Source organism: Ignatzschineria larvae DSM 13226, assembly GCF_038500265.1.
Classification (GTDB): Bacteria; Pseudomonadota; Gammaproteobacteria; order Cardiobacteriales; family Wohlfahrtiimonadaceae; genus Ignatzschineria; species Ignatzschineria larvae.
The window spans coordinates 235,687-351,029 of sequence record NZ_CP150637.1 but is presented as its reverse complement, the minus strand read 5'-3'; the positions used below and the strand labels follow the sequence as shown (position 1 = coordinate 351,029).

Here is a 115,343-nt window from a genome sequence, read left to right as displayed (position 1 = left end):
AGTTCTTAAAGTGAATGAAGAATAATCAAAAATCACCATTTAAACAGCCATTGAAAAGCCATTGAAAAGAGTAATAAACTATGTCGATATTTGCCAATTTTACCCATTATCTCTCAGTCTTAATTATCCTCGCGATTCCTGTGACGGGGTTAATTTGGCTGATAGATGCCCTTGTCTATAAGAAAAAGCGGAAACCCGGTAAGAAAGAGCCTTGGTTTGTGGATTGGGCAAAGTTCCTCTTCCCGGTTGTGCTCTTTGTCGGCGTACTGCGCTCTTTTATTATCGAGCCTTATGTGATTCCCTCCGGTTCAATGCAACCGACGCTCTATGCCGGCGATATGATTGTGGCCGATAAGTGGTCTTATGGTGTGAGAATGCCGATTACCAATCAACGCCTCTTCTCTAAACCTGGTGAAGGTATTGAACGGGGCGATGTAGCTATTTTCAAATACCCACAAGATGAAAAAATTAACTATATTAAGAGAGTTGTCGGTATTCCCGGTGATGTGATTGATTACCAAAATAAACAACTCACTATCAATGGTCAACCACTAGAATACAGTGTTGTCGGTGCAGCACGTGCGCCGGAAGAGGAAGATCTGATTGTAACCGAAATGATGCCGATTGGAACGGTTGATCAGCCTGAAACAGGTGAGTATAAAACCCATCAAATTCAGACTTCCCGAATGATTACCCAAGCAGATAGAGGTTTAGGCCTACATCAACGTTTCCCTTTCACCATTCCTGAAGGAAAATTCCTAATGATGGGTGATAACCGGGATAATAGCTTTGATGGCCGCTTCTGGGGCTTTGTGGATGATGAAAAAATTCTCGGCAAAGCCCGCTTTATCTGGATGAATTATAACTGTGTCACCTCTTTTGAAGACTGTGATCACATCTTTACCACAATTGAATAATATGCAACGACTTGAGCAGAAATTAAATTACACCTTTATGGACAAACGGCTTCTTAAACGCGCCTTTGTTCACCGATCTTACTCACAAGATAATAACGAACGCCTAGAATATTTAGGCGATGGTTGTTTGAACTTTATTATCGCGGAAGCACTCTACCATAAGTTGCCAAAAGCAAATGAAGGGGAACTTAGCCAATTGCGGGCGCATCTTGTCAAAGAAGATACCCTTGCCGAAATTGCGCTACAACTTGAACTCAATAAATTTCTGATCTTAAGTGTCGGTGAGAAGAACAATGAGGGGGAATATCGCCCGAGTATCCTCTCCGATTGCTTAGAAGCCCTCTTTGGTGCGCTCTTTTTAGATTCTGATTTTGAGACCACACGATTAGTGATTCTCTCGCTCTATGAACCTTACTTTCAAAATATTATTGAGAAAGCGAAGAAAGATCTGAGCGATATCTTTAAGAGCCCGAAAAGCCGACTTCAAGAGAAATTACAAGCCCTTAATCGTGAAATCCCCACCTATGATGTGATTGATATCACCGGTAGAGATCACGAGAAAGTCTTTAAAGTACTCTGTACTTTTGAAAATTTACATACGATTGCCGAAGGCACCACCAAAAAACGTGCCGAACAACGCGCAGCTGAATTAATGCTGGAGAAAATATAAGATGACCAAAGCCGGATTTGCATCCATTATCGGACGCCCAAATGTAGGGAAATCCACCCTAATGAACCAAATTTTAGGGCAAAAAATTAGTATCACATCCAATAAACCCCAAACAACGCGCCACGCAATTACCGGGATTTATACCGATCAAGAGACCCAAATTATCTTCCTTGATACGCCAGGGATTCATACTAATATGCAATCAGCGCTCAACCGTCAACTCAATAGAACGGCAATGAGCTCAATCAACACAGGTGATGTGATTATCTTCATCGTAGAAGCGCAGCGCTTTAATAAAGATGATGAGAAAGTACTCGCAAAACTTAAAGGGGTAGAAACGCCGGTTATTCTTGTGATTAATAAGATTGACCGCGTTGAGAATAAAGAAGCGCTCTTCCCCTTTATTGCCGAGATGAGTGAAAAATTCCCCTTTGCAGAAATCGTACCGCTCTCAGCCAAGCAAGAGAAATCTGGGCAACGATTAGTAGAAGTGATCGAAAAATACCTCACAGAGCAGCCTTTCCCTTATAGTGAAGATGAGATCACCACCGTTTCAAGTGCATTCTTAGCGGGCGAAGTTTTACGGGAAAAGCTCACAAGACGACTCAATCAAGAGCTCCCTTATACTATTGCCGTTGAGATCGAAGAGTTTAAAATTGAAGGCAATCTCTATCGTATTCTTGCAGCGATCTCGGTCGAAAAAGAGAGTCAAAAAGGGATCGTGATTGGTAAAGGCGGTCAAGTACTTAAAGAAGCCAGTACTCAAGCCCGTATTGATTTAGAACGCATTTTCGATGCCAAAGTTTTTCTACGTGCCTTTGTGAAAGTACGAGAAGGTTGGTCAGATGATGAACGTGCGCTCAACGCACTAGGTTACAAAGATCTCACCTAAGCGATCAATAGATAATCATCAAGGTCTTCTTTTCAGAAGGCCTTTTCATTTGAGAAGCTCATTACCCTAGCTTTAATTTTCTTGCCATTGATTACACGCCTACAGCGAGACCTATTTGACCATTATGAATCGCTTACAATATCTCTTAAAACGCTATACCGACAATCAACACTACTCGCTCTATGGCGCACTCTGGATGATTCTCTCCGGCATTGCCTTTGCCGGCATTAATGTTGTTACACCGCTGATCGCTGAACATTTCATAATCAGTTCAAGTTGGATCGCTTTCTATCAATATCTCTTTGCCCTCCTTTTTATGGCACCCTTTCTCTTCAGAAGAGGATTGAAGCAGATTTTAAAAACGCACCATTTTATGACCCACTTTTGGCGAATCTTAATGGCGGTCATTGGTATTCAATTTTGGGTTAAAGCGCTCTCTCTACAATTTCCCATAGGCGAAGGAGTTGCACTCTTAATGACATCGCCTCTGTTTGCCAGTCTTGGGGCTTTTTTACTTCTTAAAGAGCGTTTTACTTGGCCTCGCGTGATTGCCACGCTACTTGGATTTGTCGGAGCCATTATTATCTTAGCACCTAATCGACAACACTTTAATTGGGCGGCGATCTTCCCGATTTTGGCGGCATTCTTCTGGGCGATGCACGCGCTTTTAATGAAACATCTCTCCGATAAAGATCATCCATTAACAATGGTGAGTTATCTCTATATCTTGATGGTACCCATTAATCTTCTAATTGCCCTTACCGATAATTTTAGCCATAACCCTAATCCCATATTTATTCCTGATTTAGCGCTTTTAGGGGCGTTATTACTGCTAGGATTACTCACCGCAATCGCCCAATATGCCGTTGCCAAAGCGTATGCGCACGCCGATGTCATCTTTATTCAGCCCTTTGATTATCTCAAATTACCGCTCAATACCTTCTTAGGTTGGATTGTCTTTGGTTGGGCTGTGACGACACAATTTTGGATAGGCGCTGGATTGATGATTATCGCGTTATTAGCCATTAGCTTCTTTGAGATGCCGCGATCTTCAACAAAATAGGCATCGATAAAAAATTCCCATAAATGAAAAACTTCTCTGAATGCAAATGATTATTACTTGAACTCATAACCATACCTGTTCTACCCTAATAGCTCTTTCGGTTATTGCGATATTCAAAAGGATTTTATTGTGCCCATTACGCTCTACTCATCACAAGATGCGATTCAAAAAATTAATCAACTCAGTCAAGCAGGAACGCCTTTTCTCTTTATCATCAATTATAATTGCACTCAAAGTGCAGTGATTCCCTTAAGTGAGATCAATCCGCAAGAGATTGCTTATGATTTTCCTCATCACAGTAACCTACCTGAATTTGAAGCTAAACATCAATCTTTACTTGCAACGCTTCAAACCCCCATTTGGCACGTCACACCGGTCACTAAAGCGGATTATCTGAAAGCGTTTACCCCGCTGATGAGCGCGCTACAACAAGGCTCGATCCAATTAGCAAATCTCACTTTCCCCTCACAGATTCGTTGCAATTTGACCTTTCCTGAAATTTTTCATCGTACCAATGCCAAATATCGTCTCTATTTCAAAGATCATTGTCTCTCATTTTCTCCTGAAACATTTGTCACTATTGATGAAAATGGCATGATCAAAACCAATCCGATGAAAGGGACGATTAATGCGCAATTGCCGGATGCTGAAAAGCAGATTATGGAAAATCCAAAAGAGATCGATGAACATCAAATTGTAGCCAAAGAGGGATTAGCTGATATTGCGCTTGTAGCGGACAATGCAACGATTACCCGCTATCGTTATATCGATCGTATTAGTCGCGGTAACGGGGAAATCTTACAAACAAGTACCGAGATTCAAGGTCAATTGCCTAACCATTACCAAGATCATTTAGGCGATATTCTCTTTCGCTTACTGCCTGCGGGTTCTATCACCGGTGCACCAAGAGCTAAAGCAACCGCACTGTTAAGCGAGATTGAAGAATACGATCGCGGTTTTTATACCGGTATTGCCGGGATTTATGATGGTAAAACACTCGACAGCACCGTCTTAATTCGTTACCTTGAACCTCAATCGCAAGCGATGACTACGAAACCTGAAGCGCAACCATCGGATAGTGCGATTTTCCATTATACCTTTAAAAGTGGCGGTGGTATTACCGCTCTTAGTGATGCTACAAGTGAATATGATGAACTTATCGAAAAAATCTACCTGCCGATTTCTTGAATCCATTAAGTTAGAAGATGGCTTCTTCTCCGCACTCTCTTATCATCAAGCACGAATGGATGAAACAAGGCAACACTTCTATCCCGAAGCCCCCACCATATCGCTACCACTTGCCTTGATGAAGCAGAGTAAAATTCCGCCTAAAGGGCTCTATAAAGCGAGAGTACTCTATAGTGAGGTTATTGAAGAGATCGAATTTGTGCCGTATAAGCCAAGAGAGATTGCCACTTTAAAGCTGATCGAAGCAGAGTGTGATTATGCCTTTAAATATGAGAAGCGCCCGGTACTCAATACGCTCTTTCAACAAAAAGGAAAATGTGACGATATTCTTATCACGCAAAACGGTTATCTTACCGATACCACCATTGCGAATATCGCACTATTGAAAGATGGCATTTGGTACACGCCCGAAAAACCGCTCTTAAAAGGGACAAAACGCGCAGCGCTTCTTCATCATCAGTTGATTACAGAAGCACAACTTCATCAGGATCAATTAGCAGAATTTGAAGCGATTCGACTCTTCAATGCGATGATTGAATTTGGGGAAATTGAGCTTCCTATTCGGCATATTATTCGTTAACTTTTTATTAAATATTCGTTAAATAGGAAGCCCTATTGTAATAGCCTAAAATACGACGGTTTTATTACCCTGAACAATCACACGATCTTCAAGATGATAGCGTAAGCCTCGGGAGAGTACGATTTTCTCAATATCTTTCCCGCGGCGGACCATCTCTTTTACGCTATCGGCGTGCGATACCCGAATCACATCTTGCTCAATAATCGGGCCCGCATCGAGCTCTTCAGTCACATAGTGGCAAGTAGCTCCAATCAATTTCACACCGCGAAGCGAGGCTTGATGATAAGGCTTTGCCCCAATAAAAGAGGGTAAAAAGCTATGGTGAATATTGATAATGCGATGACGATATTGCTCACATAAATTCGGTGGAATAATCTGCATATAACGGGCTAAAACAATCGTATCCGCTTTTGAGGCTTCAATCAGTTCATTCACTTTAGCAAAACTCGGCGCTTTATCCTTAGAATTGACCGGCACATAGTGATATGGAATTCCGTACCATTCCACAAGATTCTGAAGATCGGCATGATTAGAGATCACACCAACAATGTCACAATCGAGCTCTTCTGCATGCCATCTCGATAGAATATCGACTAGACAGTGCGCCTCTTTACTCGCCATTAACATCACCTTATGCTTTTTAGCCGTATCCACTAAACGCCAATCAAGCTGGTATTGCTCGGCAATCGGTGCAAATAGCGTAGCAAACTCAGCAGCCTTAAAGGGTAAGCTCTCCGCTTTAATCACATGCCGCATGAAAAACCGTCCAGTTTCAAGATCCGAATGATGATTTGCCTCCATAATCCAACCGCCATGAGATGCAATAAATTGGCTCACAGCGGCAACAATACCCACACCATCGGGGCACGACATTACTAAACGGTAGGTACTCATTTTTCCTCTCTCCTCTTCTAGGACAATTACTGTCAATCATTATTGATTACAAGATATCAATGCTAAGATCACGCATCTCTAGCTGCACCGCTATGACTGATCTCTTATCTTCATCTTTTATTTCTTAGCTTTTACTTCTTAACTTTTACTTCCTCTTTATATATCTCAAAAAATGATTATCATTACAACTATTAGTGATACATAAATTTTCATAAATGAGGTCAATGTTCAGCTTAATAACGAGGAAAACAAGCAAAATACATTGATTTATCGACTATCTCAGAATCTTACGAGGCGTAAATAACAGGTAATATTTTGAAATGATTGAAGTATTATTTCCAATTTTATAGACAAATTTATTGCAAAAATCCCCAATTTCTCCCGTACTACTTCGCTATTACCTGCTATAATCGCCGAGGATTCTCTTTTAGTGCACATTTTATAGGCATAATTGATATTCTCTTATTTCATATCAATCTCACGATTATAGATCATCGACAGTATTGATCTACCTTTTAAAATGTCTACTAAAAGCCTAATCTCGATATTCAGCAGATCGTGATCAACTTGAGTGATGATCACTCAACCATCTTCTTTACTTCGCATATAGGAGCTCATCTATGCAGGTTCTTCATAACGCCGTCGCGGGGCTACAAATTCTCTTTGTTGCTTTCGGTGCCATGGTGCTTGTTCCCCTTTTAACAGGTCTTAATCCCTCAATGGCACTACTCGGTGCCGGTATTGGTACTATTCTTTTCCAAGCCGTCACAGGTTGGAAAGTGCCTATCTTTTTAGGTTCCTCTTTTGCCTTTATCGCCCCTATCATCTTCTCCATCAGTACTTGGGGAATGGGTGCAACGTTCTTTGGACTATTCGCCGCTGGTTTTATGTATTTTGTCTTTGCATTTGCCATCAAACTCAAAGGGCTCGATAGCGTTCATAAACTCATTCCACCTGTTGTCATTGGTCCTGTGATTATCGTCATCGGTCTCTCTGTTGCAGTCGTGGCTACGCAGATGGCGATGGGGAAATCCAATGGTGAGCAAGTGATTGATTATAAGCTCTCCATTTTAGTATCGGCGATTACCTTTGCCACCACAGTGATTGTGACGATGTTTGGCAAACGTTTTTTACGCTTAGTCCCTATTTTATTAGGAATTACCGTAGGCTATATCTTAGCGGCGTGTTTAGGTTTAGTGGATTTTGCACCCGTTGCAGCAGCGCCTTGGTTCCAAATTCCCCATTTTGTGAGCCCTGAAGTCAATTGGATGGCAGCACTCTTTATGTTACCCGTTGCTATTGCCCCTGCCATTGAGCATATCGGTGGTATTATGGCTATTGGTAAGGTTACCGGTAAGGATTACGCCACGAACCCTGGGCTCCATAGAACACTTGCGGGAGATGGACTCGGCGTCTGTGTGGCCGGCCTCATTGGCGGTCCTCCTGTCACCACTTATGGTGAAGTCACCGGCGCAGTGATGATTACCAAAAATGATAAGCCTCTGATTATGACCTATGCAGCGATCTTTGCGATTATTATGGCATTCTTTGGAAAATTTAATGCCTTCTTAAATTCAATTCCACTTCCTGTCATGGGCGGAATTATGATCCTCCTCTTTGGTACAATCGCTAGCCTTGGTTTAAAAGCCTTGATTGATGCTAAAGTAGATATCACGATTCCCCGGAATCTTGTGATCATTAGTGCAACCCTCATTACCGGCGTGGGCGGTTATACCATTGAAATTGGTTCATTCCCATTTGCCGGCGTAGGCCTTGCTTCTGTACTTGCGATTGTACTTAACCTAATTCTGCCTCACCCTAAAACAGAGAAAGCAGAAGATTTAGAAGCCGATCTTTAATCTATCATCAGTAATATGAATAATGCATCTATCCTCGATAGGTGCATTTTTTCTGGGAATCGTTTATTCTCTTCACTCAATCCTTTGCCCGATCCCACCATTTTAGATATAACGCTATTTAAGCAATTAATACCCTCTTATGAATCCTCAATTACCCTCTGATACCCTCTCGCTGGATCAATCTCTTCCTCAAGATGACACACTGCTTGCGCCCATTACTGCACAGCAGATTCGTTATTTTCAAGCACGACTATTAGAGTGGTTTGAGCGTGAGGGGCGACACGATCTTCCTTGGAAACCTCAAGATTGCTTCTCCCTCAAGATTAATCTCTATCGCATTTGGATCTCCGAGATTATGTTGCAGCAGACACAAGTGGCGACAGTGATTCCCTATTTTGAACGCTTTATGACTGCATTTCCCACGCCGGAAGCCTTAGCCGATGCCAGCGAAGAAACGGTACTCCATCATTGGCAAGGCTTAGGCTATTACTCTCGGGCTCGTAATTTACATCAAGCCGCTAAAATGTTAGTGGAACAACATCAAGGGCTGATTCCGCCTGATTTTAAAGCCATTCGTAACCTTAAAGGGATCGGTGATACCACCGCAAGCGCCATTTTAGCGCAAGGTTATAATCTCCCCTTTGCTATTTTAGATGGCAATGTTCGTAGAGTGCTCGCCCGGATAACTGGTTTACAAGCACCAAGAACAGAACAAGATAAACGATTAAAACCCATTAGCGATACCTTTCTCTGCCAGCAAAATCCCGCAGATTATACCCAAGCCATTATGGATTTTGGCGCAACGCTCTGTAAATTAAAGCCGGCATGCGATCGATGTTTTTTAACCGATATCTGCCAAGCTTACTTACATAATGCAACGAATACTATTCCGGCAAAAGCCATTAAGAAGACGCGCCCTGTCGAATCAGTAGCGCTCTTACTCTTTCACAATGAAAAAGGGGATATTCTTCTTGAAAAACGGCCGGCGAATGGGATTTGGGGTAATCTCTATTCTCTTCCTGAAATGATCCTTCAAGGGCGTAACTCCAAGAGTCAATCAAGCGCTATTTTTCAGCTTGATGACAAAACGTATCAATTAACCGACTTTCAAGACCGGAAACAAGCCGCCGCTTTCCAACATCAATTTACGCACTATACCTTAGAAGCCACGCTCTTTACCGCCACCTTGCCGAGAGAGCTTCAACATAGATTAGATGAAGCATCTCTACATAATAAGGAAGAACGCTATCAATGGGTTGCGATCAATCAACTAGCCAATAAGCCAAAGCCGCAACCAATTGCTCTACTTTTTGAAAAGATCTTTCCAAGTGATGATCTTTTTAATATTTGAATATTGAATTTTATAGTAAGATCGGTTCAAAATAAGCTCATTTAAATGCCGGCGCATCGGTTGTAATAAGTAAGGAAGCGGTTCTATCCGGCATCTTGCAAGTGTTGTTTAAAACCATTTTTCTTAAACCAAACTTACTATACCTGCAACATTGCGAGTATTGAGTTTTATATTTCCAAAAACATTTCAAAATAGGGGCATTCATATCGATATTTTGAAGAGATTGAATGATCCTACATCCCGTTTTTTCACTGATTTTCTTTACTGATTTTCTTGCCCTTATAATTTGTAGTACAATGGCAAAGTCTTTCGGCATTTCAATACCTTCCCCCTTTTCGATCAGAGACTTTAATGAATAGATATCTACTACTAAGATTACGCCATTCGCTATTCCTCGTTCGTGACTATCTTCTTTTTGCGTTATTGATGATTCTTGCATTAACCACAGCAGCTAGCGGTGCACGTACATCTGAATTGCACGTAGCACTTCCTATTATCTCGAAAACGTTCACTGCTTATCAGGCCAAACAACAAAAAGCAGCTGAAATACCCTCAAAATACTCTTCCCAAGAAGCCACTTTAGAGATTCCGCCATTAACGTTACAATCTCAATCTATCACTGAGAACGGCACAACGGATGGTTCTGATATTAGCAACATCTCTCCTAGTAATGCCTTATCTAACGATGATGGGGCTAAAAATGAGGGGTCTGAAAATAAATTACCACAAAATAGAGATCAGAATGACTATATATATGATTTCGCGCGTAGCCCGATCGTTCTCTATTCACCGCTTGTCTTCTCTTATTGGGAACAATTACAAGAAGAACAGGTCATGTCACCAAAACTCACAGCCCAAGAGATTGTGAATAATGAGTTCCTCCACGACACAATTACAGATCTAATTTCACAACATGAAACCCCGATCGATGAGACTATCGAATTACTCTCTGTGCCGATCCAGACAACGGCAAATGCAAACACAACAGAATCAACACCTGTTACCTCTGAAATAGCTATAACCGATACTCCTATCGAGATACTTTCAATCGCAACACCGGTTGTAGAGACATCTAACGATACTAAAAGCAATGATGCGCCCGATCTATCTACAGAGATAGTTGCAAATAAAGAGTCTCTATTAAGAGAACCGGTAGCGCGTAATATTGTCGAGAGTGCCGAGATCGATAAAACAGAAACTTTGACGATCAATGCTACAACTGCTTCAAATACCGCTGAATCTATCCAGATTTATAGTGCAAACTTAAACGAAGAGATCCCTAATAAAGGCGACCTCATTACAGAAAATCTTGCAGATGAGAATTCCTTAGTAAAATCAACAGAATCGATAAAACAAGATGCGCCTTTGCCGATCACAGATGCGGATTCAAATATAAATTCAACAATGGATTCGGAGAAGAATGCCACAGTTGAACAAACCGATGAATTTATCAACCATTATCTACTCTATGCACTCTTCCCGCATCATAAAAAAAGTGTGATTGAAGCCCCGCTCTCTAAATCTTATAAAGAAAATCATGACGTGAATGATAACCATGAAAGTGACTTATCGATCATAAAATTAGTAGATAAGATTGATCATTCATTAAGTTTTAATGATGAGATGAATGATGAGGCTATGGAAGGAACTATCGATGAAGATGCTGGTTTAGAAACAGAATTAACCGAAAGCTATTTTGATAGTTACCAAAATTATCAACAACACTACCAAACACTTGACGAGGACGACGTTCTCTCCTTAGAATCTCAAGCTTACCCATATGTGCAAGATCTCCAATTAGAAGAAGCTTTGAGCTCTGCCGAATTTGAAGACCTCTCCACCAATCAACAGATTGAACAACTACTAACGACTGGAGATTACTACATATTAGCGGATGATGTCGTCAAAGGCCGACAATACTATATTCAAGCAGTTCGCATTGGTGCAAAAGATAAAAACTCCCCAATTTATGCCAAAGCCTTAGTAAAACTTGCGGACCTGGAAGAGAACCCGTATTTAGCACGTTTCCAATATACCAACGCACTTGATATTTATGAAACCCACGTGGGTTTTGATATGGAGATTGCCGATATTCTCATCAAATTAGTATTAACCTTTGATGTCACAACTGAGCGAATCGTAATTTACGAGCTTCTTACCAGAGCCAAGCAGATCCTTGAAAAATATACATACTCACCACAGTACACTATGGTGCTACGTAATCTTGCGATCTATTATGAAGCTGTCGACGATTTCGAAAATGCTGATTCTAATTATCAAGCGGCACTTGCACTTGATCTTGAATATCTCACTACTAATGATATACGCACTATTTTAGCGCTTGAAAATTATGCAGCGTTTTATCTTAAATTTAGAGAATATCAGAAAGCCGAAGAGATTCTTCTATTTAAACTCAGAGCCCACGAAGAGGCGGAAACCATAGATTACTATAATCTTGGCCGTACACAATCGATGTTAGGTTGGACTTATCTACAACTGAAAAATTATGATGATGCATTACATTACTATAACGCAGCGCTTGGTAATATCAATTATAGTATTACCAAAAACCGCTTCATGCCACATTACTACTCATTACCTGCAATTTTTGATCTGATCTATTTCTTTAATATCACTGAAGATCCTGAGCGCGGCGTTCCCTACTTTGAAGTCGCACAAGCATTACTTAATGGAGAAAATGAAGCCTCCGTTTTAGATTATCTAAAAGAGACACCTAAAGAAGTAATCGATTTGGGTCGTATTGTCAATTATCCATGGGCGGCTACAGCAGAAGTCGAAGGACTGATTGCTATGATGCACTACATTGATAAGCAGTAATCTGCGACTCAATGCGACTCGATTTAAAACAGAAACTATAACAAAATAACTTAAAAGGGATTGGGAAACGATGGCAATCTATATTATGGGCGATATTCACGGCTGTTTCGAAGAGTTTGAAATGCTACTCGCGAAAGTCGCATTTAATCATCAAACAGATCAGCTCTATCTTGTCGGAGATCTTATTAACCGTGGCCCTAAATCTCTTGAAGTGATGCAATATCTCCTCGCCCATCAAGACTCCATCTTCCCTGTACTTGGCAATCATGATCTCTCTTACCTTGTCTATGCAGAAGGTGAGACAAAGCTACGCAAAGGAGATACCTATGACGTTATTGCAAAAAGTAGTGATGCGAAAGTCATCAAACAATATCTTCGCAATCAACCCCTAATGCGAACAATCCCAGCACTCAATATCGCCATTGCCCATGCCGGTATTCCGCCTTTTTGGTCTCTTGATGAAGCGATGAAGCTCAATCAAGAAGTGTCAGAACTGCTCGCAACGGAAAAGAAAAAAACCTACAAAAAATTGATTGCTGAGATGTTTGGCAATCATCCTACGGCTTGGTCACCAGCACTTGAAGGGGTAGATCGTATTCGAGCGATCATCAACTATTTCACAAGAATGCGTTATCTCAATCTCGATCAATCCCTCGATTTTGATAATAAGCGTGAAGAGTATGATGCAACCCAAATGCTTCCTTGGTTTAAATTTAATCGAGCACTCGATCGAGATACCCAAATCTTCTATGGCCATTGGGCTTCACTTGGTATTCATCATGAAAACAATACCCATTGCCTTGATTCGGGCTGTGTTTGGGAAGGAGAACTCACCATTGCACGAGTTGATCAAAAGGAGATAATACTTACTAGCGCATCAAGAGATAAAACTGAATAAATAAAACCCAGTAATTTATTAAAATCCGTTAAAATTCGTTAAAGTCATTTCCGTTTCAGTCTCAATGACAAAAGACCATTTAATCAGTGATAAATGATACAGAATGAAATCATTGTATAACTAAAGAAAAGAGGAATAGAGAATCCTTGATTCGGTCTTATCTTTTGCCTTTTAATGCAATTTAGCCCATTTAAGGGTAAAATATGCCGTTACAATTACAATCATGAGAGGATAAGCCACGTTATGCAACCGATTCGGAATTTACTGCGAAAGACTACTTTTGCCACGAGCGCAAATGGCTTAAATCAACTGCCTGAAGATAGTATCGGTGAAATTGCCTTTGCGGGACGCTCAAATGCTGGTAAATCGAGCGCGCTGAATCTCTTAACAGGTCAAAAAAACCTCGCAAGAACGAGTAAAACGCCGGGACGAACGCAGCTTATTAACTACTTTACCATTCAAGAGGGACTCTACTTAGTGGATCTCCCGGGTTATGGTTACGCTAAAGTCCCTCTTCCAATGCGGGAACATTGGCAGAAGATTCTTCAAGGCTATTTTGAAACACGTACCACATTAGATGGGCTGATTATGTTGATGGATTCACGCCATCCGCTTACAGATCTCGACCGGCAGATGCTTCACTGGTGTGAATTTCAAGAGCTACCCACCCATATTTTGCTCACTAAAGCCGATAAATTGAGCAAGAGTGAAGCGAATAATACCCTCTTTAAAGTACGTAAATCGTTAGAAGCAGACTTTACAACGCCTATTACCGTACAACTATTCTCATCCACCAAACCGGAGATTGGTCTTAATGAAGCATTAGACTATTTAGGAAGTTGGATTTCTCATCATGAAGCATAAACCATTAGAAGTGATTATCGCAGATATGGGCGCAACCTATTCTCGAGTAGCTCTACTTGATGAATATCAAGCCATTCGCCATGTGAAAACCTATGCCTCAAATCAGTTTGACTCACCGGCTATGGTTATTAATGCTTATCTTACTGAACAAGCACTTATGATGCCCAATCTTGTACTCATCGCCGTTGCCGCACCGATCAGTCAAGATCAGCTGAATCTTACCAATATTCATTGGGATTTTAGTCAACAAGCCATCGCTAATGAGCTCAACACTAAAGTTGTTTTTCTCAATGATTTTGAAGCACTCTCTATGGCGCTCGATCATATCTCAGATAGTGATCTCCTCCCACTTACCACAAATAGCAACCCCCTCTCTATTGCATTAATGCCTCAGGCCAAAATAGTCATCGGAACAGGTACAGGCTTTGGGACAGCGATGGCGATCACGCTCAATGGTGAGACGCAATCTTTTCCTTCAGAAGGTGGGCACTCTCTCTATGCACCGCAAGATCTCTTTGAAATTGCCATTATGCAGCAATTAATGGATCAACTCGGGCGCCCTATTATTACCGAAGATATTTTAGGTTGTAAGAAAGGCATTACACGCCTTACCAAGATTATGGCAGATCTTGAAGGGGTAACGCTTGATTTTGAACCTACAGCGGAAGCGCTTGTGTTAGCCGCTTGTGAAAATCAATCCCCTTTTGCCATTCAAGTACTCAATCGTTACTGTATGATGCTAGGCAATGTGGCTAGTAATCTGGTTCTAAATACCGGCGCTACAGGTGGTATCTATATCGGTGGTGGATTTGCCCCGAGATTTGGTGAGTTCTTGCAACAATCAGATTTCTATTCCGCTTTTCTCAATAAAGCAAAGGTAGAATCTCTACTTGAAAATATTCCGATTTACCTTATTACACACCCTTACGCCACGTTGGTAGGTTTACAACATATTCTACCAAGATATCTTTAGATTGGAGGTGTTTCATGCTATCCCATATTAAAAATCATTACCATCAACTTCGTAAATCCGAAGCAAAAGTCGCCGATTGGGTGATGGCACATCCGAATGAAACGGTAGACCTCTCTATTAGCGCGCTTGCAGAAAAAGCCGGCGTTTCAGAACCGACGATTATGCGCTTTTGCCATGCACTCAATTATGATGGTTTTCATATCTTTAAACAACTCTTGGCACAAAGTTTAAATGCAGGCGTACCCTTTGTTCATGGCAGTATCTCTCCCCATGACTCTACCTCAAGTATTATTAATAAGCTAATCGATCAATCGAGTGCCGCACTTTTGAATATGAAGCACTACCTCAAAGAGGAAGATCTCGATCAAGCGATTAGTCTACTTGAAAAAGCAAATCAAGTAATGTGTATTGGGCACGGCGTTTCTGGTGTTGTTGCAAATGACATTCAACAAAAATTGCTTAGAGTCGGAATCCCTGTCTCTTCTTACAATGATCACCATGTCCATAGCTTAGCCGCAAGCTTATTAACCCCGGAAGATGTGCTCATTGCTGTCTCTCATACAGGTAAAAGTCAAGATATTATCCATTCTGCCGATATAGCGCTTTCCAATGGCGCGAAAGTCATTGCATTTGCCCCCAAAGGTTCCCCCTTGAGTTCCCATGCAACTGTGATTCTAGAATCCGGGACACAAGAAGATACATCGGAATATATGCCAATGATTTCCCGTCTAGCGGATCTCGCCATCGTCGATATTCTCCTTGTAACCCTGGCCCTTAAAAAAGGTCCTGAATTCCGTATTGCCATGGAAAATGCGCTCAAGATTATTGACTCAAAACGCATGAAATAACGTAATCATGCAATGAAAAGCAATCATCAATGAGCATCAAGCACTCAATATTCCTCATCTGTTAAGCCCTTACGTCTAACATTATTGATACCCTACTTATAATCCGAATGACAACCTCTACAGATATGCAGCTGCCACAACAAGACATGACAATCGCCACACCTCGTTATAAATATGCACTCCTTATTGAGTATGATGGTCGAGATTTTAAAGGTTGGCAGAAGCAGCTCAATCCGCCTGTACGATCTGTGGAAGCGGTGCTTGAACGTGCAATTAGTTTTATTGCCAATGAAGAGGTCAAAATCATCTGCGCGGGGCGCACGGATGCTGGCGTCCATGGGCTTAATCAAGTGATTCATTTTGAAACAAGCGCAAAACGGACGGAACGCGCCTGGTTGCTCGGTGTTAATTCTAATCTTCCTGATGATTGTGCCGTAAAAGGAATCGCAACTGCCCATGCTGATTTCCATGCCCGTTTTAGTGCTATTAGTCGCACTTATCGCTATCGTATTTATCATCATCCTTTACGAAGCCCGCTCGCTCGTTTTTACAGCCATTGGTGCTATCATGCACTCGATCTTGAAGCAATGAATATCGGAAGCCATTATCTTATCGGGGAACACGATTTTTCGGCATTTCGTTCTACCGATTGTCAAGCCCATACCACGATTCGTACTATTGAATATATCCAATTTCGTAAAGAAGATCGCTATATTGAGATGGAAATCAAGGCCAATGCCTTTTTACATAATATGGTGCGTAATATTGTCGGGACGCTACTCGAAGTCGGACTCGGTAAAGAACCGCCGGAATATGTGAAACACGTTTTAGAGAGTTTAGATCGCACTCAAGGGGGAATTACTGCACCACCGCAAGGGCTCTATCTCTATGACGTTGAATATCCCGAAGCGATTAAACCTCAATTTAAAGATTATCAAAATTGTTTTCGAATATAACAGGATCACAGAAACTAAGTAATAAATTACCAACAACGCGACAATGATCAGCAAACAAGTATTGCATTAAAGAGATTCAAGCAAATACTTAATAAAATCGTGCAATTCCCTTACAATAGCCTATGGGTAAAATCATCCATTACCAGATATTCAGCTAGATGCTCAATAGGATGCATCAACGAATACTCAACGGATACAATGAATAAAACGCATGTAGCGATCAAACAGATTTATACCACTCACTGAGTGTGAGTTTGTAATTCAAATAATTCAAATTTATATATTTATTAATGATGCGCCGACGTTAGGCGACTCAATAGAGGATTAGACATGACACAGAAGAAGGTTTTAACAGGTATTAGTACAACAGGCACACCACATCTTGGAAATTACGCCGGCGCTATCCGCCCTGCCATTGAGCTAAGCAAAACCCATGATCAAGCCTTCTTCTTCCTAGCGGATCTTCATTCGTTAATTAAATGCCAAGATCCTGAATTAGTGAATCGTTCACGCCTAGAGATCGCCGCCACTTGGATGGCACTTGGTCTTGATACGGATAAAGCAGTCTTCTATCGTCAATCGGATATTGAAGAGATTCCACAAATCACGTGGCTTCTCAATTGTGTCACCGCAAAGGGAACAATGAATCGGGCTCATGCTTATAAAGCAGCAGTGGATGACAATATGGCCGCCGGGAATGATCCTGATAAAGGGATCACAATGGGGCTCTTCTCTTATCCTGTGTTAATGGCCGCCGATATCCTCACTTTTAACGCAGATTTAGTCCCCGTTGGTAGCGATCAGCGTCAGCATGTGGAGATCGCTCGGGAAATTGCGCAGCGCTTTAATCATATCTATGGTCAAGAATTCTTCGTGATGCCTCAAGAAGTGATTGATGATGAGACAGCGATTCTTCCAGGACTTGATGGCCGGAAGATGAGTAAATCTTATAACAATACAATCCCGCTCTTCTTACCTGAAAAACAGCTGCAAAAATCAATCAACCGCATCGTCACTAACTCTCTTGAACCAGGAGTTCCCAAAGATCCTGATGATGCGCATCTCTTTGAAATCTATAAAGCCTTTGCAACGGAAGCGCAAACAGCTGAGTATCGTCAAGCATTCTTAGATGGGATTGGTTGGGGCGAGGCGAAAAAAATGCTCTTTAATCTCATCAATGATGAACTCAAAGAAGCACGCGAAAAATATTACGCCCTTATGGAAAATCCCAAACAGATTGAAGAAACACTGCAACATGGCGCAGAAAAAGCCCGTATTCCAGCCAGAGAAATGCTACGTAAACTCAAAGATGCCGTAGGTTTGCGCAACTTTATCTAATTGAGTAATTGCGCAATTAATAAATCTAGCAGGCGAACATTAGAAAACAAATAATAAAAAGCAGGTAACGATCGCACAGAGATTGTTACTTGTAATTTATTCTTTGTTCTTAATTACTTGTTCTTAACTACTTGTTCTTCATTATTTGTTATTGATTGTTGATTAATTGAATAAACCATAAATATCGGGAGATTTGAATATATGAGTGAGACGGATAGCACCATTCTCTTTAAAGGTGAGCAACTACAGCTGCCTTTAGATCTCTTTATTCCACCCGATGCCTTTGAAATTTGGTTAGAAGAGTTTGAGGGACCACTTGATCTTCTCTTACATCTCATTCGTAAAAATAACTTCGATATTCTCGATATTCCCATTCGCGAAATTACAACACAATATATGGCGTATATTACCCATCTTGAGGAAGAGCGCTTTGAATTGGCCTCTGAATATCTTGTAATGGCGGCTTGGCTTGCCGAGATTAAATCCCGCATTCTTCTGCCGATGCCAGAGTCCGACAACCCTGATGAAGAGGAACTTGATCCTCGCCAAGAACTTATTCGCAGGTTACAGATCTATGCTCAATATAAAGAGGTGGCTATTGCCCTCTCTAAAAGCCCTCTCTTCTATCGAGATACTTTCCCGATTGCACCAGGAACACCTGACATTAAGATCACACCTGAACCGCCTACGGTTGAATTATCACAACTTGTTGCCGCATTACAAAAGCTCCTTGCGCGAGCGGCGCTACGAGAAAGACATCAAGTTGCCTCTGAAAAGATCTCTATTACAGATCGTATGGCGGAGATTATCACACACTTATCAGTCGAAAAACCGATAGCATTCTCTGAGCTCTTTCATCCTCACGAAGGACGCTACGGCATTACTATCTCTTTCTTATCGCTCTTAGAGTTAGCGAAACAACAATCTATTATTATTGAGCAAGATGAGGCATATGCTGAAATCATGATTTCATTAAAAGCCACCTAAAAATAATTTCTGCAATAATTGCTACCATTTTCCCCTAAATAAAAAATGGTTGCCTACAGTTATAACACCTAGCCGAAGGGATACACGAATTTTAACGTGTGACCTTCTTTTCTATATTCGATATTTTTAATCAATATGAGGTTTGTTATGACTATGTCTACTACAAAAACTATCACTACTACAGCAATTACTAACCGTGTAAAAACAATCAAAGCTGCCTTGGTAAAATTCACAATCGGCGCTCTAGCACTTGGTTCCTTAACCTTAAGCACATTAACATTCGCAGCACCGATTAATATCAATACCGCAGACCTCCCTACCATTATGGAAAATTTAGTGGATGTAGGTCCTGTCAAAGCCGGTGCAATTGTTGAGTATCGAGAGCAAAATGGTCCTTTTAAAGTCGCTGAAGATCTACTCTCTGTCAAAGGCATTGGTGCTAAAACGTTAGAGAAAAACCGCGATAACCTCCTCTTTCTTGAAGTCGAAGAGGTTACGGTTCCGGTAGAAAGCACAAAATAAAGTTATCTCGCAAGAGAGAATCAATAGAGAGGTAGTAAGAAACGGGAATATTCAGTAATAAAAATGTATCAAAGAACTATTATCTCTGCATATATCCCCCCTTCTCATACTCTCCTCTCTTAGATCGTGGCAAATAGGATCATTCAAGTGCATCAGTGCCGGAACAAAAATGTATCAAGTATCTCCCAAACCGCTTCCGAGCGAGGGATCTCACTCATTGAGAGTTTGATCACCTTACTGTTAATCGCTTTGATTGCCCTATTTGCCACGCCTCTGTATCACAATCTCAAAATCACGCTGCAAGCTGAAAAGCTACAATTCCTACTGACACAAGATCTGCAGTTAGCGAAAAGCCTTGCTTCTATAGAGCATCGTCCTATCTCCCTCTGTGGCACTGAAAATGGCTATCAATGTGTGAGTCCGCAAACAGAAACTTGGCTCGGCTGGATTCTCTTTTATGATGATACGGCCAACTTTATACCCACATCTGACACAATCATTCACTCCGTCAATCCTAATGAACTTGCCCCCTATTTTATCCTTAAAAGCACGGTGAATATTGCCGGCGGTATTAATATTGCCCCTAGGCGAGAATACGCTTATGGTATGGGTCGATCACTTCCGAATGGTCGAATCAAACTCTGCCCTCAACCGGCTAAGATCTCAAATAGTTCCAACACTTCAGATCACTCTAATAATCAAGAAATCCAAACAGATACAGAATGGATTATTAATGTTTATGGTTACTTTCGCGTAAGTAAAGAAAAAGGACGCTGCTAAGCGCCCTTTCTTCCGATCCGTATATCGTTATTAATATTACGGTATGACATATCCCTTTATTACGATACTTGCCGCTTTCCTTTATAGAAATCACTATTAAGATACCAATGATATAAACGACGAAGCGCAACCATCAAGACAGCGCAGACAGGAAGCGCTAACAGAATTCCTACAAAGCCAAATAGGCTTCCGCCGACCATTAAAGCAAAAACTACAGCAATCGGATGCATCCCTAGTTTATCGCCAATCAAAATCGGTGTTAAAACAAAGCTCTCCATCAATTGCCCAATACCGAAGACAACACCGACGAGGATCAAATGCGTTAATGTTCCATATTGGAACCAAGCCACTAATAAGCCCATAATCACGCCTGATGTGGCGCCAAAGTAAGGGATAAAACTAATTAAACCGGCAATTAAGCCTATGACTAAGCTATATTCCACGCCAATTAAGCTCAAACCAATACCATAAATACAGGCCAAACAGAACATGACGGTTAATTGTCCACGCAGGAAGCTACTGAGCATAAAGTTCGCTTCATGTAGGAAATCCATCGTTTGTGGAAAGATAGAACGCGGAATTAAGGTTTCCATCTTCTCCGTAATCGTCATCCAATCGCGCATTAAGTAGAAAGTAATCATCGGTATCAAGACTAAACTTGCGATAAATCCGATGAGACTCAAGATCAAGCCACTAATAGAGGGGGCTAATCGCGAAGTAATCTCTCCTAAAATATTCAGAGATTTACTTAAAGCACGCTGTACAGAGGCCTTATTCATCTCAAGGCTCTCAAGTGAGAGATAATGTTCTAGACGGGGGAAGACATTATCTTGAAGCCAAAGATAGTAAGTCGGAATTTTATCTAAGAAGACTAAAATCTGATTAATGACCTGTGGAATAACGACCAGTAAAATGAGCAATAGCAGTAAAAATAACCCAACGAAAACAATACTCACCGCCCAAACTCGAGAGATACGCTTCGATTCAATTTTTAAAACCAAAGGATTCCCTAAATAGGCTAAACCAAAAGCGACTAGAAAAGGGATTAAAACCGAAGAGAGCCGATGAATAAGATAGACGGTTAGAATAACCCCTAACCAGAAAAAGATTAATCGGTTAACACGATCAAATAACATGTAAACTCCTAATGGGGCTTATAAGATTGATAGGGTGAGATCCACATAGTTTGATTATCACTGACGATAAATCCTCACTACATTTCCTCTCTATAAAATATACGATTCAAATCTGCTACAAGATATCTCTAATTCCATATTTCTCATTTCATATTTCATATTAATGGATCATCAGATTCTCTTAATCATAGCAAGCATTGCGCTATTGTACGCAAAATCTACACTTTTATAATGTTTTTTCTGATTTTTCTGCTTTTTCTAAGATATTGATAAAAACCTTTTTGATTGTCTACAATTAAGAATCATAAAACCGACAAGATCGATAGAAGCAAGATCCCAAGCAATAAGGTATAATCTTGAGTTTAAATCAATTCACCATTATGTGAATTGTCCTTACGATCAAAGCTGAGAAATCATCTCCTTGCAACAATCGGATATCCATTACAATATTCAATAGAGATATATGGCCAATAGTACTGAAACAGAGATCGCGTTAGTAGATCAGCTTCTGCCACAAACACAGTGTGAGCAGTGTGACTATGAGGGTTGCTACGCTTATGCTAGCGCAATTATTACTGAGAATGCCCCTATTAATCGCTGCCCTCCCGGCGGTAAAGCAGTGATTCGTGCGCTGAGTCAATTACTCAATCAACCGGAAATTCCCCTCGATACAACACTCGGCGAATATACCCCTCCACAAGTCGTACGAATTGAGGAAGATTACTGCATTGGTTGTATGAAATGTATTTTAGCCTGCCCGGTGGACGCTATCGTGGGGGCGCGCCGATTAATGCATACAGTTATTCGTGATGAATGCACCGGGTGTGCACTCTGCATCCCCCCTTGCCCACTGAACTGTATTGTCATTGAACCGCTCAATGTCACTATTCCCGCAAATCAAATAGGGCTTACTGAATTTGAACAGCAACGTGCCGAGCAATCACGCCGGCGTTTTAATGCTAAAAAAGCACGAGAAGCCGCTCGCAATAGTATTACTGATACACAGCCACCGCAAGAGAAGAAGCTTGCTGAGCCAGTATCTAAAAACAAGATGCTCGATCTAATTCAAATGGCACGCAAAGAATTTAAAAGTAAAAGTTCTTAAGATCCATAACAATCAATTTTCGTGAATAATAAACTGTAAAATAGAAAGCACTCATAGATAAATCATACCATTCAACAATCGGATACTCTTTTATGACAGACGCTGAAAAAAAGTCATCGACTACTCAAAAAGTAACAACTCAAAATGAAGCTAGCCCAAAAACGAAAAGGTCTACTAAAAAAGCCTCTTCGACTAAAAGTGATTCTGCTAAAAAGTCTACCGCAAAGAAAACTATCGCTAAAAAACGGCCAGTAAAAAAATCCACAGCTCAAAAACTTTATCAAAGATTGATGACAAAAGATGAAATTGAGGCCTTTTTCACGATCTTACAACGGGAAAATCCCCATCCAACGACTGAGCTTAATTATAGTTCTACCTTTGAATTACTCGTTGCCGTACTTCTGTCAGCGCAATCCACTGATGTCGGTGTCAATAAAGCCACCGTTCATCTTTTTAAAGCTGCGAATAAGCCCGATACGATGTATGCCTTAGGGGAAGAGAAAATCCGAGACTATATTAAAACTTTAGGGCTCTATAATGGCAAGGCTGCAAATCTCTATCAGACCTGCCATATTTTAGCTACGCAATACAACAACGAAGTACCCGATACTCGAGAAGCCCTCGAAGCCCTTCCTGGCGTTGGGCGAAAAACAGCCAATGTTATTCTCAATACCGCTTTTAGGCAACCTACAATGGCAGTAGATACCCATATTTTTCGGCTCTCAAATCGTACCGGTTTAGCGCCAGGCAAAGATGTCCTAGAAGTAGAACAAGAATTGCTAAAACGAATCCCTAAACCTTTCCTATTAGATGCCCATCATTGGCTGATTCTTCATGGGCGCTATACTTGTGTCGCCCGCAAACCTCGCTGTGGCGCTTGCGTGGTATATGACCAATGCCAATTTTTAGAAAAGACAGAATAGTCTTTAAATGTATTTAAATATACTAATTTGCCGGCATACGATTATAAGAAGAACGAGCCGGCAATGTGAGAAGCTATCTTATTTATTTCAAATAAAAGATCTCTTACGGCGGGAGGGAATGCTTGCAATTCCAGCAAAATCACGCGCCCGCAGTTGAGAAGCTCAAAGCCTCCTATAACGAAATAAGATCATCAGCCAACTAGCAAGTAATAACCATCAAAATATCCGGCATTAAATGATGCTACAACTGCCGGTGTGCGATTATAAGAAGAACGGGATCATTCGACCCGGCAATGCGAGAAGCTATCTTATGTATTTCAAATAAAATATCTCTTACGGCGGGAGAGAATGCTTGCAATTCCAGCAAAACCCAGCACCCGCAGTTGAGATTAATAAAATAAAATATCGCCTAATTCACTAAGGATGCCATTAAAGCACCTACCGATAGACGTTGGCAAAATGGCGCATTGACGCTTGCCCAAATCGGTTGAAACTCTTCGCTTTCGCTACCAGACTCTAACTCATCAATGGTTGCGGCATGAATTAAAAAGAGTTGCTCAGGAAATGGTAATGTGGTTTTCTTCACTCGATTGAGCACTTGTGCTCCTTGATTACTAAAACAGCGCCCCATAATCCCGGTCCAATGGGCTGTTAAGATCGTATCATATTCATTACCTGATAAGATCTTATCCGCCTCTATCTCTGTTAAGCCACTCTCCGGCGTTAACATAAAAGCTGTACCAATCCCAACACCATCCGCTCCTTGGATAATCAACGAAGCGAAAGAAGATTTATTATATACACCACCAGACACAATAAAAGGCTGCTCAAGCACTTGATTCGCTTGTGTCACTAATGTTGAAGCACTGAAACTATGTTGCTGCGGATCACCAATAAAAGTACCGCGCATTCCCCCTGATTCACTCCCTTGCAATAAGTGAATATCCACACCACTCTCTTCCCAAAGTAACGCTTCAACCATATGCGTTGAATGCCCCATAATCTTAATGCCGGCATCTTTGAGAAGTGCAATATTCGTTTCATCAGGAATGCCAAAAGAGAAACTTACCACAGCCACTTCCATCTCAATCAAAATATCGATGAGATCCTCAATCGGAGATAGCTCCCAAGCCTCAGTATTGAGCGCATCCACTTCAAGTTGCGCCGCACCCGCAAAACCTTCAATCGCTTTAATCGCCGCTTGATAACGAGATTCGGCAAGTTCATGCTTATTCGCAATCAGCAGATTCACCCCAAAAGGCTTTTCCGTTAATGCCCTCACCGCTTCAATCTCATGTTGCAAGGCTTCCGGTGTTAGCAATCCACCTGCAATCATACCAAGCCCACCCTCATTAGAGATCGAGGCTACTAATTCTGTAGAATCCCCATGATAGAGCGGTACTTGCACAATAGGATACTCAATACCGAGTAATTGGGGTAATTTTGCAGGTTTTTTAATAGTCATGACAGCTCCAAATTAAATAGTTGAACTACATTCTCTGTGGTTATCTTAGCAAGATCTTCAAGCGTGAGCGATCTTTGTTGTGCAATTGATTGGGCAATTTGATAGAGATCTTCAGGATAATGAATCTCTCCTTTTGTGCGGTAAGCACCTACTTGATAAGGACCATCAGTTTCAAGTAGTAATCGAGAAAGTGGAATCTGCAATAAATTTTGCTGCATCCGTTTCGCTCGATGATAAGTAACCGCACCACCCATTCCAATATAATACCCTAAATCGATAATCTGCTCGAGCTGCTGTAAGCTCCCATTAAAGCTATGAAATACGCCACGCACTGCAGGATAACGCCGAAGAATCTTTAATACCTGATCCACCGCTTTATAAGAGTGAATGATTAACGGAAGATTCAATGATTCTGCTAACTCAACTTGCGCTTCAAAAACCATCAATTGCCTAGCCTTTTGACTAATAAGTGCATCCGTTGAAAAATCAAGCCCACACTCGCCAATCGCAATCGCTTGATGTTGAGCCAAAGCATTGGCCAATAATGATTGCCAACCATCAGAAACAGTTAATACTTCCCAAGGATGCACCCCGAAACCATTCGCTATCCCTTGATACCTTGCTTTAAGCAGTACCTGCATCTCAATATCCGCAAGCTCTGTTCCTGGCACAATCCAACCACTAACACCTAACGATTGTGCTTTTGAGAGCACTTCTGATAAATTCTTATACAGAGGGGAATTGAGATGAATATGGGAATCAATTAGTTGCACAAAATAGAATCCTTCTCACTAGTCCAGCCTATAAAATAACACAATGTCACAATATCAAATTAACAACCCTAATAAAATAATATTGAATTAACAAATTAGATCGAATAGGTCATTTTGTAGCCATTATTTAATGGACTTTAGGTTGATCTTTTAACGAAAAATAGAGCATTAATGCACCTACACGAACAAACTCAACGAGCTCTTCTAGCGCTATTCGATCTTCTTCTGTTGCGATATCATTCATGACATTTTCAATATCTAATGAAGAAAATTCAAGTACATAGCGAATAAAATCCCGACCATCTTCATCAAGCCCTTTGTAAAGCTCACTCGATAAACCAAAGCCATAACTAAAACCATAACACCAGCTAATAAAGCCCTCGATACGCTCTTTAAGATGATCCTCTTCGGCGATTAATAGGCGCAAGTTAAATTCTGTTGAGTCCATCTCAGCAATGGTCTTTTCATAGAGAATTTTGAGAATCTCTTCGTTAAGTGGTTGATCCCCCTCTTGAATACGATGAAGCTCTTGCATCCAATCTTGGAAATGATCGAATGAAGTTCCACATAATAGCGCCACTAAAATACCCTGAGCTTCAGCTAAGTTGAGCCCTTCAAATTGTGACTGTAAGAGATCATAAGTGATCGAAGGTGCTTCTTGCATTCTTGACTCCCAAATTCAATAGTGTAAATCAATAGTATTAAAGCGCTCTATTATAGCTGTATCCTAGAAAATAGACTATCAACAAACAGAAGAAATTCATGCTAAAAGTTACCCATAAATGACTCATGAAAAAAGGCTTTAGTACAGATGCACTAAAACCTTCTAAATTTTGGATAAGTATGAAACAAACTTACTTATTTACAGACTCACGTAATCCTTTACCTGCTTTAAATGCTGGAACACGTGACGCTTTGATTTGAATAGTTTTTTCAGGGTTACGTGGGTCACGACCAACACGAGCTGCACGATCGCGCACAGTGAAAGTACCGAAACCAATTAAAGTGACGCTATCGCCTTTTGCAAGCGCTTCAGTAATTGTTTCCATTACTGCTTCAACTGCTTTCGCAGAAGCTACTTTCGTCATTTCCGTTTTTTCTGCTACTGCAGCAATCAATTCAGTTTTGTTCATAAAATTTTTCCTACTTTTTAATAAAACATGTGATTTGCACCGATTTTTAGTGCTTATGTCTAATCAAATTAACAAACTTTGTTAATTCTGTATAGTTTTATACGTCCGTATAGCCCGCAAGTCAAGTATTTCAATGTGTTTTCGCACTATTTTTGATCTTATCTTGATCTTCATTCATCAAGGTAAAGCTACTAAAACGTTCCCAATCATCCGCTCTTGTAAGTGCTTGAGTCAAGGCATAATCGACCACTTCATCAAATGTTTTCACAGGAATTATCTCTAATTTTGTTAAAACATTATCAGGTACATCCTCTAAATCTTTGAGATTCTCTTCTGGAATTAATACTGTTTTAATGCCGGCACGTTCTGCCGCAATCAATTTCTCTTTTAGACCACCAATAATCAGAACATGACCTCGAAGTGTAATTTCTCCCGTCATGGCAATATCTGAACGGATCGGCACCCCTAAAAGCGCCGAGAGAATCGCTAATGTAATCGCAGCTCCCGCACTTGGGCCATCTTTCGGTACCGCGCCTTCCGGTGCATGAACATGGATATCCCATTTTTTATAGAAATCTTCCGGCAAACCATAGAGGTTACTACGCGCACGAATGACTGTTAGTGCAGTTCTCACAGACTCTTTCATCACATCGCCAAGACTGCCGGTTGCGATTAGTTCACCTTTACCCGGCACTAATTGCACTTCAATCCCTAAGAGATCACCGCCTACTTGTGTCCAAGCAAGGCCATTCACATAACCAATTTCATGAGCCTCTTCTTTAATTCCATGACGATATTTAGTGGCGCCAAGATAATGTTTAATCCGTTCAGGCGTGATCACTTCCCCTTGCCGATTTTTATCTTTTTCAAGTAAGCGCTCTTTGATAAACTTCCGGCAGATCGTATTTAACTCTCGATTTAAATTCCGAACGCCGGCTTCTTTCGTATAGTGATTAATTAAAAAGAGTAGCCCTTCATCTGTAAAGCGAATCTCTTCTTTTGAGAGCTTATTCTCTCTATAACACTCCGGTACAAGGTGCTCTTTAGCAATCGCTAGCTTTTCAAGCTCGGTATAACTTGAGAGCTCAATAATATCCATTCGATCCCGAAGTGGGCCTGGAATATTGTAGCTATTCGCAGTGGCAATAAACATCACTTCAGAGAGATCGATATCCACATCGAGATAATGATCATTGAAGTTACTATTTTGCTCAGGATCGAGCACTTCTAACAGTGCATCCGCAGGATCTCCTTTATGGGTACTCCCTGTTTTATCAAGCTCATCGAGCAGAATTAGAGGGTTTTTTGTCTTCGCCTTGGTTAAAAGCTGGACTAATTTCCCCGGCATTGCCCCGATATAGGTTCGGCGATGACCGCGAATTTCCGCTTCATCATTCACTCCACCTAAGCTCATACGCATAAATTCCCGCCCTGTCGCTTCGGCAATGGAACGCGCGAGCGATGTTTTACCTACTCCCGGCGGCCCAATAAAGCAGAGGATATCCCCTTTTTTACTTTTGGTATGACTGATCACCGCTAAATGATCGAGAATATGATCTTTGACTTTCGTTAAGCCGGAATGATCTTTATCTAAAGTCTTCTTCGCCGTTGCTAAACCATAACGCAAACGAGAACGCTCATTCCAAGGCATTTTGAGTAACCAATCGATATAAGTGCGGGAAACCGTTCCTTCTGCGGACATTGTCGGCATCGATTTCAAACGTTTTACTTCATTTAAGGCTTTCTCTTCGGCCTCAAGAGGCATCTTCGCGGCCCGAATTTTTTCCTCAAGCTCTTCTAATTCAGAAAGCCCCGAATCACTCAGTTCATCAAGCTCTTTATTAATCGCTTTGATCTGCTCATTGAGATAATATTCCCGCTGATTTTTGCTAATTTGCGTCTGCACTAAACCGTGAATACGGCGCTGAAGGTCGATAATATTCAGCTCCACCGTTAAACTATGAATCAGCGCATCCGCCGCGCCACCGAGCTCATCTTCTGCTAAAATCGCCTGTTTTTTCTCCACACTCATCGGAATTTCTGTGGCAAGCTTCATCACAAGCGGATAGAGCGTCCGATCTTCTAGTAGCAATTCTGGCGTTAATTGTTTAATTTGCGCATTTTCTAACAGTTTTTTGACCAATTTTTCAAAGGTTAAGGCGTACACCTCTTTCTCTGCTAATGAGAGATGATCTTCAAAAGGCGCAAGTTCATACTGTCCCATCACAAAATCATAAACATAACCTTCACTATTTTCATAAACGAGCGCTTTAGTAGATTTTAATTTAACACGCTCAATCGCTTCGACTGATACTTGATACGAGCCCCCTTTTGAGAGTTTACTCGATACAACACGCACCACAACGCCGGTATGATAGACCGAATCCATTGTGATCGATTCATCATCAGGATCTTTTAAACTCATTAAGAGCACCCGATGATCGACTTCAACCGCCATCTCTAAAGCGCCGATAGAGAGTGGTCGCCCCACTAATAATGGCGTTTTAGTTCCCGGAAATACCACTAAATCCCGCAGTGCAAGAATGGGTAGTTCCGCATATTGATTCTTTTTTTGAGACATCTCTGTTTTATCTCCGATCTTTTATAATTTTATAGGGCGTTTGTTATTGACTCTTAAGATCTTAACACCTAACAGCCTTTGATAGAAGTTATGCTATAGTAGCCTTTTAACATTCGCTTTTATATTTCCTATCTCATTTCTTACAATATTTCTTTCAATATCTTATAGATAATCGAGTTTAATATGGTGTCAGATCCAATCAATTTCAAGATTTCTACCCACTATTCTCCCGCCGGGGATCAACCTAAAGCGATTGAAGCTTTAACCGAGGGACTAGAGGACGGGCTTGCCTATCAAACACTGCTCGGCGTAACAGGTTCCGGGAAGACCTTTACTATGGCCAATGTGATTCAAAATACTCAAAGGCCGGCGATTATTCTTGCACCCAATAAAACGCTAGCGGCACAACTCTATGGTGAGATGAAAGAATTTTTCCCCAATAATGCCGTAGAGTATTTCGTCTCCTATTACGATTATTATCAGCCTGAAGCTTATGTGCCGGCCTCCGATACCTTTATTGAAAAGGATGCTTCTGTCAATGATCATATCGAACAGATGCGGCTCTCCGCCACTAAAGCAATCTTAGAGCGCCCTGATACCATTATTGTCGCCACCGTTTCTGCGATTTATGGACTCGGGGACAAGGATCACTATATGAGTATGATCCTTCACGTCACGAAAGGGGAAAGAATCGATCAGAGGGCGATTATTCAACGTTTAGTGGAACTGCAATATACGCGCAACGATACCGTTCTTGAGCGCGGAAACTTTCGGGTTCGCGGGGAAATTATCGATATCTTCCCAGCAGAGAGTGAGCGAGATGCGGTTAGAATCGAGCTATTCGATGATGAAATTGAGAATCTCTCCTACTTTGATCCGCTCACAGGTCACGTCTCACGCTCTGTAACTCGCTTAACTGTCTATCCTTCAAGCCACTATGTGACCCCGAAAGATCGGCTCTTAGCAGCAGTTGATGAGATTAAAGAGGAGCTTCGTCAACGCCTCGAAGTGCTTCGCGCCGACAATAAATTATTAGAAGCACAGCGAATCGAACAGCGCACTAAATTTGATATTGAGATGATGATTGAGTTAGGTTACTGCCAAGGAATTGAGAACTACTCGCGCTATCTCTCCGGTCGCAAACCCGGCGAACCGCCACCTACGCTCTTTGATTATCTACCCGAGAATGCCATTTTATTTGTGGATGAATCTCACGTCTCCATTCCGCAAGTCGGTGCAATGTATAAAGGGGATCGCTCCCGTAAAGAGACCCTTGTCAATTATGGATTTAGACTGCCCTCAGCCCTTGATAACCGCCCTCTTCGCTTTGAAGAATTTGAAGCGTTAATGCCACAAACGATTTTTGTGTCGGCCACACCAAGCACTTATGAAGCGGAACACGCTGATCAAGTGGTCGAACAAGTGGTGCGCCCAACGGGGTTACTCGATCCTATTGTCGAGGTTCGCCCGGCAGATACCCAAATTGATGATCTCTTCTCGGAAATTGCTCTAAGAACGGAAAAAGGGGAACGGGTATTAGTCACCACTTTAACCAAAAAAATGTCCGAAGATCTCACCGAGTTCCTCTCGGAACATCAGGTCAAAGTGCGCTATCTCCATTCTGATATTGATACTGTTGAACGAATGGAAATTATTCGAGATCTGCGTTTAGGCGTTTTTGATGTCTTAGTCGGCATTAACCTTTTGCGTGAGGGATTAGATATTCCGGAAGTCTCCTTAGTGGCGATTTTAGATGCAGATAAAGAGGGTTTTCTACGTTCAGAACGCTCATTAATCCAAACCATTGGCCGAGCCGCTCGAAATTCCGAGGGGAAAGCGATTCTCTACGGGAATAAGATCACCAAAGCGATGCGCTACGCCATTGATGAAACAGAGCGCCGGCGCAAACTTCAAGAAGAATTTAATACCGCGCACAACATCACACCACAAACCATTCGCAAAGCGGTTCAAGATGTGATGTACGATGCCCGAGATAACACACCTAAACAGGAATATCTCAAGGAATATCGAGGGAAATTAATTGTCGATGAAAAAGCGATCAAGCAAGAAGAAGCCTTCAGAGCGAATCCGAAACTATTGGCAAAACACTTACGGCAATTAGAGAAAGCGATGCTCAATCACGCGCAAAACCTTGAATTTGAGGAAGCTGCGCGAGTTCGAGATGAGATCGAGGATCTTAAACGTCATCTACTTGAGCTCTCATAATCGATGATGCTCCCTCAAGCCATCATCAGAGATGATTGTTGCAGTCATATAGAAAGATAGAGATATAAAAAATAAAATTTCAAAATAGAGTTTAAAAATAGATACAAAAAACAGATAAGGATTTTCTATGCGTTATAAAATTGGTTTTATCGGCGGCGGTAATATGTCCCAAGCAATTCTCTCAGGTCTCACAGCAAAGGGTTCCCCTTATGAGCTCTATGTATGTGATCGTAATGAGAATAAACGCCATTTCTTTACAGAAACACTCGGCGTTCAAGCGACTCACGATTATCGAGAATTTATCGAAACAGTAGATGTGATTGTCTTAGCAATCAAACCGCAAGGTTTTCCGGCGTTATTGGCGGAACTTAAACCGCTCATTAAGCCCCATCAGCTGATTCTCTCTATCGCTGCCGGTATTCCGATTGAAGCGATTGCTCGAGGTTTAGGGCAAGCAGACAATCAAATTGCGATCGTCCGCGCAATGCCCAATACGCCCTCTTCCATAGGCTTAGGCGCAACGGGCCTTTATGGGAATACGGCAACTAGTGATACACAAAAAGCCATTGTCTCAACGCTCTTTGAAAGTTGTGGCGTCATTACTTGGCTCCCATCTGAAGCGTTGATTTCGGCGGTTGTAGCGGTGTCAGGCTCAAGCCCTGCTTACTTCTTCTATATTATGGATATTATGACAAAAGTGGGCGAATCAATGGGATTAGATCCTGAAAGTAGTTTGATCTTAACTCAACAAGCAATGCTCGGTGCGGCTCGATATAGTCAAGAAGCCGGTATTCCGCTAGAAACCCTCAAGAAAAATGTGATGTCCCCTAAAGGTACCACAGAACAAGCTGTCTTTAGCTTAGAGAGAGATCATCTTGATGATGTTTTAAAACGTGCAATGCAAGCCGCTTACGATCGAGATCAAGTACTCTCAAAAGAGATTGGCGATACGATTGTCTAAGTTCTAAGCCATTCTAAAGCTGATTCACCGCCGGGGCGAATAATCCCATTATTGCTACAATCCCGCTCCGGCAGTTTCGGCACTCGTCAATGCCGAAAGGTTCACAATACGTTTAATTGCAGACGAAGAGATCCATCCGGTTGAGAGGCTTTGTGCTTCTCACTTGCGGGCGCGGGGTTTCTCTGGAATTGCAAGCATTCCCTCCCGCCACGAATCAGCCTTCACTAGAAACAACTCAAAAGATTAATCTCACCGCCGGGGCGAATGATCCCGTTCTTGCCACAATCCCGCGCCGGCAGTTTGGGCACTCGTCAATGCCGAAAGGTTCACAATACGTTTAATTGCAGACGAAGAGATCCATCCGGTTGAGAGGCTTTGTGCTTCTCACTTGCGGGCGCGGGGTTTCTCTGGAATTGCAAGCATTCCCTCCCGCCACGAATCAGCTTTCATTGGAAATAACTCAAAAGATTAATCTCACCGCCGAGGCGAACGATCCTGCTCTTGCCACAATCCCGCGCCGGTAGTTTCGGCACTCATCAATGCCGAAATAAAATCATCAGACAACACCTAAAAGCGGAAAAGTTTTCAGGCTTTTAATCAGAATACCTTATAATTGTGAATAATCAGCGTATCTCTCTAGCAGAGATGCTCCCTCTCTTTTAACTACAAGGTTCATAAGACAACGATGCTACAAAATATCTTCGAGTTTTTTATTGAGATCGCTTATAGCTTTGCGATGATCTTTATTCTGTTACGCTTCCTATTGCAGTTAGCGAAAGCGAACTTTTATCATCCGATTGTGCAGTCTATTGTGAAACTCACCAATCCCATCATTCTCCCGATTCGCCGAATTACGCCCATTGTCGGTAGTGCCGATTGGTCTTGCTTAGTGGCTGTAGCGATTCTAACGATTGTGAAATATCTGCTTCTAATACTCATCGGTGCTGTGTTACCGATTTCACCGCTCATATTAGTGGGGGTGATTCTGCTAGAAGTGATCCGTAATATTATCTATATCTATCTCTTTGCCTATATTATCCAAGCAATCAGCAGTTGGATCGGCTCATCTCCTCGGCAAAATGTCTTTTTGAGCCTACTCAATCAATTAACAGACCCGATTAATCGTCGCTTTCCGGTAAAATTACAAGCGGGGATGATCGATTTTCGCCCGGCAGTGATTGTGTTCCTGCTCTTTCTTGGACTTAATACCGTCAATTACTTCTATGCACAATGGGTGTTCTTTACCTAAACATCATAGAATCAGAATCATAAAATTAATCAACGCTCGATAATCCCTTTACGATGAAATAGATCATCTCTTTAAGGTTGATATCGAGCGTCTTTCATTATCTAGCCATTGTGATATAAAATAATGATTGAAAATCGGAAGTTAATTTATATTATTTTAATATTCAGTATAATAATGCTCTTCATTCATTTTCTGCCGATTCGTTTTCTCTTCTTAAGCATTGATGCAAACGTAAAGGATCTCTATGACTTTAACTGCTTCCCCGACATACGCTCCTGAAGAATTAGCGCAGCACGAACACTTTATGCGCGAAGCTTTAGTGGAAGCAAAAAAGGCAGAACATTTAGGGGAAGTTCCTATTGGCGCAGTGATTGTGCTAAATGGCGAGATTATCGCCCGCGGTCATAATCGCTCAATCATCGACCACGATCCAACCGCTCACGCTGAGATTGTGGCCATCCGAGAAGCCTGCCAAGTAATGCAGAATTATCGTCTTCCCAATACGACACTCTACGTAACGCTTGAACCTTGTACAATGTGCGCCGGAAGCTTTCTTCATAGTCGTATCGCAACTGTCGTCTACGGTGCTGGGGATTCCCGTAATGGTGCACTCGGCACCCATCTGAATGTCAATGATTACCAAGCTTTTAATCACAAAATCGAGATTATTCCCCGCATTTTAGAAACCGAATGTCGCACCTTACTGCAAGATTTCTTTCGGGCTCGGCGCCAGAAAACATCGATAAAGAACGAGTAATATTCTGATATCTATCAATTATATATCGATATATTTGTGGATATTTTTGAGTTTTTATAAATATATTCCGTTATAGTCAATAAAACACCAAGAGGATAAATAATAATGACAACTATCAAAGATGCATACTTTAAACTCATCGAAGAGAAAGGATTTAATGTCGATCCTGTACAGGTTTCGGTAGCGGAAGCCTATGATCGTTTAAAAGCTAAAATTATGCAGGATAAACCTGTGGCTAAAGAAGAGAAGCGCTCCTTTATGCAAAAGCTCTTTAAGCCTTTTGCTGAGACAGAAATGGAATATACCGATCCCCGTGGGCTTTATATCTATGGGCGTGTTGGACGCGGAAAAACCTTTCTAATGGATCTCTTCTACAACAATATTGATGTACCCAAAATTCGGGAACATTATTACCATTTTATGCAAGATGTGCATAAAAAAATGCGGGGTTATCAAGGGGCTGAAGATCCATTGAAATTAGTGGCCAAAGAGTTTGCCAAAGAGTGTAAAGTACTCTGTGTAGATGAATTTCACGTGATCGATATTACGGATGCGATGATTCTCTATCGACTGCTAGATGCGCTGCTCGCTGAGGGAATCTTCTTTATTACCACATCGAATAGAGAGCCTGATGAGCTCTATAAAAATGGCCTACAAAGACAACAATTTTTACCGGCCATTGAGATTATCAAGAACCGCCTTGAAATAATTGTTCTCGATACCGAGCAAGATTATCGTATGCGCCATATCGAGAGTGCCGATGTCTGGTTTGTGGGTGATACTGAAGCACAGGAGGCCCATTTTAGAAAACAGTTTGAAGAGATTGTCGGTACCACAAGTGAGCCTATTACACTCGATGTCAATGGCCATCCTTTTACGATGATCGAAATGGGGAATGATTGCGCTTGGTTTACCTTTGAAGAGGCTTGTAAAAAAGCCCGCTCTTCACAAGACTTCATCTATTTAGCCTCTATTTTTGAAACGGTCTTCTTTAGTGGTTTACCACAATTGACCCGCTTCTTAGAGAATGAAGCCCGGCGGTTTGTGATTATGATCGATGAATTTTATGACCAAGGCGTTAAAATCGTCATCGGTTCAGATGTTCCTATGGAAAAACTCTATGAGCCAAAAGGGGAAAAGGCGCTCGATTTTGAATTTGACCGCACAATTAGCCGACTCATTGAGATGCAATCACAGGATTACCTCGATCAACCTAAGCGGGCAACGGGTAAGGCGTAGTTGTCGCTACGATCATTGCAACCGTTGCATCCCTCATTCAGTACATAATTTTAGAATAAGCGCTGCTTAAAAACGCAATAAAAGGAATGATATTCAATGTCATTCCTTTTTTGTTTCCATTATTTTCATTGAAATGATTTCGATCACTCTTATAATGCTTGATAAGAAGAATGATGCGCTAGCCGTGAGTGATGCGAAAGCCCATTCTCCAATAACAACAACCCTATCGTGTTACTTGAGCAGAAAAGAGAGATTATGACACAAGCAATTAGAGATCAGCGATCAGCGAATATGCAGGCAGATATAGCAACATTTATAATCGCTTTAAAAGCAACTGAATTTACCGGCGATATTGAATCTCAATATGGCCAACGTCTAGTCTCGGCAAGCGATAACTCAATCTACCAAGTGGTGCCGGATCTTCTGCTCTTCCCTCGTAATAATGAAGATGTTGCCATTGTTCTCAAGCTCCTTAATGAACCCCAATTTCAAGTACTCTCCCTTACAACTCGAGGCGGGGGCACCGGTACGAATGGGCAATCACTCAATCGTGGAATTATTCTAGATCTCTCTCGTCACCTCAATCAAATCCTCCATTTTGATGAAGAGAAGCGCCTCGTAACGGTACAAACTGGTGTTGTAAAAGATCAGCTTAATGCGTTTTTAAGACCATTAGGCTATTTTTTTGCACCTGAGCTCTCTACCTCAAATCGAGCCACTATCGGCGGAATGATCAATACAGATGCTTCTGGTCAAGGAAGCTGTGAATATGGGAAAACAAGTCAACACGTTAGAGGATTACACGCTTATAGTATCGGCGGTGAGTTAATTACAACGGGTCCACATCAAGCCTCGCCTAAAAGTGAGGCACTACAAGCAACGCTATCGGCGCTTTTAATACCTAACCGGGCAGAAATTAGCGCCCATTTCCCCCCTTTAAACCGCTTTATTACCGGTTATGATCTCGATCATTTTACACAAGATCATAGCGATGATCATAATGACGATCATCATAATGGCAATTATAATAGTAGCAGTAACCATTGCAGTAAGTTGAATCATATTCTCTGTGGTTCAGAGGGGACGCTCGCAGTGATTACCGAGGCAACGCTCAATGTGCTCCCGATTCCTAAAGCAACGGCACTGGTACTTATTAGTTATGATGACTTTATCAAAGCACTAGAAGATGCGCCCTATCTGATGCAAGCGATTCCAAAGCCGACTTCTATTGAAGTAATTGATAACATTGTGATGGAAATAGCTAAGAATGATTTTATCTGGGCCACTACAGAGCAATATTTTACCGGCATTGATTATGCAAAACTCAAAGCGATTCAACTAGTGGAATTTAATGCCGATGATGAGGACACCTTAACTGCAAAGGTCGATGCCTTTATGACCTATATGGCTCAAATGGAAAATCCGCATCGTCTCTCTATTCGGCCCTTACACGGGAAAAAAGCGGTCAATGAGATCTATGGATTACGTAAACGAGCCGTTGGGCTGTTAGGCGCAGTTCAAGGGAATCGCCGCCCCATTCCTTTTGTAGAAGATACCGCCGTTCCGCCTGAAAATCTTGCCCCTTTTATTACCGAGTTCCGCGCAATTCTCGATAAAGCAAACGTTCGCTATGGAATGTTTGGTCATGCCGATGCCGGCGTGATTCATGTACGCCCTGCACTTGATCTAAAATTAGCGGAAGATCGCCCTCTGATTCGGGCGATTTCCGATCAAGTCTTTGCGCTTTGTATGCAGTATGGCGGTGCACTTTGGGGTGAACACGGAAAAGGGGTTCGTTCAGAATATGCACAATCTTTCTTTGGAAAGCTCTACCCGCTGATTCAACAAGTGAAAGCCACTTTTGACCCGCATAATCAGCTCAATCCCGGCAAAATAGCCTCTCCTCATCAAGAGGCGCTTTTGAAGATCGATGAGGTACCTCTTCGCGCCGATTTTAATCAGCAGATTCATAGCCATTATTGGGCCGAAGCAGCTTATCAGACGACCCTCTATTGTAATGGTAATGGTGCTTGTTTCAATTATGATCTTGATGCGGCGATGTGCCCTAGCTATAAAGCCACTCGTGAGCGCATCTACTCCCCTAAAGGTCGAGCAGAATTGATTAAAGAGTGGTTACGACAACGGTCACACAATATTGAGAATCGCCCATTTGAAGCTGAAGTTTATCAATCGCTCTCACTCTGTTTGAGCTGTAAATCTTGCGCTGGGGAATGTCCTATTAAGGTGAATATTCCGGCAGCGAAATCCCAATTTTTAGCGCAATATTATCAAAAACATCCTCGACCATTGCATGAAAAACTTCTGATTAGTAGTGAAAAAATGGCCGTTACGAGCAATAAAGTTCGCTCTATCTATAACTTTATGGCCGGCAACAAGTGGGGACAGAAACTCTTTGCTAAAGCGGGATTAGTGGATCTCCCGAAATTAGAAAGAGCGAATTATCAATCTGCACACAAGCTATACACAGAGTTATCCACAGATAATATCCAATTATTGGCAGCGGTTGAGCAGAAAGAGAATGCGGTTGTCATCGTACCTGATTCGTTTTTTATGTTTTATGATGCCACTACGTTCAATGGAATTATCCAATTATTAAATGCTCTCGGCATTGAGGTCTTTATCGCTCCGTATCAACCTTCTGGCAAAGTAGCGCATGTTTATGGTGCGCTCAAACAATTTGAAGCTGAAGCAATGGCACAACATTCGCTGCTTGAAAAAATTGCTGGCTATGGAATTGCTTTAGTGGGCATCGAACCACCGATCACTCTGACCTACCGCGAAGAGTATCCCGCCATTGGTTTAAAAACAGTGCATGTGGCACTGATTCAAGAGTGGCTCAATCGTTATCTGGCACAAAAAGCTGCCTCTAACTCTCTGCCCCAAATCAAACTTCAAGAGCGATTACAACTTCTAAGCCACTGTACCGAGAAGACCAATGCAACTCATGCACCTAAAGCTTGGCAACAACTCTTTGCTCATTTTGGTCTATCGCTAGAACTTGTTAAAAGTGGCTGTTGTGGAATGAGTGGGGGCTTTGGTCATATCAAAGAAAGCCTGCCTCTTTCTGAAAAAATCTATCAACAATCTTGGGCACCTATTGTTGCAGACAGTCAGAAAGAAGGCGCTCAAGGGGAAAAGGTGACACTTCTTGCCACCGGTTCTTCTTGTCGTACGCAAGTGAAACGCTTTGATCAAGTCACTATCGTTCATCCATTAGTGAAATTACAGCAACTCCTTGCACAATAACTCATTTAATCCTGTTACTATAGGAACTATGAGTCATCAATATTGAGCCAAGATTTCTCAATACCTTTTAGTACAATAGGTAAATATAGAATCCCTTACCATTTTGTATCAAAAAACGTGCATTAAAAAGGAGAGAAGATGAAAGCAGTAATCTTAACAGAATTTGGTAATCCATCCGTATTGAAACTGGGAGAGAAACCTCGTCCTGAGTTACGCCCTAATGATATTCTCATCAAAGTCAAAGCAGCCGGCGTTAATCGCCCTGATGTCATTCAACGTAAAGGCTACTACCCAGCACCTGAAGGAGAACCTCAGGATATCTTAGGATTAGAGGTTGCCGGCATTGTAGAAGAGGTGGGTAGTGAGGTTACCCGCTGGAAAGTGGGCGATGAAGTCTTTACCCTCATCGGCGGTGGCGGTTATGCAGAATATGTCCGCGTTGATCAATATCTTGCGCTTCCTAAACCCAAAAATTTAAGCTTTATCGAAGCAGCAAGTCTACCTGAAACCCTCTATACCGTGTGGAGCAATGTCTTCCAACGAGGTGGTCTTAAAAAAGGGGAAAAATTCCTCGTACATGGTGGCAGTAGCGGCATTGGTATTACAGCTATTCAATTAGCGAAAATCATCGGTGCTGAAGTCTATACAACGGTTGGCAGCCAAGAGAAACAAGACGCGGTTAAAGCCCTCGGCGCAACGATTGCTGTCAATTATAAAGAGGAAGATTTCTTAGACGTTCTCAAAGCAATCGGAATGGATGTGATTCTTGATATGATCGGGGGTGATTATTATGAGAAAAATATTGATCTGCTCAATCCTGATGGTCGTCTTGTCTATATCAACTCAATGGGCGGCGCGAAAGTCACTGCGAATCTGATGAAGATTATGCAAAAACGCCTCACCGTCACCGGTAGTACACTGCGCGCCCGGGAATATGCCTTTAAACGAAGCCTTACTGAAGATATTACCCGAGATCTGTTACCGATCTTAGAAGCAGGTCACTTCAAACCGGTCATTTATCAAACATTCCCCTTAGCTGAGGCGGATAAAGCCCATGCATTGATGGAATCGAGTGAACATATTGGTAAAATTGTCTTAGAAGTGTAGGAATAATTGAATAATTCACCTCTTCCATAATACTTTCATATAGATAAATCAAGCGTTTCTCACACGTATGAGAAACGCTTTTTTAATCGGGCTTTACTGAAACTTTTACTTCTTATCAAAAAAGCGTAGCATAAAGGTCAGTTATACAATCATGTATCTAATCTTAAAATCGTATTATATAGTAAATTTGGTTTAAGAAAACATAAAACCGTACTAAACAACACTTGCAAGATGCCGGATAGAACAGCTTCCTTACTTGTTACAACTGATGTGCCGGCATTTCAATCAGCTTATTTTAAACCGATCTTACTATAAATACTATATTAACCCACTCTCTTGAAATTCTCCTGACCGATTATGTCCCTACTTAAATACCCCTCATTTATCCCTAAACCTCAAGAAATTCCTGGTATTCTCCCTGGATTAACGATTAGCTGTATCACTGCTCTCATTGCGATGTTGCTTGCTATGTGGGTTCCGAATATTGGGGCGGGCCCTATTGCGATTGGTATTGGTATTTTAGCCGGCAATCTCTATTTTAAACAACCGATCTTAGCACAAGGGACCAAATTTTCAGAAGGCCGATTATTAGAGTATGCCATTGTCCTATTAGGATTTTCCGTAACCTTTGAAACGCTTGCCCACTTAGGCTTTGCCGGTACGCTCTATATCATTCTACAAATTAGTAGCACCATCATTTTGGCACTTCTCATCGGCAAGTTATTACGCTTTAGTAAAAATTATGCGTTATTAATGGCAGCCGGAAATGCGGTCTGTGGTTCGTCAGCTATCGCTGCTGTTGCACCGGTTATTCGCGCTAAAGATGCTGAGCGGGGCCTTATTATCACGATCGTCAATTTAATGGGCACCATCATGATGTTCCTCTTACCGGTTATTGCGCTCTATGCCTATGATAGTAAACTACTTCAAGGAGCATTTATTGGCGGCATTTTACAATCTGTCGGTCAGGTAATCGCTAGTAGTAGTATGCTCGGCGGTGAAGTAATGCGGGATGCAACGCTCTTTAAAATTATGCGAATTGCCTCTCTGATTATTATCGTACTGCTCTTTCATCGTCTAGCACAAAATAGCCATCAAGCCCCTCAATCACAGGAATCACAGGAATTGAACAAGGAAAATAACGTCGATCATGGTGCCGCACCGCGTTCTTTCCCCCATCTCTTTAAACTGATTCCTTGGTACCTATTTGGCTTTATCATTGCCTGTGCTCTCAATTCTCTCTCATTAGTCTCTGACGCTATTGTTGCTGTGCTCCTTAGCTTTAGTCATGCCTTTGAAGTCATTGCCCTTGCCGCCATTGGTCTACGACTTAACTTTATGCTTCTAAAACAACAAGGGGGAAAACTTGCACTCTATGCACTGCTTCTTGGAACAGGACAAATCATTATGGCACTCCTATTAATTGGTCTCTTTTTGGGATAAAGAGTATTATTTGAGACTCATTTCTCAAGGATACTTCTATCTTAAGATCTCTTTTAAAAGAGCGTATCTACAACACCTTCTAGCGCCAACAATTCCCGTTTAATGGCAACGCCGCCACTATAACCGCCTAAGCTGCCATCTGCCTGAATCACCCGATGACAAGGAATGATAATCGGCAATGGATTTTGACCATTAGCCCCACCCACTGCACGCACTGCTTTAGGATTATTAATCATCATCGCTAAAGTTTTATAGCTAATAGTCTGACCATAAGGAATCTGTTGTAAGGCTTGCCAAACTTGTTGTTGAAATGCGGTGCCATCACTCAAATCTAAGGGAACGGTAAATTGCACCTCTTCACCTTGAAAATAGCGTAATAACTCTGTAATCGCCGTTTGTAAATATTGACCGAATACCGGATTAAACTGATCTCCTATCGGTAAAGGGGCATACTGTTTCTGCCAGCGGATTTTCGTGGTCAATTCAAGGCTATTATTCGATAATCCTCGCTTTTGTCGTAATGATTGTTTTAACATCGTCTGCTTCAGATGACTCTTCGAGAATAGCGGTGCAATGCTGGGATCATTTTCCCGTATTTGCGGATAGAGCCCTTCGATATCGAGGGCTTTAAGCCCATTTTCACCCAATAAAAAACCAACCTCTCCCTGTGAGAAAGGTTGGTAATAGTAAACTATCAATGCTTCTTGCTTCATATTATGCTCGCGATATAAGACTCCTTTAAGACTTTTATCGTACAGCAATATTCCTGAAAAACCTATCAGCAACCTTATGAAAAGTTCCTGAAAAACAGTTCCGGCTACGCAAGTTCAGTAACCAATGCTTCTTGAGTCAAGTCCTTTTGAGCCACTTCTCCTTGAACCACTTCTTCTTGACTAATAGTCCGCTTAGTCCGATCTTTGACGCGCCCTGCTAACTGCCCACAAGCCGCATCCACATCGTCACCGCGCGTTTTACGAGTTACCGCAACTAAGCCATAGCCCATTAGGATTGAGCGGAAGTGATCAATCTGTTTACGATCTGAGGTTTGGTAATCAACGCCATCAAATGGATTAAAAGGAATTAAATTTACTTTACCCGGAATATTCCGAATCAGGCGTGCAAGCGCATGGGCATCTTCATCGCGATCATTAACGCCTCTCAAAAGCACATATTCCCAAGTAATCTTCTTATTGGTTCCATCAATATAGTTGCGACAAGCATCGAGTAGCTCATTAATCGGATATTTTTGATTAATCGGCACTAACTCATCTCGTAACGTATTGTAGGGTGCATGCAGTGAAATCGCTAAGGCGACATCGATATCTTCCTTAAGACGATAGAGCGCCGGGACAACGCCGGAGGTACTTAAAGTTACGCGGCGTTTAGATAGACCAAAGCCATAATCATCAAGCATAATCTTCATCGCTGAAACCACATTGCGATAATTGAGTAGAGGCTCACCCATCCCCATAAAGACCACATTAGTGACTTTACGAGGGGTAAAATTATCGATCTCTTCAAAATCATTTAAGAGCAATTTGGCAATCATCAACTGCCCTACGATCTCTTCTACCGCTAAGTTACGATTAAATCCTTGTTTCCCTGTTGCACAGAAAGAGCAATCTAATGCGCAGCCTACCTGTGAAGAGACACAGAGCGTACCGCGATCATCTTCCGGAATATAAACCATCTCAATCGAGTTACCTGAATCTAAACGAATCAACCATTTACGGGTACCATCTTCTGAGAGATGATCCAGCACCACTTCCGGCAATGATAAGGTCGTAATCTCTTTGAGTTTTTCCCGTGTTTTTTTGGAAACATCGGTCATCTCATCAATCGAACGAACACCTTTATGATAGAGCCACTTCATAATTTGTGTGGCACGATAAGGTTTCTCGCCGATTGAGAGGCAAAATTCTTTTAAATCGTCAAACGTCAAACTATAGAGATTAGTCTGAGGTTTGGCATTTTCAACTTTGATATTAACGTCTAACATCAATTATTCTTCTATCCTGTAATTCTAGGGATTGCCGAGTAGCGCATACGCTTATCATAGACGCTACCCGAACAGATCACCAATAATGGCAATTATGCACACACTTTTGGTGCACCCACTACATTAGGACCGAAGAAGTATTCGATTTCAACTTTTGCAGTTTCAGGTGCATCTGAACCATGAACGGCATTAGCATCAATTGATTCTGCATAATCGTGACGAAGCGTACCCGCTAATGCATCTTTAGGGTTAGTTGCACCCATTAAATCACGATGTTTAGCAATCACGTTGTCGCCTTCTAATACAGAGATCACAACTGGACCTGAGATCATGAATTCAACTAAGTCGTTGAAGAAAGGACGCTCTTTATGTACTGCGTAGAAACCTTCCGCTTCTTCACGTGTTAAATGCGTCATTTTAGCTGCAACAATTTTGAAACCTGCTGCTTCAAAACGTGAATAGATTGCGCCAACCACATTTTTGGCAACTGCATCTGGCTTAATAATTGATAAAGTTTGTTGTTTACTCATGATAGACTCCTACAACGAATTTGTTTAAGAATAAAGGGGCTTAGTCTAGCATATTTGCAAAATGTCTACTTAAAAATATGACGAATATCAAGTGACATTAAGCAATATCCCACGCCAAAAATGATTGATCACTCCGTTTTTTCTCGCTGATCGCCATAGACTAACTGGCTTAATGTTTCTCCTAATTGCTCCATTGCTGCAACAGACGGAATTTGTGTATAAAACCCTCGAATCTCATAGACGTGTGACTGCTGAACAGCCTTAACGCCTGACAGAAATTCCCATTTAGGATGAATATTTTGTACCTCTAACACATTATAAGGTTGCTCAGGATCGGTAATCAGGCCATTGAGAATAAAGATCCATTCCGGATTTAAGAGAGAAATGGCTTCCCTCGTTAATTCTGGTGCATTAAGCGAACCTAAATAGACATTCTCCATTCCTAGTGTTTCTAATAACTCTCCATGAAAGCTCCGCCCTGCTGCTAATCTTGGCAAAATTTTCTCAGAGCTCTCGCCATAATTATAGAGAATTAAAACCTTAGGATGATCCGTCACATTCTGTGGGACTTTGTGCGCTAAAAACTCTTTTAACGTTAAGCCATCGATCACAATCTCCCCTTCACAGTAATGCCCAATCTCCTGTTTTGCTCCCTCCATTTCATCTAAGGTATCAAGCGCAAAAGCACGATTCTTAATTCCCAAAGAATCGAGACGTTGAGAAATAGGATTATTAGGCATCCCTTCAAGAAAGACGATATCTGGCCGCAGCGACATGATTTTTTCAATATTCAAATCAAAGTAACCCCCTACTAATTCCCGATCTTTTTTCTCAGGTAATTTGCAATAACGGGTCGCGCCGATCACATTATCCTCTAGCTTAAGATCCATCAAAATATCGCTAATCGCCGGCGATATTGAAACAATCCGCTGACAATTTAAGCTCTCCCCTTTTGGTAAAACTAAGTTTTCCGCTTGTGCAAATTGTGCAACAAACAGAAGCATCCCCAAAGCGAACCATTTCCCGATCTGTATCCATCTCTTTTTCACGATATTAATCACCTTATTGGTCATTGATGATCCCCCTATTCTACTCGCCTTTCTAACCGCATTAAACAGAATTTACCCTTATTTCGCATTCTCGATATAACAAAGAGGCTAACGATCACGATGACCCTTAGCCTCCTCTTATTTCCTAGTATCTGCGACTATGAATGGTCATTCATTACAAATCAATATTCATTCCCACATAGGCAGTGCGACCATTTTCACGGTAACCTTTCGCAAACTCATAATCTTTATCAAAGAGATTTTGAATCTTCGCATCTACGCTGAATCGGCGATTGATTTTATAACTACCGGCAATATTAAATACGGCAAAACTTGAGAGTTCTATATCTTGATTATTCTTCTCATCCTGACGTTTGCCATAGTAAGTTCCTGAAGCATTTAAAGTAATAGCTTCAATCGGTTTATAAGTTACACTAGCCGTAATTTGATGTTTCGGACGACGAAGCATTTTTTTATATTGGCCTCCCTCTTTTTTTTGTTTAGCATCAAGATAAGTATAACTACCGGATAATCCCCATTGATCATTAATTTCTACAGATCCAACGATTTCAAAGCCGGATATTTTCGCTTTACTCAAGTTCTCATATTTCCATTGAGTACTACTGTCATTAGTAAACATATTTTTATAACGAGTATCAAAATAACTCAACGCAATTAAGCTATTTGTAGTTGGCTTCAATTCCACACCAATATCAAACCCCTTACTTGTTTCAGGCTTCAAATCTCTATTACCGGCAAAAGTATCGAAAAGTTGATAAACATTAGCAGAAGTAAACCCTGTCCCAAAACTTCCTTTGATAGCAACCATCTCATTAAAATTATAACGAGAAGTTAAACGATACGTCGTTTTGCTTCCTGCAATAGAGTTTTTATCATACCGAATGCCAACTGTATTAAAGAATTTATCAGCAAAATTAAGTGATTGCTCAACATAAATACTCTTAGTATTTTGCGAATGGTTCACCCTATCGCTACCAGATCCCTGCTCTTTTTGATAAGCAAAACCAAATCGTGTTGCAAAGTCTTTATAGAACGTGAGTTCATTATCAAAATTGATCGTTTGAGTCTTTCCTCGGAAACGATAATAAGCCGGTGCAGAACCTGTTGCAGGTAGCCCCCACACCCCAATATCATTACTCGTATAATTATCCCTGTGGATTTGGGTCAAAGCATAGGACAATGTTGATGTCCATTGATCTTCAAAAAATGAACCATTTAAAGCTAGTCGTCCTGTAAATAATTTCGACTTATTATAATCATTGTATGGGTCCCAATAGTAATTAGAAAAATCACTATCATATTCAGAGTAACGATTGTTATAAGTTAAAGCTAAATCAACATCAAAATTCTCATTCAAAAGATAGTTAAACCGACCTGATAATTGGCGATTTTTATTTCGATCTTTATCATATTGTTGTGCGGGCTTATTTTCTCGAGTAGAAATATCAATACCTCGAGTATTATCAATTAATCCACCTAAAGAATATCGAAAATCCCCTACTGCTCCTGTTGTAGTCGCACTTACTTGTATGGTCCCATGAGATCCCGCCATCAAGCGCAATCTAGTTCCCGGTTTATTCAAATTATTAGTAAAAATTTGAATGACGCCGCCCATTGCAGAACTACCATAAATAGAACTTTGAGGACCTTTCAATACCTCAATTCGATCAACATCTAAAAGTGATCCTAATAAAGAAAAATCTACTGTTCTACCTGTGCCTATTGGATCGCCTAAAGGTACCCCATCGACTAATACTAAAGTATTTGCACTATTTGCACCTCGCACAAAAATAGAACTTGGTCCACTATTACTATTTTGACTTAAAATAACACCCGGCTGTGCCGCTAGGGCTTCTGTGGCTGAATGGTATTGGCGATTTTCAATCTCTTGCTGATTAATGACGATGGTTTGGCTACCCACTTCGCTTAATAGTGTAGGGGTTTTATTAGCGGTAAAAACAATCTCATCACTTTTTTCTGTAACGGCGACATTTTGTGCGAATGCGGTGGATGAAAGGATAGCAAAAAGAGCAAGCGCAGTGCGCTTTTGGGGAAATTTCATAGATGTGAGCCTCTTAAACCTCGAGAGTAAATAAAGGGCTAGGTGGTGTCTGACTTAGATTACTACGATAAAAATCGCGATAACTTCACAGTGGCGGGTCCGTGAGGGAATTTCACCCTGCTTCCCGAGCCTAACCTCGAATAGGATAGATCATCAAAGATCTTGGCCTGTAATAATAGCAATAATCACTATTTATACAAGCCTATATAGATCATATTTTCCTTAAATCACTCATTTAAGCTTATAAAGTCCAATGATGTTTAAGCTATTTCTTCCTCAATCAGTGACCCCTAACCGCTACTTTGGTTTCACAAAATGCGCTTGTCGCTGTTTTTTAAGCAGAATATAGAGGAAAAAGGGTGCTCCAAAAATCGCGGTAACAACCCCCACAGGGATCTCAGCAGGTCGTAGCAACAAGGAACCAATGGTATCTGCTAAAATCAGAATCGTACCTCCAAGCAGAATGGAAGCCGGGATTAACCAACGATGATCTGCGCCAAACAATTTACGAACAACGTGAGGGACCAACATTCCCACAAAACCAATGGGTCCGGTTAACGCGACAAAAATCCCAGTCATCAAGCTCACCACAAGAAAGAGAAAGCCCATTGTTTTACTGCTATCAACACCGCGGGTAAAGGCGACGACTTCTCCTTGTTGCAGTAGATTAAGCTGCCCTGAAAAGAGGCTAATAATGGTAAGCCCAACGATAGTGACCAAAAGTAATTGCCACAATTCTGTCAATGAAATCATCGAAAACCGCCCCATCATCCAACTCATCATCGCTAATGCCGAAGAGGATTTTCCAAGCGATTGGAGTAACATCAAAATGCTTGAGATAAAGAACGTTAAAATCACGCCCATCAATAATAACTTCATTGGATCGGCTTGCCGGCGAAAATGCATCGTATAAATCAGTAACGTGATTAAAGTAGCGCCTAAAAAGGCGGCAAACGAGATCCCGCTGATTAGGCCAAGCGTAAAACTGAGCCCCAAATAGATATAGATCGCGGCGCCTAAACTTGCACCGGCAGCCACCCCTAACGTAAAGGGTTCTGCTAATGGATTACGTAAAATTGCCTGAAATACTAAGCCTGATACAGAGAGCCCTGCACCTACGCACCACGCGGCTAACATTCTCGGGAAACGCATTTGCCAAAATATGGCCGATTGCTCGCCCCAAGGGGTGATAAAGGTTAATCCAAACATCGGCGCAATCATAATCACCAATAACGATAAGCCGAATAGTGCGATTAATAATCGTAATTTACGAATATTAGCTAAATGCAATGAGTGAGCGGTATTCGCTGATAACATTGTTGAGAGATCTCCCCCGTCCTCTTGCAAGTTTGTCGATTGCGAATCTCTGTCGGCCTGATGAATCTGCTTTTTCATAGATGAGATCCTTTAAAAGTAGCGGGTAACGCCATCGTGATCGAGCGCTGTAAAAGCATAATCAAAAAGATGCGAAAGAAGCACTCTATTTAAGGTGGAAGACCGTTCGCCAAAAGCCACCATTTCCCCCCCTTTTAATGCCAAAATATGGGTATATTGCATTAAGCCATTGAGGTCGTGAGTGATTGAGAGAATTGTTTTATCTGTCAATTGCGCCAATAATTGATTAAAGGCTTCTCGGTATTTGGGATCTAAAGCGGCATTGACTTCATCTAAAAAGATCACCGGCGTCTCTTGTGCAATGGCCCCTGCCATATAGACCCGTTGCTGCTCTCCACCACTTAAACTCTCTAAAGTGCGATCCGCAAACTCCAAAGCGCCGCTCATCAGTAATGCTTGTTCAATAATTTGCCGATTCTCTAATGCCGAAGTGGCGTAAGGATATCGGCTTAATAAGCACCATTCCCAAGCGGTTGTTCCCTCGGCCGGTTGCTGTTGTTGACCGATATAACTGAGAAATCGTGCTCGTTGAAGCAATGTCATCGACTCAAAGGATTGATGATTGAGCTGATAACGATCAAACCCTGCCGGGATTAAGCCGGCAAGTGCACGCAACAAGGTGCTTTTCCCAGAACCATTCGCCCCAATAATCGCAACTCTTGCTCCTTTCGGGATCGATAGCGCCGGAATCTGTAACACAGCTTGACCCGTTGATAACACGACTTGTAGATTCTCAACCTCTAAAGCGAATGGCATCTATGCCCCTTTTTCTCTCAACGATGAATGAAATGATCTCTTCAATATTATCTGTTCAATGAATGGTTGCAATAAATTGTTGCAATGGATCGGTTCAAAAACATTATGATTCAAACGGCTTTCCCAATTTTCTTAGCGCAATTGAAATCGAATGGGCTTCAAACGAAGCCCTTGCGCCGGAATTTGTGTTGCCGGCAATGATTGAACCGCCTTACTCACAGACTCAAGCGCACAGCGATCTAATCGTGGAAACCCTGAGCTCTCTTCTAATTGGGGGACAATGCGATCTCCTTGACGTTGCAAACGAATATAGACAACACCCTCCTCGCCCCGGCGCTTTGAAGCTTCAGGATAACATCCTTGAATCGAACGGTGAATACCACCCGTTAATCGATCTGCTAAAGGATCCCCTTGTACCGGCGCTGCACTCATTGAATTAATATCACCACTCCCCTCTCGGCGACCAGCTTTCAGTTCTCCTGAGTTTTTTGATTGTGCCGGCGATTGTGTCGGTTTTGAAATAGATTTCGAAGTCGGTTTTAGAGGTGCTGTTGTTGCAGATTCAGTAATGGGTTTCTCTTCCTTTCGCGACTGATCCGCTAGCGCTTGCGATAATTGATCTTGCTTCGATTGTTGATTATTCTCGGCATCAGGTGTTACTAAGAGTTCTTCATATTTTACCACCTGAACTCTATCCTCATTGTTGATATCACTCTCTGTACTGATCATCGTTATTGCAGGATCAGATTGAGATTGTGGTGTGGATAGCTCCTGATTATCAGTCGATATCAGCGATTGATCCTCTAATTTTGCTTTCTCTCTTTTGTTGATTTTATCTGATCTATGTTGCTCATCTGATCGATCCGCATCGGCTACCATCTTCTCCCCTTGCGCTTCCGCTTGATCCGCACCCTCAGCAGTGAGCATCTGTACAAGAAGATACTCCGGGTGATACTGCATCGCACCGGCATTACTCGAGGATAGCGTGAATAAAATTGGTGCATTGCGCCAGATATACCACAGTACGCCACCGTTTAAGGTTATGGATGCGATCAATGCAATTATCACCATTCCCCGATGCATTCTATCGCCCTCGTAGTGGCGCAATGAACTCTAAGAAATGGTCATAATGGGTAAAGTATTCCATTGGAATTGAGTACAGCATCACCTTTATCGCACCGTAAAAGGTGAAAGCACAAAATAGCAGTAAGAGCCCTATTGCACTATATTTGATGAATTGATAACTCACCGATTTCGAGGCCGATAATGCTGAAACTGATGATGCTAGAACTGATGAGCTAACTACTTGCGATCGATCATCTGATCGTTTTGGAAGCAGCAATGCCGAGAGCCATAACAACATATAGCCCCCTAATAAAAGATTGAGATAGATCTTCTGTTGTAATAGCGCAATCCACGCTGGCGGAATGAGCTGTTCAAAACGGATCTCTGTGGGCGCTTTGATAAATTGTTTCAATTTTGCCGAAAATAATAGCAGTGAACTGCCCTGAAAAGCAAGATAGATCCGATATCCTAGGTAAATTAAGAGCCCATAAAAGAGCAGTAACAGTAGTGCGCCTAATGAAGTAGGCAATATCGTCGCTTTAATACGGCAGAGATAGAGATAACTCCAACAAAGGGCAAAAATCAGAAAGAGCCCCGCCCATAAATATTTCAGCTGAAAAAATTGCGTTAAAAGCGCTAAGATTTCCCTCATTCCGATAGATTCTATCGATGCGCCTAATGGTAATTTCGCTTGTAGAAATCGGTAGAAACCGTAAGTAATTGCGAGGATTGTCAATCCCATCACCAACAGTAGCAAGAGATTATAAAGACTATATCGCCCTACACTTAAAGAGCGCCATAATGCCCTAGATCGACCCTCTGCAGAATGATGATCAGGATCAGTAGAATAATTCATAGTGGAATCAGTAGCAGTCAGGGACTTGCATCTATCCCCCTTTCTCATTGTGCTTATCTCTGCCATTCTCTCCCCTCACTATTCTCTACTATTGCTAATATCGTTAGTTTCTAGACTGACCTTTAGAAACGATAGCCCTATCCGCGATAGAATTATTCACAATAGAACGCTCTCGATTCGCTCCAATTTTACCGCTCTAAGTTATTGAGCATCGCCTGTAAGCCCGCTAAAGTTTGCGCAGTATTTTGTCGCATCTCCTCTTTTGACGGGCCTTTATCTCGATTATGCCAGATAATATTTCCCTCAGGTAGCTCTTCTAAGAAACGGCTCGGTTTACAAGACTCCCATTCGCCATAACGCTTACGTTGCCGGCAGAATGTGATATCGAGTTTTGCTCTTGCTCTTGTCACCCCGACATAAAAGAGTCGGCGCTCCTCTTCGACCATATCATTATCGATACTATTACGATGCGGTAAAATATCTTCCTCTAAGCCTACCATAAAGACATAAGGAAATTCCAAGCCCTTAGCACTATGTAGCGTCATTAAGGTTACCGCATTCTCCTCCTTCTCTTCACTCTGATTCTCTAAGATAGAAATTAAGGTTAAATGCGATAAGATATCCGATAACGCGCCCCGCTCTCCGGCAAACCATTCCCGTAATGCATTGACGCTATTCATCTTCCGTTCAAATGCTTTCGGCGAAGTAGATTGCTCCCGAAGATAATTCTCATAGCCAATAGCGTGAATTAATTTATCGAAGAGATTCTCTACATCCATCTCATATTTCGCAAGCCCTCGAATCGTGTGGGCAAAAGTGGCGCATTTTTGGGCATTCTTACCCACAAAGCTGCTTAAATGAGGATGTTCTAACGCTTCAAAAAGCGTAAGCTGATGCGTTTGAGCAAATTCAGTGATTTTTTTGAGGGTTACTGCACCAATCTCCCGCTTAGGGATATTGATAATCCGCAGTAACGAAGGATTATCTTCAGGATTCATAATGAGCTTAAGATAAGAGAGCAGATCTTTAATCTCAGGTTGCTGAAAAAAGCTCGTCCCCCCCACAACTTTCACCGGAATGCCTCGCATTCTTAGGGCCATCTCGAAAATACGCGCTTGATGATTCCCCCGGTAAAGCACCGCATATTGAGTATAATCTTTGCCGTGTAACATCGTATCGTGGGCAATCGTCGTTGCCACATATTCCGCTTCCGCCTCGGCACTTTTAAATTCACGAATGGCGATCTTCTCGCCCTCTCCAAGATTAGACCAGAGGGCTTTCTCATAGAGATGCGGATTGATCGCAATCACGTGATTTGCGGCTTGTAGAATATGACCAGTAGAGCGATAATTTTGCTCCAATTTAATGAGTGTTAAATCCGGAAAATCGACTTTAAGTTGATGCAAATTCTCAGGACGCGCCCCGCGCCAAGCATAGATCGACTGGTCATCATCCCCCACAACCGTTAAATGCCGCCCAGGGCCGATTAAGAGTTTAACCAATTCATATTGGCATAGATTCGTATCTTGATATTCATCCACCAACATATAGCGAATGGCTTGTTGCCAATAATCTCTTACTTCCGGAAACTGCTGCAGTAACTGCATTGGCAGCAGAATTAGATCATCAAAATCAATGGCATTATAAGAGAGTAGCTGTGCTTGATAAGTCTCATAAAGTTCAACTAACCGTATCTCAAACTCATCTGCTGCGGCCGCTTTCAAAGAGTCGAACGTTCGCATATCATTTTTCCACATCGAAATGCGATCGAGTGCTAATTTAGCGGTATCAAGACCGCCCTCCAATAGTGAATCCATCAATTGCAACGTATCTTTTTGATCATAGATCGTAAAGCCCTTACGAAGCCCTAAATGTGAGCCGTGCCGTTTTAAAATCGATAACCCAAGTGTATGAAACGTGGAAACCCGTACCTTTTTTCCTTGAGAATAACCAAGCGTTTGCCCTAAACGATCCGCCATCTCTTTAGCGGCTTTATTCGTAAAGGTAACCGCATAGATGGAGCGAGGATCGTAAAACTCTTTCTGCACAAGATACTTAATCTTCTCCGTAATGACCCGCGTTTTACCAGAACCTGCGCCGGCGAGCACCAGCAGAGGCGTATGAATATGATTCACGGCACTCGCTTGCTCCGGATTGAGCATTAATCTTCCCACAGCGTTAAATCACTCTTGCTTGTAATAGATGATGCATATTAATCAGCCCCAACACCTTGCCATTCTCCACAACTGGCAGCGCAGTAATGCGCTTTGTTTCCATCAGGTGTACCGCATCTACCGCAAGCGCATCCGGCGCGACCTTAAAGGGCGCTACCGTCATACAATCAGCCAATGTTAAATCGTGAATATCTCGTCCTGTCATCAATGAACGGCGCAGATCCCCCTCTGTGAAGATGCCTTGCAACATCCCCTCATCATCCATTGCCACCGCAGCCCCGAGTGGCTTTTGTGTCATTGCCAATAAGGTATCGGTCAAAGTTGTATTAGCAGGTAAGGCGGCAAGCTCCGTTAAAGGTGCCATAATATCTGCAACCCGTAATAGCAAGCGTCGCCCTAATTTCCCGCCAGGATGTGAAAAAGCAAAGTCTTCTGAAGTAAACCCACGCATCTCTAAGAGTGTGACTGCAATCGCATCTCCCATTGCAAGCGCCGCCGTAGTACTCGCTGTAGGGGCTAAATTCAGTGGACAAGCCTCTTTCTCAACACGGACTAATAGATGAAAATCCGCCATCTTCGCCAGTGTTGAAGCCTCATTCCCAGTTAAGGCAATAAGGGGGATATTACGACGGGCAATAATCGGTAAAATGGCAATAATCTCATCGGTTTCCCCCGAATTTGAGAGCGCAAGCACCACATCTTCCGGCGTTAACATTCCTAAATCTCCGTGGCTTGCTTCCGCAGGGTGTACAAAAAACGCCGGTGTACCGGTACTTGCTAAAGTTGCGGCAATTTTACTACCAATATGCCCTGATTTCCCCATTCCGCTGACAACTACGCGACCTTTGCAATTTTTTAACAATTCACAGATCGCAATAAAATTAGCATCAATCTGTGATTGCAGTTTTAATACGGCATCCGCTTCAATAGTTAATACTTCCTTAGCGCTAGCAATATAATCTTGTGCTGACTCATTCATCTTGAGAATCCTTTTGATTGTTTGATCCTATCTGTCGCAATGTTTGACCATATATAATAGCCATCATTCTGCAAAATCCAATGATCGACAAAGTTGAATCATTTTTTCATAATTTTTGCCAATTATACCCGAAGCCGATTTAATACGCAGATCTGTTATTACTCTCCCCATTTATAATGCAACTATTTCACTTGATTTACCAAATAGTTACAAAACACTTCCGTTTCTGCGTTAAACACTCAATAATATTCAAAAATATCACTCAGCAAAAGATGATTTTATAAACCTCTTAATGAATGGGATCATAATAGATGCCACTGAAGGAAATATTAGATGTTAGAAAAAATCGAAGAGCGACAAACCCTGATCTATGCCGTGACTATTGTGGTTGCGATTATATTCGCCCAATGGATTTCGCCTCAACTACAAAACCATTTACAAGTAGCGATTACGCCGGCATTAGCGGGATTGATGTTTGCGATGTTTGCTCAGATTCCTTTTCTTCAATGGCAAGAATCATTAAAAGCACGGCGTTTCTTCCTACTACTACTTATCAGCAACTATATTGCGGTTCCGCTCATTGTTTGGGGTTTACTAAAAATATTGATGCCGGATACGACATTGATCATCGGGATATTACTCGTACTCCTCACACCTTGTATTGATTATGTCGTGGTCTTTACCAAGCTCGGTAAAGGGGATGCAAGCTTAATGCTCAGCGCAACCCCGCTCTTATTTATTACCCAAATTATTCTTCTACCACTCTATCTATCTCTCTTTTTAGGCAGTGAAATTCTCTCAATTTTGGCGATTCAACCCCTCATTGAAACATTTGTTTATATGATCGTTTTACCCTTTATCTTTGCCTTGTTACTGCAATGGTGGGCACAAAAATCTCCATTGGGGGCAAAACTCCATCAATCATCCGCTTGGCTCCCTGTCCCGCTAATGGCGCTTGTGCTATTCCTCATTATCGCCACGCAAATGCCACTGATTTGGCAAAATCGAACGCTTCTAATCCAACTGATCCCCATCTATATTAGCTTTATGGTTCTCACGGCTTTGATCTCCTATGGGCTTGGAAAATGGCGCAAGCTTCCGGCAATTCAGATTCGCACACTGATCTATAGTAGTGGTACTCGCAATTCCCTTGCCGTACTCCCCTTTGCCTTTGCGCTTCCGCCGGCGATACAAGGCTTAGTCGCAGCCACTATTGTGACACAAACCTTAGTGGAACTGATTGGCGAGCTCGTTTATACTCAAATCACGCCTAAAATTCATTAATATCCATTCAATATTCACTAACACTTATTTCGGTAAAAAAGCAGGATCTTTATGATTACACTCTATAGCACCCTCGATTGCCAACTGTGTGAAGCGGTGGAAGATCGCTTACAAGCAGCCGGCATTCCCTATCAATATATCGATATTTCAGAGGATGATACCTTGATTGACGCTTATGGTTGGTTTATCCCGGTGATTGAATGGCAGGGTCAGATCTATAAAAGTCCGCTCGCACTAGATGAACTGATTCCACAAATCATTGCCTCGCAATCAGCTCAATAAAGATAATCTCGATTTGATTCTTTCATAAAAATATTACAAAAAAGATTTAAAATATTGCAAAAATGTATTATAAATAGAGTCAATGATTTAAGATCCCGCTCTTTAGGGATTCTATACTAACTTTAGGAATTATTAACCTATTCCAAAGCACGAGGCTTTCAATGTTAATCGATCTCTATGTCAAAAACTTTGCCATTATTGAAGAACTACAACTCGATTTCTCGCCTAATTTAACTGTCATTAGCGGGGAAACGGGTGCCGGGAAATCGCTCACGGTGGATGCGCTCTCAATTGTTCTAGGTGGAAAAGCAGATGCATCGATGATCTATCAAGGTCGAAGCCAAGGCGAAGTGATTGCAACTTTTGACATCTCTCGTATTCCAAGAGCAAAAGCGTGGTTAACCGACAATGCTATCGGTTTTGATGAAGAGCTCTGTATTTTACGGCGCGTAATCAGTAATAATGGTCGCTCTCGAGGTTTTATTAATGGTCGAGCAATGCCTCTACAGGCGCTCAAAAATTTGGGTGAGCGCTTAGTCGATATCCACGGGCAACACGCCCATCAATCTTTAACCCGCGCGAATGCACAGCGACATTTAGTAGATCAATATGCCGGTTGCTTAGATGAGGTGAATGAATTAGCAACATTTACTCGCAACTTACAAGATCGTGAGCAGAAGCTTAGCGACCTGAAGAATCGCGATGAGAGCACACAAGATCGAATCAATTTCCTGAAGTTTCAATTAGCTGAATTTAATAATATCGCGCCACAAGAAGGCGAGTGGGAAACGATCAATACCCGCTTTAATCAACTCAATAACTTTGAGATGCGTATCTCGGCGATCGAAGAAGCGATTCAATATCTCAATCACGATGAATATGGTATTACCCGGCAGTTAGGGCAATTAGCACAATCGTTGCAAAGTTTAGAGAATTTTGATCCGAGCATTAAAGATATTAGTGAAATGATCAATAATGCGCTGATTCTCTGCTCAGAATCAGAGAATGAATTGACCGGAAAGCTTGATCACGAGAGCTTTGATATGGAAGAGCTCCGGCAGATTGATAGCAGAATGCAAGCGCTCAATAGCTTAGCTCGTAAACATCGTATTGACCCTGAAAATCTACTACAAAAACAGCAAGAGCTTGAGCAAGAACTCAAATCGCAAGATGTCTCTGAAGAAGAGATCGCAGAGCTTGAAGCTAAAATTGCCGTAATGCGTATTGAATGGCAAAAAATGGCCGATGAAATTAGTCGTCAACGCCAAGAAGCAATCGAAGAGCTTGATCTTAAAATTACTGAATCAATGCAAGGATTAGCAATGGAAGGCGGGCAGTTTGCCATTCATCTGCAATCGAATACGCCCTATCATCCTTATGGGAATGAGGCGGTGGAATTTAGGGTTTCAGCCAACCCTGGCCAACCGCTTCAACCGCTCGGCAAAGTGGCTTCCGGGGGTGAATTAGCGCGAATTAGCTTAGCCATCTCTGTCATTCTCAGTATGCGCTCATCGCTCCCAACCCTGATCTTCGACGAAGTAGATACCGGTGTGGGCGGTGCTGTGGCTGAGATGATCGGTCGTTATCTTCAAGAATTAAGTATCGGTCGCCAAGTCTTCTGTGTGACCCATCTCCCTCAAGTGGCGAGCTTTGGCCATCATCACTTTGTCGTTGCTAAAACCAAAGGGGAAAACAGCACAACCACGGCTATTCGATCGCTTGATGAGAAAGGCCGAATTCAAGAGATTGCGAGAATGCTCGGCGGCGTAAAACTGACCGAAGCCACCTTTGAACACGCTAAAGAGATGATCGAACATAATCGACCGGCAGCGTAGATATTGTGCAATATTCTGTTTCTATTGCCGTCTTGCTTTTCATCTGCTTAACATCTCTACAACTTATGCGTTTTAAGCGAAAAACCGAGATCACGATAGAGACGATAGCGATTACGACTCTCTTCTAAAACTTGTGGATCTTGGGTAATCACCTCAAACACACGCGGATATTGCCCCATCTTGATCACTTCAGGCACCGTATGATGAAGATTAATAAAGAGAGAGCGAGGTTCAAGCGTCCAAGTTTGATCCGAAAGGTAGATAAAATCATGAGGATTGATATCATCCTCACTCTCAATAATGGCGTGAGGTAAGAAATCAATCTGCGGAATCTCCCATAATTTACGATCTAATGATTGAATCAATGCACGATTATCACTATAAAAAAAGGTGGGTTCTTCAGCCAGATAAGCCTTTTCAATAATTTTTAAGAGTAATTTCTCTCTTGTTGCTTCGCTACTTGAGGGCAATACATAAAAACTCACTTCTACCATTCTGAAACCTTTTGACCTGTGATAAGGAAACTCTGCATTTTTTGCCATTTAAAGGTAAAATAGTACCATTTAAATTCTGGAAAACTAAGCATACAATGAAATTTGAACTTCTCAAGACTGATGGAACGGCTCGTAGAGGCCGTATTACCTTTGAACGTGGCACAATTGAAACCCCTATTTTTATGCCTGTAGGCACCATTGCAACGGTTAAAGGTGTCACGCCGCACAACCTTAAAGAGATGAATGCCCAAATTATTCTTGGCAATACGTTCCATCTTTGGCTTCGCCCTGGTCTTGATGTGATTCGCGCCCACGGTGATCTACACGACTTTATGCAATGGGATAAACCGATTTTGACCGATTCTGGTGGTTTCCAAGTCTTCTCGCTTGCCGAACTTCGGAAGATTGAAGAGAAAGGGGTGACTTTCCGCTCCCCTTTTAATGGCGAGAAGCTCTTCCTTGATCCTGAAACCTCAATGGAGATTCAACGGGTTTTAGGTTCCGATATAGTGATGGCATTCGATGAATGTACCCCTTATCCTGCCACATATGATGAAGCACGCACCTCTATGGAACTCTCAATGCGCTGGGCAAAACGATCGAAAGAGGCTTTTGTCAATGGTGGTAATCCTAATGCGCTTTTTGGGATTGTTCAAGGCAGTATGTTTGAAGATCAACGCCAAGAATCACTCGAAGCACTCACTGAGATTGGCTTCAATGGTTATGCAATCGGTGGACTTGCGGTTGGGGAACCTAAGGAAGAGCGGGATCGTATTTTAGAATTTCTGAACCCTCGTATGCCACAGGATAAACCACGCTATTTGATGGGCGTTGGTAAACCGGAAGATCTAATCGAAGGGGTTAAACGGGGCGTTGATATGTTCGACTGCGTCATTCCTACGCGTAATGCTCGTAATGGTCATCTCTTTACCCGCTTTGGCGATATCCGTATCAAAAATGCCCGCTATGATAAAGATACACGTCCACTAGATGAAACTTGTGAATGTTATACCTGTCAACATTTTAGTCGCTCTTATTTGCGTCATCTCATTCGCACCAAAGAATTGCTGGGTGCCCATTTAGCAAGTATTCATAATTTGCACTATTTCCTCTGGCATATGCAGCAAATCCGCGATCATATCGATGCCGGTACGTTTGAGCAATATTATCAGCAGTTCTATCAAGAACGCGCCATGATTGATGAAGAGAATCAATAATTCTATCAATCTATGAGTTATATCTATTGCCATATCTATTGGCATAGCCATTAACCTATCCATTATCTACATCCATTAGCCCCAATAATTCATAATAATCATTGCGACTAATGGGTTATGATATAACCATTCTATTAGATGCAGGAGACTGATCCCGAATGAAGCTTATAGATCGCTATATCCGCAGAGAGATCTTAACGACCTTTGCTGCTGTTCTTTTAGTATTGATCTCAATACTATTAGTGCAGCGCCTTGCGTTCTACCTCAATCAAGTGATTAACGGCACGCTGTCGCAATCCGCTGTTTTTTCTCTACTTGGATTACAGATCGTTCGCTTTATTACGGAGCTTCTCCCGCTCAGTTTTCTGCTCGCCTCCATTCTCGCCTTTGGCCGGCTCTATAAAGATAGCGAGATGACCGCCTTTTATGCGCTAGGAATGCCGGTTAAAAGGCTCTATCGCATTCTATTACAAGTGGGGATTCCACTCAGTTTTGTAGTACTCGTTTTAAACTTCTGGATCGTCCCAGAAATTGCTCAAATTCAAGAGATTGTCCTTAAAAAAGCCCGCGAAGAAGCGCAATTGACTATTCTTAAACCCGGCGTATTCCAAAAATTTGCCGAAGGACAACATATTGTCTACGTGCAAAGAATTAATCCAACTACGGGCTATCTTGAAAATGTCTTTATCAAAAGCAATGAGGCAAATGGCAATACGGCCATTACCTTTGCCAAAGAAGGCTTGCAAGAGATTGATGAGAATAATACTCGCTTTATCATTCTCAAAGATGGCGCGCGAACAACCATTACCCCTGAATATTCAGAAGTAGCCCACTTTGAAGTGATGCGTACTCGCTTAGATACCACAAAACAAGATAACTGGCCTAAAGCCATTGCTTGGAGCACGAAAGAACTTTTTGAGAATCCATCGCCTCTCTATAAACGAGAATTACAACGTCGTCTCTCAGGCTCGATCTCGGTCTTCTTACTGATACTACTCATCCCGGCATTGTCACATTCAAGACCTCGTCAAGGACGCTTCAATAAATTGATTATCGGCGTGATCTTCTATGTCTTCTACTTTAACCTGTTAGGAATGGGGCTGGCTTGGATGAAAAATGGTACCGTGAACCCTGATTTGGGGATCTGGTGGATTCATATTCTAATGTTTATCGTGGCGTTTATTGTCTATAGACGCTATAACCGATCGCTCTAATGATCACTTTTAACGAGGATAAGAGAATAATATGTTAAAAATTGATCGTTATACCTTTGCAACATCGTTACTATTTACGCTATTTTGCCTATTACTACTCATCATTATTGAGAGTTTCTTCACTTTTCTCAATGAGTTACAAGATATCGGCGATGATCAATATCAACTCATTGATATGATTAAATTCCTACTCTACGATATGCCCGCACGGGTTTATCGAATCTTTCCAATGGCACTCCTACTCGGAACTCTATTAGGGCTAGGGCAACTCGCAAGCCACAATGAGCTCACCGCCATTCGAACAGCAGGCTTTAGTAAAGCAAGAACACTTCGAGGGGCAATCTATACAACGCTACTTCTAAGTGCCGTCATTGTCTGGGTTGGGGAGTATATAGTGCCACCAACACACGAAGAGGCACTTGTCGTTAGCCATAAAAATAGCTCGAATAAAGGTTTTTGGGCAATTGATGGAGATTATATTATCGAAGTCCGCTCATTAGAAAATTTAACGCTTAAAAATATCAATGTTTATTCAGCTAAAGATCAAGCACTTTACAAATGGATTAAAGCGCCGGAGATGGTCTTAAGCAATAATGAATGGGTCATGCCTAGTTTCACAGAAATTACATTTAATCCGGATATCATTACCGATCAGAAAGGACAAGATTTTGCGCTCAATACGCATATTGATAAGACGGCACTCAATGCCTTAGTCAATGATCCGGAATATCTCTCAAGCCAAGATCTTTGGCGCTTTATCACCTACCTTGAACAGAACAACCTCGATAGTAGTGAATATCGCCTTGCATTCTGGAGTAAGGTCTTTAATCCGCTAATCAACATTTCAATGATTCTAATCGCAGCCCCCTTAGTCTTTGCCCAACAACGCCGGCAAGGGATTGGTGAACGGATTCTTATCGGTGTCATTCTCGGACTGATTATCTATCTGATGACACAGATGCTCGGACACTTTATCCTCATTTCGGGATTCCCACCCATCATCGGTGCACTCTTCCCGGCCATATTTGCAATGTTGATCGCTTACGGGCTCTTCAAGTTACTACCGTAATCTACTATCATCATTGATAGAAGTGTTCAGATCATAGACCTAATAAAAAGCCCTAACAGATTTTTCTATTAGGGCTTTGTCTTGTTGGTAGCATAGTAAGATTAGTTCAAAACAAGCTTGTTTTTTAATGCTGGCTGATCGAGGCGAGGACGCTGTTCTATCCGGCCTCTTGCAACTGTTGCTTAGAAAGGGTTTTATGTTCTTTTTAAAATCCTATACTCGCTGCTTTAAAAACATTCTTCTTAAACCAGATTGACTATACATCTACTCGTCAAAAACAGCATTAAACTTAAATATCTTATTCGTTATCGAATGGATCTCTTAATACAAGCGTCTCATTACGATCAGGACCTGTTGAGATAATATCCACCGGCACTTTCAATAATGTTTCAAGGCGTTTGATATAATTTTGCGCCGCAACTGGCAAAGCATCGAATGACATAATACCTACAGTGCTTTCAGACCAACCCGGCATTGTTTCATAGATGGGCTTACAGCGACCAAAGTTTTCTGCACCATATGGAGGATACTCCACTACTTCGCCATCTAATTCATAGCTTGTACAGATTTTAACTTCATCCATACCATCTAATACATCTAACTTCGTTAAGCAAAGTCCTGATAAGCTATTGATATCAATAGAACGTTTTAATACCGGCACATCAAACCAACCACAACGGCGCGCACGACCTGTCACTGAACCAAACTCATGACCACGCTCTGCTAAACCTTGACCGATTTCACAAGTTAATTCTGTGGGGAATGGACCTGAACCGACACGAGTCACATAGGCTTTCACAATCCCTAATACATAATCTAATGCTAATGGACCAACACCTGTACCTGTTGCCGCACCGCCAGAAGAGGTATTGCTTGATGTCACAAAAGGATAAGTACCATGATCGATATCGAGGAAAGTACCTTGCGCTCCTTCAAACATCACTTTTGCACCACGATCTCGAAGCTGTTTAAGCTCATATGAGACATCAGCAACAAGCGGAAGAATGCGTTTTGCAAGTTCCATTGTCTCCTCATAAACAGCCTCTACAGATAATGGCTCTTTACCAAGGTAGTTCACCAACATGAAGTTATGGTATTCCATCACACTTTCAAGTTTTTGACGGAAAATCTCAGGGTAGAAAAGATCGGCGACACGCACAGCACGACGTGCTACTTTATCTTCATAAGTAGGGCCAATTCCGCGGCCTGTGGTACCGATCTTATTTTTACCCAATTTCTCTTCACGGGCTTGGTCAATCGCCACGTGATATGGCATCACTAAAGGACACGCTTCAGAAATTTTAAGACGCTGATCTACATTAATACCACGACTTAATAATTCATCCATTTCAGATAGAAGGGCAGCAGGAGAAAGCACGACACCATTGCCAATATAGCAAGTGACATGCTCACGCAAAATCCCTGAAGGGATCAGGCGAAGAACCGTCTTCTCTCCGTTAATTACAAGTGTGTGCCCTGCATTATGGCCACCCTGAAATCGAACAACGGCTTCAGCTTTATCTGTGAGAAGGTCTACAATTTTCCCTTTTCCTTCATCGCCCCATTGCGTTCCGATAATAACAACATTATTACCCATCTAATTTTTTCCTCATAAAAATAGAATAAGGCGACTAGCGCCTTAATTTAACAATCAATTGTTTTTGTTACTGCTTTTGCTGAAAGTGCTTAAAGAAATCACTGCCAGGATCGAGAATTAAGATATCTCCATCATTCTGAAAGGCATTCTTATAAGCCTCTAAGCTTCGATAAAATGAGTAGAATTCAGGATCTTGACCATAAGCTTGACCATAAATCACAGCCGCCTCTGCATCTCCTTCCCCACGAATTTTCTCAGCTTCTTCGAATGCAGTGGCGAGTAGAATCACACGATTACTATCTGCTTCCGCCACTTTTTCAATGTAAGCTGCCTCCCCTTTAGAACGAAGCTCTGTCGCAACACGTTCACGTTCTGTACGCATACGATTAAAGACATTATCCGTCACATCATCGGGTAATTCAACACCATTAATACGAACATCAATAATCTCAACACCATACTCTTTTGCTTCCACTGAAAGCGCTACTAAGATAGTTTTTTCGATCTCTTGACGAACAGTATTATTCAGATCAATCTCTTGTCCTGCAATCACCGGAGTCACATTCTCTTTGCTACGAATCACAATATCGATATCTTCTGCATGAATCTCTTCGAGCGTTTTAGGGTCTAAGGCTAACGCATCACTCGGTTTATCCACAACGATCACTTTTGAATTATCGCCATATTTAGTACTTTTCGCGGCAACATTACCCCCGACAACCGTTTGAACATCACGCTTACCGAAGGCGGCGCGGAAGTTGTTTTTCACAATCGGTTCAAAAAGGCGATTAAAGACACCTGGATTACCGGCAACTTTTTGGTAGTAGACTTCAGGATCAATGACGCGCCATTTGATAAAGGTATCCACGATCAGATTTTTCTTCTCTGAAGTGAGGAAGGGCTCTGGTGGTGTATCTAATGTTTGGATACGACCATCAAAGATTCGTACATTATCGATCAACGGAAGTTTAAAGTAGATTCCTGGCTCATCATAAACAGTTACAATACGACCAAAGCGTAATTGTAGCCCTTTCTGCCACTCTTTCACCACGACTAATGAGCTCGTCAATACGACAAGGACGATCACCACAATGGGAAGAATAATACGTGTAAATAATTTCATATTGAATGACTTCTCCTATTAACGAGTGAGACGTGCACGACTTCTGCTATCATCGCTAGTCGTTGTCGAAGGGGTGGTCGTTGTTGATTTCTGACTGCTATTTAGTTCAGCTTTCGTCGTTTTTGCCGGTGTAGAGGACATTTGCACACCACTATTAATCGGGGTTACATCCATATTATGGCTACCACTATTAGTGCGACTATGACTATTACTAGTATTATTGTTGTTGCCATTAATCATCTTATCTAGTGGTAACATCATCAAGTTATTACCGCTCTCTGACCCCATATAGAGTTTGTTACTATTTTGTAACACTGTTTCCATATTCTCAAGATAGAGACGTTCGCGAGTTACATCCGGTGCATTACGATAGGCTGTATAGAGGCGATTAAAACGCTCCGCTTCCCCGCGCGCTTGGGCCATTTTACTTTCACGATAAGCTTCCGCTTCCCGTAAAATACGTTCAGCTTCCCCGCGTGCTTCAGCGTGCACTTTACTCTGATAGGCTTCTGCTTGGTTAATCCGGCTCTGCTCATCTTCCCTTGCACGAATCGCATCTGAGAAGGCATCTTGTACCGCCGCTGGGGCCTGTGCATCTTCTAAGTTAACGTTAGTAATGACAAGACCAATGGCATAGTTATCTAAAATACTTTGCGCGAGCTCTTTCACTTCTTGCATCAACTGCTCACGACCATCTGTCAAGATATCATCTAGCGAGGTTTGCCCTACACGCTCACGAGTCGCACTATCCACCACTTCCTTAAGGGTTTTATCAGGGTCAACCGAAGCAAACCAATATTGTGCGGGGTCATCATTGTTAATCTGATATTGCACTTCAACATTCACATCCACAAGATTCTCATCTTTCGTCAACATTGAGGCTTTACGATTCCCCTTAGCCGTTGAACCAATTTTTTGTGAGAATCGGCGCTGAATATCGATAATACGATGTTCCCCAATAGGACTTGGGAAACGCCATCTTAAACCGGGATCTTTAGTCGCATGATACTGCCCTAACAGTAACTCGACCCCTTTCTGCCCAGCATCAATGGTATAAAACCCCGTTGCAAGCCAACCACAGAGAAGCACAGCCCCACCGATTGCAATATATTTACCAATACCGCTTGAATGCCCTTGCCCGCCTCTACCGCGAAAAGCACCCCCGAGTTTTTTGAAAATCTCATCTAAATCGGGCGCTGAACCATTTTGATTATTGCGGTTATTAGGCTCATTTGGGTTATTAGAGCCATTGTGATCATTCTGACCTTGAGGCTTTTGTGGATTTGATTGATTACCACCCGATTGATTTTGCCCATCTTTCGGTGCTTCCCAAGCCATCTCTAAGTTATTTTCCTTCATTTAATCCCTTTGATAATTCTGCTGACCATCTCAACAATGATCCTATGAATATTCTTTTCAAATAATCCGCTAGATCTCAGATCTTATCCCATTTTTATAGCGACAATTCGACAAGATAGCAATTTTTTAGCCAATTTGCACCTATCATCGTATCGCTTTTCATCTTCATAAATATGATCTTATAAAAATTTGCATTAATCCTTATCATTCATTCTATTCAACTATGTGATCTCTCGGTGAAAACCGCTATTTCAGAACAAACTAACGAATCACTGAAATGAAATAGCGTGAAGTCTCCGGCATCTCTTTTAAAAGACGCATCAAGCGATAACGCGCAAGGTAGAGCTCTAAAATGAACTCCCCTTTCTCCCCAAATTGTTCATCTTTGACCGCATCTAACCGATAGAGTTCTGCCCGTAAACGCCCTTCGCTTGGCGGTAATGTCACAGAAAGTGCTAGATGATTTTGTTGAAAATGGGTTGCAATAGCATCAATTAAAAACGATAACCCTTCCTTTTTTACCACTGAAAGCCACACAGCATTGGGTAAACCCCGCTCATCCTTAGATATATGGGGATTAATTTCCGGTTTTAAATCAATTTTATTAAAAACTTGCAATCGAGGAACTTGATCCGCTTTAATCTGCTCAAGCACATTCGATACCTCTCTCATCTTCAGTTCTCGCTCTTTATCGGCAACGTCGATCACTTCTAAAAGTAGATCAGCCTCCACCGCTTCTTGCAACGTAGACTTAAAAGCTTCCACGAGATCATGAGGTAATTTAGAGATAAAACCGACAGTATCCACTAAAATAATGCGCCCGACATGGGGGATTTCAATGGCTCTATGAGTAGGGTCTAATGTGGCAAAAAGCTGATCCTGCACATACACACCAGCATCAGTTAACGCATTAAAAAGGGAGGATTTTCCGGCATTAGTATAACCCACTAATGCCACTGTGGGTACTTCATTGCGCTCTCTAGAGATGCGCTCTTGTGCCCGCATTTTGGTCACTGATTCAAGTCGTTTTTTAAGCTGACGGATTCGATCACTAATCACCCGACGATCCATCTCAAGGCGGGTTTCTCCAGGACCTCGCAGACCGACAGCACCGCCTCGCTGCTGTGATAGATTAGTATGTTTACGCACTAAACGAGTTGCAAGCCTCGTGAGCTGTGCCAATTCAACTTGTAGCTTACCCTCAAAGCTCTGTGCTCTTTGGGCAAAAATATCGAGAATCAAGCCAGTACGATCTACCACTCGAATATCACAAAGACTCTCAAGGTTACGATTTTGGCTTGGTGTTAAATCATGATTCATCAGGACAACATTGGCATCATAATCTTGAACCGCCTGATGAATTTCCTCAGCTTTACCAGTACCAACGAAATATTTATGATGTGCTGTCTGCCGACTGCCAGTGATAATGGTTGCTATCTCAACACCAGCTGATGTGACTAATTCACAAAATTCTGCTAAATCCCCGGGCTCACTCTCCGGCATTTCCAAAGAGACAATCACTGCACGATCATGCGGATGGGATAATAGCTCTGAAGCTACTTCAATAATTTCGGTCATTATAACTGCGAGAGTACCTCGATAAACAAAACGCAACGATAAATTTTAACAGATCGTCCGTTGAAAAGAGCAGGTATCGGTAATATCACCGATAAAAACTTAATTTACTCCATCTAATATTTTATTTTAGATAAGCTCTAAATTACTTAACAACAATAGACTTATGCCTCATCTGAAGTTGTTTCTTCGAAAGAGGTTTCATCATCGACCTCTAGACCCAAATTGATATTGCGCGCAGGAACAATCGTAGATACCGCATGCTTATAGATCATTTGGCTAACATTAGAACGAAGTAAAATCACAAATTGATCAAAAGACTCGATCTGACCTTGTAGTTTAATCCCGTTGATCAAGAAGATCGATACAGGAACGCGTCCTTTGCGTAGTAGATTTAAAAAAGGATCTTGAAGGGATTGCATTTTTGCCATGTTGGTTCTCACTTATTCGTTTTTATCATTCATTGGAGGAGTCCATCATTTATAGCGCTTCGCTACAAGACAGCCGACTCTATTTATAGTCAACCTCTAAATTTGAGGTTCTTATCTAGCTAATTATAATGCATTTCAGCATTTAAAGAGAAATAACTTTTCTTTACTGCCAAAAAAGCTTCGCTAATTTCCAATATTCGTGTGAATCATTGTGATTTACATCACAATCTAGGGTTGTCGAATGATGATGAACCCTCTATACTTTCAAAGAGTAGCAATCAGTGATGAATCAGATAACTAAGAGGAATATCGAATGACTTTTAAAGCACTCTTTTTGGACTTAGATGGTACAAGTCTTAATGATCACAATAGTTTATCCCCTGCATTACAAACGATTCTCACGAAGCTCAGACACGATGGTTTACAAGTTGTTTTTAGTACTGGTCGAAGCTTTGCTGGCGCGCTGCCATTTGCAAAAGCCATTGGTGGGGTCGATTATATGATCAACTATAATGGTGCTCGAGTCTTTGATTTTCGCAAAGAACGCGTGCTCTATGAAGCGCTTTTACCGCGCCCGGTGCTAGAACAAGTGTTTGAATTTTCCAAAATTCATCAATATCCACCGATCTTCTATCATAACAATGTGATCTATACTGCCGATGGCTCTGCACATCATCACACCTGTCCTGGTGAGCGTTTTGCTATTTTAGATCCTGACTATAACTGGTTAGATGAAGATGTCACTAAAGCGCTCTTTGTTGTTCCTTCTGAACAATTAACCACTTATCTCGACTTTGCTCATCAGCATTTCCAAGGTGCTTCCATCTCAACCTCTTCGGCAACTTATCTTGAAGTGATGCCTCAAGGTGTCAATAAATCTGTTGGTGTTCAGCACGTGTTAGAGCAACTGAATATTGACCCGAAACAGTGTATCGCATTTGGCGATCAGCGAAATGATTTAGAGATGCTCTCATTAGTTGGTCATCCCTATGTGATGGGGAATGCCATTGACCCTCTTAAAACCCAATTCCCCGATCGTGTTGTTCATACAAATATTGAAGATGGTGTTGCGAAAACACTTGATCAACTTTTTAAACTCAACTATTTCTAGTAGTTGCCTCTTCAGAGAAAGATCGTTAGACTTGATCGATTCAGATTTAATTTATGACCTTATTTAACTACTAATAACTTATGATCACTATTGCGCCTTTCTCTAAACTCGTCAAAAACCTTACACTCACTTTTATCCCGCTCATTCTGATCCCCATTATCATTTGGCTTACAGGTTGGCATTGGGAGCACGCACAGCATTATCAAGTTTGGGATTTTCTCCTATTTATCGTCACAGAAACAGGGTCAACTCCCTACTTCGCGCTTTTAACGTCACTCGTATTAGCGATTGCGCTTAGTATGCGCTGTCAACGTTTACAACATCATTGGGTCATCATCTTCTTAAGCGTATTAGTGCTACAAGGTGCTACACAAATCGTGAAGTCTGCCATCAAATATACACTTGAAGAACCCCGCCCTTACATGAGTTATATCGTTGATCAAGGCGTTGAGATTGATACATTTTACGATCTTTCCCGAAAAGAACGCGCCGAAATCATTACTGTAGCTGTCGAAGAAGATACGCAAACACCCTCTTGGCTTCAACAGCATTGGCAACATGAAACAGGCTACTCATTTCCTTCAGGACACACGATTTTTGCGGTCATGTGGGCGATGATCATCGTGGGATTCTTAACACGTGAACGAGATTCTAAAACGGGGATAATTGGTGGACTTATCACAGTATGGGCCGGCTTAATGATGATTAGTCGTGTACGCCTTGGCATGCATTTCCCAATTGATCTATTTGTCAGTACAATTTTAGCCTACCTCATTGCCCTACTCTTTTTCTATCTGCTATCTAAAAGAGATCAAGCTTTCTCTGCCGGCATTGAAGCACCGGAAGTTTCTGAATCGCACTATCGACAAAAAATAAAGTGATTATAATTCAAGTAGTAGCACTGATTTTCAAGCTTTAAAATAATATTTTGATACCACTATGATAAAATAGCATCTAATGAATAGACGCGATATTTCTAAAGAATAAAATCTACCGACTGTGCATAAAATTCCTAAAAGGAAATTAACACAACGCTAAGAGAGGAAAAAATCTTAGCGTTCCTCTTGTATAAGTGTGCCATTTTCTATAAAACTAAATAGAAGACTTATCGGTTGTCTAGATTATTATAATAATGACGATCTAGACCTTTATCTTCAAAGATCACAGCGATAACAATAAATAGATAATCAATGAGGACAACTATGCTATTTCTACTTTCTCCTGCAAAAATGTTGGATGAACATACGCCCCCGCCAATCACAAGTTTAGATCAACCAACACTTTTAGAGCAGTCTCAACAACTTATCAATATTTTGCGCCATTATAGTGCTAGTGACTTACAGACTTTAATGAAGATCTCTGAACGTATTGCCGTTCAAAATCAAGAGCGATTTGCACGCTATGAAACACCTTTTAATTCACAAAATGCGAAACCGGCAATCTATCTCTTTAATGGCGATGTTTATCAAGGTTTATCTGCCTATAACCTCTCTGAAGAGTGTATTCAATTCCTCAACAAACGTCTCGCTATCCTCTCAGGATTATACGGTGCTGTTCGCCCCTTAGACCTCATCGCACCTTATCGTCTTGAAATGGGAACACCGTTATCCAATGATCATGGTAAAAATCTCTATGATTTCTGGGGCGATACCATTACTGAATATCTCAACGATCGAATTGATGAAACCAATGCAAAAGTCGTGATTAATCTTGCATCTAATGAGTATTTTAAAGCCGTTAAACCTGAAAAACTTAAAGCTCGCGTAGTCACACCGATCTTTAAAGATTATAGCAATGGTGAATATAAGGTCATTGGCGTTTATGCCAAAAGAGCTCGCGGATTAATGACCCGTTTTGCTTGTGAGAATAATATTACTGAACTGCAGGATCTTAAAAAATTTAACCTCGAAGGTTATGCCTATAAACCGAATGATGTGACCGGTGAAATTGTCTTTATTCGAGGATAACGCATTGTCCCATTATTATTCATAATAAAGATCAAGATCGAATCAATTATAAATCCCCTTCTAAAGGGGATTTTTTATATCTGAATTTTCATATCTGAATGTTGATATCAGTTTCAATATTGAGTGCACTATAAGAAAATTCACAGAATTGTTGTCATTTCTCTACAAACTTATATACTAATCATAACATACAATTTATATATACTTAGTATGTTTTTGTGTATCTTAAATTCAATTGATCTCTTATATGAAGGCATCCTATGAAACGTTTATTTCCTTTACTAATACTACTATTCTCTAGCTTCTTTTTTTTGACCGCCTGCACCCCTAAAAATGATGATAAAACCGTCGTTATGGGGGTTTCACCTGGCCCTTATGATGAATTATTTGATGCTGCTATTTTGCCGATATTAGAAAAAGAAGGTTATAAAATTGAGCATGTTAATTTCTCAGCATTACTCGAAGCGAACATTGCGATGACAGAGAATGCTGTGGATGCGGTTGTTTCACAACATGCTGGATTTATGAAAGTATTTAATGATCAAAGAGGCAGTGACCTTATTGCGATTCAGAAAATACCAACAGTTCCAGCAGGAATCTTTTCAAATAAATTCAACAAACTCGATCAAATCCAAAATGGTATGACCATTTTAATTCCTCAAGATGCCTCTAATGCTGCAAGGGCTTATGGTTTATTGCAAAAAGTAGGTTGGATTACCCTAAAGCCCAATACAGATCTAATGCGTGCTTCTAAAAATGATATTGTGACTAATCCTTACAATCTCAATATCAAAGAGATGGATTCAAGCCTTATTCCTCGAGTATTAGATGATGCCGATTTTGCAGTGATTCCAGGCAGTATTGTTTGGTTAGGTAAACTTGATCCAAGCAGAGTATTAGCACAAGAAACCCTTTTAGATGATCTCTATTTACAAGTGGTCATTCGTGCTGAAAATCGTGATAAACCATGGGCTAAAGCGATTATTGATGCTTATAATTCTGATGATTTTAAAAACTATATGAAACAAAACAATCAAAATAACTATTGGATTCTTCCCCCAGCATTGCGTTAATTTTCGCATTTCAACAAACTAAGATAAATATAAAAGCCGATATTTGATCAGAATATTCGATCAATTACCGGCTTTTTTGCTTATCATCTTACTGATTACTATATAACATGATATTTTCCCTCATTCATGAGAAAATAGACGATTACTCATACGCGATGAAGCACAAGAGTACTAAAGTAGCAGAATGTATTAATTAAGAGAAGGTAGAGAAAATAGAATATGCAAAATAGAGAGAATCTTTTGTGGATTGACTTAGAAATGACTGGCTTAGATGAAGAAATTCATCATATTATTGAAATTGCCTCTATTGTAACGGATAAAGATCTTAACATTTTAGCCGAAGGCCCTAGCATTGCGATCTATCAACCCGAATCGATTTTAGCGCTTATGGATGAATGGTGCCAAAACACCCATGGTGCATCAGGATTAACGGCCCGCATTCGTGAAAGTAAAACATCTGTCGAGATGGCAATGAACGCCACCATTGAATTTGCTAATCAATGGATTCCAGCAGGTTCTACCCCTCTCTGTGGCAATAGCATCGGCACTGACCGCCGTTTTCTCAAAAAATATATGCCGGCATTAGATCAATTCTGCCATTATCGCAATATCGATGTAAGTTCTTTCAAAGAGGTGATTAAACGGTGGTATCCCGAAGGAAAAAGCTATGAAAAACGTAATACCCATATTGCCTTAGATGATATTCGCGAATCGATCGCAGAATTACAATTTATTAGAACCCACTACTTTAAGTAGGTCCATAAATGTACAATGACTGATTAGCTAATCATCATCTATAATAGCCATCTATAATCAGATTAACCATCACATTGACTCTCCAGATAATATCTTATCTCTCTTAAATATCCTGAGTAATCAAACCTTTCAAAGGGACAACATAATGACTCCAAAAATTACAATTAAAACCCCTTGGCAATTTTTTGCCTCTGGCTTTGGCTCCGGTATGTCTCCTGTTGCGCCGGGCACTATGGGGACGTTAGCAGCAATTCCTTTCTGGTATATTTTTGCAACGATTCTCCCCACTTGGGGCTATATCGGGATGCTGATTATCACAGCGCTAATAGGAATTGTCATTTGCCAAAAAGCAAGCGATGAACTCGGCGTCCATGATCACGGCGGTATTGTGTGGGATGAATTTGTTGGATTATGGCTCACCATGCTTTTTGCGCCGGTCAGTTGGACAGCGATCATCTTAGGTTTTCTTATCTTTCGATTTTTTGATGTATTAAAACCGTGGCCTATTAAAGTGATTGATGCACAAGTGGGTGGCGGTTTAGGGATCATGCTTGATGATATTTTAGCAGGTATTTTCTCGCTAATAACACTCCAAGTGATTCTTCATTGGATCATTCCGCTCTTCTAATCTTAAAGTTATCATGAATTACTATCGAAAAGCATTTTTGAAATATATCAAACAGATGGGTAGAGCTCAGTGGCAAAGAGGGAAAGGGCGCTTTTTGACTGGCTTACTTTTTATCGCTATTTTAGGCATCTCCTATTGGACATTAGAGCCTGAGCAACCCTCTAAATCTACAACCGCTATTGTGGCCGGTGATACCCTTTATCAATGTCGAATCAATCGAGTCATCGATGGCGATACTGTGACTGCGAATTGTCCACCTAACAATCGAGAGCAACTACGAGTTCGTGTTTGGGGAATTGATGCACCGGAAATGAAACAAGGTCATTGGGGAGAAGCATCAAAAAGCTATCTCATTATGTTATTATCTGAAGCTGATCATGATATTATAGAGATTCGAATCCGAGACATTGACCATTATGGAAGATACGTTGGCCAGCTTTTTTTAAACAATCGCGACCTCGGATTAGAATTAGTCAAAAATGGTGAGGCGGTAGTTTATAAACAATACAATAAAGAAGCCAACTATCAGCAAGCACAAAAAGCAGCACAAAAACAGAAGCTAGGTATCTGGAAAATAGATGGGGCGCAACAAGACCCCGCCACTTGGCGTAAACTCAATCCTCGGTAAAGCATATTTAGCATTGCAATGGAATTCAATTCCTCTGCGCAATCAGAACTTTACCAATGAATATAGAACCACAACATATGATAACGCTTGAGAATAATACAATCTATATTGACGGCGCTTGGATTCTTGCTAACTTGCATACGATTCAGCAAGCGGCCAAAAAATTCCAAGAAACACCTGTCACGACAGATGCTATCACTATTGACGGTAGCAAAATGACTAAGCTTGATACCATTGGGTGTCAAGAGCTCTATATCGCCCTCAGTAAGCTCCCTGCTCACTGCAAAGTTGATTACAAAAATTTTGCAAAGAAACAACTTGACCTCTTCCTCTTTATCAAATCACGTATTGATGATGCCGGCATTCAAAAAGAAGCCCCCACCATCCGCGAACTATTTGTTACAAAGATAGGTCGCAAAGTCTTTAAGCTATTCGATGGTACTCAACGTTTTTTAGAGTTTATAGGCGAAGTTTCTATCATTGCTATTCAAAAGGCCTTTACGCCTTGGAATATCCGTTGGCGTGCCTTTTGGGCAAATATTCAAAGTGCGGGAGTGATGGCACTACCGATCGTTGGACTTCTCAACTTTTTAATTGGAGCTGTAATTGCATACCAAGCAGGTAATCTCCTACAGATGTTCGGCGCAAGTATCTATATTGTTGACTTTACGGCCGTTGCGGTACTACGAGTCTTAGGGCCACTCTTAACTGCCATTATTATCGCTGGTCGAACAGGAGCAGCTTACGCAGCACAAATAGGGACAATGGTTGTCAACGAGGAAGTTGATGCGCTTGAAACCATCGGGATTAATAAATATAACCAATTAGTGCTCCCCAAAATGTATGCGTTAGCAATTTCATTACCTTTACTAACGCTTTTTGCCGATATGATGGCCATTTTTGGCAGTATGGTACTCTCTAATTTTTATTTAGATATCTCATTTGCAGAATTTATTCAAACGATTCCTAACTCCGTGACATGGCGCTCTCTGATTGTTGGATTAGTACAAGCTCCTGTATTTGCCATTGTCATTACGCTTATTGGTTGCTATCAAGGATTCCAAGTAGCTGGTGGTGCTGATAGTGTAGGACAACAAACCACTAAAGCTGTCGTACAATCTATTTTCTTCGTTATTATTATCGTTGCGCTCTTCTCGATTTTAATGCGAAATGTGGGGTTATAGGAGATATTAATCATGACAGACCCAATAAAGACACAGACATCACCGTCTCAATCTGATGATGTGATTCGCATCGAACATGTTTATAATGCTTTTGGCACACATGTGGTACATGAAGATCTCAATATGATAGTGAAACGCGGTGAGATGATTGCCTTAGTAGGAGGATCGGGCTCGGGCAAAACGACTTTGCTTCGCACCATTATCATGCTCCAACCTCCTAGCAAAGGGCAAGTCTATCTCTTCGACAACCCTGTTTGGGGAGCAACCCATAAAGAGAAACAAAAATTACGGCAAACTTTTGGGATGCTTTTTCAAAGTGGGGCACTCTTTAGCTCTTTAACAGTCCTAGAGAATATTATGGTCCCACTGCAAGAGCATACAAAACTCAGCCGTAAAGATATGGAAGAGGTTGCAATGCTGAAACTCACGCTATCAGGACTTAAACCTGAAGCCGCAAGCCTACTTCCTAAAGACCTCTCTGGGGGAATGATAAAACGCGCAAGCCTTGCACGTGCACTCGCATTAGACCCTGAGTTGCTCTTCTTAGATGAACCGACAGCCGGACTTGATCCTGTATCAGCTAGTGAATTTGACGGCCTAATGCGGCAACTTAAAGAATCTCTTAACTTGACCGTCGTAATGGTGACACATGATTTAGATTCAATCTGGGCAACAACCGATAAAGTCGCCTTCCTAGGCAATAAAACACTCATTGCCTACGAACCAATTCAAGATCTCGTTAAAAATAGCAATCCTTTAATTCAAAAATACTTCCAAGGTCCTCGTGGACGCGCGGTTGGAGAAGCATATGGAACACAAATTTAATTACACTGTTGTAGGGCTCTTTGTCCTTGGATTCTTAGCCTGCCTTATTACCTTGATCATCTGGCTGACGAATGGTTTTGAAAAAGTCAATACTATCGAGTATAAAGTCATTACTAATGAGAGTGTTGCCGGTCTTTCAATCAATTCGCCCATTGATTATCGAGGTGTGAATGTTGGGAAAGTGGCTGCGATCGAACTGAATAATAATGATCCTCGTTATGTCACAATTTTACTCAATATCGATGTAGGTACGCCGATCAAGCGAGATACAGAAGCGGTCTTAATGAGTCGTGGTATTACCGGCATTGTCAATGTGAGCTTGACCGGGGGCACACCTCAAGCGGGCGATCTATTACCGACCAAAGAAGATCCTATTCCTACTATCAAAAATGGAGCATCTCTCTCACGCCGTTTAGATGAAGCGCTCGATAATATTACCCACTCATTAACTGACTTATCACAAAAAATGGGGTCAATTTTAACAACACAAAATATCGATAACTTCAGTGATATTCTCGCAAATACCAATAGTTTCACCCAAGATCTTGCCTTAGCAGGCGGGAAAATTCGAGCACTCACAGAGAAAGCTGCCACAACGCTTGATACCATCACACCACAACTAAAAAGTGCGGCTGACTCTATCTATAACCTTGCACAGCATACTAAAGACTCTGCCCAAAAACTCGATAGTATCATGACTAAAGCCAATACTGTGCTTGATAGCGCCAACGTTGCATTAGGCAGTGCCAATAGCACATTTAAAACCTGGAATGGTTTAGGTGAAGAAGCCAATGGATCAATCCAAAACATCTTCCCAACCCTTGAAAATGCACTCTACAACTTCTCTCTTCTAATGCAAGAGTTAGAAGCGACGCCGAATGCGATCATTATGGGTAAACCGAAACAAAAACCTGGCCCCGGTGAATAACAAGATTAAATTCATATAAAGATCAAATCCATATCAGAACAAATAGATTTATGAGTAACTTCATTAGTAACGCGATTAATAGCGTTATCAATACATTGAATAATAGAGTTTCACAGACTTTATAAGGACTATATCGTATGAAATCATTTAAAAATTGGCTGATGGTCGCCATTTTACCTCTAGTAATAGCGGGTTGTGCTTCAGCACCTGCGAAAACAAATTATCTTCTCTCAACAGAGACAACGCCGGTTGCAAATGCCCCTCATACACTCCCTTCGCTACTTGTTTCTCAAGTACGCTCCCTAGGTCGACTCTCTACAGAGATGTTCTATAGCCGTACTCAGAACGAAATTGAGAGCTTTACTCAAAATGAATGGGCAGCGCCTCCGGCACAACTAATTCAAGCGGCCATTACCCAAGATCTTGATAATCGTGGTCTCTTTGAATATGTAGTTATGGCGCCTACTAATATCTCAGCGGCTTACCGTTTAGATATGTCTATCTTAGAGATGCGTCAATACTTCCCTAATGAAACAGAGAGTTACATCATTCTCAAGCTACAAGCACGCTTGATTAATAATCGCAATAATCAAATTGTTAAAACCTATACCTATAATGAACAAGTGCCGGCACCCACTTATGATGCAGCGGGTGGTGTGAAAGCCTATAATAGTGCACTCAATAGTATTGCTGAGCGTTTAGCGCAAGCATTAACTCGCACTGTTCGTTAATTTAAATAGGATAATAGACTTTCGTCATGTTGATAGACCTCTTCCCTTCCCTTGCTAAACCCAATTACCACGACTATCGTCCACTCTATTTTGATAAAGCGCCTGTTGGTTGGGTTCATCGAGCGAGAATTGAGGTCTTGACGAATTTCCCTGAATTATTTCTAATTCAAACGAATGCTATCTATTTTCAATCTGATTTCTGCCTAACAGATATAGCAACCCGCACGCAAATGATTGCCCACTTTTCAGAAACCTTAAGAGAAGTAGGAATCATTCAAAATTGGCGAGATGAAGCCTATGGTGTCTATCGTCCTGGAGAAGATCTACAAACACCCATCTTTACTATTGAACGAGGTGTTGCTCCATTTTTAGGCCTAAGGGTTTATGGGATTCATATCAATGGCTATCAAGTTCCTACCGATCCTGATGCACCTATTGAACGACTATGGATAGCCCGGCGATCTCACCTTAAAATGATTGAACCTCATAAACTCGATAATATCGCTGCCGGCGGTTTAAGTTATGGGGAAAAGCCTCTCGATACAGCGATTAGAGAAGCGATGGAAGAAGCCGCCGTTCCCTACGACTTAGCACAACACCTCAAACCTGCGACTAAAATCAATTACATTGCAGAATATCATCAAGCGATTCGTAATGAATGTATTTTTGCATTTGATCTGCCCTTACCGGCTGATTTTATACCGCAAATTAATGATGGTGAAGTAGAAGCCTTCTATCAAATGACACCCATTGAAATTGAGCAGGCATTACGCGCAAAAGATCAATTTAAACCCAATAGTGGCTTAGTGACTCTTGAGTTTCTCATTCGTCATCAACTTGTGCAACTACTGCCGGATGAGGCGAGCGCACTATTAGAGGTCATTAGCTAAAATAAATCTCTCTATATAGTATGACTATATATCTGCCGAGCAATAACCGTTTGAGCAATCGAGGGATTGCTCATTTGCGGGTGCTCACTCTCTCTGGTTTCGTAATCTTTCTATCCCGCACTGAATTAGCTTTTATAGTGAAATCGATTTTAAACAATTAATTAAAAAATATTTGCAAGATTGTATAAGTCTTTCTCCTACAATCCTTGTTAATTTTTTAAACCCGAATGGCTATAAAACAACAAAAAGCGTGGAATTGTTTGACTTCAACAATCGTTGAACTTGAACAATAGACCACGCTCTATTCATTTGCGCTTACATTCTAATCATCGAGGTTTCAGACTGACTTCGAATCAACAATATAGATTCCTATAGAAGAGATGAAGCAAGATAGACAAATTTATCGGCAAACACGCGATATTTAGGCCGCTTCTCCCACTCTTCTAACGTAACTTGCACCGCATTCTCCAAATCTTCATAGAATTGCGCGGTCATCTTCTCAGCAAACGCTTGGTCATACATAATGGCATTCACTTCAAAGTTCAAATCAAAGCTTCGAATATCCATATTCGCCGTACCAATCATCGCTAGACTTCGGTCATAAACACTCGTCTTTGCATGAATAAAACCTTTCTGATAATGATAGATCTCAACACCAGCCTTTAAGAGATCAAGGTAGAGTGCTCGGCTCGCCATTCGTACTAACATTGAATTGGTTTTTTCAGGCACAAGCAATTTCACTTTCACTTGACTACGTGCCGCGATCTTCAACATCGTTAAAATCTGCTCTGTCGGAATAAAGTAAGGGGTTGTAATGAGAACCTCTTTCTTCGCTAACGCAATTGCCTGCAAGATAGAGTTCATAATAAAAGGCTCTTCTGAATCTGGTCCACTTGCCACAATCTGTACTGCGGTAGTACCTTTACTATCCTTGAGCGATAGCGGGAAAAGCTCTGCATTGGGCTCTACTTTCTGCTTCGCACAGAAGTTCCAATCAGAGAGAAAAATATGCTGTAACGCATAACAGCTATATCCCTCTAAACGCACATGCATATCCCGTAAAATCGGCTTACCACTTGCAGGATCATTAATATAGTCATCACCTATATTGATCCCACCGACAAAACCGATACGGCCGTCAATGACAATAATTTTTCGGTGATTGCGGTAATTGACTCGATTAGCCCAGAAGATAAAGAGAAGTTTTCGAAAGGGGAAGACTTCAATACCGGCCTGGCGCATCTCTGCGGCATATTTTTTACGAATATGTTTACTACCAAAGTCATCATAGATGAAGCGAACCTTGACCCCCTCTTTCGCTTTCTGAATTAAGAGATCTTTGATCTTATTACCAATCACATCATTTCGAACAATATAGTACTCAATATGAATGGTCTCTTTGGCATTCTCAATCGCTTTAATAACTTCAGGAAATTTTCCCTCTCCATTTTTAAGCAGCATTACATCATTATTAAGACTCATCCAATGCACATCTTCCGTTGAAACAGAGTGTGCAAGGCGCTTAAACTGCTCAATAACGGGATTATCGGTCGCCTCAGCTCCCTCTTCTACATGTTTAGTATATTGGTAAATCTCCTCTTTAAGATCCCCGTTATATTCTAATTTCTTATCATACATCGCTTTATTGCGATAATTCACCCCTAAAGAGAGATAGAGAATGACGCCAAATAATGGCAGAAACACTATTAAGACAAGATAACCAAGTGTTTTACTTACGCTAGTGGTATCCATAATAATTTTAACGCAGACCGCCAAAATAAAGAGAATATAGATCGTCAGTGTAATCATACTGCCGGTCCATAAAAAACTACCTTTAAGAATTGATGTAATCATATGCTTTCGTTCTATATTAGTAAGGGATAAATGCGTGTTATTATACTACATTCATTATCAATAAAATATATTTGTCAATTTCTATAAAATGATCTCAATATTATTCTAAACAATCATGATGAGATCATAATGAAACGAATATTAAGCATTTTGTTCGCAGCAATTGCTACCCACAAAAATGAAACAACAAGGGAATAGAATGACACAGAGTATCGGCATGATTGTTGGGAAATTTTATCCACTTCATCAAGGTCATATCAATATGATTCTACAGGCAAGACAACTCGTAGATGAACTCATTGTCTTTGTCTGTAGTGATTCAGAACGGGATCTTAAACTCTTTGAAGAGAGCGCTATGACACGTCTTCCTACTAGTGAAGATCGGACAAATTGGGCAAAACAGGTTTTTGCCACCATTCCTGGCATTCAAGTAGAATCCTTTATAGAAGATGGCATTCCAGCATATCCTAATGGCTGGCAAGCTTGGAGTGAACGACTTCAAGCAACTTTAAATGCGCTTAACATAAAGCCTACTATCATCTTTAGTAGTGAGCTTCAAGATGAAGCACTCTATCGGCAATATTTCAATCTCCCCGTACGCTTAATGGATCCACCGCGCGCCCAATTTGATGTATCTGCTACAAAAATCCGAACCGAACCCTATCGCTATTGGCATTTTATCCCAACCCATATTCGCCCTTTCTTTACCAAACGAATAGTGATTGATACAACTTTTTCTGACACTCTACTATTACAATCAGTCATTCAACTCTTTCAATCTATCGACCAAGTAGATAGCTCTCAACTAGCATTTATTGTGCTTGATCAGAGCCAACTCCCTCAATCTATTCATCATTATCATCAAGAAATGGTGCGCATTAATGGGATTATCGGCTCACCTGCCTTTATCGAACAAACATTAGGCGCCATCGAACAGATCAACCTTAATAAGATTCAGAATAGCCGAGATCTGCCGTATTATAATATGATGGCTCCTAGCATTTTTGAAGCAGATGAAACCGATGATAATGCACTGATGCAATTTAACGAGCTCAACCACTTTGTTGCACAAATACTCGAAATGCCGGCAACAAAATAGGTTACTTATTCGTAAACATGAGATAAAAGCAGATCGTATAAAAATCTCTCCTCAGAAAAGTTGCGCAATACTCGATTCTCAAGCTACTATGAAAATCATTTAATTTTTTATTGAATCATTCAATCACTTCGATTGACCGAATGATTCAGCTACTTTTCAATCAGATAAAGGTTCTACCATGAATGCATTAATCCGGGATATTCTCTCTGCCCGAGTCTATGATGTGGCTAAAAATACCCAACTAGACTACCTCCATCTTTTAAGTCAACAATTACATACCCATATTTGGCTCAAACGTGAAGATCTACAACCGATCTTCTCTTTTAAGATTAGAGGTGCATTCAACCGAATTTTCCAATTAAGCGAAGAAGAGAGAGCTAAAGGGGTGATTTGTGCATCTGCCGGCAATCATGCGCAAGGTGTTGCCTTAAGTGGTCGCCACTTAAAGCTTAAAACAACCATTGTAATGCCAACATCTGCCCCAGCCCTCAAAGTGAATGCCTGTAAAGAGATGGGCGCTGAAGTGATCCTCTATGGTAACAATTTCGACGAAGCCTATGAACACGCGCGCTATCTCTCTGAACAAGAGGGTAAAACATTTATCCATCCCTTTGATGATCTTGCTGTCATTGCGGGACAAGGAACTATTGGTAAAGAGCTTCTAGATCAGAAACCCGATCTTGATGCCATCTTTATTCCTGTCGGCGGCGGAGGATTAATTGCCGGCGTTGCGGCGTATGTGAAATTTATTGCCCCTAATTGTAAAATTATCGGAGTAGAGCCAGAAGAGTCTGCCTCAATGCTCGTTTCACTTCAAGAGAATCAACGGGTAAAACTAACACAAGTAGGCTCTTTTGCCGATGGTACGGCCGTCAAACTGGTAGGTGAAAAAACCTTTGAGATCTGTCAAAAATATGTGGATGATATCGTCACCGTTTCCACAGATGAACTTTGTGCTGCGATGAAAGATATCTTCAATAATACGAGAGCCTTAAGCGAACCATCGGGAGCCCTTAGTGTTGCCGGCATGAAGAAATATCTTCATGAACACCCCGATCATGGCTTTAAAAATGTTGCTGGTATTTTAAGTGGCGCCAATATTAATTTCGATCGTTTACGCCATGCGGCAGAACGCGCAGAATTAGGGGAAAAAAATGAAGCTTTAATTGCTGTCAAAATTCCTGAAATCCCTGGCAGCTTCCACAACTTCATCAATCTTATTGGCAAACGTAGCATTACAGAATTTAATTACCGCTATTCAGATCCCAAAGAAGCGGTTATTTTTGTCGGCTTACAGCTCTCTGCCCGCGATGAAGAGAAAGCACAGATTTTAGAAAATCTGCAAAATCATCAATTAGAAGTGATTGATTTAAGTGATAATGAAGTCGCTAAACTCCATATTCGTCATATGGTCGGAGGTAAATCTGATGTGGAAAATGAACGACTCTTCCGCTTTGAATTCCCCGAACATCCGGGCGCACTCATGCAATTTCTCGCAACTTTAGCGGGTCGTTGGAATATTAGCCTCTTCCATTATCGTAATCATGGCTCTGATTATGGCCGCGTTCTCATAGGCATCCAGGTGCCAGAGCAAAATATTATAGATGGCTCTTTCAATGAATTCTTAGAAGAGATTGGCTATGAGTTTACAGACGAGAATGATAATCCGGCATTTAAACTCTTTCTGTAAGAGAGATTTCTCAAGTATAGTAATGTCGGTTCAAAATAAGCTTATTTAAATGCCGGCGCATCGACTGTAATAAGTAAGGAAGCCATTCTATCCGGCATCTTGCAAGTGTTGTTTAAAATCATTTTTCTTAAACCAAATTTACTATAGATCTCTCAACTAAATACAGCTAGACACAATGAAGCCCATTTATTGAAAATGGGCTCTCTTATATCTATTCCATTTTGATGCTTACAGCTTCTCTTCTGATGGGCGAAGTAATTTCGGAAGCGGAAATACAATATCTTCCTCAATACCCGGCATATTTCCCTCTAGTTGAAAACCAGCATTTTGTAAATACTCAATGACTTCACGCACCAATATATCCGGTGCTGAAGCCCCCGCAGTGACACCGATTAATGTATGATTCTCAAGCCACTTCATATCAATATCCGTCGCACGATCAATAAGATAACTTTCCGTCCCCTCTTTTTCAGCCAATTCCCGCAAACGATTAGAGTTAGAGCTATTTTTAGAACCTACTACCAAAATCAAATCAGCAACTTTTGCCAATTCTTTTACAGCATCTTGTCTGTTTTGTGTGGCATAGCAGATATCACTCTTTTTAGGCCCTTGAATATCAGGAAAGCGGGCTCGTAACGCATCGATTACTTGAGAAGTATCATCGAGCGATAATGTTGTTTGTGTTACAAAAGCTACTTTTTGTGGGTCTTTAACCACTAAATGAGCGACATCATCAACAGTTTCCACCAGATGAATTGTACCACCATATTGGGTATCAAATTGCCCCATTGTACCGATCACTTCAGGATGACCTTCATGACCGATTAAAACTGTATCCATCGCATCTTTGGCAAAACGACTTACTTCTAAATGGACTTTGGTCACCAAGGGACAAGTGGCATCAAAAACTTCTAATCCACGATTTTTAGCATCTTCTTGTACCGCTTTAGAAACACCATGAGCCGAAAATATCACAATTTTACCATCGGGCACTTCATCAAGCTCATCCACAAAAATAGCTCCTCCAGCTTTGAGCGTATCAACCACATATTTATTATGCACTACTTCATGACGCACATAGATCGGAGCCCCAAACAGTTCAAGCGCTCGCTCTACAATAGTAATTGCCCGATCAACACCCGCACAAAATCCCCGAGGGTTCGCCAAAAATATCTTTTTAGTCATGATCATCTATCTCTCTTTCCCCTAATTCTTCAAGCAGATTGGTATGTTCTACATAGCCATTCACCACTGTATGTAACTTCCCTGTGGTCGGATGAATCACCAAACCATGGACAACAACACGCCCTGGCATTAATGGATGATTCCGGATTTTATCAACAGTAAAACGGACACTATCCGCTACATTATCAAAGCCGCGCAACCAACCATCGAGATCAATACCGGCATTTCGAAGCGTGGTAATGGTTGCATCAGTAATTCCAAATTGGCGTGCTTTATCTAAGAGATGTTCAGGATCAAAGCCTCGCATACCACAGTCAGTATGACCGATGACCATAATCTCTTTCACATTAAACTCAAGCGCTGCAACTAATAGGCTACGCATTACTGCACCCCAGGGATGAGTAATTAATGCACCGGCATTTTTGATCACCTTTGCATCGCCATTTTTAAGCCCCATTGCTTTTGGTAAAAGCTCCACAATCCTCGCATCCATGCAGGTTAAAATTGCGAGCTCTTTATTGGGATATTTATCCGTTGAAAGATTGTCATACTCCTTAGAATCCACAAATTCACGATTGTAATCTAAGATGGTTTCTAGCATTGATTTATTATCATCAGCCATGTTTTCTACCCTATGCTATATCTAATAATTGCCACACGATAATCTGACAATATTACTGATTTTATAAAATTGATTCTATAAAAAATAACCCTCAACTTAAGCCCCATTATAAGACCTCAGCGAGGATTATTCCTAAATATTCACTTTATTCATTATTGTAATCGGTAATCGCCTACTCAATTCAATGATCAGGCATTTAAACCATTATTCGTCTTCTTGGATTTTACGTCGTTTCTCCGTTATAGAAGAGAGAATAATAAAACCAACGCCTACAGTAACAAAAATATCTGCCACATTAAAAATGGGGAAATGATACTGACCATAATAGACATGGATAAAATCGATCACATGCCCTAAGGTAACACGATCGATTAAATTCCCAATCGCCCCCACTAATACCGAAGCTAAACCGATTCGAAGCAGGTGTTCCTGAGGCTTTGTCCGGCGAATCCAGAAGAAAAGGATAATGGCAATTAACGTGGTAATCCCAATAAAGAACCAACGTTGCCACCCTTCTTGATCCGCTAAAAAACTAAAAGCAGCGCCAGGATTGTAGACAAGCGTCCAATTGAGAAAAGGGAGTACGGGTACACTCTGCCCATAGAGCAGTAGATGTTCGGCCGCATACTTGCTACCGATATCGAGTAATACACCCACAACCACAAAGAGTGACCAGAAAATCATATTCACTGGTCGCCCTTGTTTGCCATCATACGCTTTTCGACGACTATGCATAGTGACGATCTTCCCCTTCAGGACTTAAATTTTCTACGCAGCGATCACATAATTCAGGATGTTCAGGATGTTTTCCAACCTCTTCCCGATGATGCCAGCATCTGACACACTTATGATACTCATCGCCTAATGCCGTCACTTTAACCGCAAATTTTGCACCCTCTAGCTCTTGAACAGGTAGTGATTCTTCCCGCTCAGCTAATGGTTTAAGATCTGCATAAGATGAAAGTAGTACAAAGCGTAATTCATCTTCTAAACGAGCGATATCCGCAAAGAGTGCATCATCTGCGTAGACCGTAATCCCTGTTTGTAAGGATGAACCGACTTTACCTTCTGTCCGTAATTGTTCGATCTGCTTCGCAGCTTCACGACGAACTTCCAATAATCGATTCCAATAAGCGGTATCGAATGGTGTACCTTCTTCTAGCGATACAAGTCCATCATAAAACTCCGTTAAATAGACAGATTCTAAACGAGCATTACCACGATCACGCATTGCTTGCCATACTTCTTCTGCCGTAAAGGTCAAAATAGGTGCCATCCAACGAACTAATGCCTCTAATACATGATAGAGTGCAGTTTGTGCCGAACGACGGGCTAAAGATTCTTTTGCGGCTGTATATTGACGATCTTTGATGATATCAAGATAGAAACTACCTAAATCAATTGAGCAGAAATATTGTAATTTCTGATAGACATTGTGGAATGAATACTCCAGATAAGCCTCTTTGATCTCTTCTTGAATTTGCAGTGCTCTCGCTACAATCCAACGATCAAGCGGTAACATCTCATCAAATGAAACACCATTGGTCGCTAAATCAAATTCATTGGTATTCGCTAACAAGAAGCGAACCGTATTACGAATACGGCGATAGGTTTCAGAAGTACGTTTCAAAATCTCATCAGAAACAGGGATCTCTCCACGATAATCTGTCGATGAAACCCAAAGGCGAAGTACATCTGCCCCCATCTTATCGATCACATCTGCAGGCTCTACACCATTGCCGAGTGATTTAGACATCTTCCGACCATTCGCATCGACCGTAAAACCATGGGTCAATAATGCTTTATAAGGTGCAACACCATTAATTGCCACAGAAGTGATAATCGATGAATTGAACCAACCACGATGCTGATCCGATCCTTCAAGATAGAGATCTGCAGGATACGCTAATTCAGGACGACGTGCTAATACGCTAAAATGCGTTGTTCCTGAGTCAAACCAGACATCTAATGTATCTGTATTTTTCTGATAGTGTACGGCTTCTTCCGCAGGCAAATAATCTTCTACCGCTGCGCCAAACCACGCCTCAAGACCTTTCTCCCGAATACGATCGGCAACATTTTCCATCAATTCATCAGTACGTGGATGAAGTTCCCCACTCTCTTTATGCAAGAAGAATGGAATAGGCACGCCCCAGTAACGTTGACGTGAAATACACCAATCACCACGACCTTCGATCATGCCATAGAGGCGCTCTCTCCCCCAAGTCGGGATAAATTGTACTTGATCAATTTGATCTAGAACCTCTTGACGAAGCCCCTGTTTATCCATACTGATAAACCATTGTGGGGTTGCCCGATAGATTGTCGGTGTTTTATGGCGCCAACAATGAGCATAGCTATGGGTAATTTTACCGCTATGAATTAGGATGCCTTTCTCTGTTAAGAAAGCAATCATCTCAGGCTCAATTCCGCGAATATTTTTACCACCAAAATGAGGGACCGCCTGAATATAGGTACCATCCCCTAAGACCGGATTTTCAAACTCAATGCCATATTTAAGCGCTACAGCATAGTCTTCTTCACCATGTGCAGGCGCAGTATGCACAAAGCCAGTACCTGCATCTAAGGTAACGTGATCGCCTAAGATGACAGGCACATTTTTATCTTCAATAGGATGACGAAGCTCGATGCCCTCAACCGCTTTTCCTTCAAATTCAGCCAAAATCTCTAACTGGCAATCCCAACTTTTTTCAAGCGTTTCAACTAAATCACGGGCAACAAGGTATTCTTTGCCATCTTTACGAATAAGTGCATAGATAAAATCAGCATTTGCCGAAACAGCAGCGTTGCCCGGTAATGTCCAAGGTGTTGTTGTCCAAATTACAACGGCCACATCATCTGATACAGCATGATTAATGCGCTTCGCTAAATCCGCACTGTCCACAACAGGGAATGCAACATCGATACTATAAGAGACCTTATCGGCATACTCTACTTCAGCTTCCGCTAATGAGGAACCACAATCTAGACACCAATGTACAGGACGAGCCCCTTTTTCAAGGTGACCTTTTTTCACAATCTCTTTGAGCGCTAAAACAATATCCGCTTCAGTATCTTGGTTCATCGTCAAATAAGGCTTCTCCTCATAAGAGAGAACACCTAAACGCTTGAAGCCTTTTGCTTGAATTGCAATCTGTGTTCCTGCAAATTCCCGGCATTTTTCCCGGAATTGTGCAGGGGTTAGCTGATCACCGACTTTACCAAATTTCTTCTCAACTACGAGTTCAATCGGTAAACCATGGCAATCCCACCCCGTCACATAAGGAGAATCAAAACCCAATTGGCCACGGGATTTAATAATAATATCTTTGAGGATTTTATTAACTGCGTGTCCAAGATGAATAGCGCCATTTGCGTAAGGAGGGCCATCATGCAGGATAAATTTAGGTTTACCAGCAAAGAGTTCACGCTGTTTATGGTAAAGATCAATCTGATCCCAATACTCAATAAATTCAGGCTCACGCTTTGGCAAGTTCCCACGCATCGGGAAATCTGTTTCCGGTAAGTTTAAAGTGTCACGATATACGTGATCATTTTTTTCTTCACTCTTATTTACTTTACTCACGTTCACATCCTACTTTAGAAGATTGAAATAATCTTTTGAAACTTGAGCATCTGCGAGAATCTGCGCTTTTAACGCCTCTAAACTCTCAAAACGACGCTCATCACGAATTTTTGATAAAAATTGTACACTCACATCGGCGCCATATAGATTCCGGTTAATATCATGTAAGTGTACTTCTAAATTGGGCTTAATGCCATTCACTGTTGGTCTATAACCAATATTAGCTACTCCATTTAACTTTTCGCCCGTTTTACAAAGTGTCGCATAAACATTATAAACACCTGTAAAGAGTGGTTTAAAACGTTTTAAAGGTAAATTAATCGTTGCAGTTCCTAATGTTCTTGCCAATTGATTACCATAGACAACTCGACTAATCATCGTATAAGGTCTGCCAAGATAGAGCGCCGCTTGATTAAAATTAGACTCTGCTAACGCTGACCGGATAAGCGTTGATGAAATACGCGTATCGCCAATATAGTAATAATCCTCCTTGATTACTTCAAAAGGATAGATACGAGATGCCTCTAAAAGATCTTGATATGAACCGGTTGCTTTAATACCAAAACGAAAATCATCGCCAACCACAATCCCCTTAACACCTAATGTTTCTACCAAGAAATGTTGAATAAATTGCGTAGGCGTCCATTCCCGTACAGCATGTGTAAAGGGTAGGATAATGACCTCATCAACCGCATTATGCGCTTTTAAGAAAATTAACTTCTCTTTTAAGGACATAATTCGCCCTGGAGCCTTATCCCCCAAGAAAAACTCATGAGGTAAAGGTTCAAATGTGATCAATGTCCGCTTTGCATCAGGATAACGCAATGCGAGTTCATTCAATCTTGCTAATAATTTTTGGTGCCCCAAATGCACACCATCAAAAGCCCCTAATGTCACTACACGCGGAACATTCGGCGTATTTTGAGCGTCTCGATAAAAGAAAAAATCCATATTTTGACCATTCAATAAAAAAGCCGGCTATAAAATAACCGGCTAATAATTAATATTGGGTTTAGCTGGCATCAGCTTGAGTTTTCGCTGGGCGATCTACAAGCTCTATATATGCCATTGGTGCATTGTCTCCTGGACGGAAACCACACTTCATAATGCGAAGGTAACCACCTTGACGATCTTTGAAGAGAGGACCATAAACTTCGAAGAGTTTTTGAACCATTTCACGAGATCTCAATGCTGCAAATGCTTTACGGCGATTTGCAACAGTATCTACTTTCGCTAAAGTGATTAAAGGTTCAACGATACCACGAAGCTCTTTTGCTTTTGGCACAGTTGTTTTGATGATTTCATGTTCAAGAATAGATACTGACATATTTTTGAACATAGCCTTTCTATGTGCTGAAGTGCGACTAAATGCACGACCTGCTTTACGATGACGCATTGTTATACTTCCTATTCAATAAATTAAAATTATGCTGGTGGTTTTGTCGTATCTAAATTAGGTGGTGGCCAATTATCTAGCGTCATACCTAATGATAAACCATATTGAGCCAACACATCTTTAATCTCTGTTAATGATTTTTTACCAAGATTAGGTGTTTTAAGTAGTTCTGTTTCTGTTTTCTGAATTAGATCACCAATATAATATACACTCTCTGCTTTCAAGCAATTAGCAGAGCGAACGGTTAGTTCTAAATCATCAACAGGTCTCAATAATGTAGGATCAATCTCGAACTCTGGCTCTTCTTGAACAGGCTCTTCTTCAGGCATCGCTTTCAAGTCTACAAAAACACTCAACTGTTCATGTAAAATCGTTGCGGCATTACGAATTGCTTGCTCTGGATCTAAAGTGCCATTCGTTTCAAGTGCAATCACTAATTTATCTAAGTCGGTACGCTGTTCAACACGAGCTGACTCAACGCGATAACTTACACGATTTACTGGACTAAAAGTAGTATCTAACCGAAATAAACCTAAAGTAGAAGATGCACTCTCACCAGCTTCGATTTCACGGTTAGCAGCAGTGCTATAGCCTCTGCCACTTTCTACTTTCAGACGCATTTTTAACGAACCACTAGAAGTTAAATTAGCAATGACATGATCTGGATTGATAATTTCCACATTATGTGGAACTTCCAAATCTCCTGCCAAAACAGGACCTTTACTCTTCTTCTCTAAAGTGATATACGCTTCAGGTGCATCATGTAATATGATTGCAATACCTTTGAGATTTTGCAGAAGATCAATAACATCTTCTTGCATACCTGGAATTGCAGAGTACTCTTTTGAAACACCCTCAATCTCACATTCTGTAATCGCTGCACCTGGCATCGAAGATAGCAGAATACGACGAAGTGCATTCCCGAGTGTATGCGCAAACCCTCTCTCAAGAGGTTCTAACGAAATTTCAGAGAAATGATTTTCGTCGGTTTTGATCTCCACAATACGTGGAGTTAACAACTCATTTAAAGCCATATGTACTTACCCGATTGATCTAAAATAATAAGAAGGAACGAAATAAAACCAATATGCTTATTATTTTGAGTACAGCTCAACTACTAATGACTCGTTAATATCTGCTGGTAGATCCGAACGCTCAGGAACACGTTTAAACTCGCCTTCCATTTTTGTTTTATCAACTGAAACCCAGTCAACAAGACCATTTGCTTCAGCAAGCTCCATAGCATAAGCAATACGTGCTTGCTTTTTAGAGCGCTCTCTAATAGAGACTGTATCCGTTGGTTTTAATTGGTAAGAAGGAATATTAACCTTTTCACCATTCACTAAGATTGAGTTATGACTTACTAGCTGGCGTGCTTCCGCACGTGTTGAAGCAAATCCCATACGATAAACGACGTTATCTAAGCGGCTCTCAAGGATCGAAAGAAGATTTTCACCTGTTGAACCTTTACGTCTATCTGCTTCTTTATAGTAAAGATGGAATTGTTTTTCTAATAAACCATAAATTCTTTTAAGCTTTTGTTTTTCACGCAACTGCAAACCATAGTCAGATGTACGACCTGGTTTTGCACCGTGCTGACCAGGCGCTTTGTCATGATGACATTTCGATTCGAATGAACGTGCGCTAGATTTTAAGTGAAGATCAGTACCTTCACGTCTTGCTAATTTACATTTTGGGCCAATATAACGTGCCATGACTAATAATACTCCTTAAAAATTGAATTACACTCTGCGCTTTTTAGGCGGACGACAACCATTGTGAGGAATAGGTGTCACATCAGAGATACTAGTGATTTTATAGCCAATCGCATTAAGAGCTCTTACTGCAGAGTCACGACCAGGGCCAGGACCACTGATATTAACATCCAAATTTTTAAGACCATATTCTTGTGCAACTGTTCCCGCTCTTTCTGCCGCTACTTGCGCTGCGAAAGGCGTAGATTTTCTTGACCCACGAAAACCTGATCCACCGGCTGTTGCCCATGAAAGTACGTTTCCTTGACGGTCAGAAATAGTCACGATTGTATTGTTGAAAGATGCTTGTACATGTGCGATGCCATCTACAACACTTCTTCTAACACGCTTGCGCGTTTTAACTGAAGGTTTTGCCATTTTTTAATATTTCCTTAACAAATTATTTAACTAGTCTTCTAGGACCTTTGCGCGTACGAGCATTAGTTTTCGTACGTTGTCCTCTTAAAGGTAAGCTACGACGATGGCGGATGCCTCTATAGCAACCAAGATCCATCAAACGCTTAATGCTTAAAGAAACTTCACGACGTAAGTCTCCCTCTACGACATATTCACCAACCTTTGCACGAAGTGCATCGATTTGGGCATCTGTTAAGTCTTTAACTTTAGTTGTAGGATCAACATCTGCTGCTGCACAAATTGCTTTAGCGCGAGTTGGCCCAACTCCATAAATAGATTGCAGTGAAATAATCACATGCTTTTGTACTGGTATATTGATACCTGCTATACGTGCCATATAAAACCTATCCTAAATATCTATCAAGCAGAGCATTCTACCTGATAATTAAAATTTACACAATATTATTAGCCTTGACGTTGCTTATGACGACCATCTTCGCAAATAACTCTCACAACACCACTGCGTTTTACAATCTTACACTTGCGGCATATTTTCTTAACTGACGCTCTTACTTTCATTTATTTTACTCCAATTAATTTTATTAAAAGTTTGGTGGGGTACCATTCAATGCTGAACTAATGTTGGCTTTTTTCATTAAAGACTCATACTGTTGAGACATTAACAATGCTTGAATTTGTGTTACTAAATCCATAACCACAACGACTGCGATCAGAATAGAAGTACCACCGAAATACATCTGCACAGGACTGATACCGTTAAATAGTTCAGGCAATAAACAGATAATCGTAATATAGAGAGATCCCCACAATGTAATACGTGTTAATACTCTATCTAAATATTGCGATGTATGAATGCCTGGTCTAATCCCGGGAATAAATCCACCATTTTTCTTAAGATTTTCTGCGGTTTCTTTAGAATTAAACTGAAGAGCCGTATAGAAGAAACAGAAGAAGATGATGAGCGCTGCGAATAAAATCATATACGCAGGTTGTCCAGGTAAGAAGTATTTTACTCCATAAAATCCGAGCTTATTAAGTGTCAAGGATACATAATAGCTAAAGCTCCCCCAAAGCCCTGTATCCGCGTCAGTCAATTCAGGCACATTAATTTTGCTTAAACCAGTACTAATTGTATAAACAAAAGATAGGAATGCCGAACCGAAGATTGCAGGAATTACACCTGACATATTGAGTTTTAATGGCAAATGATTAGTTTGGTTCCCCAAAGACATCATTCTACCCTGTTGGCGTCTAGCATATTGAATTGTAATTCTACGTTGCCCTCTTTCGATGAAGACAATCGCAAAAATAACAGCAAAAACTAGTAAGAAAAGCACAACAAGGAGTAACCACATTGCACCACCTTGGGTGGTAGCAGTTTCAAATAGGAAAGCAACCGACGAAGGAATACCCATAAGGATACTTGCAAAGATGATCATTGAAATACCATTACCAATCCCTCTTTCTGTGATCTGCTCTCCTAGCCATACCAAGAACATTGTTCCTGTGACAAGCGTTAAAGTAGAGAGAGAAACAAAAAGAACCGGCGGAATAACAACGAGTTCAGCATTTACAAACCCACCGTTCATAATCGCAATGGAGTAGACAATCCCTTGTACTAAACCAAATGCAATCGTCATATAGCGAGTGTACTGCGTCATTTTACGACGACCTGCTTCCCCTTCTTTCTTCAACTGCTCTAATGGTGAATACACCACTGATAGCAATTGAATTACAATCGATGCTGTAATATAAGGCATAACACCTAACATAAAGACCGACATTTTCTCGAATGCACCACCCGAGAAGAGATTAATCATTGCAGATATACCACCTTGCTGACCTTGCTGCTCCATCACTTGTGATAATGTTACAGCATCAATACCAGGCAATGTAATATAGACACCAATTCTATAAACAACTAATGCCAAGACTAAAAACCATAGTCTTGACAAGAGTCCCGAAAAACGTCCGAGGTTATTAGCCCCTATTTGATTTTTTTGCATACTTACTCTTCGACAGAGCCACCAGCCGCTTCAATTGCAGCCTTTGCCCCTTTAGTAACACTAATACCTTTCAAAGTGATTGCTTTATTAATTTCACCTGAAAGCATAACTTTAGCACGAGTATATTTTGCTGAGATTAGATTGCTTTCAATCAATGATGCAAAAGTGACTTCATTGCCCGCTACTTTGTTAAGTGCTGATAAAGGCACTTCAACTGTAACAAGACCAATTCTAGAGTTAAAACCCACTTTTGGCAATCTTCTTTGTAGAGGTTGTTGACCTCCCTCAAACCCAACTTTGTGATATCCACCTGATCTAGAATGTTGACCTTTATGACCGCGACCTGCTGTTTTGCCGAGGCCAGAACCACAACCACGACCTACACGGCGTCTATTAGTCTTACTTCCAAATGCAGGTTTTAATGTATTTAATTTCATTGTTATACCAATCCCTACTGTTCTACTTTAAGCAAGTAAGCTACTTTGTTAATCATCCCCATATTTTCAGGTGTATTTAACACCTCAACTGTATGATGAAGACGTCTTAAACCTAAGCCTCTAACACAATCACGATGTGATTGTAAGCGACTATTAGTGCTCTTTACAAGAGTGACTTTAATCGTTTTCTGCGTCATAACTTACCCTCTGATCTCTTCGACAGTTTTACCACGTTTAGCGGCAATCTCTTCAGGTGTTAACATCGCGCTTAATCCTTTGATTGTTGCTTGAACAACGTTCACAGGATTACGAGAGTTTTGACATTTTGCAAGTACATCTTTTACACCTGCAACTTCAAATACTGCACGCATCGCACCACCGGCAATTACCCCTGTACCTTCTGATGCTGGTTGCATGTAAACACGAGCCGCATTATGTGTACCAGTTACAGAATATTGCAATGTACCACCATTAAGTGAAACATTTTTAATATTTCTTTTTGCTTGTTCAATTGATTTCTTGATAGCAACAGGCACTTCTTTTGCTTTCGCATATCCGTAACCTACTTTACCATTACCATCACCAACAACAGTTAGAGCAGCAAAAGAAAATTGTCTACCACCTTTTACTGTTTTAGAAACTCGATTAACAGTTACAAGTTTCTCTTGATAGCCATCACTTGCTACAGCTACATTTTGATTTTCAACTTTTGTAGTCATCTATTTCCTTCCTTATTAAAACTCTAATCCAGCTTCTCTAGCTGCATCTGCTAGAGCTTTAACGCGGCCATGATACTTAAACCCAGAACGATCAAAAGCAACATTTTTGATACCAGCTGCTTGCGCTTTTGCTGCAATATCTTTACCCACAGCAATTGCTGCATCAACATTACCAGTGCCTTTAACTTGTGATTTAACATCAGCAAGTAAGGTTGAACTTGCAACTAAAACCTTGTTCTCAACGCCACTAATAATTTGCGCATAGATATGTCTTGGAGTTCTATGAACAGTTAAACGATCAACCTTTAACTCTCTCATTTTGATACGAGCCTTAAGGCTTCTTCTGTATCTTGCATCTCTTTTTTTCATTGTTCTCACCTATTTTTTCTTAACTTCTTTCAATGAAACAACTTCATCCGAGTAACGAACACCCTTACCTTTATAAGGCTCTGGTGGACGATACGCTCTGATTTTAGCTGCAACTTGACCCACGGCTTGTTTGTCAACACCTTTGATCACAATTTCAGTTTGTGTAGGTGTCTCACAAGTTACACCTTCAGGCATAGTGTGAGCGATAGGATGAGAGAAACCAAGAGTAAGGTTAAGCGTTGAACCTTGTGCTTGCGCTCTGTAACCAACACCATTAAGAATAAGTTTTCTCTCAAATCCTTGAGATACACCTACTACTAAATTGTTTACTAACGAACGCATAGTACCGGCAATAGCATAACTACCTTTGCTTTGCACTAAATCTGGAACGATTTCTAATTCATTCCCTTCTTGTTTAATTCCTACAGATGAATGCAATTGTAAATCATGCTCACCTTTAGGACCTTTTGCTTTTACGTTATTACCAGAGATTGTGACTTCAACACCCGCTGGCACAGTAATAATCTGCTTAGCTACACGTGACATCCGAACCCCCTAATTAAGCAACAACGCAGATCACTTCACCACCAAGCGACAAAGATCTCGCTTTATGGTCAGTCATCATACCTTGTGAAGTTGAAACAATAGCAATCCCTAAGCCACCTAAAATCTGTGGAAGACCGTGTTTATCACGATAAACACGAAGACTTGGCTTACTAACTCTTTCGATACGCTCAATAACGGGTCTGCCTTGATAATATTTCAACTCAAGAACAAGTTTCTTATCAGATACTTTTTCACCAGTTGTTTTGATATTAGCAATGTAACCTTCTTCAAGAAGTACGTTTGCAATAGATTTTTTTAAGTTAGAGAACGGAATCTCTACTTCTGTTTTTTCAGATATTTGCGCATTCCGAATGCGAGTCAACATATCTGAAATAGGATCGTGCATACTCATTAATAATTCTCCTACCAACTAGATTTTCTTAAGCCAGGAATATCACCACGCATAGTGATTTCTCTTAACTTGTTACGACCAAGACCAAACTTGCGATAAACACCATGAGGTCTACCAGTAATGCTACAACGTCTGCGACGTCTAGATGGAGAGGAATCTCTTGGTAACTTCTGTAATGCTACTACTGCAGTCTCTTTCTCTTCTGCTGTAGCATCTGTACTAATAATAATTTTCTTTAATTCTTCGCGTTTTGCAGCGTATTTTGCAACTAATTTTGCACGCTTTTTCTCGCGATTAACCATTGATACTTTAGCCATAATATCCTGCTTTATAATTAATTACGAAATGGGAAGTTGAAAGCACTGAGAAGCGCTTTTGCTTCTTTATCAGTTTTTGCTGTCGTCGCGATACTAATATCCATACCACGTACTGCATCAACTTTTTCATATTCGATTTCAGGGAAAACGATCTGTTCTTTAATACCAAAGTTATAGTTACCGCGACCATCAAAAGAACGAGCGCTCACACCACGGAAATCTCTTACGCGTGGTAAAGAGATATTGATCAAACGATCTAAAAACTCATACATTGTTGTACGACGAAGTGTTACACGACAACCTACAGGCCAACCATCACGGATTTTGAAACCTGCAACAGACTTTCTAGACAACGTTACTTGTGCTTGTTGACCTGAAATAGCAGTCATTTCTGCGACTGCAAAATCCATTACTTTCTTATCAAGAACCGCTTCACCAACACCCATATTTAATGAGATTTTGGTAATTTTTGGTACTTCCATAGGATTAGTGTAGCCAAACTCTTCAATGAGTTTTGGAACCACAACTTCATCATAATATTGCTTTAATCTTGCTTTCATGATATTCCTCAATGCCTAACGGATATGTCTTTTAACGCGATACATCCTATTGGACACAGTAATTATTTATAAAATGAGCTGGCTATAATACCAAAAGCGTTAAGAATAGCCAACTTTTTTTACACTATGTTTTAAAATCTAATAAAGAGTATCTATATTAATTTCTCAATCATTACAGATACTCTAACTAGATTTTTATTTTGAAGCTTCAGCGCTGTGAAGTTTTACATTTGAAATGTCGATAAAAGACTCTTGCTCAACACGTCCACCTTCAATCCCTAACTGAGGATTAGGTTTTACATGTTTAATTACTCTGTTAGCGCCAGCTACTTTTACACGACCATCTTTGACTTCTAATACAGTACCGCGATGCCCTTTACTATTTCCGGTAATTACTACAACTTCATCACCTTTACGAATCTTTGCCATATTTAAAACCTCTTGACTAGATAACTTCAGGTGCAAGCGAAATAATTCTCATAAACTTATCACCACGCAACTCACGAGTTACAGGGCCAAAGATACGAGTTCCGATTGGATCCAAGTTATTATTAAGAAGAACTGCAGCATTGCCATCAAACTTGATCAAAGATCCATCTTGACGACGAATACCTTTACGAGTTCTTACAACAACTGCATTGTACACATCACCTTTTTTCGCACGTCCACGAGGAATCGCCTCTTTTACAGAAACTTTAATAACATCTCCAACGGTTGCATAGCGACGATGTGAACCACCGAGAACCTTGATACACATCACTTTACGTGCACCAGAGTTATCAGCAACATCTAAAACTGTTTGCATCTGAATCATTATTAACCCCTCGCTTCTTCAACGACGCGTACTAAGTCCCAAGTCTTTTTCTTAGAAATAGGACGCACTTGTTTGATTTCTACGATATCACCAATATTACATGCATTCGCTTCATCATGCGCATAGAATTTAGTTGAGCGTTTTACATACTTTTGGTATTTAGGATGCTTAACTAATCTTTCTACATATACAGTAATGGTTTTATCACTTTTGTTTGAAACAACTGTACCGATCACAGTACGAGCATGTTGTTGTTCAATAGCAGTAGTCATTATTTACCACCCTCTTCTTTTTCACCAAGTACTGTGTTAATTCTCGCGATTTCTCTACGAGACTCTTTAAACTGGTGAGACTTCTCAAGTTGACCAGTTGCCTTTTGCATACGAAGGTTAAACAAACCACGTTGCAATTGAAGTTTTTCTTCTCTTAACTCATTAACAGACTTTTCTCTTAATTGAGTTGCTTTAGATACTTTACTCATGAATACCCTCACCTATTAAAGAACTGTACGTTCAGCAAACGCTGTTTTAACAGATAGCTTTGCAGAAGCAAGTCTAAATGCTTCACGAGCAACAGTTTCCGTGACACCTTCAATTTCAAAAAGCACACGACCTGGTTGAACTTTTGCTACCCAGTATTCAACGTTACCTTTACCACTACCCATTCGAACTTCTAATGGTTTACCAGTAATTGGCACATCAGGGAAAACACGGATATAAACTTTACCACCACGACGGATATAGCGAGTAATCGCACGACGTGCTGCCTCGATTTCACGAGCATTGATGCGTCCATTTTCAGTAGATTTTAATCCGAACTCGCCAAAATCCACCTTATTACCTGCTGCCGCAACCCCACGGTTACGACCTTTACGCATTTTTCTAAATTTAGTACGTTTTGGTTGCAACATGATTACTCACCTTTCCTTCTTCTGTTTCTTTTCTTAGGTGCTGCTTCTTCCTGCTCCACTGCAAGGTAATCAAACACTTCACCTTTGTAGATCCAGACTTTAACCCCTAAGATACCATAAGTTGTTAATGCTTCAGCTGTTCCGTAGTCGATATCCGCACGGAATGTATGCAATGGCACACGACCTTCACGATACCACTCTGCACGTGCAATTTCAGCACCGTTTAAACGACCTGATACATTAACACGAATCCCTTCAGCACCTAAACGCATAGTATTTGTTACAGCTCGGCGCATAGCACGTCTAAACATCACACGACGCTCTAATTGTTGTGCGATACCTTCAGCGACAAGATATGCATCTAATTCCGGCTTTCTGATCTCTTGGATAAGAACATGTACAGGACAACCCATGATTTTAGAAAGTTCTTTACGAAGTACTTCAATATCTTCACCTTTCTTACCAATCACAACACCAGGTCTAGCTGTATGAATAACAACTTGTGCAGACTTTGATGGACGGCTGATATGAATTTTAGAAACTGCAGCCCCTGCTAATTTCTTTCTCAAATATTCTCTAACTCTAAAGTCAGATTCAACGAACTCAGGGAAGGCTTTAGAATCCGCGTACCAACGCGAATTCCAGTCTTTTGAGATCCCTAAGCGTATACCGGTTGGATTTACTTTTTGACCCATTTTGACTTACTCCTATTAAGCTTCAGCAACGACTACAGTGATATGACTGGTCTTCTTGAGGATACGGTCACCACGGCCTTTAGCACGTGCGCGCATTCTCTTAAGAAGAGGACCCTCATCAACCATAATTGTTTTCACAAATAGGGTATCGATGTCTGCTCCAAAGTTATTCTCAGCATTATCCATTGATGAAATTAATACTTTACGAATTAAACCTGCAGCTTTCTTATCACTGAATTGTAATAAAGTAAGTGCACGATCAACAGGTAACCCACGTACCTGATCTGCAACTAAGCGCGCTTTCTGAGGAGAAATTCGCGCATTGCGATGTATTGCTCTGCTTTCCATAATATATCTCCTTATTAACGTGCTTTTTTATCTGCAGCATGACCGCGATAAGTACGGGTAAGTGCAAACTCACCTAACTTATGACCAATCATGTTTTCTGTAATTAAAATCGGCACATGAATTTTACCGTTGTGAACAGCAATTGTAAGTCCAATCATTTCCGGAAGGATCATTGAGCGACGTGACCAAGTCTTGATAGGACGACGGTTATTTGACGCTACTGCTTCATCTACTTTCTTTTGTAGATGATGATCGATAAATGGACCTTTCTTTATAGAACGTGGCATATTTTACCCTTTATTCGATGTAATTATTTAGTACGACGGCGGACAATATATTTGCTTGTGCGCTTATTAGTACGTGTTTTATAACCTTTAGTAGGTTGTCCCCAAGGCGTTACAGGATGTCTACCACCTGATGAACGACCTTCACCACCACCATGTGGGTGATCTACCGGGTTCATCGCCGCACCACGAGTTTGTGGACGAACACCTAACCAACGTTTTGCACCGGCTTTACCAAGCACGCGAAGGCTATGCTCACCATTACTCACTGTACCAATTGTCGCTTTACAATCAGAGAGAACTTTACGAATCTCACCTGAACGAAGACGTAATGTTGAATATGCGCCTTCTTTTGCAATTAACTGTACAGATGCACCAGCAGAACGTGCAAGTTGCGCGCCTTTACCTGGCTTCATTTCTACACAGTGAATAGTAGTACCTATCGGAATATTGCGAAGAGGAAGAGCGTTACCTGCTTTGATAGGTGCATTTGAACCTGCAAACAACACATCGCCTACTTCTACTTTTTGTGGCGCAATGATATAACGGCGCTCACCATCCACATAACAAAGTAATGCAATATGCGCAGTACGATTTGGATCGTATTCGATACGCTCAACTTTCGCTGGGATATTCTCTTTATCACGTTTAAAGTCAATTAAACGATAATGTTGCTTATGACCACCACCGCGATGACGAGAGGTAATTCTACCATCATTATTACGACCACCAGTACTGTGCTGACTTACTAAAAGTGGTGCATAAGGTTTACCTTTATGCAAACCTGGAGTAACAACTTGAATTAACCCGCGACGGCCCGGTGAAGTTGGTTTTGCTTTTTTTATACTCATTACATATCACCTAAAAAATCAATTTCATCTTCCCCGTCAGCAAGAGTAACGTAAGCTTTCTTCCAATCTTGCTTGACACCCATATGACGACCAAATGATTTGCGCTTACCTTTTTGATTAAGCACAGTTACTTTCGCGACTTTACGATTGAATAATAATTCAACTGCATCAGCAATCTCTTTCTTATTCGCATCTTTCAATACACGAAAAGTTACTTCACCATTAAGCTCTTCTTGGCGTGCTGTTTTTTCAGACGCATGAGGAGCAATGATCACTTTCATTAATCTTTCTTTAACACTTAGACTCATGCTAACCACTCCTTAACTGCAACAAGCGCCTGTTTAGTCATTACCACTTTATCAAAACGCACTAGGCTAACCGGGTCAATCGCTTCAACATCAAGCAAAAGAACATGTGGCACATTTCTTGCACTTAGGTATAAAGGAAAATCTACTGCTTCGGTGACTATTAACACGCTTCTACTTTCAATATTTAAGCCTGTAAGCTTTTCAATGAATGCTTTTGTTTTAGGCTCTGCTACTGTGAAATCTTCCACAACAACTAATCTTTCACTACGAATTAACTCAGAAAGAATGTTAAGCATTCCCGCTTTATACATTTTCTTGTTAATTTTTTGACTCCAATTTTGTGGCTTAGCAGCGAAAGTTACACCACCGCCTCTCCAAATTGGATTACGTTTACTACCCGCACGAGCACGACCCGTTCCTTTTTGTCTCCAAGGTTTTGCAGTACTTCCCGCCACCTCTGAACGTGTTTTTTGTGCACGGGTACCAGCTCTACCACCTGCTTGATACGCAGTTACAACTTGATGAACCAATGCTTCGTTGAAATCACGAGCAAATTGCGCTTCATCTAATTCAACTGGAGATCCGCCAATTACTTGAATTTCCATTACGCCTTACCTCTTTTCACTTTAATTGCAGGAGACACAACAACATCTGACCCCTTAGATCCTGGGACAGCACCCTTAATGAGAAGTAAGTTGCGCTCTGTATCTACGCCAACGATTTCAAGGTTTTGAGCTGTTCTACGAACTGCACCCATATGCCCTGACATTTTTTTGCCTTTAAAAACACGACCAGGATCCTGACATTGACCAATTGATCCAGGAACACGATGTGACAATGAGTTACCATGCGTATTACGTTGACCAGCAAAGTTATGACGTTTAATTGTACCGGCGAAACCTTTACCTTGTGTAATACCTGAAACGTCGACTTTTTGTCCCGCTTCAAATAATTCTACAGTTAACTTTTGTGCAATTTCAAACTCAGCAACTTGTGTTGCATCAAGACGGAATTCCCAAAGTGAACGACTTGAAGTAATTCCCGCTTTAGCAAAATGACCATCTAATGATTTTTTCTTTTTGCTTGAGTATTGAGGACCATGCGCGACTTGGATTGCGCTGTAGCCATCGACATTTTCTGTTTTAATTTGAGCAATTTCATTGTTTTCGATTTGCACAACAGTCACTGCTAGTGAGCGACCATCTTCACCAAAAACCCTACTCATTCCGAGTTTTTTTCCGATTAATCCTACTGCCATTTTAATAACCTCAATTAAATAATAATAAAAACGAGAGGAAGGTTGGCGACCTTCATCGCGGACAAACTCTTTTAGGGATTAACCTAAACGAATTTGCACATCCACACCAGCAGCTAAGTCAAGCTTCATTAAAGCATCTACTGTCTTATCTGTTGGATTTACGATATCCATAAGTCTCTTATGGGTTCTCAACTCATATTGATCACGTGCATCTTTATTTACATGCGGTGAAGTCAATACAGTGAAGATTTCACGTTTGATAGGTAAAGGGATAGGACCTTTGACCTGTGCGCCAGTGCGCTTAGCCGTTTCAACAATCTCTTTAGCTGACTGATCGATTAAACGATAGTCAAATGCTTTAAGGCGAATTCTAATTCTTTGATTATCCATACTACTCTCATTTTAAAAATCCTAGACTCAAAAAGAGCCTAGGAAAAAATTAATTATGCAATAACTTTAGCTACAACGCCCGCACCAACTGTACGGCCACCTTCACGAATTGCGAAACGTAAACCTTCATCCATAGCGATTGGGTTAATCAACTCAACAACCATTTTCACGTTATCGCCAGGCATAACCATTTCTACACCTTCAGGCAACTCAACTGAACCAGTCACGTCTGTAGTACGGAAATAGAATTGTGGACGATAACCTTTGAAGAATGGAGTATGACGACCACCTTCTTCTTTAGAAAGAACGTATACTTCTGCTTCAAATTTTGTATGTGGCTTGATTGAACCTGGTTTTGCTAATACTTGACCACGTTCAACATCTTCACGTTTAGTACCACGAAGAAGAACACCTACGTTGTCCCCTGCTTGACCTTGATCAAGAAGCTTACGGAACATTTCAACACCAGTACAGGTAGTTTTTTGTGTAGGGCGGATACCAACGATTTCTAACTCTTCACCAGTCTTAACAACACCAGTCTCAACACGACCAGTTACAACTGTACCACGACCTGAGATTGAGAATACATCTTCGATTGGCATCAAGAAAGGCTTGTCGATTTGACGCTCTGGAAGTGGAATCCAGCTATCAAGTGCATCAAGTAATTTTTTGATTGCAGGCACACCAATTTCAGACTCATCGCCTTCAATTGCTTTAAGTGCTGAACCTACGATTACTGGAGTATCATCGCCAGGGAATTCATACGCATCAAGAAGTTCACGAACTTCCATCTCAACTAATTCGATTAACTCAGCATCATCTACCATATCTGCTTTATTTAAGAAAACAACAATATATGGAACGCCTACTTGGCGTGATAACAGGATATGCTCACGAGTTTGTGGCATAGGACCATCTGCAGCTGAACAAACAAGGATCGCGCCGTCCATTTGTGCCGCACCAGTGATCATGTTTTTAACATAGTCAGCATGTCCTGGGCAGTCAACGTGTGCATAATGGCGTAATGGTGACTCATATTCTACGTGAGAAGTAGAGATTGTAATACCACGCTCTCTCTCTTCTGGTGCATTATCGATCTGATCGTATGCACGAACATTCGCACCTGAAGATTCATTACCCACTTTAGTTAATGCAGCTGTTAAAGTAGTTTTACCATGGTCAACGTGACCAATTGTACCGACGTTTACGTGCGGTTTATTACGACTAAAAGTTTCCTTTGACATATTCTAATACCCCAATTTTTTAAAGAGCTAAAAACAAGCTCTACATTATAGAGCTTGTCTCTTAGATTGCAAACTATTATTTCAACTAATTGTTTTTCAGAGCGACTAACTCTTAAAAATTAGTCTTTTTTGCTTGCGTTAATAATTGATTCTGCAACATTATTAGGAGTTTGTTGATATTTCAAGAACTCCATAGAGTATGTTGCACGACCTTGTGTTGATGAGCGAAGTGCAGTTGCATAACCAAACATTTCTGATAATGGGACTTCTGCACGGATCAATTTTGAACCATATGCATCATCGATACCTTGAAGGTTACCACGACGACGATTCAAGTCACCCATTACATCACCCATATATTCTTCAGGCGTTTCAACTTCCACTTTCATTACAGGCTCAAGTAATACAGGACCTGCTTTTTGAACACCATTTTTGAAACCCATAGAACCTGCGATTTTAAACGCCATTTCACTTGAGTCAACATCATGGTATGAACCATCATAAAGTGTTACTTTCACATCTTCGATTGGATATCCTGCGATAACACCATTTGCCATCTGTTCTTGAATACCTTTATCAACCGCAGGGATATATTCTCTTGGAACGACACCCCCCACGATTTCATCAATGAACTCATAACCTTTACCAAGCTCTTGCGGTTCGATACGTAACCAAACATGACCGAACTGACCACGACCACCTGACTGACGAACAAATTTACCTTCTGCCTCAACAGCTTTAGTAATTGTTTCACGATAAGCAACCTGAGGCGCACCAACGCCACACTCAACTTTAAATTCGCGCTTCATACGGTCAACGATAATATCTAAGTGAAGCTCACCCATACCACCGATAATTGTTTGACCTGATTCTTCATCAGTTCTCACACGGAAAGATGGATCTTCTTGCGCTAAACGAGAAAGTGCAAGACCCATTTTTTCTTGGTCAGCTTTTGTTTTTGGCTCAATTGCAACAAAGATTACAGGCTCAGGGAACTCCATACGCTCAAGTGTAATTTGGTCTTTTTGATCACAAAGTGTATCACCTGTAATGACATCTTTAAGACCCACCATCGCCGCGATATCCCCTGCTCGAATCTCATCAATCTCTTCACGAGAATTTGAGTGCATCTGTAATAGACGACCTACACGCTCACGCTTACCTTTTACAGGGTTATAAACATGGTCACCTGACTTAATAACACCAGAGTAAACACGCACGAACGTTAAGTTACCTACAAACGGGTCATTCGCCAACTTAAATGCAAGCGCAGAGAACGGCTCATCATCAGAAGAGATACGCACACCTGGCTCACCATCTGGTAATACACCCGAAATATCTTTTACTTCAGTTGGTGATGGAAGGTAATAAATCACATCATCAAGAAGCGCTTGAACACCTTTATTTTTAAATGCAGAACCACAGCACACAGGCACTAACTCAGACGCAAGCGTACGAGCACGAAGACCTTGTCGAATCTCCTCTTCAGTCAATTCACCCTCTTCAAGGTATTTATCCATCAACTCTTCGCTTGATTCAGCCGCTGCCTCTACCATTTTTGAACGATAGTTTTCGGCATCCGCAAGAAGATCCGCTGGAATTTCACGCTCTTCGAACGTCATTCCCATATCTTCTTCATTCCAGTAGATTGCTTTCATTGTTACTAAGTCAATCACACCTTCAAATTTATCTTCAGCGCCGATTGGAATTTGAATTGGTACAGCATTCGCACGTAAGCGCTCTTTCATTTGACTTACAACACGGAAGAAGTCAGCACCAGTACGATCCATTTTGTTTACAAATGCAATTCTTGGCACCGCATACTTATTTGCTTGACGCCATACTGTTTCAGATTGTGGCTGAACACCACCTACTGAACAGTAAACCATTACCGCACCATCTAATACACGCATTGAACGCTCAACTTCGATTGTGAAGTCAACGTGTCCCGGAGTATCGATAAGATTAATACGATGCTCTTGGAATTGCTGTTTCATTCCTTTCCATGAACAGGTTGTTGCAGCAGAGGTAATTGTAATACCACGCTCTTGCTCTTGAGCCATCCAGTCCATTGTTGCAGTACCATCATGAGTTTCCCCAATACGGTGATTTTTACCTGTATAGAACAGAATACGCTCAGAAGTCGTAGTTTTTCCTGCATCGATGTGAGCACTGATACCGATATTCCGATATCGATCAATAGGCATAGTACGAGCCATAATTAAAATCCTTCTTTATAAATTCAATTTTTTCTTTAAACAACAAATGCGGTGACCCATTATAGATGAGCACCGCAGTTGCATAAACAAATTCTGTAAATTTCTTACCAGCGGAAATGTGAGAACGCCTTGTTTGCTTCTGCCATACGGTGCATATCTTCTCTTTTTCTCACCGCAGCACCACGATTCTCAAGTGCATCTAAAATTTCAGCACCCATACGACGAACCATTGATTTTTCAGAACGTTTTCTAGCCGCATCTACCATCCAGCGCATAGCTAAGGCATCACGTCTTGTGGCACGAACCTCTACAGGAACCTGATAAGTTGCACCACCAACGCGTCTTGACTTAACTTCAACTTTTGGTCGAACATTTTCTAAAGCCTGCTCTAAGGCTTCAACAGGATTTTCGTGGCCTTTCTCTTTAACGATATCTAATGCGCCATACATGATTCGCTCAGCGATCGATTTCTTACCAGAAACCATCACCATATTAATAAACTTCGCAAGCATTACATCGCCATACATTGCATCAGGCAAAATCTCGCGTTTTGGGACTTCTCTTCTTCTAGACATGAGATACTCTCAATAAATACTAAATCCAATCTTAACTAAAATCACCAAGCTTGATTAAGCTTTAGGCTTCTTAGCACCATATTTTGAACGACCTTTACGGCGTTTATCAACACCTTGCGAGTCCAATGCACCACGAACAACGTGATAACGAACCCCTGGAAGGTCTTTTACTCTTCCACCACGTACTAAAACAACACTGTGCTCTTGTAAGTTATGGCCTTCACCACCGATGTAGCTAGACACTTCATATCCGTTAGTTAAACGAACACGACATACTTTACGCATAGCAGAGTTAGGTTTTTTAGGTGTTGCTGTATAAACCCTTGTACACACTCCACGACGTTGAGGTGAACCCTCAAGTGCAGGAACGTCAGATTTATCAGCTTTCGTTCCGCGCGGACGGCGGATTAACTGATTAACTGTTACCATTAAATCTAAATCCTTGCTTAAAACATGAGTTATAAAAATAACAAAAAACGTAATTACCCCTCAGTTACCCTAGGGGATACGAGATAGTATAATTAATCACCATTTCTGTCAACCTTGATAGAGATTAATTTTAATAAAGATTAATTTTACCGACTCGACTAAAAGCGGCAAGTTTCAAATTCATTTCATGCGCTAGATCAATCGCCATAGAAGTGGGTGCTGACATTGTTACCAATAACCCCACCCGCGCAGCAACAGCTTTCTGTATCATCTCAAAGCTTGCCCGAGAAGTGGTCAAGATAAAACCACTTTTAGGATCTATATTCTGCTGTATCATCCCACCTATCAGCTTATCGAGTGCCACATGCCGACCGACATCTTCTCGCATTAACATAATTACACCATCACTTGCGACAAAGAAAGCTGCATGCGCCCCACCCGTCTTTTGATTCATAATCTGCGCATCCGTAGCATCACCCAACGCTTTATCAATCGCAACCTCATTTATTTTAAAATCGAAATCAATAGGCTTTTGTTCTCTCACCACATCAGTCAATGTATCTAAACCGCAAATACCGCACCCTGTTCGTGCACTCATCTGTCGCTTTCGTCCCTCAATACGGAACATACAGAGAGGGGTAACCTCAACGCGCGCTTCAACGCCTAATGGCTTAGGATGAATATCGATAGAGCGAATATCATCTCGACTCATAACAATACCTTCAGTTAGAGAAAACCCATAGATAAAATCTATTAAGTCTTGCGGCGTACACATAATGACAACATGCGGCATACCATTATAAATAAGCGATACTGGACGTTCTATTAACACGTCATCTTTCACCATCCGCCATTCTCCAGCGCGATAACGCTGAACATTGACTGTTTCAAAAAAAGCTGTTTTATCTTTTGTCATTTGATCCCACCTTTACCTTAGTCATTAGCCGCGCCAATGACCGTATACCCATTCGATTAAACTACTCTATCACTATTTTACCTTCTCGTAATCGCTGACATCCTAGAATCCATCCCGGCACAGGCTCAAACAATATTTGCTGCAAACCACAATAAACACCGTTATCTACCTGACGAACCCAAAAAGCTCGATCTCCCCATAACGGACTGCCTCCCCAATCTATTGCAAATAGTCGGTCATATTCCTGATCAAGACTCTTGAATAAGAGTATTATTCCCGCCTGATCTAACCACTCCACGCTCCAACGATCTAAACTTAAACGAATCCTTTTCTCCAACACTCCATATCCCTCATCAAAATCTCGTTCATTATCAAGATTCCATCTTTTTATCTCTCCTCCAATACCGGCAGCATCTATCAAGTATAATCTCAATTCTGCTTTTGTTGGACGCACTAAAAAATAGACTTTATTCAAATAGGTTCTATTGAAATATAACGCATTTTTTTCACTATCATTATCGAGCCCCTTCTTAACAGGAATTAAAGCAGATAACAGTATTGATTCAAATTTAAAAGGTAAGTCTCGCGCAACAAGCTTCACCTCCCCTGTAAACGACAAAAACCAAAGCGTGCGATTTACAATTATCGCCACTCCACTATCGATACCTTTCACTAACTGATACTGTATCCGTTCTTGATCATCAAATAGAGGCAACTGGTAATCATATTGCTGGTTCTCATGAAGAATAACAACCGATACCAAATCTTCTTCAACCCTCACAAACTCAACTAAAACAGCATTCTCTAAGGCCTTACTGTCATTATTGACCTCATAATAATAGTGCGCATAAGAGATATTTTGATCAGGAGATACGGCATCTAGATAGAAATCAACATTTAACTTATAAAAGGGGTCATTATAACAATCAGATATATTTAAAGAATGATTCCCCTCTGACTGACGATTCCTAATTAGGATTTTCTGCCGATACAGGTCACACTTCTCGACTTGATGAGCCTCTTTTTTGGTAATTGAAAATTGATTCGGCTTTCGAACAAAAGATTTTGAAACATGCAATTTCTCAACCCAAGCAGATTTTTTACGTAATAAAAACCACTCCTGAGAGAGCATCTGTTGCATGCCCCAAAAGAATAGAAAAAATAGCCCTACTATTATAATAACGCCGACAAAAATAGAACCTGATTCTCGCTGTTGCATCGTTCTCATCTTACACTTACTTCACTTTTTCAGTCATTACTACAATCGGCACTATAAGCAATTGAATAATCTCTACAATACAATTTCTATCATTCAATCTATTCCAAGGAAATCTCAATAGGCCAAACATTGATATTCCAACCATTTTCAATAGTTCGCCCATAAAAATCTTCTACAATATTTTTAGCCGGCGCCCTTCTTGTAAGGCCGGACACCAATAAAACCGTCAATACACCATTTTGTAATTGCAGATTCATATCCACAATATAAGGCGCTCGATAAAAAGCCTGACCATCCATATAATCTATGACCAAAAAGCTCTCCTGATCCCGAATTTGTAGATATACGAGATATTCTTGCATTACATAAATCTGCAACTTTTTCTGATCAAACAATTGAGTAATCAACTCTAAATCAACAGCCGATAATTCAAACCCCTCATCTTTACGATTGGCCGACAACAACATACTGCTACGACAATCCGTCAAATAAAAATAAGCTCCTCGTATTCCGATGAGCGAAGCGGGCATATCTCCTTGAATTTTTGTGCCTTGCATAGATAGACCGGTCTCTTTAAGACCAATGAGATAAAAAAGCTCACTCCCCTCCACTAAACGTTGCAACTTCTTCATTGGCTCAGGAGAATATTGCCCACTTCCCCGACCTTGTAATTTATGCAAATTAAGCACCTTCACTTTATGAGCAGGCATTGGTGAAGATATTAAAAGGCTTTGTTGTAAAAGATTACGATATTGTTTATCAACGCTCACCCCAAGCATCATCGACGAATAAGAAGGCAGTAAAGATGGGCAATATGGAGCAAATAACAGAGTTTCAAATTCCTTACGTAGAAGATCCTCTGTCGCCACTAGCGAATCCAATAATTCAACCTCTTGTTTAAGTAATAGGGTCTGCATCATCCAACTGCGAGTAATCATCGATACCATTAAAAGAATAATCGCGAACAGCGCCAATCCGACAAGCATTGAGAGTAAGCTCTGCCCCGACTCTCTACTCCGATACGAATTCTTCATGCCTGTTATCTGTTTATCGCTCATTTTGTTTCTGCATCAATACTTGATGAGTGATGAAGAGCTTCTGGTAATTAAGATGATAAAACCCTAATAAACGATTACCCATGCTCATCACCAGCAAAAGAAATAGCGAAGCGATGACAACTTCCAGCAAAATAGCCCCTCGTTCACCTTCCTGCTTGCTACCTTTCTGTTTATATTGAAGATCATGTTCAGCAACATCTAACTTCCCGCTACTTTCTTGTTCCATCATTAATCCACTTACTCTATCTAATTTGATTAAATCAATACTTCTCTCCAATCTTTTACTCTACATTTGCAAATACCCTGCATCCATAAATACCCTTCATATGCTCATAATTAAAGGGTAGTAGATAGATAAAATTTGAGGGATTCAAAATGTATTTAAATTATTTGAAAATATTTAAAATGACTGATTGATTGTTATATTAAAGCGTGGGATAATCCCGAGCTAGATTGATCATAGAGTTGTGTTATTCCTAGAAAAGTCCCTAGGGATTGCTTGACTATTTTTTAGTTAAGCAGTAATATTACCCCTCTTAAACCCGACCGTTTTGTAGTCCCCTCTCAAATGGCTGGTTTGATCGAATATTTTATGTAAATTAATTTATGCGGAGCATTCAGCAATTATGTATGCAGTAATTAGAACGGGCGGTAAACAATATCGCGTTGCGGAAGGTCAAATCCTCCGTATTGAAAAAATCGAAGGCGCAGAAGAAGGCTCAAACATCGAATTAAATGATGTTCTTCTTGTAAGTGCAAATGGTAACTTAACTGTCGGTACTCCTGTGGTAGCCGGTGCTAAAGTAACTGCGGAAGTTAAAAAACAAGGTCGTACTCGTAAAATCGACATTATTAAATTCCGTCGTCGTAAGCACTATCGCCATCATGCAGGTCATCGCCAGCATTTTACAGAAATTAAAATCACTGGCATTAGCGCTTAATTAAACTTATAGAGGTACTTAAACTATGGCACAGAAGAAAGGTGTTGGTTCGAGCCGTAACGGTCGTGACTCAGAAAGTAAACGTCTTGGAGTAAAGCGTTTTGGTGGTGAGCTTGTAACAGCTGGTTCAATCATTGTTCGTCAACGTGGTACACGTTTTCATGCAGGATTAAATGTAGGTGTTGGTAAAGATCACACACTTTTTGCAAAAACTGATGGTCATGTAACATTCGAAACCAAAGGTTTAGGCAAGCGTAAATATGTAAGCATCGATCCAGTTGCTTAATAATATCGCTCTAAACAGTTATAAAAGCTCCATAATTTAATGTGGAGCTTTTTTTATTTCTTGCTCTAAATTTCGAGGTAATAAAATGAAATTTATTGATGAAGCAAAAATCGTAGTCATCGCCGGCAATGGTGGCAACGGTTGCGTCAGCTTTAGACGCGAAAAATTTATCCCTTTCGGGGGCCCTGATGGTGGCGATGGTGGTGATGGTGGCAGTGTCTATCTGAAAGCGACAAAAGGCCTCAATACCTTAATGACATATCGCTATACACGCACCTATCGTGCCGAGCGTGGCGAGGATGGTGCAGGAGCAAATCGTACCGGTAAAGATGGTGAAGATCTCTACTTAGATGTACCACTAGGTACTCAAGTATTTGACGATGTCACAAATGAATTTATTGCGGACTTAACGGAAGAGGGTCAAGTCGTCAAAGTTGCACAAGGCGGTTTCCATGGATTAGGCAACTCTCGCTATAAAACCTCTACCAACCGTGCACCAAGACAATCTAAACCCGGTTCTGAAGGTGATGAACGGGAACTACGTTTAGAGCTCAAAGTGATGGCTGATGTCGGATTATTAGGATTACCCAATGCTGGTAAATCCACCTTAATTCGGGCAATCTCCGGCGCTCGCCCTAAAGTGGCCGATTATCCATTTACGACTCTAGTACCAAGCCTTGGTGTTGTTGAAATTGATGAGCTTCGGAGCTTTGTCGTAGCCGATATTCCTGGTCTTATTGAAGGGGCATCTGATGGTATTGGTCTTGGTCATCAATTCTTAAAACATTTAAGCCGAACCTCAATTCTACTACATTTAGTCGATATCTCACCTTCTAGCGATTCTCAAGATCCTGTTGCAGATTACTTCACTATTTTAGAAGAACTCAAAAAATATAGTGAAGAACTTCATAATAAACCCCGTTGGTTAGTCATGAATAAGATCGATATTATTCCTGAGGAAGAACGCGAAGAAGCCATTAATAATTTCTTAAATGCGATCAATTGGGATCGTTCAGTCCCGCATTTTGCAATTTCTGCTATTGCTAAGCTAGAAACTCGCGCAATGTGCTTCCAGATCATGGATGAAATTGATCAAGAACGAGCTGATGAGATTAATGAGTATGATGAGAAAGCCAAAAAAGCAATCATCAAAGAACGGGATAAGCTACTTACTGAAGAGGAGTACTATGCGATGATGAATGAAGAGAAGTAGTCTTAATTCATTCAACTCATTTCATACAATTATTTATAGTAATGTCGGTTCAAAATAAGCATATTTAAATGCCGGCGCATCGGCTGCAATAAGTAAGGAAGCTATTCTATCCGGCATCTTGCAAGTGTTGTTTAAAATCATTTTTCTTAAACCAAATTTACTATAATACAATTCAGTAAAAACAAAACCCAAAATATCACTCGATATTTTGGGTTTCTTTTATCACTTCTAAGTAGACTGTATCAGTACTAACCTATTTTTTCCGTTGTGGTGGTAGATCAGTACATGCGCCCAGGATATTTTCTGCAGCCATTCCCACAGATTCAATCAAGGTTGGATGAGGATGAATCGTATGACCTATATCAATACTATCCGCCCCCATTTCAACAGCAAGACAGATTTCACCGATTAAATCGCCGGCATGAATCCCTACCACTGCCCCACCAAGAATAATTTTACTCTCCGGATCATAAAGCAATTTCGTAAAGCCTTCATCACGACCATTGGCAATCGCCTTCCCACTTGCAGCCCAAGGGAAAACTGAGACCTCATACTTAATCCCTTTTGCTTTTGCTTCGGTTTCAGTTAAACCCGCCCAAGCAATTTCAGGATCGGTATAAGCTACTGATGGTACAAATTTTGCATCAAAGAAGCGTTTCTCACCGATACAGACTTCAGCCGCCACATGCGCTTCATGAACAGCCTTATGTGCAAGCATAGGTTGACCCACAATATCTCCAATTGCAAAGATATGAGGTACATTAGTTCGCATCTGTTTATCAACAGAGATAAAACCCCGCTCATCTACATTCACACCCGCTTTCTCGGCATGAAGCGTTAAACCATTTGGCTTACGACCGACTGCCACTAACACCTTATCGAACGTCAAAGGACCATCAGGTGCATTCGCCCCTTCAAAGGTTACTTCAATACCGGCATCGGTTGCTTTTGCACCCGTTACAGCCGTTTTAAGCATCACTTTATGGAAACGATCTTTGTTATATTTTTCAAAGACTTTTACCAAATCACGATCTGCCCCCGGTACTAAACCATCTGCAAATTCTGCGATAGTGATTTCACTACCTAGCGTTGAGTAGACCGTGGCCATCTCAAGACCAATGATCCCGCCACCGATGACCAATAATTTCTTAGGAATATCTTGTAACTCAAGCGCACCGGTTGAATCGATAATACGAGGATCTTCTGGCAAGAAAGGCAATTTAACAACAGAAGAGCCTGCCGCAATAATTGCCTTATTAAAGCTAATTTCACGCTCGCCGCCTTCTGTCAAGGCAACGGTTAAGTGATGATCATTCTTAAAGGTTGCAAACCCTTGAACAATTTCCACTTTACGCATTTTAGCCATTCCTGCTAAACCGCCCGTCAATTTATTAACAACCGACTCTTTAAAGCCTCGTAATTTGTCAATATCGACTTTAGGCGCTTCGTAAGTAATACCGATATCTGCAAAAGATTTCGCAGATTCCATTACATCTACAACGTGTAGTAATGCTTTAGAGGGAATACAACCGACATTTAAACACACTCCACCAATGGTTGGATATCGTTCAACAAGGATCACTTT

General features: G+C 41.1%; 119 protein-coding genes and 1 riboswitch (2 of these 120 only partly in view). Of the genes, 52 read left to right on the top strand and 67 right to left on the bottom strand.

Annotation, left to right across the window (positions count from 1 at the left end):
- From lepA to WMO13_RS01540, 7 genes are all read left to right on the top strand, one after another.
- Positions 1-25, top strand: the 3' portion of a protein-coding gene (gene lepA / locus WMO13_RS01570; RefSeq protein ID WP_026878422.1) for a translation elongation factor 4. The gene continues 1,769 nt to the left of window position 1, outside the view; the window shows 25 of its 1,794 coding nt (coding positions 1,770-1,794); its start codon lies beyond the left edge, outside the window; its stop codon occupies positions 23-25.
- Between the two features lie 55 nt (positions 26-80).
- Complete coding sequence (lepB, locus tag WMO13_RS01565) at positions 81-917, top strand: signal peptidase I (protein ID WP_034855272.1); 837 nt, start codon at positions 81-83, stop codon at positions 915-917.
- A 1-nt stretch (position 918) separates the two neighbouring features.
- Positions 919-1,587: a ribonuclease III gene (rnc, locus tag WMO13_RS01560; RefSeq protein ID WP_034855271.1), complete on the top strand. Its 669-nt coding sequence runs from the start codon at positions 919-921 to the stop codon at positions 1,585-1,587.
- Position 1,588: 1 nt separating this feature from the next.
- Positions 1,589-2,479 (top strand): GTPase Era, encoded by an 891-nt coding sequence (gene era, locus WMO13_RS01555; protein WP_026878419.1) that lies wholly within the window; start codon positions 1,589-1,591, stop codon positions 2,477-2,479.
- Between the two features lie 124 nt (positions 2,480-2,603).
- The gene (locus WMO13_RS01550; protein WP_051396099.1) at positions 2,604-3,542 is read left to right on the top strand and encodes a DMT family transporter; all 939 of its coding nucleotides are present in this window, start codon (positions 2,604-2,606) and stop codon (positions 3,540-3,542) included.
- Positions 3,543-3,671: 129 nt separating this feature from the next.
- Positions 3,672-4,730 (top strand): aminodeoxychorismate synthase component I, encoded by a 1,059-nt coding sequence (locus WMO13_RS01545; RefSeq protein ID WP_051396098.1) that lies wholly within the window; start codon positions 3,672-3,674, stop codon positions 4,728-4,730.
- Positions 4,690-5,310 (top strand): aminotransferase class IV, encoded by a 621-nt coding sequence (locus WMO13_RS01540; RefSeq protein WP_245601139.1) that lies wholly within the window; start codon positions 4,690-4,692, stop codon positions 5,308-5,310. The genes WMO13_RS01545 and WMO13_RS01540 overlap by 41 nt, the downstream gene beginning before the upstream one ends.
- A gap of 45 nt (positions 5,311-5,355) precedes the next feature.
- Here WMO13_RS01540 and purU read toward each other — a convergent pair whose 3' ends face one another.
- Positions 5,356-6,204, bottom strand: a complete 849-nt coding sequence (purU, locus tag WMO13_RS01535) for a formyltetrahydrofolate deformylase (protein WP_026878416.1) — start codon at positions 6,202-6,204, stop codon at positions 5,356-5,358.
- Positions 6,205-6,824: 620 nt separating this feature from the next.
- Here purU and WMO13_RS01530 point away from each other — a divergent pair.
- The 12 genes from WMO13_RS01530 (at position 6,825) to WMO13_RS01475 (ending at position 20,418) form a co-directional block, all read left to right on the top strand.
- The gene (locus WMO13_RS01530; RefSeq protein WP_026878415.1) at positions 6,825-8,063 is read left to right on the top strand and encodes a uracil-xanthine permease family protein; all 1,239 of its coding nucleotides are present in this window, start codon (positions 6,825-6,827) and stop codon (positions 8,061-8,063) included.
- Positions 8,064-8,202: 139 nt separating this feature from the next.
- Positions 8,203-9,414, top strand: coding sequence for an A/G-specific adenine glycosylase (mutY, locus tag WMO13_RS01525; RefSeq protein WP_051396097.1), 1,212 nt, complete (start codon positions 8,203-8,205; stop codon positions 9,412-9,414).
- A gap of 351 nt (positions 9,415-9,765) precedes the next feature.
- Positions 9,766-12,252 (top strand): tetratricopeptide repeat protein, encoded by a 2,487-nt coding sequence (locus WMO13_RS01520; protein WP_026878412.1) that lies wholly within the window; start codon positions 9,766-9,768, stop codon positions 12,250-12,252.
- A gap of 70 nt (positions 12,253-12,322) precedes the next feature.
- Positions 12,323-13,150: a symmetrical bis(5'-nucleosyl)-tetraphosphatase gene (locus tag WMO13_RS01515; protein WP_026878411.1), complete on the top strand. Its 828-nt coding sequence runs from the start codon at positions 12,323-12,325 to the stop codon at positions 13,148-13,150.
- Between the two features lie 243 nt (positions 13,151-13,393).
- Positions 13,394-14,014, top strand: a complete 621-nt coding sequence (gene yihA / locus WMO13_RS01510; protein ID WP_211240385.1) for a ribosome biogenesis GTP-binding protein YihA/YsxC — start codon at positions 13,394-13,396, stop codon at positions 14,012-14,014.
- Positions 14,004-14,987 (top strand): glucokinase, encoded by a 984-nt coding sequence (locus WMO13_RS01505; protein WP_026878409.1) that lies wholly within the window; start codon positions 14,004-14,006, stop codon positions 14,985-14,987. The genes yihA and WMO13_RS01505 overlap by 11 nt, the downstream gene beginning before the upstream one ends.
- A gap of 14 nt (positions 14,988-15,001) precedes the next feature.
- Entirely contained in the window at positions 15,002-15,835 is an 834-nt protein-coding gene (locus WMO13_RS01500) for a MurR/RpiR family transcriptional regulator (protein ID WP_026878408.1), read from the top strand.
- 107 nt (positions 15,836-15,942) lie between these two features.
- A complete protein-coding gene (truA, locus tag WMO13_RS01495) occupies positions 15,943-16,791 on the top strand; it encodes a tRNA pseudouridine(38-40) synthase TruA (RefSeq protein WP_245601138.1) in 849 nt (282 codons plus the stop codon).
- Between the two features lie 330 nt (positions 16,792-17,121).
- Positions 17,122-18,129: a tryptophan--tRNA ligase gene (gene trpS / locus WMO13_RS01490; RefSeq protein ID WP_026878406.1), complete on the top strand. Its 1,008-nt coding sequence runs from the start codon at positions 17,122-17,124 to the stop codon at positions 18,127-18,129.
- Positions 18,130-18,330: 201 nt separating this feature from the next.
- On the top strand, positions 18,331-19,116 hold the full coding sequence (locus WMO13_RS01485; RefSeq protein ID WP_026878405.1) for a segregation and condensation protein A: 786 nt from the start codon (positions 18,331-18,333) through the stop codon (positions 19,114-19,116).
- A 153-nt stretch (positions 19,117-19,269) separates the two neighbouring features.
- Positions 19,270-19,638 (top strand): ComEA family DNA-binding protein, encoded by a 369-nt coding sequence (locus tag WMO13_RS01480; protein WP_084331422.1) that lies wholly within the window; start codon positions 19,270-19,272, stop codon positions 19,636-19,638.
- A gap of 147 nt (positions 19,639-19,785) precedes the next feature.
- Positions 19,786-20,418, top strand: coding sequence for a GspH/FimT family protein (locus WMO13_RS01475; RefSeq protein WP_051396096.1), 633 nt, complete (start codon positions 19,786-19,788; stop codon positions 20,416-20,418).
- A gap of 59 nt (positions 20,419-20,477) precedes the next feature.
- Here WMO13_RS01475 and WMO13_RS01470 read toward each other — a convergent pair whose 3' ends face one another.
- Positions 20,478-21,554, bottom strand: a complete 1,077-nt coding sequence (locus WMO13_RS01470; protein WP_034855269.1) for an AI-2E family transporter — start codon at positions 21,552-21,554, stop codon at positions 20,478-20,480.
- A 463-nt stretch (positions 21,555-22,017) separates the two neighbouring features.
- On the opposite strand from WMO13_RS01470, the gene WMO13_RS01465 reads away from it, so the two are divergent.
- Positions 22,018-22,659 carry an RnfABCDGE type electron transport complex subunit B gene (locus WMO13_RS01465; protein ID WP_026878403.1) on the top strand — a complete coding sequence of 214 codons (642 nt, stop codon included), beginning with the start codon at positions 22,018-22,020 and terminating at the stop codon, positions 22,657-22,659.
- Positions 22,660-22,949: 290 nt separating this feature from the next.
- The gene (gene nth / locus WMO13_RS01460; protein ID WP_026878402.1) at positions 22,950-23,582 is read left to right on the top strand and encodes an endonuclease III; all 633 of its coding nucleotides are present in this window, start codon (positions 22,950-22,952) and stop codon (positions 23,580-23,582) included.
- 409 nt (positions 23,583-23,991) lie between these two features.
- Here the strand turns inward: nth and WMO13_RS01455 are convergent, their stop codons facing one another.
- From WMO13_RS01455 to lon, 5 genes are all read right to left on the bottom strand, one after another.
- The gene (locus tag WMO13_RS01455; protein WP_026878401.1) at positions 23,992-25,047 is read right to left on the bottom strand and encodes a nitronate monooxygenase; all 1,056 of its coding nucleotides are present in this window, start codon (positions 25,045-25,047) and stop codon (positions 23,992-23,994) included.
- Entirely contained in the window at positions 25,044-25,820 is a 777-nt protein-coding gene (locus WMO13_RS01450) for a TatD family hydrolase (protein ID WP_026878400.1), read from the bottom strand. The genes WMO13_RS01455 and WMO13_RS01450 overlap by 4 nt, the downstream gene beginning before the upstream one ends.
- Before the next feature lie 127 nt (positions 25,821-25,947).
- On the bottom strand, positions 25,948-26,484 hold the full coding sequence (locus WMO13_RS01445) for a YecA family protein (protein ID WP_026878399.1): 537 nt from the start codon (positions 26,482-26,484) through the stop codon (positions 25,948-25,950).
- Positions 26,485-26,674: 190 nt separating this feature from the next.
- Entirely contained in the window at positions 26,675-26,953 is a 279-nt protein-coding gene (locus tag WMO13_RS01440; protein ID WP_026878398.1) for an HU family DNA-binding protein, read from the bottom strand.
- Between the two features lie 130 nt (positions 26,954-27,083).
- Positions 27,084-29,534 (bottom strand): endopeptidase La, encoded by a 2,451-nt coding sequence (gene lon, locus WMO13_RS01435; RefSeq protein WP_051396095.1) that lies wholly within the window; start codon positions 29,532-29,534, stop codon positions 27,084-27,086.
- Between the two features lie 183 nt (positions 29,535-29,717).
- Between lon and uvrB the strand changes: the two genes are divergently transcribed.
- From uvrB to WMO13_RS01395, 8 genes are all read left to right on the top strand, one after another.
- Positions 29,718-31,760: an excinuclease ABC subunit UvrB gene (gene uvrB / locus WMO13_RS01430; protein WP_034855268.1), complete on the top strand. Its 2,043-nt coding sequence runs from the start codon at positions 29,718-29,720 to the stop codon at positions 31,758-31,760.
- A gap of 127 nt (positions 31,761-31,887) precedes the next feature.
- On the top strand, positions 31,888-32,721 hold the full coding sequence (gene proC, locus WMO13_RS01425; protein WP_026878396.1) for a pyrroline-5-carboxylate reductase: 834 nt from the start codon (positions 31,888-31,890) through the stop codon (positions 32,719-32,721).
- Positions 32,722-33,406: 685 nt separating this feature from the next.
- Positions 33,407-33,970, top strand: a complete 564-nt coding sequence (locus tag WMO13_RS01420; protein ID WP_051396094.1) for a YggT family protein — start codon at positions 33,407-33,409, stop codon at positions 33,968-33,970.
- A gap of 244 nt (positions 33,971-34,214) precedes the next feature.
- The gene (tadA, locus tag WMO13_RS01415; RefSeq protein ID WP_051396093.1) at positions 34,215-34,727 is read left to right on the top strand and encodes a tRNA adenosine(34) deaminase TadA; all 513 of its coding nucleotides are present in this window, start codon (positions 34,215-34,217) and stop codon (positions 34,725-34,727) included.
- 105 nt (positions 34,728-34,832) lie between these two features.
- A complete protein-coding gene (gene zapE, locus WMO13_RS01410; RefSeq protein ID WP_026878393.1) occupies positions 34,833-35,966 on the top strand; it encodes a cell division protein ZapE in 1,134 nt (377 codons plus the stop codon).
- A 255-nt stretch (positions 35,967-36,221) separates the two neighbouring features.
- On the top strand, positions 36,222-39,233 hold the full coding sequence (locus WMO13_RS01405; RefSeq protein ID WP_026878392.1) for an FAD-binding and (Fe-S)-binding domain-containing protein: 3,012 nt from the start codon (positions 36,222-36,224) through the stop codon (positions 39,231-39,233).
- A gap of 138 nt (positions 39,234-39,371) precedes the next feature.
- On the top strand, positions 39,372-40,340 hold the full coding sequence (locus WMO13_RS01400) for an NAD(P)H-quinone oxidoreductase (protein ID WP_026878391.1): 969 nt from the start codon (positions 39,372-39,374) through the stop codon (positions 40,338-40,340).
- 357 nt (positions 40,341-40,697) lie between these two features.
- Positions 40,698-41,783 (top strand): YeiH family protein, encoded by a 1,086-nt coding sequence (locus WMO13_RS01395; protein WP_051396092.1) that lies wholly within the window; start codon positions 40,698-40,700, stop codon positions 41,781-41,783.
- 53 nt (positions 41,784-41,836) lie between these two features.
- On the opposite strand, the gene WMO13_RS01390 is transcribed toward WMO13_RS01395, so the two are convergent.
- From WMO13_RS01390 to WMO13_RS01340, 11 genes are all read right to left on the bottom strand, one after another.
- A complete protein-coding gene (locus WMO13_RS01390; RefSeq protein ID WP_026878389.1) occupies positions 41,837-42,319 on the bottom strand; it encodes a methylated-DNA--[protein]-cysteine S-methyltransferase in 483 nt (160 codons plus the stop codon).
- Positions 42,320-42,600: 281 nt separating this feature from the next.
- Complete coding sequence (rlmN, locus tag WMO13_RS01385) at positions 42,601-43,782, bottom strand: 23S rRNA (adenine(2503)-C(2))-methyltransferase RlmN (RefSeq protein WP_051396090.1); 1,182 nt, start codon at positions 43,780-43,782, stop codon at positions 42,601-42,603.
- A 92-nt stretch (positions 43,783-43,874) separates the two neighbouring features.
- A complete protein-coding gene (gene ndk, locus WMO13_RS01380) occupies positions 43,875-44,312 on the bottom strand; it encodes a nucleoside-diphosphate kinase (protein ID WP_026878388.1) in 438 nt (145 codons plus the stop codon).
- A 128-nt stretch (positions 44,313-44,440) separates the two neighbouring features.
- Entirely contained in the window at positions 44,441-45,385 is a 945-nt protein-coding gene (locus tag WMO13_RS01375; RefSeq protein ID WP_026878387.1) for an ABC transporter substrate-binding protein, read from the bottom strand.
- Between the two features lie 151 nt (positions 45,386-45,536).
- Positions 45,537-47,444, bottom strand: a complete 1,908-nt coding sequence (locus WMO13_RS01370) for a TonB-dependent receptor plug domain-containing protein (protein ID WP_026878386.1) — start codon at positions 47,442-47,444, stop codon at positions 45,537-45,539.
- A gap of 23 nt (positions 47,445-47,467) precedes the next feature.
- Positions 47,468-47,594: riboswitch (cobalamin riboswitch) on the bottom strand.
- 147 nt (positions 47,595-47,741) lie between these two features.
- On the bottom strand, positions 47,742-48,839 hold the full coding sequence (locus WMO13_RS01365; protein WP_245601137.1) for a FecCD family ABC transporter permease: 1,098 nt from the start codon (positions 48,837-48,839) through the stop codon (positions 47,742-47,744).
- Positions 48,840-48,851: 12 nt separating this feature from the next.
- Positions 48,852-49,595: an ABC transporter ATP-binding protein gene (locus WMO13_RS01360; RefSeq protein ID WP_026878384.1), complete on the bottom strand. Its 744-nt coding sequence runs from the start codon at positions 49,593-49,595 to the stop codon at positions 48,852-48,854.
- Positions 49,596-49,727: 132 nt separating this feature from the next.
- The gene (locus tag WMO13_RS01355) at positions 49,728-50,666 is read right to left on the bottom strand and encodes a TonB family protein (RefSeq protein WP_169727758.1); all 939 of its coding nucleotides are present in this window, start codon (positions 50,664-50,666) and stop codon (positions 49,728-49,730) included.
- Between the two features lie 13 nt (positions 50,667-50,679).
- Positions 50,680-51,516, bottom strand: a complete 837-nt coding sequence (locus tag WMO13_RS01350) for a hypothetical protein (RefSeq protein WP_026878382.1) — start codon at positions 51,514-51,516, stop codon at positions 50,680-50,682.
- Positions 51,517-51,704: 188 nt separating this feature from the next.
- Positions 51,705-53,678: a UvrD-helicase domain-containing protein gene (locus tag WMO13_RS01345; RefSeq protein WP_034855266.1), complete on the bottom strand. Its 1,974-nt coding sequence runs from the start codon at positions 53,676-53,678 to the stop codon at positions 51,705-51,707.
- 16 nt (positions 53,679-53,694) lie between these two features.
- On the bottom strand, positions 53,695-54,669 hold the full coding sequence (locus tag WMO13_RS01340) for a KpsF/GutQ family sugar-phosphate isomerase (RefSeq protein WP_026878380.1): 975 nt from the start codon (positions 54,667-54,669) through the stop codon (positions 53,695-53,697).
- Positions 54,670-55,002: 333 nt separating this feature from the next.
- On the opposite strand from WMO13_RS01340, the gene WMO13_RS01335 reads away from it, so the two are divergent.
- The 3 genes from WMO13_RS01335 (at position 55,003) to recN (ending at position 58,070) form a co-directional block, all read left to right on the top strand.
- Positions 55,003-55,953 (top strand): arsenic resistance protein, encoded by a 951-nt coding sequence (locus tag WMO13_RS01335; protein WP_026878379.1) that lies wholly within the window; start codon positions 55,003-55,005, stop codon positions 55,951-55,953.
- 51 nt (positions 55,954-56,004) lie between these two features.
- Positions 56,005-56,235, top strand: a complete 231-nt coding sequence (locus WMO13_RS01330; protein ID WP_034855264.1) for a glutaredoxin family protein — start codon at positions 56,005-56,007, stop codon at positions 56,233-56,235.
- 161 nt (positions 56,236-56,396) lie between these two features.
- Complete coding sequence (gene recN / locus WMO13_RS01325) at positions 56,397-58,070, top strand: DNA repair protein RecN (protein WP_026878378.1); 1,674 nt, start codon at positions 56,397-56,399, stop codon at positions 58,068-58,070.
- 56 nt (positions 58,071-58,126) lie between these two features.
- On the opposite strand, the gene WMO13_RS01320 is transcribed toward recN, so the two are convergent.
- Positions 58,127-58,564 carry a DNA polymerase III subunit chi gene (locus WMO13_RS01320; RefSeq protein WP_026878377.1) on the bottom strand — a complete coding sequence of 146 codons (438 nt, stop codon included), beginning with the start codon at positions 58,562-58,564 and terminating at the stop codon, positions 58,127-58,129.
- Positions 58,565-58,659: 95 nt separating this feature from the next.
- Here WMO13_RS01320 and tgt point away from each other — a divergent pair, with 95 nt between their 5' ends.
- The 3 genes from tgt to lptG all read left to right on the top strand — a co-directional run bounded on the left by tgt (position 58,660) and on the right by lptG (position 62,064).
- Positions 58,660-59,781 carry a tRNA guanosine(34) transglycosylase Tgt gene (gene tgt / locus WMO13_RS01315; RefSeq protein ID WP_026878376.1) on the top strand — a complete coding sequence of 374 codons (1,122 nt, stop codon included), beginning with the start codon at positions 58,660-58,662 and terminating at the stop codon, positions 59,779-59,781.
- Positions 59,782-59,939: 158 nt separating this feature from the next.
- Entirely contained in the window at positions 59,940-60,995 is a 1,056-nt protein-coding gene (gene lptF / locus WMO13_RS01310) for an LPS export ABC transporter permease LptF (RefSeq protein WP_026878375.1), read from the top strand.
- 31 nt (positions 60,996-61,026) lie between these two features.
- Positions 61,027-62,064: an LPS export ABC transporter permease LptG gene (lptG, locus tag WMO13_RS01305; RefSeq protein WP_026878374.1), complete on the top strand. Its 1,038-nt coding sequence runs from the start codon at positions 61,027-61,029 to the stop codon at positions 62,062-62,064.
- Positions 62,065-62,362: 298 nt separating this feature from the next.
- Here lptG and WMO13_RS01300 read toward each other — a convergent pair whose 3' ends face one another.
- The 5 genes from WMO13_RS01300 to hfq all read right to left on the bottom strand — a co-directional run bounded on the left by WMO13_RS01300 (position 62,363) and on the right by hfq (position 68,149).
- Entirely contained in the window at positions 62,363-63,661 is a 1,299-nt protein-coding gene (locus tag WMO13_RS01300) for an adenylosuccinate synthase (protein ID WP_026878373.1), read from the bottom strand.
- A 67-nt stretch (positions 63,662-63,728) separates the two neighbouring features.
- Positions 63,729-64,784 carry a protease modulator HflC gene (gene hflC, locus WMO13_RS01295; protein WP_026878372.1) on the bottom strand — a complete coding sequence of 352 codons (1,056 nt, stop codon included), beginning with the start codon at positions 64,782-64,784 and terminating at the stop codon, positions 63,729-63,731.
- An 18-nt stretch (positions 64,785-64,802) separates the two neighbouring features.
- Entirely contained in the window at positions 64,803-66,143 is a 1,341-nt protein-coding gene (hflK, locus tag WMO13_RS01290; protein WP_051396089.1) for an FtsH protease activity modulator HflK, read from the bottom strand.
- A gap of 261 nt (positions 66,144-66,404) precedes the next feature.
- Entirely contained in the window at positions 66,405-67,721 is a 1,317-nt protein-coding gene (gene hflX, locus WMO13_RS01285; protein ID WP_084331417.1) for a ribosome rescue GTPase HflX, read from the bottom strand.
- Between the two features lie 161 nt (positions 67,722-67,882).
- On the bottom strand, positions 67,883-68,149 hold the full coding sequence (hfq, locus tag WMO13_RS01280) for an RNA chaperone Hfq (protein WP_026878371.1): 267 nt from the start codon (positions 68,147-68,149) through the stop codon (positions 67,883-67,885).
- 313 nt (positions 68,150-68,462) lie between these two features.
- Here hfq and WMO13_RS01275 point away from each other — a divergent pair, with 313 nt between their 5' ends.
- The 12 genes from WMO13_RS01275 to WMO13_RS01220 all read left to right on the top strand — a co-directional run bounded on the left by WMO13_RS01275 (position 68,463) and on the right by WMO13_RS01220 (position 78,870).
- Positions 68,463-69,260: a Cof-type HAD-IIB family hydrolase gene (locus tag WMO13_RS01275; protein ID WP_051396088.1), complete on the top strand. Its 798-nt coding sequence runs from the start codon at positions 68,463-68,465 to the stop codon at positions 69,258-69,260.
- 80 nt (positions 69,261-69,340) lie between these two features.
- Positions 69,341-70,141, top strand: a complete 801-nt coding sequence (locus tag WMO13_RS01270; protein WP_051396087.1) for a phosphatase PAP2 family protein — start codon at positions 69,341-69,343, stop codon at positions 70,139-70,141.
- Positions 70,142-70,462: 321 nt separating this feature from the next.
- On the top strand, positions 70,463-71,227 hold the full coding sequence (yaaA, locus tag WMO13_RS01265; protein WP_026878370.1) for a peroxide stress protein YaaA: 765 nt from the start codon (positions 70,463-70,465) through the stop codon (positions 71,225-71,227).
- 260 nt (positions 71,228-71,487) lie between these two features.
- Entirely contained in the window at positions 71,488-72,300 is an 813-nt protein-coding gene (locus WMO13_RS01260) for a MetQ/NlpA family ABC transporter substrate-binding protein (RefSeq protein WP_026878369.1), read from the top strand.
- A 219-nt stretch (positions 72,301-72,519) separates the two neighbouring features.
- Positions 72,520-73,056: an oligoribonuclease gene (gene orn, locus WMO13_RS01255; RefSeq protein ID WP_026878368.1), complete on the top strand. Its 537-nt coding sequence runs from the start codon at positions 72,520-72,522 to the stop codon at positions 73,054-73,056.
- A 145-nt stretch (positions 73,057-73,201) separates the two neighbouring features.
- Positions 73,202-73,684 (top strand): phosphatidylglycerophosphatase A family protein, encoded by a 483-nt coding sequence (locus WMO13_RS01250; RefSeq protein WP_034855261.1) that lies wholly within the window; start codon positions 73,202-73,204, stop codon positions 73,682-73,684.
- 13 nt (positions 73,685-73,697) lie between these two features.
- Positions 73,698-74,312, top strand: a complete 615-nt coding sequence (locus tag WMO13_RS01245) for a thermonuclease family protein (protein WP_051396086.1) — start codon at positions 73,698-73,700, stop codon at positions 74,310-74,312.
- A gap of 56 nt (positions 74,313-74,368) precedes the next feature.
- Positions 74,369-75,496 carry an MlaE family ABC transporter permease gene (locus WMO13_RS01240; RefSeq protein ID WP_026878366.1) on the top strand — a complete coding sequence of 376 codons (1,128 nt, stop codon included), beginning with the start codon at positions 74,369-74,371 and terminating at the stop codon, positions 75,494-75,496.
- Between the two features lie 12 nt (positions 75,497-75,508).
- Positions 75,509-76,321 (top strand): ABC transporter ATP-binding protein, encoded by an 813-nt coding sequence (locus WMO13_RS01235; RefSeq protein ID WP_051396085.1) that lies wholly within the window; start codon positions 75,509-75,511, stop codon positions 76,319-76,321.
- On the top strand, positions 76,305-77,249 hold the full coding sequence (locus tag WMO13_RS01230) for an MlaD family protein (RefSeq protein WP_026878364.1): 945 nt from the start codon (positions 76,305-76,307) through the stop codon (positions 77,247-77,249). Before WMO13_RS01235 ends, WMO13_RS01230 begins: the two co-directional genes overlap by 17 nt.
- Positions 77,250-77,386: 137 nt before the next feature.
- Positions 77,387-77,980: an ABC-type transport auxiliary lipoprotein family protein gene (locus tag WMO13_RS01225; protein ID WP_026878363.1), complete on the top strand. Its 594-nt coding sequence runs from the start codon at positions 77,387-77,389 to the stop codon at positions 77,978-77,980.
- A 26-nt stretch (positions 77,981-78,006) separates the two neighbouring features.
- Positions 78,007-78,870, top strand: a complete 864-nt coding sequence (locus WMO13_RS01220) for an NUDIX hydrolase (protein WP_026878362.1) — start codon at positions 78,007-78,009, stop codon at positions 78,868-78,870.
- A 369-nt stretch (positions 78,871-79,239) separates the two neighbouring features.
- Here the strand turns inward: WMO13_RS01220 and cls are convergent, their stop codons facing one another.
- Positions 79,240-80,724, bottom strand: coding sequence for a cardiolipin synthase (gene cls / locus WMO13_RS01215; RefSeq protein WP_051396084.1), 1,485 nt, complete (start codon positions 80,722-80,724; stop codon positions 79,240-79,242).
- A gap of 199 nt (positions 80,725-80,923) precedes the next feature.
- On the opposite strand from cls, the gene WMO13_RS01210 reads away from it, so the two are divergent.
- A complete protein-coding gene (locus WMO13_RS01210) occupies positions 80,924-81,823 on the top strand; it encodes an adenylyltransferase/cytidyltransferase family protein (protein ID WP_051396083.1) in 900 nt (299 codons plus the stop codon).
- A 178-nt stretch (positions 81,824-82,001) separates the two neighbouring features.
- Complete coding sequence (gene ilvA, locus WMO13_RS01205) at positions 82,002-83,513, top strand: threonine ammonia-lyase, biosynthetic (RefSeq protein ID WP_026878360.1); 1,512 nt, start codon at positions 82,002-82,004, stop codon at positions 83,511-83,513.
- Positions 83,514-83,741: 228 nt separating this feature from the next.
- Here the strand turns inward: ilvA and ispH are convergent, their stop codons facing one another.
- The 41 genes from ispH to WMO13_RS01000 all read right to left on the bottom strand — a co-directional run bounded on the left by ispH (position 83,742) and on the right by WMO13_RS01000 (position 111,547).
- Positions 83,742-84,698 carry a 4-hydroxy-3-methylbut-2-enyl diphosphate reductase gene (gene ispH / locus WMO13_RS01200; RefSeq protein WP_026878359.1) on the bottom strand — a complete coding sequence of 319 codons (957 nt, stop codon included), beginning with the start codon at positions 84,696-84,698 and terminating at the stop codon, positions 83,742-83,744.
- Positions 84,691-85,320 (bottom strand): beta-class carbonic anhydrase, encoded by a 630-nt coding sequence (locus WMO13_RS01195; RefSeq protein ID WP_026878358.1) that lies wholly within the window; start codon positions 85,318-85,320, stop codon positions 84,691-84,693. Before WMO13_RS01195 ends, ispH begins: the two co-directional genes overlap by 8 nt.
- Positions 85,321-85,524: 204 nt before the next feature.
- The gene (lspA, locus tag WMO13_RS01190; RefSeq protein WP_026878357.1) at positions 85,525-86,055 is read right to left on the bottom strand and encodes a signal peptidase II; all 531 of its coding nucleotides are present in this window, start codon (positions 86,053-86,055) and stop codon (positions 85,525-85,527) included.
- The gene (gene ileS, locus WMO13_RS01185; protein ID WP_245601142.1) at positions 86,048-88,825 is read right to left on the bottom strand and encodes an isoleucine--tRNA ligase; all 2,778 of its coding nucleotides are present in this window, start codon (positions 88,823-88,825) and stop codon (positions 86,048-86,050) included. The genes lspA and ileS overlap by 8 nt, the downstream gene beginning before the upstream one ends.
- A gap of 90 nt (positions 88,826-88,915) precedes the next feature.
- The gene (gene ribF / locus WMO13_RS01180) at positions 88,916-89,857 is read right to left on the bottom strand and encodes a bifunctional riboflavin kinase/FAD synthetase (protein ID WP_026878355.1); all 942 of its coding nucleotides are present in this window, start codon (positions 89,855-89,857) and stop codon (positions 88,916-88,918) included.
- A 61-nt stretch (positions 89,858-89,918) separates the two neighbouring features.
- Positions 89,919-90,302: a 50S ribosomal protein L17 gene (gene rplQ, locus WMO13_RS01175; protein WP_026878354.1), complete on the bottom strand. Its 384-nt coding sequence runs from the start codon at positions 90,300-90,302 to the stop codon at positions 89,919-89,921.
- 29 nt (positions 90,303-90,331) lie between these two features.
- Complete coding sequence (locus WMO13_RS01170; RefSeq protein ID WP_026878353.1) at positions 90,332-91,336, bottom strand: DNA-directed RNA polymerase subunit alpha; 1,005 nt, start codon at positions 91,334-91,336, stop codon at positions 90,332-90,334.
- 60 nt (positions 91,337-91,396) lie between these two features.
- A complete protein-coding gene (rpsD, locus tag WMO13_RS01165; protein WP_026878352.1) occupies positions 91,397-92,017 on the bottom strand; it encodes a 30S ribosomal protein S4 in 621 nt (206 codons plus the stop codon).
- Between the two features lie 27 nt (positions 92,018-92,044).
- Complete coding sequence (rpsK, locus tag WMO13_RS01160) at positions 92,045-92,434, bottom strand: 30S ribosomal protein S11 (protein ID WP_026878351.1); 390 nt, start codon at positions 92,432-92,434, stop codon at positions 92,045-92,047.
- Positions 92,435-92,456: 22 nt separating this feature from the next.
- Positions 92,457-92,810 carry a 30S ribosomal protein S13 gene (gene rpsM, locus WMO13_RS01155; RefSeq protein ID WP_026878350.1) on the bottom strand — a complete coding sequence of 118 codons (354 nt, stop codon included), beginning with the start codon at positions 92,808-92,810 and terminating at the stop codon, positions 92,457-92,459.
- 68 nt (positions 92,811-92,878) lie between these two features.
- Positions 92,879-92,992 carry a 50S ribosomal protein L36 gene (gene rpmJ, locus WMO13_RS01150; RefSeq protein WP_084331415.1) on the bottom strand — a complete coding sequence of 38 codons (114 nt, stop codon included), beginning with the start codon at positions 92,990-92,992 and terminating at the stop codon, positions 92,879-92,881.
- A 23-nt stretch (positions 92,993-93,015) separates the two neighbouring features.
- A complete protein-coding gene (gene secY, locus WMO13_RS01145; RefSeq protein WP_026878349.1) occupies positions 93,016-94,440 on the bottom strand; it encodes a preprotein translocase subunit SecY in 1,425 nt (474 codons plus the stop codon).
- 2 nt (positions 94,441-94,442) lie between these two features.
- On the bottom strand, positions 94,443-94,877 hold the full coding sequence (gene rplO, locus WMO13_RS01140; protein ID WP_026878348.1) for a 50S ribosomal protein L15: 435 nt from the start codon (positions 94,875-94,877) through the stop codon (positions 94,443-94,445).
- A 14-nt stretch (positions 94,878-94,891) separates the two neighbouring features.
- Entirely contained in the window at positions 94,892-95,074 is a 183-nt protein-coding gene (gene rpmD, locus WMO13_RS01135; protein ID WP_026878347.1) for a 50S ribosomal protein L30, read from the bottom strand.
- A 3-nt stretch (positions 95,075-95,077) separates the two neighbouring features.
- Entirely contained in the window at positions 95,078-95,596 is a 519-nt protein-coding gene (rpsE, locus tag WMO13_RS01130; RefSeq protein WP_026878346.1) for a 30S ribosomal protein S5, read from the bottom strand.
- Positions 95,597-95,611: 15 nt separating this feature from the next.
- Entirely contained in the window at positions 95,612-95,965 is a 354-nt protein-coding gene (gene rplR, locus WMO13_RS01125; RefSeq protein ID WP_026878345.1) for a 50S ribosomal protein L18, read from the bottom strand.
- 9 nt (positions 95,966-95,974) lie between these two features.
- Positions 95,975-96,511 carry a 50S ribosomal protein L6 gene (rplF, locus tag WMO13_RS01120; RefSeq protein ID WP_026878344.1) on the bottom strand — a complete coding sequence of 179 codons (537 nt, stop codon included), beginning with the start codon at positions 96,509-96,511 and terminating at the stop codon, positions 95,975-95,977.
- A 13-nt stretch (positions 96,512-96,524) separates the two neighbouring features.
- Positions 96,525-96,923, bottom strand: coding sequence for a 30S ribosomal protein S8 (gene rpsH / locus WMO13_RS01115; RefSeq protein ID WP_026878343.1), 399 nt, complete (start codon positions 96,921-96,923; stop codon positions 96,525-96,527).
- A gap of 11 nt (positions 96,924-96,934) precedes the next feature.
- Positions 96,935-97,240, bottom strand: a complete 306-nt coding sequence (gene rpsN, locus WMO13_RS01110) for a 30S ribosomal protein S14 (protein ID WP_026878342.1) — start codon at positions 97,238-97,240, stop codon at positions 96,935-96,937.
- A gap of 17 nt (positions 97,241-97,257) precedes the next feature.
- Positions 97,258-97,800: a 50S ribosomal protein L5 gene (gene rplE, locus WMO13_RS01105; protein ID WP_026878341.1), complete on the bottom strand. Its 543-nt coding sequence runs from the start codon at positions 97,798-97,800 to the stop codon at positions 97,258-97,260.
- A 195-nt stretch (positions 97,801-97,995) separates the two neighbouring features.
- On the bottom strand, positions 97,996-98,229 hold the full coding sequence (gene rplX, locus WMO13_RS01100; RefSeq protein WP_051396082.1) for a 50S ribosomal protein L24: 234 nt from the start codon (positions 98,227-98,229) through the stop codon (positions 97,996-97,998).
- 16 nt (positions 98,230-98,245) lie between these two features.
- On the bottom strand, positions 98,246-98,614 hold the full coding sequence (rplN, locus tag WMO13_RS01095; RefSeq protein ID WP_026878340.1) for a 50S ribosomal protein L14: 369 nt from the start codon (positions 98,612-98,614) through the stop codon (positions 98,246-98,248).
- A 2-nt stretch (positions 98,615-98,616) separates the two neighbouring features.
- Positions 98,617-98,886, bottom strand: coding sequence for a 30S ribosomal protein S17 (gene rpsQ, locus WMO13_RS01090; protein ID WP_026878339.1), 270 nt, complete (start codon positions 98,884-98,886; stop codon positions 98,617-98,619).
- Positions 98,886-99,095, bottom strand: coding sequence for a 50S ribosomal protein L29 (gene rpmC, locus WMO13_RS01085; protein ID WP_026878338.1), 210 nt, complete (start codon positions 99,093-99,095; stop codon positions 98,886-98,888). Before rpmC ends, rpsQ begins: the two co-directional genes overlap by 1 nt.
- A gap of 15 nt (positions 99,096-99,110) precedes the next feature.
- Complete coding sequence (gene rplP, locus WMO13_RS01080; RefSeq protein ID WP_026878337.1) at positions 99,111-99,524, bottom strand: 50S ribosomal protein L16; 414 nt, start codon at positions 99,522-99,524, stop codon at positions 99,111-99,113.
- Positions 99,525-99,526: 2 nt separating this feature from the next.
- The gene (gene rpsC, locus WMO13_RS01075) at positions 99,527-100,219 is read right to left on the bottom strand and encodes a 30S ribosomal protein S3 (protein ID WP_026878336.1); all 693 of its coding nucleotides are present in this window, start codon (positions 100,217-100,219) and stop codon (positions 99,527-99,529) included.
- Positions 100,220-100,234: 15 nt separating this feature from the next.
- On the bottom strand, positions 100,235-100,567 hold the full coding sequence (gene rplV / locus WMO13_RS01070) for a 50S ribosomal protein L22 (protein WP_026878335.1): 333 nt from the start codon (positions 100,565-100,567) through the stop codon (positions 100,235-100,237).
- Positions 100,568-100,581: 14 nt separating this feature from the next.
- A complete protein-coding gene (gene rpsS / locus WMO13_RS01065) occupies positions 100,582-100,854 on the bottom strand; it encodes a 30S ribosomal protein S19 (RefSeq protein WP_026878334.1) in 273 nt (90 codons plus the stop codon).
- Between the two features lie 23 nt (positions 100,855-100,877).
- Entirely contained in the window at positions 100,878-101,702 is an 825-nt protein-coding gene (gene rplB / locus WMO13_RS01060) for a 50S ribosomal protein L2 (RefSeq protein ID WP_026878333.1), read from the bottom strand.
- A complete protein-coding gene (gene rplW, locus WMO13_RS01055; RefSeq protein ID WP_026878332.1) occupies positions 101,702-102,010 on the bottom strand; it encodes a 50S ribosomal protein L23 in 309 nt (102 codons plus the stop codon). The genes rplB and rplW overlap by 1 nt, the downstream gene beginning before the upstream one ends.
- A complete protein-coding gene (gene rplD, locus WMO13_RS01050) occupies positions 102,007-102,615 on the bottom strand; it encodes a 50S ribosomal protein L4 (RefSeq protein ID WP_026878331.1) in 609 nt (202 codons plus the stop codon). Before rplD ends, rplW begins: the two co-directional genes overlap by 4 nt.
- Positions 102,615-103,268 (bottom strand): 50S ribosomal protein L3, encoded by a 654-nt coding sequence (gene rplC, locus WMO13_RS01045; RefSeq protein WP_026878330.1) that lies wholly within the window; start codon positions 103,266-103,268, stop codon positions 102,615-102,617. The genes rplD and rplC overlap by 1 nt, the downstream gene beginning before the upstream one ends.
- Positions 103,269-103,346: 78 nt before the next feature.
- Positions 103,347-103,658, bottom strand: a complete 312-nt coding sequence (rpsJ, locus tag WMO13_RS01040) for a 30S ribosomal protein S10 (RefSeq protein WP_026878329.1) — start codon at positions 103,656-103,658, stop codon at positions 103,347-103,349.
- A 53-nt stretch (positions 103,659-103,711) separates the two neighbouring features.
- A complete protein-coding gene (tuf, locus tag WMO13_RS01035) occupies positions 103,712-104,902 on the bottom strand; it encodes an elongation factor Tu (RefSeq protein ID WP_109188571.1) in 1,191 nt (396 codons plus the stop codon).
- A gap of 119 nt (positions 104,903-105,021) precedes the next feature.
- Positions 105,022-107,121, bottom strand: a complete 2,100-nt coding sequence (fusA, locus tag WMO13_RS01030) for an elongation factor G (protein ID WP_026879364.1) — start codon at positions 107,119-107,121, stop codon at positions 105,022-105,024.
- Positions 107,122-107,225: 104 nt separating this feature from the next.
- Complete coding sequence (gene rpsG, locus WMO13_RS01025; protein WP_026879365.1) at positions 107,226-107,696, bottom strand: 30S ribosomal protein S7; 471 nt, start codon at positions 107,694-107,696, stop codon at positions 107,226-107,228.
- Between the two features lie 54 nt (positions 107,697-107,750).
- Positions 107,751-108,125, bottom strand: a complete 375-nt coding sequence (rpsL, locus tag WMO13_RS01020) for a 30S ribosomal protein S12 (RefSeq protein ID WP_026879366.1) — start codon at positions 108,123-108,125, stop codon at positions 107,751-107,753.
- 130 nt (positions 108,126-108,255) lie between these two features.
- On the bottom strand, positions 108,256-109,041 hold the full coding sequence (gene fdhD / locus WMO13_RS01015; RefSeq protein WP_051396300.1) for a formate dehydrogenase accessory sulfurtransferase FdhD: 786 nt from the start codon (positions 109,039-109,041) through the stop codon (positions 108,256-108,258).
- Between the two features lie 61 nt (positions 109,042-109,102).
- Positions 109,103-110,269, bottom strand: a complete 1,167-nt coding sequence (locus WMO13_RS01010) for a hypothetical protein (RefSeq protein ID WP_342386879.1) — start codon at positions 110,267-110,269, stop codon at positions 109,103-109,105.
- Between the two features lie 89 nt (positions 110,270-110,358).
- Positions 110,359-111,294, bottom strand: coding sequence for a PulJ/GspJ family protein (locus tag WMO13_RS01005; RefSeq protein WP_156923287.1), 936 nt, complete (start codon positions 111,292-111,294; stop codon positions 110,359-110,361).
- Positions 111,295-111,307: 13 nt separating this feature from the next.
- Entirely contained in the window at positions 111,308-111,547 is a 240-nt protein-coding gene (locus WMO13_RS01000; RefSeq protein ID WP_156923288.1) for a hypothetical protein, read from the bottom strand.
- Between the two features lie 397 nt (positions 111,548-111,944).
- Here WMO13_RS01000 and rplU point away from each other — a divergent pair, with 397 nt between their 5' ends.
- From rplU to cgtA, 3 genes are all read left to right on the top strand, one after another.
- Entirely contained in the window at positions 111,945-112,259 is a 315-nt protein-coding gene (gene rplU, locus WMO13_RS00995; protein ID WP_026879370.1) for a 50S ribosomal protein L21, read from the top strand.
- Between the two features lie 25 nt (positions 112,260-112,284).
- Positions 112,285-112,545: a 50S ribosomal protein L27 gene (gene rpmA / locus WMO13_RS00990; RefSeq protein WP_026879371.1), complete on the top strand. Its 261-nt coding sequence runs from the start codon at positions 112,285-112,287 to the stop codon at positions 112,543-112,545.
- Positions 112,546-112,630: 85 nt separating this feature from the next.
- On the top strand, positions 112,631-113,758 hold the full coding sequence (cgtA, locus tag WMO13_RS00985; RefSeq protein WP_084331527.1) for an Obg family GTPase CgtA: 1,128 nt from the start codon (positions 112,631-112,633) through the stop codon (positions 113,756-113,758).
- A 253-nt stretch (positions 113,759-114,011) separates the two neighbouring features.
- Here cgtA and lpdA read toward each other — a convergent pair whose 3' ends face one another.
- Positions 114,012-115,343, bottom strand: partial view of a dihydrolipoyl dehydrogenase gene (lpdA, locus tag WMO13_RS00980; protein ID WP_026879372.1) — the 3' portion only. Its footprint extends 480 nt past the window's final position; the window shows 1,332 of its 1,812 coding nt (coding positions 481-1,812); its start codon lies off the right edge, out of view — the gene reads right to left on this strand; its stop codon occupies positions 114,012-114,014.

Excerpts from the sequence above, each read along its gene's own strand:
- lepB (WP_034855272.1), top strand. The coding sequence starts at position 81 with ATGTCGATATTTGCCAATTTTACCCATTATCTCTCAGTCTTAATTATC.
- rnc (WP_034855271.1), top strand. The coding sequence starts at position 919 with ATGCAACGACTTGAGCAGAAATTAAATTACACCTTTATGGACAAACGG.
- era (WP_026878419.1), top strand. The coding sequence starts at position 1,589 with ATGACCAAAGCCGGATTTGCATCCATTATCGGACGCCCAAATGTAGGG.
- WMO13_RS01550 (WP_051396099.1), top strand. The coding sequence starts at position 2,604 with ATGAATCGCTTACAATATCTCTTAAAACGCTATACCGACAATCAACAC.
- WMO13_RS01540 (WP_245601139.1), top strand. The coding sequence starts at position 4,690 with ATGATGAACTTATCGAAAAAATCTACCTGCCGATTTCTTGAATCCATT.
- purU (WP_026878416.1), bottom strand. The coding sequence starts at position 6,204 with ATGAGTACCTACCGTTTAGTAATGTCGTGCCCCGATGGTGTGGGTATT.
- WMO13_RS01530 (WP_026878415.1), top strand. The coding sequence starts at position 6,825 with ATGCAGGTTCTTCATAACGCCGTCGCGGGGCTACAAATTCTCTTTGTT.
- mutY (WP_051396097.1), top strand. The coding sequence starts at position 8,203 with ATGAATCCTCAATTACCCTCTGATACCCTCTCGCTGGATCAATCTCTT.
- WMO13_RS01520 (WP_026878412.1), top strand. The coding sequence starts at position 9,766 with ATGAATAGATATCTACTACTAAGATTACGCCATTCGCTATTCCTCGTT.
- WMO13_RS01515 (WP_026878411.1), top strand. The coding sequence starts at position 12,323 with ATGGCAATCTATATTATGGGCGATATTCACGGCTGTTTCGAAGAGTTT.
- yihA (WP_211240385.1), top strand. The coding sequence starts at position 13,394 with ATGCAACCGATTCGGAATTTACTGCGAAAGACTACTTTTGCCACGAGC.
- WMO13_RS01505 (WP_026878409.1), top strand. The coding sequence starts at position 14,004 with ATGAAGCATAAACCATTAGAAGTGATTATCGCAGATATGGGCGCAACC.
- WMO13_RS01500 (WP_026878408.1), top strand. The coding sequence starts at position 15,002 with ATGCTATCCCATATTAAAAATCATTACCATCAACTTCGTAAATCCGAA.
- truA (WP_245601138.1), top strand. The coding sequence starts at position 15,943 with ATGACAACCTCTACAGATATGCAGCTGCCACAACAAGACATGACAATC.
- trpS (WP_026878406.1), top strand. The coding sequence starts at position 17,122 with ATGACACAGAAGAAGGTTTTAACAGGTATTAGTACAACAGGCACACCA.
- WMO13_RS01485 (WP_026878405.1), top strand. The coding sequence starts at position 18,331 with ATGAGTGAGACGGATAGCACCATTCTCTTTAAAGGTGAGCAACTACAG.
- WMO13_RS01480 (WP_084331422.1), top strand. The coding sequence starts at position 19,270 with ATGTCTACTACAAAAACTATCACTACTACAGCAATTACTAACCGTGTA.
- WMO13_RS01470 (WP_034855269.1), bottom strand. The coding sequence starts at position 21,554 with ATGTTATTTGATCGTGTTAACCGATTAATCTTTTTCTGGTTAGGGGTT.
- WMO13_RS01465 (WP_026878403.1), top strand. The coding sequence starts at position 22,018 with ATGGCCAATAGTACTGAAACAGAGATCGCGTTAGTAGATCAGCTTCTG.
- nth (WP_026878402.1), top strand. The coding sequence starts at position 22,950 with ATGACAAAAGATGAAATTGAGGCCTTTTTCACGATCTTACAACGGGAA.
- WMO13_RS01455 (WP_026878401.1), bottom strand. The coding sequence starts at position 25,047 with ATGACTATTAAAAAACCTGCAAAATTACCCCAATTACTCGGTATTGAG.
- WMO13_RS01445 (WP_026878399.1), bottom strand. The coding sequence starts at position 26,484 with ATGCAAGAAGCACCTTCGATCACTTATGATCTCTTACAGTCACAATTT.
- WMO13_RS01440 (WP_026878398.1), bottom strand. The coding sequence starts at position 26,953 with ATGAACAAAACTGAATTGATTGCTGCAGTAGCAGAAAAAACGGAAATG.
- lon (WP_051396095.1), bottom strand. The coding sequence starts at position 29,534 with ATGTCTCAAAAAAAGAATCAATATGCGGAACTACCCATTCTTGCACTG.
- uvrB (WP_034855268.1), top strand. The coding sequence starts at position 29,718 with ATGGTGTCAGATCCAATCAATTTCAAGATTTCTACCCACTATTCTCCC.
- proC (WP_026878396.1), top strand. The coding sequence starts at position 31,888 with ATGCGTTATAAAATTGGTTTTATCGGCGGCGGTAATATGTCCCAAGCA.
- WMO13_RS01420 (WP_051396094.1), top strand. The coding sequence starts at position 33,407 with ATGCTACAAAATATCTTCGAGTTTTTTATTGAGATCGCTTATAGCTTT.
- tadA (WP_051396093.1), top strand. The coding sequence starts at position 34,215 with ATGACTTTAACTGCTTCCCCGACATACGCTCCTGAAGAATTAGCGCAG.
- zapE (WP_026878393.1), top strand. The coding sequence starts at position 34,833 with ATGACAACTATCAAAGATGCATACTTTAAACTCATCGAAGAGAAAGGA.
- WMO13_RS01405 (WP_026878392.1), top strand. The coding sequence starts at position 36,222 with ATGACACAAGCAATTAGAGATCAGCGATCAGCGAATATGCAGGCAGAT.
- WMO13_RS01400 (WP_026878391.1), top strand. The coding sequence starts at position 39,372 with ATGAAAGCAGTAATCTTAACAGAATTTGGTAATCCATCCGTATTGAAA.
- WMO13_RS01395 (WP_051396092.1), top strand. The coding sequence starts at position 40,698 with ATGTCCCTACTTAAATACCCCTCATTTATCCCTAAACCTCAAGAAATT.
- WMO13_RS01390 (WP_026878389.1), bottom strand. The coding sequence starts at position 42,319 with ATGTTAAAACAATCATTACGACAAAAGCGAGGATTATCGAATAATAGC.
- rlmN (WP_051396090.1), bottom strand. The coding sequence starts at position 43,782 with ATGTTAGACGTTAATATCAAAGTTGAAAATGCCAAACCTCAGACTAAT.
- ndk (WP_026878388.1), bottom strand. The coding sequence starts at position 44,312 with ATGAGTAAACAACAAACTTTATCAATTATTAAGCCAGATGCAGTTGCC.
- WMO13_RS01375 (WP_026878387.1), bottom strand. The coding sequence starts at position 45,385 with ATGACCAATAAGGTGATTAATATCGTGAAAAAGAGATGGATACAGATC.
- WMO13_RS01370 (WP_026878386.1), bottom strand. The coding sequence starts at position 47,444 with ATGAAATTTCCCCAAAAGCGCACTGCGCTTGCTCTTTTTGCTATCCTT.
- WMO13_RS01365 (WP_245601137.1), bottom strand. The coding sequence starts at position 48,839 with ATGAAAAAGCAGATTCATCAGGCCGACAGAGATTCGCAATCGACAAAC.
- WMO13_RS01360 (WP_026878384.1), bottom strand. The coding sequence starts at position 49,595 with ATGCCATTCGCTTTAGAGGTTGAGAATCTACAAGTCGTGTTATCAACG.
- WMO13_RS01355 (WP_169727758.1), bottom strand. The coding sequence starts at position 50,666 with ATGGTGATAATTGCATTGATCGCATCCATAACCTTAAACGGTGGCGTA.
- WMO13_RS01350 (WP_026878382.1), bottom strand. The coding sequence starts at position 51,516 with ATGAATTATTCTACTGATCCTGATCATCATTCTGCAGAGGGTCGATCT.
- WMO13_RS01345 (WP_034855266.1), bottom strand. The coding sequence starts at position 53,678 with ATGCTCAATCCGGAGCAAGCGAGTGCCGTGAATCATATTCATACGCCT.
- WMO13_RS01340 (WP_026878380.1), bottom strand. The coding sequence starts at position 54,669 with ATGAATGAGTCAGCACAAGATTATATTGCTAGCGCTAAGGAAGTATTA.
- WMO13_RS01335 (WP_026878379.1), top strand. The coding sequence starts at position 55,003 with ATGTTAGAAAAAATCGAAGAGCGACAAACCCTGATCTATGCCGTGACT.
- WMO13_RS01330 (WP_034855264.1), top strand. The coding sequence starts at position 56,005 with ATGATTACACTCTATAGCACCCTCGATTGCCAACTGTGTGAAGCGGTG.
- recN (WP_026878378.1), top strand. The coding sequence starts at position 56,397 with ATGTTAATCGATCTCTATGTCAAAAACTTTGCCATTATTGAAGAACTA.
- WMO13_RS01320 (WP_026878377.1), bottom strand. The coding sequence starts at position 58,564 with ATGGTAGAAGTGAGTTTTTATGTATTGCCCTCAAGTAGCGAAGCAACA.
- tgt (WP_026878376.1), top strand. The coding sequence starts at position 58,660 with ATGAAATTTGAACTTCTCAAGACTGATGGAACGGCTCGTAGAGGCCGT.
- lptF (WP_026878375.1), top strand. The coding sequence starts at position 59,940 with ATGAAGCTTATAGATCGCTATATCCGCAGAGAGATCTTAACGACCTTT.
- lptG (WP_026878374.1), top strand. The coding sequence starts at position 61,027 with ATGTTAAAAATTGATCGTTATACCTTTGCAACATCGTTACTATTTACG.
- WMO13_RS01300 (WP_026878373.1), bottom strand. The coding sequence starts at position 63,661 with ATGGGTAATAATGTTGTTATTATCGGAACGCAATGGGGCGATGAAGGA.
- hflC (WP_026878372.1), bottom strand. The coding sequence starts at position 64,784 with ATGAAATTATTTACACGTATTATTCTTCCCATTGTGGTGATCGTCCTT.
- hflK (WP_051396089.1), bottom strand. The coding sequence starts at position 66,143 with ATGAAGGAAAATAACTTAGAGATGGCTTGGGAAGCACCGAAAGATGGG.
- hflX (WP_084331417.1), bottom strand. The coding sequence starts at position 67,721 with ATGACCGAAATTATTGAAGTAGCTTCAGAGCTATTATCCCATCCGCAT.
- hfq (WP_026878371.1), bottom strand. The coding sequence starts at position 68,149 with ATGGCAAAAATGCAATCCCTTCAAGATCCTTTTTTAAATCTACTACGC.
- WMO13_RS01275 (WP_051396088.1), top strand. The coding sequence starts at position 68,463 with ATGACTTTTAAAGCACTCTTTTTGGACTTAGATGGTACAAGTCTTAAT.
- WMO13_RS01270 (WP_051396087.1), top strand. The coding sequence starts at position 69,341 with ATGATCACTATTGCGCCTTTCTCTAAACTCGTCAAAAACCTTACACTC.
- yaaA (WP_026878370.1), top strand. The coding sequence starts at position 70,463 with ATGCTATTTCTACTTTCTCCTGCAAAAATGTTGGATGAACATACGCCC.
- WMO13_RS01260 (WP_026878369.1), top strand. The coding sequence starts at position 71,488 with ATGAAACGTTTATTTCCTTTACTAATACTACTATTCTCTAGCTTCTTT.
- orn (WP_026878368.1), top strand. The coding sequence starts at position 72,520 with ATGCAAAATAGAGAGAATCTTTTGTGGATTGACTTAGAAATGACTGGC.
- WMO13_RS01250 (WP_034855261.1), top strand. The coding sequence starts at position 73,202 with ATGACTCCAAAAATTACAATTAAAACCCCTTGGCAATTTTTTGCCTCT.
- WMO13_RS01245 (WP_051396086.1), top strand. The coding sequence starts at position 73,698 with ATGAATTACTATCGAAAAGCATTTTTGAAATATATCAAACAGATGGGT.
- WMO13_RS01240 (WP_026878366.1), top strand. The coding sequence starts at position 74,369 with ATGAATATAGAACCACAACATATGATAACGCTTGAGAATAATACAATC.
- WMO13_RS01235 (WP_051396085.1), top strand. The coding sequence starts at position 75,509 with ATGACAGACCCAATAAAGACACAGACATCACCGTCTCAATCTGATGAT.
- WMO13_RS01230 (WP_026878364.1), top strand. The coding sequence starts at position 76,305 with ATGGAACACAAATTTAATTACACTGTTGTAGGGCTCTTTGTCCTTGGA.
- WMO13_RS01225 (WP_026878363.1), top strand. The coding sequence starts at position 77,387 with ATGAAATCATTTAAAAATTGGCTGATGGTCGCCATTTTACCTCTAGTA.
- WMO13_RS01220 (WP_026878362.1), top strand. The coding sequence starts at position 78,007 with ATGTTGATAGACCTCTTCCCTTCCCTTGCTAAACCCAATTACCACGAC.
- cls (WP_051396084.1), bottom strand. The coding sequence starts at position 80,724 with ATGATTACATCAATTCTTAAAGGTAGTTTTTTATGGACCGGCAGTATG.
- WMO13_RS01210 (WP_051396083.1), top strand. The coding sequence starts at position 80,924 with ATGACACAGAGTATCGGCATGATTGTTGGGAAATTTTATCCACTTCAT.
- ilvA (WP_026878360.1), top strand. The coding sequence starts at position 82,002 with ATGAATGCATTAATCCGGGATATTCTCTCTGCCCGAGTCTATGATGTG.
- ispH (WP_026878359.1), bottom strand. The coding sequence starts at position 84,698 with ATGACTAAAAAGATATTTTTGGCGAACCCTCGGGGATTTTGTGCGGGT.
- WMO13_RS01195 (WP_026878358.1), bottom strand. The coding sequence starts at position 85,320 with ATGGCTGATGATAATAAATCAATGCTAGAAACCATCTTAGATTACAAT.
- lspA (WP_026878357.1), bottom strand. The coding sequence starts at position 86,055 with ATGCATAGTCGTCGAAAAGCGTATGATGGCAAACAAGGGCGACCAGTG.
- ileS (WP_245601142.1), bottom strand. The coding sequence starts at position 88,825 with ATGCGTGGGAACTTGCCAAAGCGTGAGCCTGAATTTATTGAGTATTGG.
- ribF (WP_026878355.1), bottom strand. The coding sequence starts at position 89,857 with ATGGATTTTTTCTTTTATCGAGACGCTCAAAATACGCCGAATGTTCCG.
- rplQ (WP_026878354.1), bottom strand. The coding sequence starts at position 90,302 with ATGCGTCATCGTAAAGCAGGTCGTGCATTTAGTCGCACTTCAGCACAT.
- WMO13_RS01170 (WP_026878353.1), bottom strand. The coding sequence starts at position 91,336 with ATGGCTTTAAATGAGTTGTTAACTCCACGTATTGTGGAGATCAAAACC.
- rpsD (WP_026878352.1), bottom strand. The coding sequence starts at position 92,017 with ATGGCACGTTATATTGGCCCAAAATGTAAATTAGCAAGACGTGAAGGT.
- rpsK (WP_026878351.1), bottom strand. The coding sequence starts at position 92,434 with ATGGCAAAACCTTCAGTTAAAACGCGCAAGCGTGTTAGAAGAAGTGTT.
- rpsM (WP_026878350.1), bottom strand. The coding sequence starts at position 92,810 with ATGGCACGTATAGCAGGTATCAATATACCAGTACAAAAGCATGTGATT.
- rpmJ (WP_084331415.1), bottom strand. The coding sequence starts at position 92,992 with ATGAAAGTAAGAGCGTCAGTTAAGAAAATATGCCGCAAGTGTAAGATT.
- secY (WP_026878349.1), bottom strand. The coding sequence starts at position 94,440 with ATGCAAAAAAATCAAATAGGGGCTAATAACCTCGGACGTTTTTCGGGA.
- rplO (WP_026878348.1), bottom strand. The coding sequence starts at position 94,877 with ATGAAATTAAATACATTAAAACCTGCATTTGGAAGTAAGACTAATAGA.
- rpmD (WP_026878347.1), bottom strand. The coding sequence starts at position 95,074 with ATGACGCAGAAAACGATTAAAGTCACTCTTGTAAAGAGCACTAATAGT.
- rpsE (WP_026878346.1), bottom strand. The coding sequence starts at position 95,596 with ATGACTACAAAAGTTGAAAATCAAAATGTAGCTGTAGCAAGTGATGGC.
- rplR (WP_026878345.1), bottom strand. The coding sequence starts at position 95,965 with ATGAAAAAAAGAGATGCAAGATACAGAAGAAGCCTTAAGGCTCGTATC.
- rplF (WP_026878344.1), bottom strand. The coding sequence starts at position 96,511 with ATGTCACGTGTAGCTAAGCAGATTATTACTGTGCCAGCGGGTGTTGAA.
- rpsH (WP_026878343.1), bottom strand. The coding sequence starts at position 96,923 with ATGAGTATGCACGATCCTATTTCAGATATGTTGACTCGCATTCGGAAT.
- rpsN (WP_026878342.1), bottom strand. The coding sequence starts at position 97,240 with ATGGCTAAAGTATCAATGGTTAATCGCGAGAAAAAGCGTGCAAAATTA.
- rplE (WP_026878341.1), bottom strand. The coding sequence starts at position 97,800 with ATGAAAGCAAGATTAAAGCAATATTATGATGAAGTTGTGGTTCCAAAA.
- rplX (WP_051396082.1), bottom strand. The coding sequence starts at position 98,229 with ATGGCAAAGATTCGTAAAGGTGATGAAGTTGTAGTAATTACCGGAAAT.
- rplN (WP_026878340.1), bottom strand. The coding sequence starts at position 98,614 with ATGATTCAGATGCAAACAGTTTTAGATGTTGCTGATAACTCTGGTGCA.
- rpsQ (WP_026878339.1), bottom strand. The coding sequence starts at position 98,886 with ATGACTACTGCTATTGAACAACAACATGCTCGTACTGTGATCGGTACA.
- rpmC (WP_026878338.1), bottom strand. The coding sequence starts at position 99,095 with ATGAGTAAAGTATCTAAAGCAACTCAATTAAGAGAAAAGTCTGTTAAT.
- rplP (WP_026878337.1), bottom strand. The coding sequence starts at position 99,524 with ATGTTGCAACCAAAACGTACTAAATTTAGAAAAATGCGTAAAGGTCGT.
- rpsC (WP_026878336.1), bottom strand. The coding sequence starts at position 100,219 with ATGGGTCAAAAAGTAAATCCAACCGGTATACGCTTAGGGATCTCAAAA.
- rplV (WP_026878335.1), bottom strand. The coding sequence starts at position 100,567 with ATGGAAAGCAGAGCAATACATCGCAATGCGCGAATTTCTCCTCAGAAA.
- rpsS (WP_026878334.1), bottom strand. The coding sequence starts at position 100,854 with ATGCCACGTTCTATAAAGAAAGGTCCATTTATCGATCATCATCTACAA.
- rplB (WP_026878333.1), bottom strand. The coding sequence starts at position 101,702 with ATGAGTATAAAAAAAGCAAAACCAACTTCACCGGGCCGTCGCGGGTTA.
- rplW (WP_026878332.1), bottom strand. The coding sequence starts at position 102,010 with ATGAGTCTAAGTGTTAAAGAAAGATTAATGAAAGTGATCATTGCTCCT.
- rplD (WP_026878331.1), bottom strand. The coding sequence starts at position 102,615 with ATGGAAATTCAAGTAATTGGCGGATCTCCAGTTGAATTAGATGAAGCG.
- rplC (WP_026878330.1), bottom strand. The coding sequence starts at position 103,268 with ATGGCAGTAGGATTAATCGGAAAAAAACTCGGAATGAGTAGGGTTTTT.
- rpsJ (WP_026878329.1), bottom strand. The coding sequence starts at position 103,658 with ATGGATAATCAAAGAATTAGAATTCGCCTTAAAGCATTTGACTATCGT.
- tuf (WP_109188571.1), bottom strand. The coding sequence starts at position 104,902 with ATGTCAAAGGAAACTTTTAGTCGTAATAAACCGCACGTAAACGTCGGT.
- fusA (WP_026879364.1), bottom strand. The coding sequence starts at position 107,121 with ATGGCTCGTACTATGCCTATTGATCGATATCGGAATATCGGTATCAGT.
- rpsG (WP_026879365.1), bottom strand. The coding sequence starts at position 107,696 with ATGTCTAGAAGAAGAGAAGTCCCAAAACGCGAGATTTTGCCTGATGCA.
- rpsL (WP_026879366.1), bottom strand. The coding sequence starts at position 108,125 with ATGGTAACAGTTAATCAGTTAATCCGCCGTCCGCGCGGAACGAAAGCT.
- fdhD (WP_051396300.1), bottom strand. The coding sequence starts at position 109,041 with ATGACAAAAGATAAAACAGCTTTTTTTGAAACAGTCAATGTTCAGCGT.
- WMO13_RS01010 (WP_342386879.1), bottom strand. The coding sequence starts at position 110,269 with ATGAGAACGATGCAACAGCGAGAATCAGGTTCTATTTTTGTCGGCGTT.
- WMO13_RS01005 (WP_156923287.1), bottom strand. The coding sequence starts at position 111,294 with ATGAAGAATTCGTATCGGAGTAGAGAGTCGGGGCAGAGCTTACTCTCA.
- WMO13_RS01000 (WP_156923288.1), bottom strand. The coding sequence starts at position 111,547 with ATGATGGAACAAGAAAGTAGCGGGAAGTTAGATGTTGCTGAACATGAT.
- rplU (WP_026879370.1), top strand. The coding sequence starts at position 111,945 with ATGTATGCAGTAATTAGAACGGGCGGTAAACAATATCGCGTTGCGGAA.
- rpmA (WP_026879371.1), top strand. The coding sequence starts at position 112,285 with ATGGCACAGAAGAAAGGTGTTGGTTCGAGCCGTAACGGTCGTGACTCA.
- cgtA (WP_084331527.1), top strand. The coding sequence starts at position 112,631 with ATGAAATTTATTGATGAAGCAAAAATCGTAGTCATCGCCGGCAATGGT.